The organism is Granulicella sibirica (assembly GCF_004115155.1).
Classification (GTDB): domain Bacteria; phylum Acidobacteriota; class Terriglobia; order Terriglobales; family Acidobacteriaceae; genus Edaphobacter; species Edaphobacter sibiricus.
Map to the genome: position 1 here is coordinate 1,900,340 of NZ_RDSM01000001.1, position 115,343 is coordinate 2,015,682.

A 115,343-nucleotide genomic window follows, 5' to 3' on the forward strand; every position below is an offset into this window, starting at 1 on the left:
CCGAGCAGTTGGGGGTGGCAAGGTCCTGGTTGGCGCGACCGGTGTCGACGCTCCAGCGGACGCCGGCGTTGAGGGTAAAATTCGACGTGAGCTTGATGGTGTCACTGATGTAAGCGCCTTCACGCCAGTCGCCCACTCCACCACCGATGAGCCCGAAGCCCGAGTGCTCGGTGAAGAATCCCAAGCCGTTTCCAAGTACGATCGAGCTGGCATGGTAGCCGTTGATGGCATCGGTCGGATCGCCAATGGCGGTTCCGGAGGTCTCGCGGATGCGCGGCGCGAGTCCGAAGAAGGCCGCGAAGCCGCCACCCTGGATACGGTTGAGGCTGTAGCCATACTTGAAGCTTTGACGGCCCTTAGTCCAGCTTCCGTCATAACGGAACTGCTTGTCGGACTGGAAGGTGCCTTGTGGGGCGAGGTCGTTCGGCCCGGTGTAAAGGTTCTGAACGACGTTCTCGAACGTGATTCCAGGCAGAAGGTTGAAGATACCACCGCTCGCGTCGGAGATCAGGTTGTGGAACTTCTCATAGGAGCCGCGGAAGGAGTGGGTAAAGCGACCGGTCTGGAAGTCGGCACCACCGGCGATGCCCGGGGTATTGTCACGATTCGCATAGCGCTGGAAGCCGTCGCCGAAGGCGCTGGCGACCGAGTTTACGTTGTAGTTGCCACGTACGAAGTAGTGACCGCCGAGGGGACCGTTATAGTCCAAGCGGACAACCGAATAGGTTTCCTTGTAGGGAGTGGTAAGGGATAGGCCCTGATACTGCGGAAACTGGGATCCGATCGAGATCGGCGTGGCGCTGTCCTGCTTGATGCGTTCGATGTTGCCGAAGAAGAAGAGCTTGTCCTTGAAGATGGGGCCGCCGGCACTTCCACCAAACTGGTTGCGCTGGAAGGGGGCCTTCTGGCCCTGAACATCCGCGAACACGGCGCGGTAATCCTGGAAGTTGTAGAAGGCCTGGCCGTGGATGCGGTTGGTTCCGCTCTGGCTGGCGACGAGAACCTGCCCGGTCGAAGTGATATCGCCCGAGACGTCCTGCGTCGAGCGGTTGAGCTGGAACTCGGAGATGGAACCCTGCGAGACGTTGAAGATGGTCGTGCCGACGGTTTCGTCCGTGATGTCCTGACCATCGAGGAGGATACGGGTGGTACGTCCAGAGACGCCGCCGACCGAGATAGCGGAATAGCCGGCCTTGGTGGGATCGAAGCTCTCACCCGACTGGAGGATGACGCCCGGCTCGATTTGCGCGATGTCGAGGAAGTTGCGTCCATTGATCGGCAGGTGCTGAATCTGCTCGTTGGTGAGGACGTCGGAGACTCCTGCCTGCTCGGTGTTCACCTGAAGCTCGCCGGCGGTGACCTCGATGGTCTCGCTCGACTGTCCGACGGACAGCTTGAAGTTACCGCTGGTCGCCGTACCGGTACGAACCACGGTGGTGACGACGAGCTTCTGGAAGCCAGGCGTGCTGACGGAGACTTCATAGGTGCCAGGGTTCAGCGGTCCGATGCTGTAAAAGCCCGCCGAGTCGGTGGTGATAGACCGGGTGAACCCGGTATCGATACCGCGAATATCGATGGACGCTTTGCTAAGAACCGCATTGCTGGGGTCGGTGATCGTACCCTGGATCGATCCGCCGTTCGTCGATACCGCCTGGGCGAAGCTTATCGGCGCTGCTGGCCCGAAGCTGACGCCAAAACTCATTGCTGCCGCTAAGGCCAGAGGAAAGAACTTCTTCATCCTATGTTTCTCCGTGTGAGCACCGGCGCTCGTGATGCGGTGCTTCGGTTATGTTTCCGGTAGGCCCGCGTATGGTAACCCCGAAAAGTTTGTGGATTGTCTGTAGTTGGACTTGCAACTTTCGTGCCATTCTCCAAACTGTCACAAACGGCTTGTTTTCAGGTTTATTGCAGCCACGCGATGCGTCGGATATGAATTTCTGTAGAAAAACGGGAAAAGTGACTTTAGTGCTACGTTTGTATGGATTTTGGCGGAGACGGAGATGATGGAGATCGTTCAGAGCTGGATTGCGCCACGCACCACGGAACGGGCGGCGGCGGGGGGCGATCTGATCGCGGATTATCACCAGCGGAGCGCGCGCTATTGCCCGTGCGAGCGGGAGTCGTTTTTGGATGAGGGGGCGTTCTGGGGCTGGGTGGAGAAGCAGGGCGGCCGGGGAAGGACGTTTATCGTGCTGCTGGATTCGCGGGGGAAACAGATGTCGTCGGAGGCCTTTGCCGAGAGGCTTGGGCGGCTTCGGGATGACGGGGTGAGGCGGCTGGTGCTGGCGATCGGGCCGGCGGACGGGTGGACAGCGGCTTCGCGGGAGAGGGCGGATCTACTGCTGTCGTTTGGGCTGATGACGCTTCCGCATCAATTAGCGCGGGTGGTTCTGGCGGAACAGGTGTACCGGGCGCTCACGATCCTGGCGGGGCATCCCTATCATTGTGGGCATTAGGCGAATCAGTCTGCCGCCGGTTTGCGGCCCTTGTTGTGGCGGACGGTGTGCTCTTCCACACATTTGTCGGAGACGAAGACAGGGTTTGGGCACTTTCCGGCGGCGGCGCGGGTGAAGGACCGATAGAGCTTGGAGACGTCGACGCGGCCGTTGTGCAGTTCGCGGTCCATGGCCGCGTGCATGGCGGAGATGAGTTCCTCGCGGAGTTCGTTGAAGACTTTGTCTATATAGATGTAGGGCACGAGTTCTCCGCGTCCTCAAGGAAGGAACGCTCTGCCTAAGCCTACCAGTGAGGTGATCGGGCGCGGGAGGCGGCGCGCCGGTACAATGGTTGGAGCTTTGCGGAAGGCAATGAAGCAATGACCTGGTTCAAACGAGAAGATCACGAGATCATCAACGACTCCGAGAAGACGGTACGGACGGAGGGTCTCTGGATCAAGTGCGACAACTGCCGGAAGATCCTGTGGAAGGCCGATTTAGAAGCGAACCTTCAGGTCTGCATGTACTGTGGGAAGCACTTCCGGATCGACGCGCGGAGCCGGATCGAGATCCTGATGGAACCGGGTTTTGAACTGGTTGACCTGGAGCTGAAGTCGACGGACCCCCTGAACTTCTGCGATCTGAAGCCTTACAAGAGAAGGCTGGCGGAGGCGCAGGAGAAAACCGGGTTAAATGATGCGATCGTGAATGCAATCGGGCAGATTGGCTCCCACGACGTTGTGATGAGCGTGATGGAGTATGGGTTCATCGGCGGAAGCATGGGAGCGGTCGTTGGGGAGACGATTGCCCGGGCTATCGATCGGTCGCTGGCGACGTCGAATCCGCTGATCATCGTTGCAGCCTCAGGCGGAGCGAGGATGATGGAGGGGATCGCGTCGCTGATGCAGTTGGCGAAGATCTCGAGCGGGCTTGCCCGGCTGGATGACGCGAAGATTCCCTATATCTCGGTGATGACGGATCCGACTACCGGTGGCGTTACAGCGAGTTTTGCGATGCTTGGGGATTTGAATATCGCGGAACCGGGTGCGCTGATTGGGTTTGCGGGGCCGCGGGTGATCGAGCAGACGATCCGGCAGAAGCTCCCGGAGGGGTTCCAGCGGTCGGAGTTTCTGCTGCAGCATGGGTTTCTGGATGCAATCGTGCCGCGCAAAGAGATGAAGGGGTACCTCGCGCAGGCGCTGGACTGGATGGCTCCGAAGGCTTAGGCATGATTTAGGGCGCAAAAGGAGGCGAGAGCTTATGCTCCCGCCTCCTTTTGTTTGTAACGGATTGCTAGTGGGTGGTATCCGCAGGGCCGGTGGCGTTTGGGTAGATCCCTTCGATGGGCGCGGAGAGCTGCTTCTCGTTTTCGGGATGCGGAAAGGGCTTGCGGGGCATCATGGCTTCGCGTTCGGAGGTGTTGTAGAGGAAGATGGCTTCGACGACGGCTGCCTCCTCAAGATCGGTGGCGTGGAGACGGTCGACGGTATCCATGTTGGAGTGGTGGGTGCGGGTAGCGTAGTCCATCGGATCCTGGATGAACTGGAAGCCGGGGAGGCCGACGGCGTCGAAGGCGAGGTGATCGGTGCCGCCGGTGTCGCGCGTGGTGATCGTGGAGACCCCGAGGTCGGCGAGCGGGGCGATCCACTGCTTGAAGATGGGCGCGATGGCGAAGTTGCCCTGGGTGTAGACGCCGCGGACCATGCCTGTGCCGTTATCGAGATTGTAGTAGGCATCGAGAGTCTCCCACTCTTTTGTCGTCTTGAGCGGGCCGTGGTTGCGGCTCATGAAAGAGGGTGTTCCTGCCGGATCGGGGGTCCTGGAGGGCTCGAAGTCACCGAAGTGAGTCTTCACATAGCCCAGGGAGCCGTAGAGGCCCTGCTCTTCACCGGACCAGAGAGCGATGCGGATGGTCCGGCGGGGCTTGATGCCGAGCGTCTTGAGGATGCGGACGGCCTCCATCGCTACGACGGAGCCGGCTCCATTATCAGTAGCGCCGGTGCCGGAGATCCAGCTATCGAGATGGCCGCCGACCATGACGACCTCATCCTTCAGCTTGGGATCGGTACCGGGGATCTCGGCCACGGTATTGAAGCCGTGCTCGTGGTCACCGGTGGTCTTGGTCTCGATGTTGAGCTCGAGGGTGACTGGAACCTTGTTCTGGAGGAGACGGCCGAGGCGGTTGTACTGCTCGACGACCATGACGGCGTTGGGGATGGTGACGGCGTTCTCGCGGGTCTGGGCCCCACGGATGAGGTTGGCGCCGTTGTCGTCGAAGATGATGCCGGTTCCGCCGCCGCTTGAACCATCGCGGGAGGGAGTGATGATGGCCACGACACCTTCATCGACCATGAGCTTGAGGGCCTTTGTGCGTAGGGCGGCGAGGCGGAGACGTTCTGCGATGGGATAGGCTCCGGCACGCGAAGCCTGGGGGCCCTCCATCTCCTTGAGCTGCTCGGGGGTATAGCGGGTGAAGAGCGGATCGGTAATGTCGGGCGTGGCGCGCATGGCGCCGAGAAGAACGATTTTGCCGGAGAGCTTGCCCTTGAACTTGTCGAGCGAGGCTTCGTCCTGAAGCTCGACGTAGACGGCGTCGGCGGTGATTGGACCCTTGGTGGGCGGCGACCATGGGGCGGCCTGGGCCCAGAGCGGTTCGGGATCGGGCGAGACCATACGGACCCAGGTGTTGATCTGCTGCCAGCCCATGCCGAACTCGCCCCAGTCTTCAAGGTGCGCGTTTTCGAGGCCGATCTTAGTCAAGGTGTCGCGGGTCCAGGCGTTGGCCTTGGCCATATTCGGCGAGCCGGTGAGGCGCGGACCGATGCCGTCATTAAGAGCTCCGGCGAATTCCATTACGTGCGAGTGGCGGAGGCCTTCTTCGCGTATGCGCTGGTACATGGTGAGGTCGAGGCTTTCCTGCGCGGGCTGCGGGCCGTAGGCGCTTTCAGCCTTCTTTTCGGCCTTGGCGTCGAGCGACTTTTTCTGGGCGGGGAGAAGCGTGGGGAGGGTGAGGCAGGCGAGCGTGGCGAAGCAGATGCTCCGATGCACGGCGGAGCGGGCGATGGACATTTCGGGTCGAGCCTCCAGGCAGATGTCGTGGAGGCTTGAGGATAACAAAAGAACGTGGGGTGAATATCCGGTTTGAATCAGGCGCGTCGAAGCTGGCGGCGTGCCCAGAGGGTTCCCAGGTAAGCGTAGGCGATGAAGAGAACGACGACGCCGATGGGGAGGCCGAAGCGCTTGTAGGCGAAGGAGTAGTCGATCGCGTGGCTGCCTGCGGTGTTGTACACAAGAAGCGAGATGATGCCGACGAAGGTCGCGGCGAAGAAGGCGGCGAAGCCTGTTGCGGTTGCCATGAGGAGGCTGGTGAACCAGCCGAGATCGCCGACGGGAACACCGAAGAAGTATCCCTGGCCGGAGAGACGGGGTGTGGGAGAAGCGGGTCGGGTTTGCTTGCTCGTCTGAGTCGGGGTCATAGGGCTACCTTCTTCTACAGATAGAATACCGCTCATGGCAGAGGGTTTGGACAACGGGTTGGTGCGCGCGATCGACGTGGCGCGGGATGTGATTTTGCGGCACGCGCCGAATGGCGTGGCTTTTGGTGTGTACGGCGATTCGGGGCTCTCCGACCAGGAGCTCGAGAGGCTTGTTCAGGCAGTGCCGCTTGAAGTCGCCGGGAAGCTGGGGTTGAAACAATACTTTTTCGTGCCGCTTGCGATGAATGCCGGGCGGAGGGGTGGGGATGCCGAGACGATGATCGCGCCCACCTATACGACTGAGCTTGCGGATGATGCGATCTGCCATCGGAATGTGAAGCTTGGGCCTTCGGTGGATGGGGTTTTTCTCTCGACACGGCTGCTTGGGGACAAGTTTGCCATTGCTTTCGAGCTTTTTATCAACGTGGGACATGGGTTTGTTGAGGTTGCGGGGGTTCCGGCGGCGTTTGCGGAGCTTTGCTGGTCTCAGGCATTGGCGGATGTAAGGGGCGAGACTAGCCAGGATTCGTGGGAGAGCCGGGGGCTTGCGCTCGCCGAAAAAGGCAAGGTGGACGAGAAGGCCAAGGGCGAGTACATCGAGGCGGCGTTCTCGGATGGGCTCGCGATTTACCTGCTTTCGCTTTCTGTCGACTTCGACTATTCGGAACTGCGGGAGAGAGAGTACCCGCTGCTTGCGCCGCAGGCTCTGGCGGAGCGGCTGCGGCTTGTGGCGAAGCTGTTTCCTCCGAATCCTGGGTATGAGTTCGCGATCAAATATCGGCGGCGGGCGTAAGCCTCAGCGAATGCTGGACATGGCTGCGCGGAAGAGAGACTCGAAGTCGGCGGCGGATTCGGGGTGGCGGGCGATGGCACCTTCGATGGCCTTCTGGGCGGCGGGGCGCGGGTAGCCTAGGTTGACCAATGCCGAGAGGGCGTCTTCGGCGGCGGGGCCGTAGTGGGTCGTGGTGGTGGTTTGTGGAGTGGCGGAGGGGTAGGCAAGGTCGTCCAGTTTATCTTTCAGCTCCAGGACGACTCTTTCGGCAGTTTTCTTGCCGATTCCGGGGATTTTTGTAAGGGTTGCGTGATCGGAGCCTCGGATGGCGTTGACGAGGCGTTCGGGGGCTATGCCGCTCAGGACCGTAATTGCCAGCTTCGGGCCTATGCCTGTGATCGTCAAGAGCTTCTCGAAGAGGCGTTTTTCGTGCAGTTCGGCGAAGCCGAAGAGGGCTAGCTGATCCTCGGCCACCCTGGTGTAGATGTGGAGAGCTATCTCGCTCCCCTCGTTGGGGATTGAGGTAAAAGTCGTGACGGAGATGGCCACTTCGTAACCTACGCCGGCGCATTCGACGATTGCCTGGTTGGGGGATTTGGTGAGAAGGCGGCCGCGCAGGTGGGCAATCATGCGTCTTAGTGTACGTTTTGGTTCGGCAGGATGTGGGCCATTGTGCGGTAAACGTGGTTAGCCGTTGCGACGAATGGCTTCGAGGACGTGCTCGACGGCCTGGTCCTTGAAGTGGGTCAGGTTGTGGACCTCGGCCGCGTGCTTCTCGATGACGGGGAGCATCTCGTCTTCGGAGTTTCCTTCGAGCTGCCAATTGCAGTCGTAGCCTACGTCCTTGCAGTGGAAGTGCTTCTTCGCGGCCATGGATCACCTCTTTGCGGGTGAGATGCCGGGTGGGGCGAACGTCTCCGCGATGATGTTGATGGGCCGGTAATGTGGGCTGGCGCTATTGGAGTAGGCGGTTCTGGTTTCGGTTTTTCAGGTCCTGGAGGAGGGCTTCGACCTTGTCTTCGCGCTCCATGTTCTGGAACTGGTCTTCGAGGGTGGGCTCGGTGAGGAGGGCGTTGTGGGCGGCGTTGGTGGATTCGGTCTGGGTGATGGTGGTGCGGAGGCGGTTGAGGGTGGTGGTGGGGTCTTGAGCGCCTGACGGGGTAGCCTTCTGGATGGCGCGGGCGCGGCGGGCGCGGGCGATCAGGAGGTCGGTCTCGGTGCGGGTCTCGGCTAGTTTTTGCTGGAGGCGGTTGTAGGCGGCGCGGAGGTTTTCGGTCTCGGTGGTTTGATCCTCCAACTGCTGGGTGAAGCCCTCGGCTAGCTGCTGGCTGGCGAGGGAACGCTCGAGGGCGGCACGGGCGAGGTCGTCCTGCTGGCGGGTGACGGCAAGCTCGGCCTTGTGATGCCACTCCTGGGCAGAGGCTTCGTGGTCTTTGCGCTTCTTCTGGAGGAGGTGCTGGTCGGCGATGGCGATGGCTACCTGGGTCTTCACCTGAAGGAGCTGGTTTTCCATGTCCAGGACTAACTGGCGGGCCAGTTTTTCGGGGTCCTCGGCGCGCTCAATGAGGTCGTTGATGTTGGCGCGGAGGAGGGTGGCTACGCGTTCGAGGAGGGCCATGATGGTTCCTTTCGGGGCTTCCGGGGCTGACGCCCTTTGGCTTGGCTGATGGTGATGGCACGGATGAGGCCGTGCCAATAAGCAGGACAGTTGGACGGTGGTGCATTACTGCAACGACAACAGAAGACGCAGATTCTCTTCGGGAATGACAACCAGAAAGGCAACGGCAACGGCTTTAGAAGCGGCGGTCGAATAGGCGCTCTAGGGCTACGAGGGCGAGGATGGTCATGAGGCCTCCGCCGAAGCGGGGGCGGCCGTAGCCTCCGCAGTTGTTGTAGCCGTAGCCGTTTCCATAGCCCCAGTGGCGGCGGTGGTGATGGTGGTGTCCGAAGACGATGCGGCGGACGACGTGGACGATGAAGAAGATTATGAGGGCGGGGGCGATGAGCAGGAGGGTGATCATGGGTCGTTTCCTTTGGAACGATCGGATGAAGGTGGTGGGTTTGCCTTGGACGTTGTTGCCGGTTCTCCCACCTTCGGCACGATGGAACCGTGCCTAAGGTGGGGCACCCCGGTGTAGATGGGCGAGGGGCCCGGGTTAGTTGGGCTTGATTTCGCTGCTGGTTTCGGAGCGGGGCTCCATGGGTTTGATCTGGCCCATGAGGTCGGACATCTTCATGCCGGTGAGGGACTCGAGAAGGGCTGGGACCTGTGCGGCGATCTTGGTGACCTCGCCGGTGACGCGGCTAGCTCCCATGCCTCCACCGCTCTCTTCGCCGGTTGAGATGATGGTGATCTTGTCGACCTTCGAGAGAGGCTCGGCCATGGCGCGGACGACTTCGGCCATGTTGGTGATGAGCTTGTCGACGATGGCGGCCTGTGTCCACTCCTGGTAGGCTTCGGCCTTGACGTTCATGGCCTTGGCTTCGGCTTCGCCCTTCTGGAAGATGACGTCGGCTTCGGCCTGACCCTGGAGGCGTGTGATCGCGGCCTGCGCCTCACCCTGAACGCGGGCGGCGGCGGCGAGACCTTCGGCCTGGATGGTGGCGCGGGATTTCTCGGCCGTGGCGATATTGGTGATGCGGCGGGCTTCGATCTCAGAGGCCTTGAGGACGGTGGAGATGAGCTCGTTCTCGTGGCGTGCGATTTCAGCTTCCTGGACCTTGATCTGGGCTTCCTTCTCGACCTGGAGGATCTTTTGCTGCTCGGCGACGACCTGCTGCTGCATGACGTTCGTCTGGAGTTCGTAGGCCTTGTCGGCCTGGGCTTCTTGACGACGCGACTGCTCGGTGAACTGGGCCTTCTGGATGTCGAGGTCGCGCTGGGCCTGGGCCTGCTTGGCTAACGACGCGGTCTCGGCGATGACGCGATCCTGATCGGACGCGGCCTTGGCGATGGCAGCTTCGCGAAGAGCGTTGGCGCGACGGATAGCGGTGTCGCGTTCGGCTTCGGCGGCGGCGATTTCGGCGTCGCGCTTGATGCGGGCTACGTCGGGGCGGCCCATGTTGGTGATGTACTCGTTCTTGTCGCGGACCTCGCGGATGGTGAACGACACGACTTCGAGGCCCATCTTCGAGAGGTCATCGAGACACGTGGCGCGCATGCGCTCGGCGACCATCTCGGGCTCCTTCACGATCTGCTCGACGGTCAACTGGCCGATGATGCCGCGGAGATGGCCTTCCATGACGAGGCGGATGAGGGCCTCCTTCTGGTCGGGGGTCTTCGAGAGGAACTGCTCGGCGGCGGTGAGGATGGACTCGTGGTCCGAGCGGACCTTGATCTGGGCGACGGCTTCGACGGTGACGGCGACGCCCTGCTTGGTGTAGAGGTCCTGCTGGGGCGCGACGTCGAAGCTCATGAGCTCGAGGGTGAGGGCGCGGTAGGTTTCGACGACCGGGAAGATGACGGCGCCGCCCTTGGTGATGACGCGCGCGGCACGGTAGCCGTAGACGATGATGGCTTCGTTGGGGCCGGCCTTGCGGTAGAGGCGGCCTATGGACGAGAAGAGGATGAGCGTGGCGAGAATGACGAGGCCGACGACGACGATGACGGAGGTGGACATGACTTCCTGGCTCCTTTGGAGCTGAAGCGGTTATAGGTTCGGATGGAGCAAGAGCGAGATACAGGGGTCCTTCGCTTTGCTCAGGATGACGGCGTAAAACTTGCAGCGGCGAAGATAAACGCAGATTCCCTTCGGGAATGACAACCAGAAAGGCAACTGCCCGCTCAATCGCTGAGGGCGGCTTGCACGGGCCGGTCCGTAGGGAGGGATTCTTCCCAGAGGCGGACGTAGGCAATGCCACGTTCGTACCGCAGGACGACGACCTCGGTGTCGCGTGCGATGGGCAGGCCATCCTCCGAGCGGGCGGCGGCGGCGCGGCGGGTTCCGAGCTGGGTGAAGAGGATCTCGCCGGTTTCGCCGGAGCGGATCTGGCTGGAGACGCGGGCGATGACGCCGTACATGTCCGTGTCTCCGGGGGCAAGGACGCGCTCGCGGGGCATGAGGACCTTGAAGAGGAGAGCGTAGATCAGCGACGAACCGGCGATGCCACTGAGGGACGCGAGCAGGAGGACGATGGCCGCTGGCAGGATGTGAGCGCGGGCCATCAGGTAGCCGGCTCCGCCGAACCAGCAGAGGAACGCAGGGATGGTGAAGCCGTTGAGGGCGTGGAGGAAGCCGTGGGTGTGGGGCGTGATGGTTTTGCCGGTGTGGATGTGGCCGATGTGCAGATGGCCGATGTGCAGGTGGCCGGAGCCGGTGAGGACGGCGAGGAGGGTGAAGGTGAGTCCGACGCCGAAGCAGATGAGGAAGATGGATTCCATGGCGGTTAGGCCTTACGGGGTTTGCGTGGTTTAGGGGTGAGGGTGGACTCGGCAGTGAGGGCGGGTAGATCAGCCGAGAGTGGTGGGCAGGGTGGTTCGGCACTGGCGTTGGTCTCGAGGGCTTCCGGACGGAGAACGTTTAGGAGGCGGTCGAGAAGGTTGGGAGTGTCGAGGATGGACTCGAGGAGGAGGAGGCAGCGGCGCGAGTCGTCGTGCCGGGCGAGGGTCAGGAGGGCCTGTCCGAGGCATGGATCGCGACGGAAACGCTCGGCTCCGCTGACGAGCCAGAGGTCGAGCTTGTCTTCGACGGACGAGAGGTCGCTCATAAGCTGCGCGTTGTAGCCTTCCGGGTCGTCGACGAGGTAGCCGGGGTGGACCTTGAAGAAGCGGGCGAGGAGAAGCCGGGTGGTGTTGGTGAGGTGAGGGCGGGCGCCGGACTCGATCTGCGAGAGGTATGACTGGCTGATCGTGCGGCCGCCGGGTTCCGACGTGTGGATGGCCTGCACGACTTCCTGCTGAGTCATCGCGCGGTCGAGCCCGCGGATGCTTCCTTCGACTTCGCGGAGGTAACGGATCTTGTCGGAGAGCTTCATGCTGGATCGCCTCTTATTGCGATCTGTAATAATTGTATTGCTGATTGCAATATTACGCACAGAAATATTTTGGGTTGGATTTCAGCAGGTTCCGGGTAGGTTTGGATACATCGAGGTGCGGGAATGCGCGTTGTGCGTTGGCTGGTGGGGTTCGTGGTCGCGGTGGTGGTTTTGCTTGGGGTGGCGGTTTATCTGCTGGGGCTCTATCCGCTGCGGGAGTTGCACCCGTCTCCAATGCAGGCCCGTGGGGTGCTGGCGATAACGGGGGCGAATGTGTACGTGTCGCCCGACGCTCCGGTGATGGCGCGGGCGACTGTGGTGGTGCGGGATGGGAAGATCGCGGCGGTTGGGGAGGGTGTAGAGGTTCCGGCGGGGGCGGAGGTGATTGCGTGCGATGGGTGCGTGGTGACGGCGGGGTTCTGGAATGCGCACGTTCACTTCACCGAGGCCAAGTGGATAGGAGCCGAGTGGAAGCCAAAGGGCGTGCTTGAGGCACAGGTGGAGGACATGCTGACGAGCCGGGGGTTTACGACCGTCGTCGATACGGGGTCGAACCTGCGGGATACGGTGCCGCTGCGGCGGCGGATTGAGCATGGAGAGATCCTTGGGCCGAAGATCTATACGGCTGGCGGGGCGCTGTATCCGCCGAAGGGGATTCCGTATTATCTGCGGGGGAGCTTGCCGGGATGGATGCTGCGCCTGATGGCGCAGCCTGCGACTCCGGCGGCGGCGGTGAAAGATGTCGACCGGAATATCGCGGATGGGGCGGATATTTTGAAGCTGTTTACGGGGTCGTATGTCGAACGGGGGACGGTGCTGCCGATGCCGGTCGAGATTGCGACGGCTGCTGTCGAGGCGGCCAGGGCGCATGGGCAGATTGCGTTCGCGCATGAGTCCGACCTGGCGGGCGTGAAGGTTGCGATGGCGAGCGGGGTGAGTGTGCTGGCGCATGCGGTGGATACGACGGAGGGTGTCGATGATGCGGTCCTCAGGGACATCATTGCGAGGAAGATGGCGATGGTGCCTACGTTGAAGATGTTTCGGACGACGGTGACGACAAAGGCTTCGTACCTGGATCCGATCTATGCGCAGGTGAGGCGGTTTCATGAGCTTGGCGGGGATCTGATCTTTGGGACCGACGTCGGGTATATGACGGACTACGACACGGCGGATGAGTTTCAGGCGCTGGCGAAGTCGGGACTGAATGGGCGGGATATGCTGCGGATGTTGACGGTGACTCCGGCGACGCGGTTTGGAGTGTCCGCCGAGAAGGGGACGTTGGAGGTGGGGAAGGATGGGGATCTGGTGGTGATGAATGGGGATCCGATGACGGATGTGGGAGCGTTTGCGAGGCCGAAGATGACAGTGCGGGGTGGGCGGGTGATCTGGCGGCGTTAGGATGTTGGCTATGAGTTTGTGCGATGGTTTGAAGGTTGCGATGGTTATGGTCGCGCTTGCCGGTGCGGCGTGGGGGCAGGTGCAGAATAATCCGGATGGGGCGGATCCGAAGGCGTTTATGGGGCTGGCGCATATGGCGATCCGGGTGAAGGACCTGGCGGCGTCGGAGGCGTTCTACGAGAAGCTGGGGTTTCAGAAGGCGTTCTCAGCAGAGAAGAACGGGGTGGTGACGCAGGCGTTTTACAAGATCAACGACCGCGAGTTTCTGGAGATCTATCCGCAATTGCCGGGGGCTACGGGGTTGAATGGGGAGCATGAGCCGGTGGGGTTTCTGCACCTTTGCTTCGATGGGAAGGATCTTGAGGCGCTGCATACGCACTATCTGAACGAGGGGCTACGGCCGAATGAGCTGCGCAAGGCGGGGATGGGGAATTTGCTGTTCACGATGCGTGGGCCAGAGGGGCAGAACATCGAGTACACGCAGTACATGCCGGAGTCGAAACATACGCTCGATAAGGGGCAGCACCTGGGGGCTTCGCGGATTTCGACGGAGATGTTCGGGGTGGCGCTGCCGATGCGGGATCTTCCGGCGGCGATGAAGTTCTATGAGCAGGAGCTTGGGTTTCCGACGCTCGTGGGGCGCGCGGATATTCTTGTGATTCCCGGGAGTACGCAGGAGATTTATCTGTTCTCGTCTGAGAACGGGGATCCTCGGGCACGAACCTACTTTTCCGTGGCGGATGTGGGGAAAACGGCTTCGGAGTTGAAGCGGCGTGGGGTTGCGGCGAAGAAGACTAAGGGTGGGGTGACGGCTACCGATCCGGATGGGAATTTGTTGATTTTCCGGGCAGATCGGGTGGCGGATTAGCCAGCGGCAGGCGCAGGTTCCCTTGGGGAATGACAACCAAGGAGGCAACGGCAAGAGCACTATTGAGCGGTTTACGTTCCTATCCTAACCGGCGATGAAACCGCCGGTTAGGATAGGGCACCCGAGCGCGGGGCGGATCAGGCGGGCCAGAGCCAGGCGGCTCCGCGGACTCCGCTGGCGTCGCCGTACTTGGCGGGGACTAGGGGGGTGGTGAACTCTCCGCCGAAGATGTAGGGGGCAATGCGGGCGGGGAGATGCTCGTAGAGGTTGTCGATGCGGGAGAGGCCTCCCCCGAAGACGATGACGTCGGGGTCGAGGACGTGGATGACGGAGGCGAGTCCGCGGGCAAGGCGGTCTTCGAAGCGCTCGAGGGTGGCTACGGCTTCGGGGTCTCCGGCCTGGGCGGCGGCTACGATCTCGCGCGTGGTGATCGGCTTGCCATCGGGCGGAAAGTGGCCGGCGAGAGCCATCTTATCGTGGGCGACCTGGGCGTGATCGCGGGCGACGCCGGTTCCGGAGACCCAGGTCTCCATGCATCCGTGCTTACCGCAATAGCAGGCGGGGCCGGGGGTTTCAGACTGCGTGGCCCAAGGGAGGGGATTGTGGCCCCACTCGCCGGCGATGCCGTTGGGGCCGCCGTGGACGTGGCCGGTGAAGGCGACGCCACCACCGCAGCCGGTGCCGAGGATGACGCCGAAGACTACTGGGGCTCCAGCGGCGGCACCGTCGGTGGCTTCGGAGACGGCGAGGCAGTTGGCGTCGTTGGCGATGCGGGCTTCGCGGCCGAGGGCGGCGCTGAAATCGCGCTGGAGCGGTTGGCCGTTGAGCCAGGTGGAGTTGGCGTTCTTGACGAGGCCGGTGCGGGCGGAGACGGTTCCGGGGATGCCGGCGCCGACGGTGGCCTTCTGGCCGACCTTGCCTTCGAGGAGGTGGACGAGATCGACCATGGCTTGCACGGTGGCGCGATAATCGTCGCGCGGAGTGTCGACGCGGTGCTTGGCGAGCTCTTTGCCTTCGTGGTCGAGAAGGACCGCCTCAATTTTGGTTCCACCCAGATCGATGCCGATGCGCATTGCGTGCTGCTCCCTGCGAAGTATGGTCCTGAAACGTTGAAACGTCCACCGTGATGGTACAGCAGCCGTGTGGTGGACGCTTGCGCGCTATGGCGCATCCCACCGAGTGAGGTGAGCGATGAAGGTTCTGGTGATTGGAGCGGCGGGAAAGACGGGCAGGCTGGTAGCGGAACGGGCGCTGGCGGCAGGACACCAGGTAACGGGACTCGTCCACAGCGACGATCCGAAGGAGGAAGAGAAGCATCCTTATCCGGCGGGGATGGAGGTCGTGCATGGGGATGTCAGGAACCCGTCGCGGCTTGAGACGGCGATGGAAGGTCACAATGCAGTGATTGACACGCTGGGTGGGAAGACGCCGTTCAAGGAGACGGACCTAGAGTCGAGTGCAGCCAGGGTGGTGATCGAGGTGATGGGCAAGGTAGGAGCGAAGCGGCTGATCGTGATCTCAGTGCTTGGGGTTGGTGACAGCAAGGAGCAGGCGGGATTCTTCTACGAGCACCTGATGATGCCGACGTTCCTGCGTGGGGCTCTGAAAGACAAGGAAGCGATGGAAGAAGAGGTCAAAAGGAGCGGGCTGGAGTGGGTGCTGGTGCGACCGCCGGTGTTGAGCGACTCGGACGCGACCGGGTCGGTGAAGGTCGTTCCGGCGGGAGAGATGGCCCATAAGATCACGCGTGGGGATCTGGCGCAGTTTCTCGTGGAACAACTGACGAGTGATGTGTATCTGGAACAGGCCGTCACGGTTGCAAACAGCTAGCGGGCGGCCGTCTTCCCTGGCTGTGCGAGTTGGTGGGGTTTCTCTTTGAGGTGAGTGATGAGGGGTCCCAGGGTGAGGCCCTGCACCAAGATTGAGAAGACCACGACGACGAAGGTGGCGACCAGGAGGAGATTGCGGCTTCCGTGGGTATCTGTCGGAAGAGCCAGCGCAAGAGCGACGGCCAGGGCTCCGCGGAGGCCGCCCCAGGTGAGGACTACGATACCGTGGGGCACCTTGCGGCGAACGCGTGCGATGAGACGGACTACGATTCCGACGCTGGCGAAGCGTGCGACGAGGACTACGGGAATGGCTATGAGGCCAGCGATGAAGTAGAGGCGGGCAAAGGGCAGCACGAGAAGCTGCAGGCCGAGCAGAAGGAAGAGGACGATGTTCATGAACTCGTCGATGAGCTCCCAGAAGCGTTCGAGGTGCTCACGGGTCTCGCGTGACATCACGGTACCTCGGGTGTGGCCGCCGATGAGCAAACCGGCGGTGACGACCTCAAGCGGTGCGGAGAGGTGCAGCGCGTCAGCGAGGGCGTAGCCACCCATGCAGAGGGCAAGCGATAGCAGGACCTCGACACGGTAGCTGTTGACAAGGGAGATGATGCGGTAGGTGAGGTAGCCGAGCACCATGCCGAGGAGGATCCCTCCGCCGGCTTCGAGCGCGAGAAGCGTCCCGAAGACCTGCGGCGAGGGGAGTTTCCCGGTTCCGGAGGCTCCGAGCAGTGCGAGAAAGACAACTGCTCCGAAACCGTCGTTGAAGAGGGATTCGCCGGCGAGTTGGACTTCAAGCTGCGGGGTCGCACCGGCGCGATGGAGGACGTCGAGCACGGCGATGGGGTCAGTGGGGGAGATGAGGGCGCCGAAGAGGAGGCAGCTTATGGCGCTGAGGTGAATGCCAATGAGGGCCAGGGCGTAGTGGAGGAGAGCCGCGACGAGAATGGTGGAGATTGCCGTGGCTCCGACGGCGAGTGCCGTGACGGGGAGCCTTTCCTGCGAGAGGCGAGTGAGATCGAGTTGCAGGGCTCCGGCGAAGAGCAGGAAGGCGAGCATGCCGTGGAGGACGACTCCGTTGAAGTCGATGCCGGCTACGAGGTGCTCGGCCGAGGCGTGCAGCGAGGGCGCGGCGTGGCCTGCGAAGATAAGGGCCGCGGCTGCGGCGAGGGAGAGCATCATGGTTCCGATGGTGGTCGGCAGGCGCAGGAAGCGGTAGCTCACGAAGCTGAAGAGAGCGCCGACCGTAACGATGATGCTCAGGAGCGCGAAGGTAGACATTCCTCTTAGTGTGAAGGCTGGACTCGGCTATTGGACACAGATCGTAGCGGGAATCGGATTTTGCATTTGGAGATCGACCGCAGATTGCAGTGCGGGGTGATATATCTGGCGAGACGCTTTGCAGTTTTTAGCGAGTGCACGAACCTCTGGAGGACGGCAGGATGAGTGGTTGGACGAAAGGGATGCAGCTTCTTCTTTTGACGGTTCTGACGGCTTCGGCACAGGAGACGGCGGGTCCTACTCCGAAGACGTACGAGTGCCTCAAGGCGACGAAGCCGATTGCGATTGACGGAAAGCTGGATGATCCGGCGTGGGCGAAGGCGGCGTGGACTACGGATTTCGTCGATATCGAGGGGTCGGCTAAGCCTTTGCCGCGGTTCAAGACGCGAGCGAAGATCACGTGGGATGACAACTATCTGTACGTCGGAGCCGAGTTGGAAGAGCCGGATGTGAAGGCGAAGCTGACGGAGCATGACTCGGTGATCTTCCATGACAACGACTTCGAAGTCTTTCTGAAGCCGCCGGGAGGTAATCCGGGATACTACGAGTTTGAGATCAATGCGCTGAATACGTCGTGGGACCTGTTTCTTAACAAGCCTTATCGCGAAGGCGGGAAAGCGGACAATTCGTGGGATATCCCGGGGCTGAAGACGGCGGTCGCGGTGCGTGGGACGCTGAATGCTTCGGAGGATAAGGACCAGGGATGGACGGTAGAGATGGCGTTTCCGTGGAGCGCCTTCGGGTCGCGGCTCCCAGTGACGAAGCCGGAGGTGGGTAGCGAGTGGCGCATCAACTTCAGCCGGGTGGAATGGAAGGCCGGGCAACCGCATGAAGACAACTGGGTGTGGTCGCCGCAAGGGGTGATCAACATGCACGTGCCGGACCAGTGGGGTTACCTGACGTTTCGTGGGCCGAAGTAGGGCGGCCGGGAAACGTTTGCATGTTCGCCGGGGCTGGGTCATGCTGGATGGGGCATAAGGAGCTCATCGATCATGGCCGTGGACACGTTGGGATTGGCTGGCTTGTCGCTGGTGGGGGACGGGGTCGCCGCAGGAGGCGCGAAGGCGTTTCGGGCGGTTAGCCCGGCTACGGGCGCGGAGCTGGAGACGGAGTTCTTTTCTTCCTCGGCTGACCAGATCGAGCTTGCCGCAACGCTTGCCGAGGCTGCTTTTCCTGCGTATGCGGCGATCAGCGGGAAGGAACGCGCCGCGTTTCTGCGGCGGATCGCGGATGAGTTGAATAGCGTTGGGCCCGCACTCGTGGATCGGGCTCACCTTGAGACGGGACTGCCTCTGGCGCGGCTGAATGGTGAGCTTGGACGGACGATGGGGCAGCTCAAGCTGTTTGCCGATGTGCTGGACGAGGGGTCGTGGGCGAACCTGCGGATCGATGAGGCGATGCCGGAGCGGAAGCCTTTGCCGCGGGCGGATCTGCGGTCGATGTTGCGGCCGATCGGGCCTGTTGCGGTGTTTGGGGCGAGCAACTTTCCGCTGGCGTTCTCGGTTGCGGGTGGAGATACGGCTTCGGCGCTGGCGGCGGGGAATCCGGTGATTGTAAAGGCACACCCGGCGCATCCGGGGACGAGCGAGATAGCGGGACGGGCGATTCGCAAGGCTGTGCTCGAGAGCGGCCTGCCGGTTGGGGTGTTCTCGCTGCTGTTCGACTCTGGGATCGAGGTTGGGGTCGCGCTGGTGAAGCATCCGGTGGTGAAGGCCGTTGCCTTTACCGGGTCGGCGGCTGGAGGGCAGGCGCTGATGAAGCTTGCGGCGGATCGGCCTGAGCCGATTCCATGCTACGCCGAGATGGGCAGTACGAACCCGCTCTTCATCCTGGCGGGCGCGATGCGAGAACGTGGGATCGCCCTTGCGCAGGGATTGCAAGGGTCCTTCACGCTTGGGTCGGGGCAGTTCTGTACCAAGCCCGGGATCGTGTTTGTACCTGAGGCCGAGAGCGGTGAGTTCCTGCAAACTCTGAAGACGGGTGTGGGTGCGCTTGGGAGTGCCGGCATGCTGACGCATGGGATTGCGGCGAAGTACGGGAAGGCAATCCGGGAGAGAGTGGCGAAGGGGAAGGCGGAGTTGATCGCTGGGAATCCGGGTGCGGCGGAGACCGAGACAGCGGCGGGTGCTCCGGCTGTGTTTGGGATCGGATTAGGGGAGTTTCTGGAGCACCCGGAGCTTGGCGAAGAGGTGTTCGGACCCACTACGCTTCTGGTTCATTACGGGGCCGAGGGGAGCCTGGTAGAGGCTGCCAAGGGGATGCATGGGCATCTGACGGCTACGATCCATGGGACTGACGATGACCTTATGAAGGCTGGAGCACTGATTCGGGTGCTCGAGACGAAGGTCGGCAGGATCCTGTTTAACGGCTTTCCGACTGGTGTCGAGGTAAGCCATGCGATGGTGCATGGCGGCCCGTACCCGGCGACGTCGGATGGGCGATCGACTTCGGTGGGTACCCAGGCAATCTTCCGGTTTGTGCGGCCAATCTGCTATCAGGACTTCGTGGATGCGGCGCTGCCGGATGAGTTGAAGCGGGGAAATCCGCTTGGAGTGATGCGGCTGGTGAATGGGAGTTTGACGCGCGAAGCACAAGGCTAGTGGGTGGAGTCCTCCATTCTGGAGAAACTGCTTGCCGGAGTCTCGTTTTGCAAATGGACGCGTGTGGTTCCCGCTACTGATGAGCGGCGACCCAGGACGTCTCTCGTCGCGAGAACTGGAGAGATTCTCCAGGGCAGAAACCTGCCTTGTATAATGGACTGATACGCCAGCATTTCGCCTATAGAACAAGTTGTTGAGTTCTTCTCTGAACAGGAGGCACCTCAAACCGTGCATGGAACCCTACCAGTGCGCACAGCGTCTACTCCCCCTGAGATGCCTGGCTTGTCGTCCTCTTCGGCTGACTCTGCTGGAAGCGATCGATTGTCGAAGCCTTCGATTCCGCGGTTCTACAGGCCAGAACTCGATGCCCTCCGTGCCTTCGCCTTCATCCTCGTTTTCAATCACCACATTCTCGGCGCCCCGATAGACAGCACCTTCAGAATCAGTTCCGTGATTCAAGAATCGGGAGCAGCAGGAGTGTGTATCTTCTTCATGCTTAGCTCCTTCCTCATCACGGAGTTACTGCTGCGGGAAAAGGAACGAACCGGAACTATCCACATCAAGAACTTTTATATAAGAAGAGTTCTCCGGATTCAGCCTCTCTATCTGCTAGCGGTGGGCATCGCCTTCTTCTTGCCTCACGTCTTGCACACCGGGACCTTCATCGGAAATCAGCTAGCACCCTATCTGCTCTTGTGCGGAAACTGGGCTACCGCAGCCCATGGATGGGCTCGTAATCCGGGCCTGGAGCCGCTTTGGAGCATATCCGTTGAGGAGCAGTTTTACCTGATCTGGCCAGCCCTAGCTTTGTACCGAGGGAAGAAGGGCATGATTTACGCATCCCTCTTCGTGCTCCCTGTGGCCTGGGCTGTCGATTACCTTCTGCCCATGTCTGGTGTAGCCAAGTCGCCGGCTCTTTGGGTAAACAGCGTAAGCCAATTTCAATTCTTTGTTATCGGTGCTCTCCTTGCGATTTACCTCCATCATCGTTCCTATCGGCTTGCGACCGGATTGCGAATCGTGGCCTTTATTTCGGGAATGATGCTCCTTGCATTTGCGGCCTTCCCACTCAATTTCATCGATGTGAAGATTCCTAGCACCCCAATGCAAGTTCTCCTCGGATACCTTTGTCTCGATGCGGGCTGCCTGCTGATCTTCTTTTCCGTCCTGGGCGCGGAGGTTCCGCTGATCGCGCGGCCCCTGATTTATCTCGGCAAGATCTCTTATGGCCTCTACATCTTTCATATGCTGGTGCGGTCAGTTGTGGGTGAGGCGATCGGCAGAGTCACCCATTCTGTCGGTCACCATCAACTTCTACCCTTCTATCTGCTGACTGCCGCCGGTTCGATCGTGATCGCCGCTGCATCCTATCGCTTCTACGAAAAACCTTTTCTACGGCTCAAGGACCGGTTCACCTTCGTTCCATCCCGGGCCGCGTGAAGTGGGCCTTTCCCAACCTCCGCCGCCCGGTTTAGAGACTCGCGTAGGTACGTTTTCGGAATAAGTCCGGAGGGAGTCCTAGCCAAGTTAGCGGCAGTTTCGACTCAGGCCCCCTCCGTAACGAATTTTGCCGCGTGGAGGCGGGTGGGCCATCCATAGAACAGATGTCAAAGCTAGATAGGCGCATAAGCCTTTTGCAATCTCTTGTTAGTACTAGTTGCCTGGGTCGTGAAGAACTTGAGCATCAGACTTGCTGGCACCCAGAAGAAAACTCCCAAAGCAGTGTTGAGGGGATTTGTATTTGCAAATAAAAAGATGATGTAGAGCATGCCTAAGGCCAACATCAGAATCTCCCCATTCGAGCGAATCCCCTTCCATAGCGGACCGAAAAGAAGCATTGCGATCGCAATGCCGTAGAGAGTCACTCCAAGGTACCCAAGCTCCATTGGCATTGTCACGACACCTTGATCGGTGATGGCGAAACTAGCCGTCTTCTCAAACGACGTCACATACCCAATTCCCAGGCCAAACGGCTCGTTCCCAATGACCTTTGCGATAGCTTTCCGACCGATCTCTCGTTCGCGGTAAGAGGTGTCATTCTTGACGGAGCCAAATGATGTAAGCCGGTCGGCGATCGTGCTTCCAGCGGGTGTACTCGCCGCCGCGACCCCCAACACAAGTAGAATCCCTAGAACAAAAACTGTCTGGATCTTTGCTTTCGTGCCGGCGCGAATAAACAGCACCACGCCTGCACATGCACACGCTACCCAGGCAGAACGCACAGAGGTTAGCGCCAAGGCCAGTATTGGCGACACGATAGCAACCAGCTTCCAACGAAATCGAAGGACACATGTAACCAAGATGTCGTAACCCAAAAGCGACCCGGCAGCTTGAGAGTTATTGCATGTTGAGAAAACTCGGATATGGAGCGCCTCTGGAGTTCCCATTGAAATAGCCTGGCCTTGCGCTTGCAGCTGAGCCAACCAGTAGGTGTCCCAGGCGAAGGGAGCAAAGAACTGCAAGACGCCATAGACCGCGACGATTCCGCCGACCACCATGACCGCCCTATTGAACATCCTCGCCAGACTTTGCTGCGAATCCTCCTGAAGATAGCAAAACATGCCGATCATGAGAGGACATAACCAGCCAAGCAAAGGAACGGCCGCCGCAGCGACTCCGTTTCTCAAGAAGCCGACAAACGCCCCGTAGAGAACTCCTAACAGGGCTAGAACATACACCAGATTCTGGGGATCCAGTAGTCGAAACTTACCGATTCGCAATACGCTCAGGAAGGTCACCAAGATGGGTGCAGCGAGCATCGGACTGTGTTCTACGATCGTCCCGCCATTGTCTGCGACCCGATGAACAAAGGGGGTGCAGCAAAGCAAGATCACAGTATGAACCAGATAGATCCTCTCGTAGCGAAAGAGAAGATACACTCCGACGACGATAGCCAGCGGCGTGAATGCGACTTCTACCACGCGGCCCCTTATAGCGATCAATAGGAGAGCCGTGATCCCCAAAAATGCCGCAAGAGCAAGCCACCCATTTTTCTCGGAGGGGCGTTCGCTAAGGCTTGAATCCTTCCTGCCTATAGTCTTCGTTGGCAGTACGACAGCTGTTTCTCTCATCGAAACCTCTTATTGGCGGGCGGTAAAACGATGCAGGTATAACGTGGCAATAACCAGAGGTGCCCAGGCTTGGTTGGATAGCAGAGATGAAAAATACGAGGCTCCCCAGCCTTGAGTCGATGCGCTAGTGAAGACCCGAGAGGCACCGAGCGAAGTTGGCGACACTGCAACCACACCAAGGTGACGGGCATCTTCACGGCGGAAAGACTTTTTCACTCATCCCCCTGGAGTACGCCAGAATTCAAAATATACTTCTATACTAGTGCAGGAAACACAATTCGAGTGAGACCTCCGGTTGCGACCGGAGGGTTTTGGGCCCGCACTCGAACCAACGCCTTGGTCCCATGGTGGTACGAAGAGGTGGGACACGGCGACGACGAACATTGGTCCGGACGACGACTCACCTGGTGAGCAGCTGGGCTCTAAAAGATCAGGTTCCCTCCAGATCTACCGACTCATGGTCGCCTGTGACTTCTATCCTCGATTTTGCTCCTTATCGCAAAAGGGTCAATTTATCAGCAGGACAGTATATTCTTGGACAGAATCTGTTCTCAAGGCGGTCATGTGATCTCAAGTCTGAACGCTCGTCGTACGGATCGGTATGCCTCTCTTATAATCGCGTTTCTGATCTTTTGCTCTGCTGCGATTTCCGTTGGCATGGTCTGGGCTCCCACACACCAGGAAAGACTCCAATCGATTTTTGATCTGGGTTATTTTGTTGGCCCGACTACGCAAAGCCTTCTGCAGGATCATGGCCTGCTCGTGTGCTTTGATCAACTACGTGGACCCACGGACGCACTGTGTTTTCATAGCGCCCGCATGCCGGTTGCTTCGATTGTTCTGGCCACAGGGGTAAAGCTTTTTGGAGATGATCCCAAGAGGATCGACGTCGCGAAGACGCTCGTATTCCTGATCCCCCTCTGGATCTCTTTCTTCTTCATTTTGAGGTTCGTTTCAAAGGATCGGAAAGCCGCGACTTTATGTGGCCTTATCTTGTTCCTGCCTCTGCTCGCGAGCAGTCTGCTCGTCGTGATCACGAGTATGGAGGTCGAAGAGGGATATCTTTACGGTCTACTTACGTTGGCTCTCGTTCTGATCGTTTTTCCCTTTAGACGCTCTACCATGTGGGCGGTCTGCTCCGCGGTGATCCTTGAGCTCATCTTTCTATCGAAGAGTTCCATGCTTCCTGCTGTTGCAGTTTTGCTCCTTGCCACGCTCTTTCATCTGCGGTCCTGGAGACTTCGGATGGTCATTACTCTGCTGGTGGCGCTTGCTCCGCTTTCATGGGCCGCCTATCAACACCACGTCAGCGGAAGATACTCCGTCGGCACGAGCCTCGATGGGTTCAATTTCCATAAAGGAAATAACCCTGACTTCCTGGATAGATACCCAACAACGAATGCTCGCTTCGATTCATTCGATCCAGCACTAAACGGGAACCGATATTTTCCGAATGAATGGGCGTTTAATGATTACCATTTATCCGCAGGCCGTGCTTTTGCGCTCTCACGTCCGACTTACACGCTTATCGGTCTTTGGCGAAAATTTTCCTATCTGTTCTTTTCGCTGAATTCATTTACCGCGACGAGAATGAGCAGAATTCCAGCTCTTTTGACTTTAGCCGGCGTATTGACCTTCAGGCTCATCCTGTGGAGCGCAGTTGCTCTTTCCCTGTTCGCACTCGTTACGAAGGCAGGCCAGCTTCGCTCCGCTGCATTGACTTACCTTCTACTTCTTTCCGCATATTCGCTTCCGTACCTGGTCGGCTTCGGCTTCATGCGGCACGCGGTCGTCCTCGCGTACCCATCGGCAGTCTTCTGTACTTTCTATGTGTACGTCGTACGAGCCGGGGCAAACGGGTACCGGCTTAGCTCACTCGCGAGCTAAGCCGCCGGTCCTCTTACCATTTTGTGACGCGATAGAGTGTCTGGCACTGGGTCGCATGAATGGTATAGCGGAACCCTAGAAGCCAATCACCAGGATCACTGCAGTATTCGGCTACTTTCTCTCCGCCTAGTGTCGACGGGTTGATGGTGAGGTCGTCGCTTCCTGTACTAGGAAGAAGCACGTACTGAACCTGCTTGAGCTTCAGGTACTCAATGACGCGTCCGGTCTGGAGGTAGTCGACGTAGGTGGGATCGACGAGCCCCCCGAGGTCAATGACATCTCCTCCCCAGTCATAGCTGACTCGTCCGATATCGAATGCCGCGAACCGGTCGGTCGTCGGAACGTTCGCCCGCATCCACGTTGCGATTTTCCCGTGAGTATTGTTAATGTGCGCAATGCCGGCGAACGTGACTCGACGCCAGGTCCCTAGTGAGGCTAAGCTCGCGAAGCACATGAAGACTACAACAGCAACTTTCACCCAAGGCCGGTCTCCACGGGCGAGTAGGCTAAGCAACTGGTAGACACCTAACACCAGAAGTGGAAAGAAGAGCATCAGGGTAAGAGGTTGATAACGCCCACCATGGCCACCGGTAGGAAAGGTAAACAAATAGATGGAGAAGTGTATACCCGACCACAATACGAGGGCGCCTATGCGCAGGGGTTTGCGCTGGAGCAAGAACAGAACACCTACTATTGTGAGGACGAGCAATATAATTCCCAAGAATGCGTAGAAGGTGGCCGCTTCCCGGAGTGAGTTGAGCTGGTGAGTGTAGCTGGTACTGAACTGACGAGGAAGACGTTGGACCCAAGCTCCACAAAAGCGCGCCATGGATCGAATAGAATGCGGGCCGCCGGTGTTATGGAAGTATAGCCATGACCTGCCCTTGAGGGTTGCGGGCATAAGGGTCTTCGACGTGTAGAGGTTCGCTCCAAATTGTATGCACGTGCAGACGATCCAGAATGCGAGGACGACGAGATACTCTCGCAGCCGACGGCGCTGGTGGGCAACAGCCCATCCGAAGAGGAATAAGAGCGGAGCAAAGGGAATCGATTCGGGACGTGTGAGCACCAGAAGACCGGCGCAGCATCCGGTGAAGACGGCACTGCGGAGCGAGTTGTCGGGCGGAAGCAGCCAAAAGTAGATGGCGCTCAGCGAGAACACAGCGAAGAGCAGGTGCTCCATCCCGATCATGCCGAGCCAGACAAAGTTTCCAAGGAGCGCTGGCGAGATCGCGACGACCCACGATACAAAGGGCGGCAGGCGGTCACGGGATGCCATGACAAACAGCAGCGGTCCTATAAGAGCGAGGAGTACGTAGCTGATTCCCAGGTTGTACCAGACTGGGTCTATGCGGAAAAGGAGGTAATTGGTCGCCTGGATGAGTGTCCACAGAAGGCTGGTAGCTCCCGAGGAACGGTGGAGTTGACTGAAGCCAAGGATTCCGCGGTCGGCGAGATTTCGAGCTACCGTCTGATGGATATACGAGTCGTCGAGAGGGAGTCCATGCTGCGCATATTCGACGGTTGTCAGGACGGTGAACGTCAACACGTACATTAATGCGATCAGGCCCAGAGCCGACCACGGTATTTCAAAGACATCTTGCTTCAGAGTGCTCGATCGAGGGGCACGCGTGTTAGCTAAAATAGGCACTAGCTCTCCGAACGGATGGCGCAGATTTTGGTTGGTGCTCTGAACTTCAGACCTAAGGTCCTCATTCTTAATGTTTTACTATGGTTTCTTAATCTGGAGCTGAGGACCTGGCGTCGATTCCTGCCAGCCAATCCCACGAGGTGAGGCAGCGATTCGGGCGTCCAAGTAAGCTCCTCTAGAATACTCTCAAAATTAGAGGACTTCCGCGCCGGAGTCCAAAACGCGCAGTCCCTTCCCGATTGAGGAGCACGTCTTGTACCAAACCATGTCCCGCTTCCTATTGCTCTTCTCTGGTTCATAGAAGAGACCCTCCTTGCGGAGGCGTGACAGGCTTCTTGCTCACCGAGTCAGAATCGGAACTGTCCGCCTAAAGGGCTCAAGAGTCCGGAATGCGATTTGCAGGAGATTTAGGGGCCGGGCTCGCCCGGGGGTTTTAGAGGCCCATCTAGCTTCGGGAGATGGACAAGATCCCTGAGACAGGAGAGATAGTCGAACGGAAGGCGTTCTTGCCCTGAAGCGGGCTAACTGAGGAAGGCAAGCTCTTGCCCACTACTTTATCGGCCCTACGATCAAATTCTTGTCCAGCGGAAGCTCAGGACTCTGGTACGGAATAGCGCCGATGTCTCGCGGATTCCTCTGGTTGGACCGCAGGGGTGATTTGGTCTGAATCCTGAAATCATTGGCCGCAGGATTGAGGAACATCGGATCCGTACCATCGCAGGTAGAATTTCTGTCGGGCCCGTTGGTGATCCAGTCTTCACAATTGAAGCTCCCGGCACTGGCTCGAGTGATCACCTTTTGAGTAGGAGCGCCTCGGTAGAAATTGTCGTGGAAGTCATAACCGGCATGGTTCCCGCTGACAATATAGAGAAGATTTCCGCCATTCAACGACCGCATACTCGGATTCCAGTTCGGAAGCGCGGCTTGGTTGCCGAAGGCAGGGTAGTTTTGATCGATGACATTTCGCCAGAAGTGGGGTGCTGTGCAACCGTTCCTTCCGTTTCCCTCGAAGGTGGCGCCTGCGCCCCAGGTGTTAACGATGGTGTTATGCATCTCATAGAAGCCGGAGAACAGCGTTGAGTTGGTATTGCAATCGATTCCGTTGTAGAGGCTCCTCGATGCACTTCGTCCAAGATTGACTATCAGATTATTTGAGATGACCTGAGACCCGGGTACTGGCCCTCCTGGGCCTCCATCCGTGCTTGAGGAATAGCCTCCGATCTGAATGCCCTCGCCATAGCTGTCGTGGATGTAGTTATGGTCGAGTAGTCCTCCAGAGATCGCAGTGAAGCCGATACCGAGTTGATTGTTTGTTAGCTCATTGTTTGCGATTCGACCGCCCACATTTTGCGGGAGACTGCCCGCATTGAAATTGAGGCTGGTGTTGTACACGATGCCCGGAGCAGTTGAAGTATTCACAAAGTTTCCGCACGCCAGGCAGCTGTTCTCCTTCCCGCCGTCAATCCCGTTGAGATTGATCCCCGCGAGATAGGTGTTATCTGATGCAAAGTAGCTATCAAGAGTTCCCACGAAGCTACTGAGCACGGCAGGAGACTTGAGATTTGGCGGGTTTTTCGCACCACTAGCATGCACGGAAATTCCACCTCGGGTGTGTGCCAGACCGAGATTGGTATTTTGCTGGGTCAGGTAGTCATTTCCGAGGCTCGTGCAGTTGAAGACTCGGAGACGCTGGAACGTGATGTAGCTACCGACAGGATCGGTGTCAGAGTAGGGAATGTCTTGCGCACAGCTTTCGAAGCTGTGAGCAACGGTTAGATCTTGTACTGTGACGTAGTTAGTGCCCTCAATGAAAACACCATAAATCCTGTGGGTTGCTTCGATAACATGACTATTTGGATTAGACCCGTCGGCGAGGTTGAGATAGACCGTGTAGCCAGCCGTAGGTGAGCCAGAGACGTACCAGACACCTGGGTACGTAGGATAGCCAAATCCCCGCGTGCCAGGAATGAACGCGGAGGCCCCTTCCTCCACATTCTGAAGACCTGTGTTCCCTGGAGCGAAGGACTGTCGTGCTTCGCCGTTCTTGGCTGGGGTGATCTTTCTGTAGGCAGGATCGGAGCAACCCCTAACCGGCGCAGGGCCGGCTAAGAGGGAGAGGTCGGCGTTGCTGGATGGCGCTTCCCACATGTCCAGAAAGTTGTATGTCGTGCCAGGTGAACACACTCCGACGTAATTCGGAACAGGAAGAAGTTGCTGTTGAAGCCCGTTCGCGGGGTTTGGGTCCACGTAAAGCTTCAACGGAAATTGTTGTCCTGCGAGTAGCCGCAATTGGTAGGTCGTCCCCGCTACAGGTGTCCACTTTCCCACCAGGACGTCTGCGGAATCAATCACGGGATTTGGACCATCTCCATAGGCTCCGATGACAATCGGCCGACCGGACGCGCCGGAGCAGACTGGAGGATTGGTAGCAACGGATTGATTGCCTTTGTTCTGGTACTGCGATCCGCAAAAGATGTATGCATCCCGGAAGACATCTCCTCGCTTGAGGAGGAAAGAATCGCCGGGCGTGGCGTGCGCCAGAGACTCATTCAGCTTGGTGATCGTCTGCCAAGGGGCTGCGGGACTCAAACCACTGTTGCTGTCCCTTCCCGAATTCGCGATGTAGTGCGTTGCGGCTAATGAGAGCGTGGCAATAGGGCAGAGGAGTACGGTAACGACAAGTCTAAGCATTATCTTCCTTGATGGAATGATGATCGTTCCTCAGCACTTTGGCTCACGGAGGGACTCTAAGCAGGCATACTCGCCGCTCTTCTATCACCACCAGCGGAACTACATCGCTCCAGACCCCTTCACAACAGCAGGTATGGTCTGAGCAAGAATTTGTAGATCGAGCCAGAACGACCAGCGATCAATATAGTCCATGTCGAGCTGCATCCATTCTTCAAACCCGATGGAACTGCGGCCACTGACCTGCCAGAGACATGTTATGCCGGGTTTGACGCTGAAGCGCCTGCGATGCCAGTCTTCGGAAAATCCCCGGTAATCCCTGAGAGGGAGAGGCCTGGGACCAACAAGACTCATATCTCCGAGCCATACATTGAAGAGCTGGGGCAGCTCATCAAGACTAGTCTTCCTGAGGAAGGAGCCAACCGGGGTGATGCGTGGATCGTGCTTAAGCTTGAAGGTGGGTCCAGCGGACTGATTGAGATGTTCGACCTTCTTCATCTGCGCTTCAGCATCGGCGACCATCGTTCTGAACTTGTAGATTTTGAAACGCCGTTTGCCCATCCCGAGCCGCTCTTGCGCGAAGATGATCGGCCCTGGCGAAGTAAAGCGTACCGCGAGAGCAATCACAGCGATCACCGGGGAAAGGCCGAGAAGAATAATCGTCGAGAGGACGAAGTCAAAGGTGCGCTTCGCGACAACGAGTACACCGTTGCGTTCCGTATTGTGCAATGTGATCAGCCTCTGCGAAATCCCAATGCTCTGTACGCCATCCGACGTGTAGTCAAAGAGACTTGCATCGCATCGCACTAGAATTCCCTGCTGACGGCACCAGTTCATAATTTGTTGCGTAAACCGGTAGCTCGATGCGATGGGAAGAGCGATGATGACCTCATCCAGCGCCATGTTTCGGAGGAGCTCGAGAATGTCCTCCGAGTTCCCTATGAGCATTTGCTTGTAGTGCTCGGGAGCCCCATCAAAGTGCCAGATGTCGTCTACAAAGCCAAGCAGCTTGTATCCTGAGTCGCCATCTCCGATCAAACCGTCGGCAAGGGCGACCGCTCTACGATTCGAGCCAACGAGAATCACGTTGCGCACGTTGCGCCCACTGCGGTGGAAGACCCTCATGCAGACTCGCGCGACGATCCTTGTGAACAGCAATGCCGAGAACGATATGAGCCAGAAGAGGAAGAAAGCGGTGACCACCGATCCCGACGGAATCAGTCCGCTCAACTGACACGTCCAGAGCCAAACTCCGGCCCAGAATGCTGCAACTCCCGTGCCTACCGCAAGAGCGAGGGCCTGTTCTACCCAACTGGCCAGCCGATAAGACTGGTAGGCTCCCGTTGCCACCATGGACAACTGCCAGCATAGGCTGAGAAGTATGACGCTCAAGAGTTGCCAGAAAGGACTCTTGATGACGAGCGCGCCGGCATCAAGTGGGAGCTGGTGGAGCACAGAAGCCGTAACAAGCAAACTGACCGCGCAGACCGCCAGATCACCGCACATTCCAAATAGAACAATCTTACGACTGGCTTGTCTCATGGGAACCTCGCATGTACTTCCTTGGTTAGGTATCCTCTGCGATCGAAGTCTCTAAAACAATGCTCGCATAAGAACGTTGCACCTGAACAGAACGAAACTAACGGGTGCGACGTCAAGGCAGAAAAACATTCTGCTAATCTTTCCAGGATATTCGTCGGGTCGGAACGGACGAAGCTTCGAAGAAATGTCGATCGAATCACTTGCGAACTTTCGCGCAAGCGTAAATACGGTAACCAGGCTCGGAGGATCATGTCCATAGAACACGCGCATTCATTCTTATCGCAACCGCTATAAGAATGAATGCCGCAGGCAGCTCCAGCAAAGGTTCAAACGTGTACACGTTGATTGTAGCAACTGCAGCGTGATTGATCAATCACTCCCGGTACGCTGCTCGGTGTTGACGCCGAGCCTTCGTTATACTGGGGCTGAAAGCCATATTCTAGGTTGAATTCGAGTTCTTGAATCCGTTGGTGGAACGAGGAGAGAGGCTAGAAAACGAGTGAAATTAAAAGCACCGCAGCCTACAAAAACCATGACAGAGTCGAAGAATATCGAAGCTTCCGGAAATTCAGATTCCTTGCCGGTGTTGGGCGACCTGTCTATCGCTGTTTTTCATGACAATTTTGCACAGATGGGTGGAGCAGAAAGGGTAGCAGAAGCTATCTATGAAGCCCTACCCGGTGCAGATCTCCTCTCCACGTTATCGGCACCCGAGATTCTCAGCAAAGGGCTTCAGTCCGCCAGAATTACCAACACGTGGATGAATCGGCTGCCAAACAAAGCCCGGCTGTTCCGGGCCTACTTTCTTCTCTACCCCTTCGCCGTGGATCATGTCGACCTTAGCGCTTACGATCTGATCATCTCGAGCTGTTTTGGGTATGCGAAGGGGGTTCGCCGGCGAGCCGGTGCAGTCCACGTGTGTTACTGCCATACTCCGATGCGCTGGGTCTGGCGAACCGAAGACTATCTTTCCCGAGAGAAGAACGGCTATCTGAAAAGCCTCTTGCTGTCTCTCCCACTAAAGTGGCTCAAGAGGTGGGAGATCGGAGCGGCGACCCGACCGGATTTCTACATAGCCAACTCGCGGGTTGTCGCAGCGAGATTGAAGAGCAGTTTCGGGGTGGAAGCAGAGGTTATCCCGCCGCCGATTGACACAGCGCGTTTTTCACCGACCAAAAAGACGCCTGAGCCAGAACGGGAGGAGTATTACCTCATCCTTTCCAGGCTCGTTCCTTACAAACGTTTCGATCTTGCAATTCAGGCTTGCTCTCAGACAAATCGCCGACTCGTCGTCATCGGCGGAGGTCCGGATCGCAAGCGTCTTGAAGAAATGGCCGGTCCCTCAGTGAAGTTTTTGGGCAGGGCGCCGGACGAAGTAGTCACGCAATATGTTCAGCATTGCGAAGCCCTCCTTTTTCCTGGCGAAGAGGATTTTGGCATGACCCCTCTGGAAGTAAATTCCGCGGGGCGCCCTGTCATCGCCTTCGCGGCCGGTGGCGCGACTGAGACTATTGTTGACGGCCTTAACGGGGTGTTTTTCGACGAAGCTTCTGTGAGCTCTCTCATTGATGCTATGGACCGATTTGAAAAGATGGCCTGGGATGAGGCTGCGATCCAACGCCATGCGGCCACGTACGACATCAAGGTCTTTCAGGAGCGCATTACAGAGTTCGCCAGGAATGCTTTGTCCAAGCGTTCCTTTCACCCCTGAACCGGGGCATCCCGAGCGCGATCTACAGGGCAGCATCTTCGAATGGCATACTTCGCTCATTCAACAGATAGGTGTCAATCAACCGCTACGCCATCAGTCCACTCCCCGAAGACTGCATCTTTTGTTGAGGACTTGTTCTGTCAACGCTGGGGCGACTTGTCCTGCAATGCTATTAAGCGTCGGCACAAGAAGAAGCTGCTTCAGGCCCGGTTTTTCTCGTGCAACTGAGTCATCCCTAAGCTTCGTCCAGCTCCAGGCAGAGTACTTCGCCTTCCACGGATAGAAGGTCGGAGCGGATCAATCACCTGCATCCCGCAACCCCGCCCCGCGCGAAAGGCTCGGACGCGTTATGCCGATGGCAGCCAGCTTGAGATCGGGATTGATGCCGCTGAACGGCTGTTGCGAGCCGCCTCTCTTGGGCGTGAGAGCTGTTATTTGGCGGATCAAATGATGGACGAGAGGTAGCGGCCGCTTTAATCTCCTTCTGCTCGGTTCAGCCAAATTTACTTGGCTCGACCCTGAGCTGTATCTGCTAGAGATCCCGTATACATCGCATATCTGTCCACCTGGAAAAGTTTCAACTCCGTGCTGAAGCATGACTCTTGCCGAAGCTATAGGCACGTTACAAAAGTCGTCGAGCGGGTTGGATGGAAAGCTATTTGAGTGGATATGTCTGCAAATGCCAAGATAACGCAGGTAATCATCACTCTTAGTTTCCTTTGTCAAGTTTGCAGCTTTCGAGTGATAGGGATACCCCCAAGGGGCAATTCCCGTATGCGCTCGCTCCTGCAATCCTCGTCCTATGAAAAACTTATACCGTAATAACCCTGTTGTACTTGGCTTCTCATTGAATAAATCAGGCAACTCTGCAAATACGGATAAAGTTCAGGCAATATCGAGAACTTCCGGGAACTTGCAAAGGATGGCCCTAACCTCTAGAGCGGAATCCATCCTTAGGAACATCTTCGGCAGCCTGCCTACCTTCGAAGCTTCTCGGAGTGCGGTTTTCAATTCTCTTCTTCCCGTCATGTTCCTCTTGGGCCTTTGCTCGAACGTGGCCCACGCTGCAACGACCTATTATGTCGATAGCAGGAATGGGTCAGACGAATGGGCCGGCACGACCCCAGCGAGGGCTTTCAAAACCATCGCTAAGATCAACACCCTCACACCTCTTCTCAAGCCTGGGGACCAGGTTCTGCTCCACGCTGGATATAGGTATACGGATGATTACATCCGCTGCGAAAGCCTCGTGAGCGCGTCCGCGACCACTACCCTCACGAATACTCCGCCAACCTGCTCGGGAAATGCGAGTGCTCCTGTTACCTTTGGGCGTTTCGCCGGTGGACCTGACCCCATCATCGATGCCGCCGATCCACTGACAGACCTTGTCTGGAGATCGCTTGGCAACGGCGTGTATTCGACGCAACTCACTACTGCTCCACAGAAGCTTTATATCGACAAATTGAGCCAGACCCCACAACTCATGCCCGTCCCGAACTATGTCGGCACTTATAACTCGCGAGGGACGACGACCTATCAGCCTTGGGATTCAGTCCTCGATTCTTCTACCGGTCTTTATCAGATGAATGGCGGCAATACACCGCAGGCGGCGACACTCAATGTGCTGGGTCTCGGCGGAGTGTGGGTTAGCCCGTACGCAGGCGCGTCGGCACCTGGCGGCGTGATGTCACAGGTGTTTGCTCCGACCAATACCGGGATACAGAACGTGGAGGCAATCGGCGGTGGATCTGTTTACTTTTCACTGTACGGCGGGGTGGGCTACCCAGCGAGCTTCAGCTTTACTTCTTCCGGCGGCGGTTCAGTTGGCGGGGTCGCTTGCTCGGTGAAGGGAACGGTCAACTCCGTCAGCGGAGTTCCGGTGAACCAGATCACCTATACCGTCAATCACGGATGCAGCACAATTCCTAAGATTTCTGTAACGGGAGCAACCGGGAGCGGACTGAAATTCTATGGCCGGCTCGACGGTGGAAGCTTCTACTATGCGACGACGTCACAGAATGGCGCTTTGGCTAATGAACTCTACGTCCATCTAGCTGATGGCAGCAACCCGGCTAACCACACTTTTTACGCGACACACCGGTCCTATGGCGTGCTGCTGCGCGGCGTAAATTACGTCAACGTGACGCATATCCAGTTTGCTCACCAACTCAAGAGCGGCATCCTTTCTTTCCCTTACGCTAGTTCCAACCTGGCGGGCAAGTACTGGACGAACGAGTACATTACCATCTCTTATCCTACCTGCTGGAACACTGGCGACACCGTCAGCGACACACTGGGCTGGGCCGGCGGCACAAGCAGAACGGCTAACCTGGAGGCTTGCGTCGTACTTCGGGCATCTGGCGACACGAACCCCCATCTTGTCCGCGGAGATTCCATTTCAGATGGCTGGTCTGGGCTGATTGATACGTACTATGGCCGCAACGACGCTAACCACGCAAACTTCGAGCTCGCCGGACTTGATGGGACAAAGACGGTGGGTGGAGTAACCACCAATTATCCTGTTATCCAGTACAGCTATGGAAGCAGCCACAACACAGCTTGCATTCGCTTCGGTGGTGTTGGCCTCTCGAGGGATGTGTCTTATCTAGGCAAGGGTGGCATCGTCAGCAACAACGAGTGCACAGACAACGCAAGCGGAAACATATTCTTCGGAGCGACGGCCGGAGGACGGGTCTCCCATAACTTTGTCCACGATAGTTTGGGCGAAGGAATTCAGGCGGGAGGCTTTTCAACAAGTGTTGCTGACGCAACCTCTTACGAGGCTCAAGTCTTTGACCACAACATCATCACCAACCTGGGATACAGCGCGACGTTGACTTTGTACAACGGAATCGATATCAACAACGGCTACGAGGGCGCTGCATATCCTTACGCGAAGGACATGCACGTCATCAACAACACGATCGTGAACACATCAGCATCCTGCATGACGATGGAGATGAATGTCGTCTCGACTCACGTGCATGATAATGCCTGTGTTCAGGCGGCGAGCTACTTCCCTACAGGATGGGTTTGCCCAAACTGCATCACGACAACTAACAACGCTGCTGGAATCTTTGCTCGGTTGGCCTCGCTGCAGTATTCCGCGCCGATGGACTGGCATAACAATGCCTGGCAGAATCAAGGTGGTTCTGTAGCTTCGTGGGTGATCTATAACGTGCAGAATGTCGGTTCCAATCGAGGTACCTGTGGGGCGATCAATGGGTTCCTCCGGAAGGTCGACACTGCCGCTCCGGGTGACCCCAACTCCTTCTGCACTGCGACGCCGGGCTTCAGCAATGTTACCGCTGAGGACTTCAGGCTGACCGCATCGTCCCCGCTGAGGGCTGCAGGTTCAGGCGGGAGTGACATCGGCGCTCTGTCCTATGCGTCGCCCATGTTCACGGTCGGTCCCAGAATCTAGGGCTGCTCGTCAAGGTGGTCGGCTACAATCAAATAGCAATGTTCGCGAAGAACCGGCCAAACTCAACCAAGTTTGGCCGGTTCGCACGTAGAACGAGTGGCAGGACATCCATAAGCGGGATTGTGCCACGGGACATCGGATGCCGGTCGATGCGCCCGGTCGGAATAGATAAGCAAAGCAGACAGTTGGGATGCTGGTAGCGTTTTAGGATAGGAAGATGCCAACTCTACTGCAGATCGTGATACTCGCCCTGGTGCAAGGGCTCACGGAACTATTGCCGGTTTCAAGCTCGGCACATGTCATCTTGCTCGAGAGTTTGATGGGGCTCGACCCGGGATCCCCCAGCATGTCACTGTTACTTGTGATGCTGCATACGGGAACCATGTTTTCGGTAATCGTGTACTTCTGGAAGCGTTGGAAGCAGACATACTTTCGAAGCTCAGAGGAGTTTGGACAAATCTTCTTGAGGGTCTTCATCGCAACCTTGCTTACGGGCGCCGTGGGCTATCCCCTGAAGCACTACATCGAGACCGAATTTGTCTTTGGTCGAGGCAAGCAGACCGTCGAACAGCTTTTCGGGCGTCTCGACCTGATTGCTCCCGCTCTTTTTTGCGGAGGGTTGCTGAGTTGTATCGCGGGGCTATTTGAGCCAATCTATCGCCGTCAGCAAAAGACGTTCGAATACGTTCAAGTATCGAAGGAGTTGTCCGCGTGGCAGGCAGCGGTGATTGGTGCGGTGCAGGGGTTGTCGCTCCCATTTCGAGGCTTTTCCCGATCCGGCTCCACCATTTCGACGGGAATGCTCATTGGTGTCAAACGAAAGCAGGCGGAGAGCTTCAGTTTTGCCCTTGCGGTCGTGTTGACTCCTCCGGTAGTTGTCTATGAGATTCTACGGTTGGTCAAAACAACCCAGAAAGCTGCACTTTCGGGAACGCCTGTTTCGTTATCCGGACCTCTCGTTTTGGGCGTTCTTGGAATGAGCCTGTCGTTTTTGTCAGGCCTGGGGGCGCTGAGGTGGCTTGAGAAGTGGCTTGAGGGAGGCATGTGGCTTTTGTTCGGCACCTACTGCCTTTTTATGTCGGGAGCAATTTATTTCATTAAGACAAACTACCTTTACTGATACCCGTGGCAGCCAGCGTTGCCGAGCTTCCCTTTAAATAGCTGAATGCTCACCTTCCAAGGGAAGCTACGCAACTGAGGTGGTCTCCACCCCCGATACATTTGAGTGTGATGTTTCCGGGTCCTCGCACGCCAGCGGTTTGCCCCGGTTTCAAGGTGAGTGCTCCCCCTGGAATAATGAAGAGGCAGCCGGGTGGATCAGACGTATTGTTCGCATCCGAAGTTGCGGAAACGCACTTTATAGCCTCGGCTCCGATAATGGCAGTAGTGTCGTTTTGTATGCCAGGTTTGGGAGGGCGGCTTGCCGACAGCCCGTCGGCAGCGAGCAGGGGATGGCACGTTAGCATCGCTAGAACGGCCGCAATGAAGATCGAAGGGGCCAAACTGCAAAGCTCTTTCATGAGAGACCGAGCCTTTAGCCGTCGGCCGAAAGCAGCCCTCTCGAAAGGATATTGCCTATCGATGCTGTTGCTGGTTTTGGTCATAACTGACAGATCTCCATTTATGAGAGGAGTACTTGCAGATGATCGCAGAGCTTCATCGTGGTCGCGAGTAAGGTTAGGGTGCTGTTAGCATGCCCCCCCGTCGAAAATACAGAGCTTCCCGCGACGTAGAGGTCATCTACTCCGTGTATCTTTGCATTTCGGTCGACGACCCCCTGCATAGGATCGTCGGACATTCGAGTTGTACACATGTGGTGTGGCCCGCCTGCAAGTGAATCCGGCCAGCCCCCATCACGCAGCCATTCGGCCTCGTGAACGTCCCCGAGTCCTAAGCGTGAAAACTCCGACTTGGTCGTCTCAATGAGAAGGCGGAAGGAGCGGTGATCAATTTCACTCGTGTGCCAATCCAGAACCGATTTCCGCATTCCTAGCTGATCGAGGTCGTTGCCAATTCGAATTCGACTCTCCGGGATAGGCGCCTGCTCTGCGCGGGCATATAGGACAAAGGATTTCGGCTTGCCAATCGGCCGCGTTCCATATCTCATCCTGCGGTATGTGTCTGGAAGTGCCACATGCGGTTGACTCAGCATGCTAACGGCGCTCTTGACGGATTTCGCGCCAACCTTCCGATTGACGATATCGCTCCACAGATCTTTGGCCGCCTTCCAGACATAGTTTGCGTCGTACACGGCGTCAATGGAGATACTCGCATTAAGGGTTTTATGCTTCTCTTGAGCGACAGGGGAAAGCGTCATTCCCGGGCGGGCGTGGGATCTCCCAAGATTCCACCAATGCGCATAGTCTGTCAGCTTGCTGCCCGACTCCGGAATCGTCACCGTGGCGCATTCCGCCTGTAGATGCTCATTAAAAAATCGCCCTACCAGGTCGTGCTGGTTGCCGACGCCTGCCGGCATTTTATCGTTGGAGACGAGCAGCATCCGGACGTTCTCGATGCCACCGCATGCCAGCACAAAGCATTTAGCCTGCACTCTACCTGTACGCCCATCAAGAGTTTTCGTTTGCACCCAACTCATTCGATTTGCGTTTTCGTCCAACTTCAAACCAACAACATTGGCGTGCAGGTAGACAGTAATGTTCGTTGCCTGCTCCAGGTCTGTATGGAATTTCTTCGCGAATCGGATGTGTTTGTTCCCATACCGATTATTCATCTGCCAAAAGTGCGACCAAAGAAGATCTCCGTTCAGCGGAAGAGCCTTTTTTCCTATGGTGTCCCACATTTTGGCATCGTAGCCGTATGGCCCAATGCCGCACAGATCATGTGCTCTGCGGAAATACGGATCCATCTCTGCCTCAGGGAAGGGCCAGCCGCTGTACGGCACCCAGCTTCGCTCACGAAAATCGATCTCAGTCATTGGTGTGCACATGCCACCCCAGCAGTTCGTGCTCCCACCAAAGAAACGTGACCGGCAATGGTCCAGCGTCTCGTAATACGGCTCGCCGACGCTATCGCCCTCGTAGAGGGCTTGAAGCTGTGGATCAAGCTTATAGCCGCCGCTCTCGAGAAGGGCTACGGTCGTCTTTGATCCCGCAAAATGGCGAGCGATGGCAATGCCTGCCGCGCCAGCTCCGATGACACACAGATCGACCTCGATGGGCTGGGAGACGTCCCGGGTCCGATAGTCAACAATCATGCAACCTCTCTATCCATCCTGGATATGGTGATTCATCCTGTTGCTGTCGAGTGCCTTGTGGAGGGTCGCCGAAGATGACAGAAGCATGTCATTCTCCTGCTCGCCGGCGTTCCTAGCCGCGCCATTCTTTATCGATTGATGTCTGACCGCACAACTTCCCGGTAGACATCCATCACTTCTTCAGTCATACGAGCGACGGTGAATCGTTCAAGACCTATCCCGGCTCTTCGTCGCCATTCCTGGCGAAGATTATCATCTTGAAGGAGACTGAGGATTGCCTCTGCCAGGTCCTTCGGTGACTGGGCGGGTACGAGAATGCCAGCTTCTCCGCCGTCGAGAGCTTCCGGGATTCCATCCACATCGGAGGCTACGATGGCGCACCCCGCCTCACGCGCCTCGGCAAGGACCAGCCCGAATGAGTCCCTTCGCGAGGCGAGCACAAAAACGTCACTGCTTATCATGAGTCTCTGAGGGTTTGGAGTAAAACCGAGAAAATGGATGCGGTCGCGCATGGGGGAGTCTGCGGCTTGCTGCTCGAACAGGGGCTTCTCTGGTCCTATACCTGCGAGGTATAGATGTGCCTCGCTCAACTGCGCTCCCACGATTTCAAACGCTTGGATGAGTTCTGAGATCCCCTTGCGGTGACTCATTCCCGCCACTGTAAGAATGGCTGGCCGAAGAAGTGGTTCTGGCACCTGATCGGAAATCTTTGGGACGCGAGGACTTCGGACTGTTCCATTCAGTACTGTCCGCAGTTTCGTTGCCGGCACACCCAGGTCAAGCATGCTTTGCTGGACCGATGCGCTCACGGTAATCAATCGGTCTGCCCAGCTCATGCGGTGCGCTGACCTATCGTGCACATTGTGCAGGTGACCGATCATGGGAATACCATAAAGCTTCGTCCACGGAATCACAAGAAGCAGGGCCGTCTGCATGTGAGCATGGACGACATCCGGCTTGAACTCCCGCAGGACTTGTCGCGACTTGAAGCTTGCCGGCAAGAGATTTGCGAGGGTCTGCTCTTGCATATTCTTAAAAACCTCCACTCCAAAGGAGCGGAGCATCGTCTCATATCCGCCGTCAGGACCAGTGAGAAAGGCCACGGTATGTCCGGCCTTCTTCTGCTCGATCGCGACGTCGACCGCGAGGTTGACGATGCCATTTCCAAAACTAGAGAGCCTGTTCAAGATGTGAAGAATACGCATACAGAGCCTCGCACTCGTTACCAACCGAAGCGGTATTTAGGGTTTCTGGGTCGATCGCTTGAGGCTACGAACGAGTGAGGTGTAGTCATCCATTCTGGGTCGAAGGTCAGGGACCCGGATTTTAAGATATATGGGAAAACCTGCACAAATAAAGCAGAGACGTGCGGTTGTTGAGATGAGCAAAGCATAAGCGGCTCCGGTAATGCCGAAGCGTGGAATCAGCAAGAGCATGAGAGGTACGCTGAATCCAAGGCCGATGCCCTGAAGAATGGAGACGGTGCCCGGGCGGTCGAGCGCCATAAACGCCTGTGCCAGGATGAAGACAAGACCCGACATGGTGACTTCAAGGAGAAGGATTCGGAGGCATCCTGCCGCACTGGTGTAATCCTTTCCGTAGAAGATCCTTAGCAGACCAGGACCGATTACTCCGATAGAAAATGTCGCACATGCCGTGATCGTAAGACTGACGCGTGCCGCTCTGCCCGTGAGTTCCCGGATACGCTCCGTACTTTGGCCGGTCGCCTTTGGGAACAACACGGCGGTGACAGCATTCTGAAAGACATTTGCCATCCGCGACAGGCTCAGCATAACGACATATAGTCCCATGTCAGCCGCCGTGAGGAGGCTAACGACAAGAACCTGATCGACCTGCAAGGAAAGGGTACCGAGAAGGTCTATCCAATAAGAACGGACGCCATAGCTGAGAAGGAGTTTACAGCCTGACTTTGATATTCGAGCCGCTGGGTCAAAGTAGGGAAACACGCGCACGGCCAGCAATGCTGCGACGGGGAAGATCGCGATGATGTAGCACAGGCCGGCACCGAGTACCGTAACGCGGTGAAGAGCCACCAGAAACAAGAGTGCGATCAAGGTGGTCAGCGGGCTCAAACTTTGAGCCAGATTGGACGCGCCAAACTCACCGTGAGATTCCAGAATTGCGCGACCGACGAAGGTCAAGGAGCAAATGGGCGTAATGACCAGTAGCCACTGCGCATCCCGAATCACCCAATGCGGGTACTTGCTGATGAACTCGGGCATCAGCACCGCACCAATGATGGCGGTGACGACGCCCAGCACACCTGCCATCACAAGACCGCTTGTGATGAGGTCGCCTCTCCGGTCCGGCCTTGACCGGAGGAAATATACAAGCGAACTTGGGATGCCGAAGGTCGTGAGTTGGGCGAGGAACAAAGACCAGAGGATCATGGCCGCAAGCTCTCCGCGTCCCGCAGGTTGCAAGAGCCTTGCCGTCAAGATGCCCGTTGCGGCATTGATAACTTGAATGAGGAGGCGTGCTCCGACGGTCTGTACGACAGCCCTGGTTCCTCCGCCCTTTGCCTGCGTGGAAATCCGCTCGGGAGACAAGGGGGTAGGTATGGGCGGATTCGACGAAACCTCTGGGGTAGTCATGTTCGCTCTGCGCCTTAGCACGATCAGTTGTCTATATGCTTCTATTGTCAGCATCGCCCCTTGGCCAAAAAGCTCTCAAGAGAGGATTTGACTTCGGAGGGAGATCAGCCGAAGCGCAGAGGGTCGGGAGCGATGCCTTCGTCTACGAAAAGATCCACGTGCCTCATGGATGGCGAGTATTGAACTCTGGAGAGACTTCCTCGCCGCAGGGAGCTGGACGTTATAACGGGTACCTTCCTAGTCTGAGGGTTTCGAAGTTCGTCGTCAAGGACACAGGGCTAAGCGAAGACACTTTAGCCGGTGCTAAAGGACTATTGCCGGATCAGGGAGCGGAGAGTCTTCACCCTGCGAGCAGCTCTTTATAGAGCTCTTCTACCTTCCGTGTCGTTATCTCGGAACCGTACCTTTGGAGTGCCTCCTTTTGTCCGCGTTCAGCCACGATTTGTGCAGCTTTGGGGTTGTTCAAAATATGCATGATGGCACCTGCTAATGCCGTTGCGTTGTTTCGCGGGACGAGGAAGCCTGTTACCCCATCCTCGACAATTTCAGATGGGCCTCCGCCTTCCGTCGCAATGACGGGCTTTCCTGCGGCCATCCCTTGCACAATCACCTGGCCGAAGGGCTCCGGGATGGTTGAAGCGTGAACAACTATATCCAGACCGGAGACATAGTCTGGGATATCGCGTCTGAACCCGGCGAAGGTCACTTGGCGGCTCAAACCGAGCGTCGCCGCCATGTCGTGGAGTTGTTTTTCGAACTCAAGCTCTTCAAATAACGGGCCGCCGACGATATGGTAATGAGCGTTCGGAAAGAACTCATGGACTATACCGGCACTGCGTAGGAATACATCTTGCCCCTTCCATGCGCATATGCGTCCGATGATTCCGATTTGGATTGGGTTTGCAGCTGAGGACTGTTCAAGTGTGAAATGCTCCCTTTTCTTCGAATCCACGAAGGGCTTTAGATCGATGCCAGAACTGATCACCACGCCTACGGTCTCGCTGCCCAGGTGAAGGCTTTCAAGCGTCGAACGGGAATTCGCGATCAGGGCATTTGGGAGCAGTTGGCAGGCTATCCGGAACAGAGCGACGACTGAGGATGGTAGGTAGTCTTCACTTATCCGGTCGCGAATGTGCCAGATCTGAGGAATCCGGCTGTATGCCGCAACGATGCCCGTAAGTACGTCGGCCTTTAGGGAATTGGAGTGGATGAGCCGAGGGCGCAGTTTCCGAACGAGCCTAGAGAAGGAATGGAGATAGCGAAGAGCTATCACAAGCTTCGTCCATAGAAATCCAGGACTCGACAGATCATCTCTACGAGCTTTCAGAATCTCATCCGGAAGAGCGAGCACGTGTGTCTCTGCCAGACCCTCTAACTCCTGAATCAGCGGGCCATCCGAGAGCAGAAGTACAACGGGGTCGAAGAGCGATCGGTCCAACTCGCGCAGAAGCGCTAGTAAAGCGAGTTCACCACCGCCTAAGACTGCAGTGTGGTCTACAAAAAGAACACGCCGACGCTGATCAGGCAAGGGCTGGGACCTTAGTCAAAGAGAAAGCGAATCTATGAGAACCTAACAAGGGAATGATTGAAAGGCGAGGCACTAGCGAAACCCAGCGTATACAGCCGTATTGAGGGGTCCGTTAATAAGGGAAAACACCTGAATCGTCTTGGTGAGCTTACTCTTCGGTATGTAAATAATATCCCCGTTGCTTAGCGCCATGTCCTTTTCAAATATCTTCTGAGAGCCAACATCCTTGAGGTTTAGTACATGAACTTCGGGAGTGGGAGTATTTGCTCCATGGATCAGGACAACCTGAGATTCCTTACCCGTAATCCTGCTTCCGCCTCCAATCATCAGGCCCTGCAGCACGGTTAGATTGTCGCGAAGCTCATACTTTGAGGGAGCGTACGCTTCGCCCGCCACAACGAAATATGGATGCTGAAAATCTAACAGAGTCAGGACTACGGCAGAATTCTTCAAGCGATCAGACGCGCTTTGCTCGATAAGGGTCTTTGCCTGCACGAGTGTCTTACCCGCAAGGAGTACGTCTCCGCCCACCCTGAGGTTAACGAAACCATCAGGCTGGATGGTGGTCGTTGTGTTCAGTTCCGGAGTATAGGTGTATTCAATGCTGAGTTGGTCACCTGAATGCAGCTGATAACGCTCCCTTGGCTGCAGCTGCTGAGAGACGGCCTGCAAAGTGCAGGCGGCTAGGATTACCATGATGATGGATGGGCGTCCGATTAGTCGTGACATAGCTAACTCCGAAACCAGCGGTAGATTAGATCAGGGATGGGGTATGTTCGCCGATTCAAGACACAGCCTTTAAGTTCACCGCCAGCGAGAGATAGAACTTGCAGTGCCCGCTCTATCTGAGCTTTCGTGCTGCGGTCAGCCTGCACGACGAGAACGACTCCATCGATTAGATGCCCAAGGCGAGCAATGTCGTGGGAGCTAAGGAGATCCCCTGCGTCTACGAGCACCGCATCAAAATGCTGGCGCAGAAGCTGAATCAAAGCGCGGGCAAACCGAGGGTCAGAGTCCCACGCAGAGCCGACCAACGGCTTTCTCTCTGAAGCAATTACCCTAAAAAAACTGCTCTGCTCTCTACCCCAGCATAGATCTGGCTGCGCAAGATCTTCCGGCACCAATTGGCGGAAGTCGTCTGTGCTGGCCAGCAGTATCTTTCTACCAGGCTGGCGAGCAAACTCGCGCGCAACGAGCAATGAAATTGTCGACGCCCCTTCTCCATGCTGCACTGAGGTTACAGCGTAGACGCTTGAGACTTCCACTTCATTTGACGCTTCACGAAACAGTGAGCCGACGAGCTTGGGTATCTGAGATTCATGGTACGAGTGCAAGGACTGCCGATTATGTGTCTTTCGTTTTTTCATGACCTATCCTTGGCACGATCGGAATCCATCAAATTGGTACATTGCCTGTCTGAGCCGGCGCCAAACCCGTTCGCGATTCGGGACCCCACGCTGACAACAACCCATCCAAGCCCGCAGCATCAGGCACAGTAGCTAAGACTGGTACCCCCGAGAGCGACTCAAGCTCTTTCGGGGTCAAAATTGTGGACCGAGTTGTCTCGAGTAGGAGCAGAGCGGAAGCACACAGGAAGATTCCGGTAACGCCACCTAGAGCCATATTGATGATCATTCGCGGCTTGACATGCTGTCGCGAGAAGGTAGGTTGCTGGGCCACCGCGATATTTCCGAATTGTCCGGCGTCAAGCAGGTCTTCGAGGCGCGCGGCATCACGCTTCGTGGAAATGCTTTGATTCATATCGCGAAGCTCTGATACCTCGCGTTCCAATTGATTGTTTTCCGGAGTGATCTGTTGGAGCTGCGTAAGGCGCTTTCGGTAGTCGTCTTCCTGGGCGTGATACGCACGTAGACTCTCAACCAGGCCCGCGCGCTGCACCAGAAGTGTCTCCAACTGCTGCCTAAGGGATAGAACCGCAGGGTTGTTATCGGTTGTTTGAGTGGCGTCGTTCTCGCGCATCTCTTTGAGGGCATCTTCCGAGGTCTTGATTTGCGCATCGAGCTCCACGATAAGACGGTCATCCGCCTTGAAGTTTTCGGCAAGGTGGACGCGGCGGGTTTTGAGATCGGTAATGCTTGCAATGAGGTTTTGAATACCTTGCGGATTTGGGGTCGTGACGATTGCCGTCGTGATTCTGCCCTCGATGCTCCGTAGGCGGCTGGTCACACTCGTTATCTGACCTGTCACAGATTGAAGCTGAGCCTGCTCTGCAAGGGCGGTCACGTCTAGAGCATGCAGACCTTCATCCAGCTCCGTCTTCTCTTTGTCAAGGTCGACGTACTTGTTCGTGCTTTGAAAGTCCGCAAGTTGCTGCTCAGCAGCTTTCATCCGCTGGACATAGGAGTTGGACTCTTCTTTGAAGAAGCTGAAAGTTCCGGCGGGCCTGCTCAACTGGACATGCTTATCCAGGTAGGTTCGCTCTAGCTCACGCAGCACCTGCTGCGCAGCCTCGGGAGTCACATCTGTATAGGTAATCGTAAAGACGGCCGACTTCTTTACTGGCTCGAAGTCGAGACGGTTAACCATGCGTCCGACAGCTCTAGCCATTTCCTTACTTCCGGGGGCCGGTGCCGGCGCCTCGTCTGGAAGCAGCTTGCTGCGAAAGAGGACTAAATTTTCCATCAGGTCCGTGTCTGACAGAAGCTCGATCTCTGAATTAACCCTTGTATCCGTATCGGAACTTGCGCTGCTTTGTGGCTGAGTAGTATTTTCTTTCGCGGAGCTGACCGCCTCAATGTCGCGCGTGTTCTGCGCTACGACCTTCATCTCCGATGCGTACTGTTTCTTCATGATGAGGGTAATGGCCAGCGTCAAAAGAAGCGTGCCAAAAAAGAGCCAGAGCAACAGAGTTCGATGCCTAAACAGCCCACCGATCAGATTCAAGACTCCTTGCTGATTGTTGTTCATGGTCTCCTCATTCTGGACTACTCAACTCAACCGATCTCAGTGCTCTGCCCGAGTCTTCACGCTTTACGACTTATGACGGCTCTCTCTGCATGAGTCCAGATTCGGAGCCCGCCTGTAGATCGACCGTTCAAGGTCCTACCAAACCCCTATCAACATAAAGAAGCTTAGGACATTACATCGAATCCTCAAGGTCTGGCTTTGAGGTAGCCTACCATAATCACAGTACGATCGCGACAAAAGAACTTGGCGGGATGTTCTTCCCGGCGAACAGTAGTTTGTCTCTGGAGCTTGGCGGTTTTGCGCATGTTCGAGTCACTCAACTGAATTCTTCTCGTGAGAACTCATACTCAGAATCAATTCTGCGTAAAGGTAAAGGGCTGAAGGTCACCGTTGCTGCACGATCCGGAGGAGCCTGAGATTGCTCCTGAGGTTACGGAGATTGTTTTTGCAGCCAAGTCTGACGTCCCGGTTAGAGTCACAATCTGGTTATCGTCGGTCAGTATCGAGATCTGTACCTGACTTCCGATGACTGTGCTCCCGTCACCTTGCAAGACACCTTTGGAGAAACAAGAGAAGCCCGAAAAAGTCGCCGTCCCGCTTACGGGCGAGAAGCCTTTGCCGTTACCGGAGGTCGATTGGGTCACGGCCATCGAGATGCTTTGCGGGGTCACAGCGGAAGGAAATGCGCCCGTATACGAGCCACTGAGAGGCGAGTACTTGCTTCCAGTGATTGCTCCGGTTGCTCCGCTGGAGCATCCCCCGTTTACGACGTACGTTCCAGTAAATTGATCGGCCGTCGTGTTTTCCGTACCGGTGATCGTGACAAATTGACCGCTGTCGGAAAATGACCGAAGGGAGACTGCCGATGTGTTTACAGTGCCGGACAAGGGTAGCGTTTCTTCCCCGATAAAACAGCTTCCTGGGACAAGCTGGAAGACAGCTGTCGTGGCGTGGCTTGTTCCTGCAGCACCAGCGCTTTCATTGATGAAGCCAGCGAGGCTTGAGAACGTTGTCTGTGCCGTGCTCGTTGCTGTCATCTGCCAGTTGCCTGTCATGTAGGCATAGGCGGGATCGGGCGTTCCAGGGCCTGTCGTTACTTCGCTGCCAACTGTACCGCCGCAACCTAGGACGCACTCGAAAACTAAGACTGCCAGTAAGGGCAGGAAGGGTTTATAGGGCAAATGCATCGGACCAGCTCTCTCGGTTAGCGATTCTGAGTATCTTGGGGAGGACGATAGAATTAAGGCAATCTTGTCATTTTGTTACCAATGCTGCAGGACCGTAGCTTCCTGCACAAGCACCGCCTGTGACTTGGATCGAGGATAACGAAAGCGTGTCGGCCGACTTGTCAATGGTGCCGATCAGCGTTACTTGTGAACTCTTGCCTTCGTTCGTATTTAGGACCAACGTAGTCGATGAACCCGAGATATAGCTGACGCCCCCAGCGACAAGTGAACCCTTGGTAAAACACGAAAAACCAGAGAAGGTGGCTGATCCGGTCATGAGGAAGATGCCGCTGCCCGTGCCTCCGGCCTGGGTAACGGAAAGGCCTATGCCCTTGGTCGCATCGTTCTGAGTGTCTCCCGCATAGGTACCGGTCAGGTTGTTATAGCGAGTACCGGTAAGAGTGCCCGTGTCACCATCAGCGCAGCCACCCTTTACCGAATACGTCCCTGACAGGGTGTCCCCGGCTTCATCCTTTTGCGCGGTGACTGTAAGGACTTGGTTGTTGACCTCAAAGGAGGTCAAGCTCACTAGCGGTTGCTCAACATTTCCGAGCAACTGAACGGCACCGGCGCCTGAAAAACAGCCGGTCGAGGCGACGAGAAAGGAAGCGGTTGTCTGGTGAGCTGCCGCGGCAACGTTAATTTCGAACACATAACCCGAAAGCGAACTAAAGGGAGAGATCCCCATGGTGGGTGTCGCGTTGAGCTGCCAGTTGCCCGACATGTTCACATACGGATCCGTCGCAGGAGCGGTGGGGGTGGTCGTGGTGCCCCCGGAGCTTCCGGATGTGTTGGACACTGCGCAACCGGCAACACCAACTACAATGATCGACAGAAGTAACGGGAAGGAGTACCCCTTAACGATGTTACCTAAGCCCTGGCCCTTATTTCGGTTGAATTTCATATGACAAAGTGGTACTGGGTCCTCAAGTAGAAGAGATATGCCTTCATAAGAGGAATGTAAACGTCACTAAAGTTGTATCTAAGGTGCTCTTTTGAGCAGGTAAAAAAGTCGTTCTGAAGAAGCCCTCAAATTTGCTTCAGCCAGTACGGTAAACGTTTCCGGGAAGGACGCCGTAGATCAAACGGCGTGGAACTCTAGGTGAACTGCTTTAGGAGACGGGTCGTCGCCGGATCCTGCTCGGAAGACAGAACGTGGCGCCAAGCGATGACGTCAAAAAAAACCTGAGGAGCGGCTGCTGGCTGGATCGAGGACCTGAAGCAACAAAGCTGTTTCGATACCGACACCATCTCAGCGTTCAAAGCGACGGAGGTAAACGCTTTGTGACCTCTCCGAGCACTTCATCCACGGTGATTGAGAGAACGCAGCGCTTTTTTTCGACGGTGCACGTCTGCAGCCGGCAACCCGAGCAGGATACGCGGTGATAGAACACCTTGTGCTGGTCTCCATATGGGAACCAGATGCCCGGCAAATTGCGCCCGCCGTAGATTGCAACGCAGGTAGTCTGAACTGCTGCTGCAAGATGGGTCGGGCCGGAGTCGTGACCAAGGTAAAGAACTGAACGGCCCATGACCGCTGCGCTTTCACGAGGGGATAACTGACCACACAGGTTGAGGACCGGATTTACAGAGCGTGCTCGCCAGCCGGAGGCCGCGAACTCGCTCATTTCGGCCTCGACAGCTGCTCCGCAAATGACCAATGCCAAGTTTGGATAGAGGTCGGCGAGCCTCTCGAGCAATGCTTTCCAGTTGTGCTGCTCCCAATCATTTGATTGATTCTTTGTCCCGAAACTTACGGACAGGAATCCCCGGCGGCCGAGGGGTTCGAGCACCTGTGACGCCCGCTTCTGTTCTTTCTCGGTCAGATGCAGATCCCAACTTGCTGGGTCTGCTAAGCGCGCATCGCCGATCTCAGAGAGATTGCGGGCGAGCCTAGAGCTTTCGTGTTCGAACATTTCTCCGGCATCTGGTTCCGCCGGGGAGGCTCCCAGCGAGCGAGTACAGACCATGTCTTCCGTGATCGGGACGCCTACCAAATTACGAACTCCACACAGACGAAAGAATCTTTCATCGCGCTTTGCTAAGGCCACAGCCCTCGAGCCGTTCATATAGACCAAGAGTCCAGGTCGCCAGCGCAACAGGTTCCACCAGAGACGTAGCAACAGGAACGGGTTACGGGTCGCGTATGGATATTGGAGATAACCATGAATCAGACCTGTGCCATCGAGAATCGCCGATGCTGCCGGAGCCTTTGCGTTTGGAGGAATGCTGGTAAGCATGCGCCTTTCGGCATCCGGAAACGCGCGAGCAACCAGGTGCAACGCAGGCAGTGCGACGAGCGTGTCTCCCAAGCTGCCCAGACGGTAAATCAGAACTCTTTCAGGCTTTTGCTTCGCGTTAGTGGCCATGGCTGATTGCTCTTTTGTTCATTTGAATAATGAAGGATGCATGATGTTTTCGCGGGCGTCCGCGATTTGCGGTTGATTCATGAGGGGCATCGTCGACACAAAGCGACGTGGCTGTATGCGCTATGGTTACGACGGCGAAGATGCCAGCAAAGCTGATAAACTTTAGCACGATTGCCCCGAAAGAGGGGTAAGGTTGCGTGGCAGTTGGAGCTCCTTGTCTTTGTGGTGATTGGCCGTCACCCGGGTGCATTCCAGCTGATCACCATCGAGGTAGGACGCGTAGGACTCTAGGCGGCGCACAAGGCCGTCACCCTAGCCGACTCGTGGAACTACAGGGGTGATCGCTTGATGGGGACGCTACAGCTTTACCTAAGGCACCGGGCAGTAACCGAACTCCTGCACTGCAGTCGACCTGACCTTTTAACTATTCTAATCAACGACGTTGACAACGCCCGCATCTCATCCCCGGGTAGGTAGAGTCGTTGATTGCATGAGACTTCTGCTTCGGCTAGAATCCGTTTGTCTCGTAGACGGACAAAAAAAGAGGCTCATGAAGGAGTTGCTGCTTCTGGTTGGAACAGTGATGCGGCAAACTTTGGATGATACAACTATAGACGTCTTCTTGACGGCGAGAGCCGTGCGTTAGATTTCCCATGGGTGTTTGCATGCTGATCACAGTACTATATTGCATTGACGCAAGATACTGGCAGCATGTTGGGGTGTCGATAGCCTCAGTGTTAGCTAACAATACTAGAAATAAACTACGCATATATATAGCTTCCACCGAGACGAACGAAGAACAACTGAGAGTTATACAGTCACTTGTGTCGCCCGACGCCGGCAGCGTAGAGGCGATCGTCTATAAGGATCCATCAAGCTATCAGAACCTACCGACGCATGGGCACCTTACTGCGGCAGTGTACTTGCGCCTTTTTGCCACCGAGTACCTCGATCCAAGCGTTGAAAAGGTTCTGTATTTAGATAGCGATACGATCGTGCTGGCTGACCTTGGGGAGCTCTGGCAGTTCGATCTCGGCGACGCATTTCTTGGGGCTGTCCCCGAGCCTTATGATTACTCGCAGCGCCACCCACTTGGATTCGGTCCCGATGATCTCTATATCAACGCGGGGGTTATGTTACTCAACCTTGCGAAATGGCGCGCAGAGCGAATAGTCCCAAAGTTTCTGGATTTCGCATACGAGAATAAGAGTCTATTGTTTAGCCTCGAACAAGATGTCATCAATTCAGTACTGCGTGGGAGTATCCGAGACATCGGATATGAGTGGAATTGGCAGGCAGTCTTTCCGCGTTTTTCGCATAAAGATCTCGGATTGTCGGCTGAGCGGTACGCAGAGCTTCGCCGTCATCCAAAGATTGTTCACTTCTTGTCACGGTACAAACCGTGGTATTTTCGCTGGCAGCCGCATTACAAAAAGGTCTATTACTCCGCTCTCGCGCAGACGCCATGGCGCGGCTATATCCCGCCTGACAAAAAACTACGAAATGTTCCGGTTATGATCTCAAAAGTCTTACAACAGAAGCTCGAATGGTATCTTCCTTCGGTTGCAAAAAAGCTGAGAGGGTCGCGATCTCTGATCGATCGTTAGGCGTAAAACCGGTCTTATCGTGACACGACGATAGGGTGTGTTTGCCATGACCATCGGGCTGGTGACTCAGAAGCTGACCGTCGTTCCTGCCTAGCCTTTGAACTTCGCTTTTTTGTTTCCTGCATTTCCGAGATGAAGAGTAAGCGTGACGCTCTGGCCGTCTTGACTATTTGTTGAAGACAGGTTGTGTCCACAACCGCGTAGTGGACACAACCTGTGTGAGGTTGGATCTGCTATTTGCCTTTGGGACGCTGGTTGACTTCGTCGGTGAAGATGTCTTCGGTGAGGGCAAGTCCGATGGCAGAGTCAAGGCGGGTCAGCAGCTCCGTGAGGGTCTCGTTCTTGCGACCGACGAGCATCGCGATGGAAGCATGCTGGTCTGCGGCGGTGGCTACGCAGCCGACGGGGTTAACGATGCCGATGGTCACTTCGCCATCCTCGATGAAGCTGGCAAGGTTAGGCAGGAGGTCCGCGACCGGATCGCTGGCACTGGCTGGCTCAGGACTCTGCTTCAAGCTGCGGGATGATTTACGAGTTCGAGACTTCGGGCGAAGTTCCAAGGCAAGAGCTCCTCGATGCGACGGATGGGATGTTCGGCGATGTGTGTCAGCAGATGGCGCAGATAAGCTTCGGGATCGAGCCCATTGAGCTTGGCTGATTCAATGAGGGTATAGAAGACGGCGGCGCGTTCGCCTCCGCGGTCGGAGCCGGCGAAGAGATAGTTGCGGCGCCCAACGGCGACGCCGCGCAGCGATCGCTCGGCGGCCGAGTTATCGATCTCGATGCGGCCATCGTCCACATAGCGCACCATTGCAGGCCAGAGCGTGAGGGCGTAGTGGATCGCGGCCGCCGTCTCGGACTTGCGCGAGAGCAGGGCGAGCGATGTGCGGAGCCAGAGGTGCATAGAGTCGAGCAGCGGCCGGGCTCGCGCCTGGCGTACGGTTCGGCGTTGGTCTGGAGATCGACCGCGGATCTCCTTCTCGATCGCGTAGAGCCGTCCGACCCGCTCGATGGCTTCGGTGGCGATGGGCGACTGGTGCGCTTCCATCAGGTCATAGAACTTGCGCCGGATGTGGGCCATGCAGGGTGCCTGCTGGATCGATCCGTCTTCGTAGAGCTTGTTGAAACCGGCGTAGGCATCGGCCTGGAGAACTCCACGGAAGCCTGCGAGATGACGCTGCGGATGCTCTCCCTTACGATCCGGCGAGTAGGTAAACCAGACTGCAGGAGGTTCGAGCGAACCGGAGGGACGGTCGTCGCGAACATAGGTCCACAACCGTCCCGTCCTGGTCTTGCCAGTGCCTGGCGCAAGTACGGGAACCGGTGTGCCATCCCCGTGAAGCTTGCTGGCCGACATCACATGGCGACGCAGGACTTCGACCAGTGGAGTGAGCAACGAGCTGCTCTCTCCGACCCATCTGGCCAGTGTGGAACGATCCAGCTCGACGCCTTCCCGTGCATAGATCGCCGATTGGCGATAGAGCGGCAAGTGATCCCCGAACTTGGCCGTAAGAACATGAGCGAGAAGGCCGGGTCCGGCCATGCCTCGATCGATGGGTCGCGAAGGTGCCGGTGCCTGCACGATACGATCGCATCCTGTGCAACACATCCGAGGACGGACATGGCGAACGACCTTGAAGCTGGCGGGCAGGTACTCCAGCATCTCGGAGACATCTTCTCCAAACTTCTTCAGCTTGCCCTTGCAGACCGAACAGCTCTCTTCTTCAGGAAGGTGCTCATGCACTTCGCGCGGCAGTTGTTCGGGTAGAACACGTCTCTTCCTTGGCTTCGACTTACGATCCGCGGTGGAAGTCTGTGGCGTCGGTTCCGGTGCCAGTGCGGCCTGGTTGGCTTCGAGTTCTTCCAGCTTCAACTCAAGCTGTTCGATCTGCCGTTCAACCTTCTCCGAGCTCCGCCCGAACTGCATACGTCTCAGCTTGGCGATCAGCAATTCCAGCCGTTCGATCTGGCTCCTGTGCGAGAGCAGCTCGGCATGCTGCAAACAAATCATCGCCTTCAGCGCTGTGGGCTCGAGAGTCTCCAGATCCGGCAGCAGAAAAGGCATCTCTCGCATGCCCGTAGTATGCCATGTTCCGAAGGCCAGAGAATACACAAAAGGTGCGTAAACAGTGGAGAATCGCACGCATAAACTTAGACAGTCATAGCCGGTTGCCAGGTCCGATCCGGTCGTCGCCAATCGATGCCTTCGAGCAGCATCGAGAGCTGCGCACGGGTCAGAGACACTTTACCGCTGTCGGCCTGTGGCCATACAAATCGTCCTCGCTCGAGCCTCTTCGAAAACAGACAAAGACCATCCCCGTCGAACCAAAGCAGCTTGATCAGATCGCCGCGCCGGCCACGAAACGCAAACACGTGACCGGAGAGCGGAGCCTGTTCCAGAGCCGTCTGCACCAAGGCGCTGAGTCCGGTGAAGCCGCGCCGCATGTCGGTCACGCCCGCTGCAATCCAGATCTGTGTGTTGGCAGGAGGAGAGATCATGCCAGCAGACATCCCAAAACGTTCTGCAATGTTCCGGCGTCCACCGCACCCACAACGCGCACCTTGCCCCGCGTCAACGTCAACTCGATCGAAGCTTCAGAAGAACAGCTGCATGTACGCCGGTCTGCCTCGCCCTCCCCAACGAGTCCATGCTGCTCCTCGACATCAAGGGTGACCGGCAGCAAGCACGCGCGAGGTACCTCAAGGTTCGGCGGAAGCGAAGGCTTGCACTCAAGCTGCCCTGCGTCGTACAGCTTGCGCCAGTAGAACACCTGGTTGGCGTTCACTCCATGAGCCTGAGCCACGGCCGCAACCGATACGCCGGCTCTGCGGGTCGCATCTACAATCAGCCGCTTCTCCTCAGTCGACCTGAACTGACGTTCCCTTCGTCTTCGCACGACCGGTTCAGCGGCTTCCATCCGTCCCCCCTCAAAGGAACGGCTTACGCCACTCCTTCAAAGAGAATGCCTAAGCGGAAAGGCGCCGTCCAGACGGTACTCCCATGACGCTTACGATGAAGACGGGAAAGATGCACACAGTTGTCTTCTGCAAGTGATCCAATAGCCGCTCTCATCTTGTTGAGAGCTCACGTTGATGCTGAAATGAAGGGGCCGGGTCAGTGTGAATCTGACCCGGCCCTTGTTAAGTACTTCTGGATCCAATAGGCAGCGCTACCTTGGCCCAACATGAAACATTGCTTGGCCGTATGGAATGGCCCCGATATCGCCACCCGACGTGCCTGTCGCACGTAGGGGCGAAGAAGCGCTGAGGGTGAAGTCGCTGGTGGCGGGATTCGAGAAGCCAGGAGAGCTTGTACAGAAAGAGTTGAGGTCCGTGGAGGCCAGCGGATTCTGAGTTGGTGGCCACAGAGTTAAGGCCTTGCAGCTGCCCCGAGTAGATGCCTGAGCGTTGTAGATAACCCAGTTTGGCTCGGAGGCGTACTGGTTTTCCCAAGCATTATTATGCCAATCCATTGGTTCCGCGTAGTGAGTGGATGCCTTCCTAACGTAGATCCCCGCCGCGTAGTTCATTGTGGTAGCACAGACAGGGCAGATCCAGCCGGCCGGATAAAAATTTGAGGCTTGAACACAGACATTATCATGTAAATGCGTTGTCACAATGTTCATTTCCATGGTCATGCAAGCGTCTGCCGTATTGAAGATCGTGTTATTGAAAACGTGCATGTCGGAGCTAAACGGCCACGCAGATCCTTCATACCCGTTATTAAGATCTATCCCGTCATAGTATGCAAAAGTCGCACTAACACCAAGATTTGAAATGACATTATGATCAAACGTCTGAGCCTGAACGGATGTTGGGTCAGGAACACTCGTGGAGAATCCTCCACCCTGAATTCCCTGTCCCAAGCTATCGTGAATGAAGTTATGAGAGACACCTCCGCCTGCGGTGCCCCCGAAGAAGATGTTGCCAGCCGAGTTATCTGTACACTCGTTATTACTGATCAGACCACCCTTATTCAAATAGTAGCCGGTTCTGTTTATTCCCGCATAGCCGTACTGGATGCATGCGGAATTATGGCTGCGCCCGTAGCTGTATTGGATCAAAGGGTAGCTAGACGTGACACCATTGACTGTTCTTGTACCGTCTAGACCTGAAAGCATGAAGTTTGCATGCGTTTGATCGATCCTGCCATAGTAGACGTCGATTAGACCCGACCAACTGTCTGAGATAGAATCGCCTCGTACGAGGTGAGGATTGGTCTCCCCAGCCGCTCGAAGGACGACGCAGCCCTCCAAACTTGCGACTCTACTCGTCCCACCTGCCCAACCAAGAATGTCTTGAACTGTATCTCCCGTATTCCAGCATGTTGCATGGGAAACGGAGATTCCCTCGTTGGTCCAGTACTGACCCGCTAATGAGGTATCCGCGTATGGATAGGACAAAACTCCACTCTTGAGCTGGTGAGCAAATTGAATATGCGTGACGCTCACATTATTCACTCCACGCAGTAGAATCCCATATGGCCTGTGCGTTGCGTAGAAGACGTGCCGACTAGGGTCCGATCCGTCCTGGAGATGGACGTAAAGTGTCTTCGCCAAGGCGCCGTTCTGAGAAGTGGACGCATAGTAGAAGGTTCCGCTATCTACTCGGCCATAGAACTTTAGCCCCGTGCCCGTGGACGACGAAACATTGATAACAGGCACCGAACTGCATCCCTGATTGACGGTGTAGCTTATCGAATTTACGGGTACACCTGAGACTGATGTAACCGTTCCCGCCACCTGACAGCTGACTCCGTTCTGGGACCCACCGCCCGTCGAAGAGAATGTGAAAGAGGCTGGATATCCCGTCCCACCATTGATGGAAAGGTACACCGATCCGCCTCCTATGGCCTGCACGTTTTGCAGACCCGTATTCTGAACAATGAACTCCTGATGCGTTGTACCACCCGGGGTGTTAGCTACAGCATAGGGGCTAACCCAGGCGCCGCCCAATCCCAATACACCGATCGTCGCCTTCTGCGGCATGTTAATGCCGTTCATGAAGGTGATCCCCGCTGCATTCGTTACAGCGTCCCAGGGCTGATAGACTGTCTGTCCGGTCGTGTCGTATTCACCTACGTAGTTTGGAACCGGAATCAGCTGGGGGGTCTCTGAGGTTTTGTCTATAAAGAGCTTTTGAGGCGCAATCGCCAATGGTGTCGAGTAGACGCCGTTTCCGAGGGATTGCCAGGTCAGACCTGTAAGCTGATCCGCGGCATCGATGATCGGATCAGACCCCGCCCCGAACTTCCCGAAGACGATTGGGGCATCCGCTGTACCAGAGCAGGTAGGAGGATTTGTGGTCAGAGTCGTCAAGGCTGCGGCCTTGACGAGGTTTTGACAACGGATATAGTCGTCGGTATAGCGCAGTCCGGCGCGAAGAAGTACCTGATCACCCGGTTGGAGAGTCGACGCAATCGAGTTGATCTTTGCCAACGTCTTGAAGGCCATGGACGGAGTAGTTCCGGTGTATGAGTCTGACCCATATTTACTGTTGACATAGTACGTGGTTGCGAGAGCCACGTTGGTTCCTATCAGTAGGAGCACCGTGAAGGACAGGGCCGGCCAAAGCCTTCGAAAGACATTCAAGCTTGAGTGCCCTGGGGAGTCTCTTTTAGAGACTAGGTCGCCAAGGAAGCACTCCACCGAGTGTAGCGTTAGGACACGTTCAGAAAGCACTCCAGCCCAGGAGCGAAGAGCAGCGAAAGCCCTTCCTTTGCTGGTAATTTTCGTCGGATAAACATCACAGGCATAGATCAAGCGAGACCTCCTCGTTGAGGCATTTGTAAGTTCGGATAGTATTTTGGGCTTCAAGGAATTATGGACCAAATTCGATTGCCAAACATGCTAATTCTCTTTAACTTCACAATGTTTCTACGGCTAGATTCTCCAGAGAACCTGCTGACAGTCATGATTTACGGCGTTATTTACTTATAATCACTGCACGAATCCATTGGGAGAAGGAGTTACATCAACTTGTGGCTGAAATGGCCGGAGCGTTTCAACACAAGCTAGAAATTTTGGAGCAGTCCGCAATCCTAAGAGGGCTGCGCAGGGTTTTGTGATCGAATCGCCAACATTGCGCGTAGCCGTAACGATGCTGGATTCCTATCCTGCGCGAGAACATAACAGAGCGAAGAGTTGGGGCCGAATTGAATAGCTGATTCTGTACGAGATGGCCCGATATGGGCCCAAACACCGCCCGTGTTTTCTCAAGAAGGCCCGAGGTGCGATCAGCTTGGCGTCGAGGGGATCATGCTGACGTCGTTGAAGACGACCTAACACGGATAAGTCCCATGTTTAGAGATTTCTTGAGCATAAAGCGGCATAGGGCAGGGCAAGCGTACGTTCCTCGCTGTGTCCGTGGTTCCGGAGTTATTTTGGGATTCTGTGGCCGATTATCTCCTAGATGAGGCAAAGCTGCAAATTTAATCTCACTTTTAATCTCGATGAGAACTAGGAAACTTCTACTGCAATCGATTGACCATTGAGCGTGCAGCTGCCGGAACACTCGAAGAGTCTTGGTTAGGAAGCTTTCAGATCCTCTTCGGTCGAGTAACTAGGCGCGACGAGATGCTACTTGGAGTTGAATACGCGGCTGAGTGCCGAGATGCGAATTCGGGAGAAATGTTCTGTGCTCGCCCAGATCACGTCCCCTGGCTCGGCACGAACACGTACTAATCTTGGGCGGTTTTATCCATATTTCTGCTGAAGGTCCAGGCAGCGAAACGGTCTAGCGAGTTGTTCCAACGACCGCCGCCTGGAGCGTACCGAATCATTGATTGCAATATTGTGCCCAAAAGGCATACGCGCTACCAAGGAACGCGCAAAGGACATCCGACCGCGCTGGGTTGGCCAAGAACAACTTCCATGAGCCGATGTTCCTACAGAGAGAGCAGGCCCCCGCCAGGTACCTCGCATGTCGACCTGCCGGGCATGCCGTGCGACTGTCGGCCGCAGCTATTCAGGACACACGGTTTTCCAGCATGCCGATGAACTCGATGGTGATGCGGATAATGTCTCCTGTGGCGAGCGTGAAGTCGTCTCCTGGGACGATGCCGGTGCCGGTCATGAGGAAGACGCCTTGGGGGAAGGTGTTATCCCGGAAGAGGTAGCTGATGAGCTCGAGGGGGTCGCGCTTGAGCTCGGCTAACGTGGTCTGGCCGGTGAAGGCGGTGGCGCCGGCGCGGAGGATTTCGATTTCGATGACGGTGGTTTTTGAGATGGGTTCTTCGGCGAGCAGGATGCAGGGGCCGATGGCGCAGCTTCCTTCGTAGACCTTGGCCTGCGGGAGGTAGAGGGGGTTTTCGCCCTCGATGTCGCGACTGCTCATGTCGTTGCCGATGGTGTAGCCGATGAGCTTGCCGGTCGGGTTGATGACGAGGGTGAGTTCGGGTTCGGGGACAGACCAGGAGGCGTCGGAGCGGATGCGGACGGCGCCGCCGGGGCCGACGGCGCGCCAGCCTGCTCCCTTGAAGAAGAGCTCGGGGCGCGGGGCGTCGTAGACGCGGTCGTAGAAGGTGCCGCCGCCCGCGTCCTTGCTCTCTTCCATGCGGGCGTTGCGGCTGCGGAAGTAGGTAACACCAGCGGCCCAGACCTCCTGGGCGGCGATGGGAGCGAGAGCGGTGGCGGGGTCGAAGGCTACCGGGGGCTCGACGGTGGCTTTGCGGACGGCTTCGAAGATGTCGGGGGAGCAGAGAAGGTCGTCCCAGCTCTCCGCGGCTACGGTGTAGAAGGTGTTGTCGTCTTCGACGAGGATGCCTGTTGCGGTGCGGTACAGTTTCACGCGTTTGGCCTTTCCTGAGCTACGGGTTATGAGTTCTGAGCGCCGCGGGTGAGCTGGGCGAGGATGGCGTCGGCGTCGTAGACGCATCCTCCCCAGACGCCGCCGCTGGCGTGGGTGAGAGCAGCCCAGAGGCGAGAGTCGTCGGGCATGGAGGGGTGCGGGGCGAGGTCGGGGCGTGGCAGCCGGGTGGCGAGGCGGCGTGTGCCTTCTTCGGGGGTGAAGGACTCGTTGGCTTCGCCTACGAGGTCGATGGTGCCCTTGAGGGCGGCGCGGTCGACGACGATCTGGATGGTGTCGCCTTCGAGGATGCGGCCGATAGGACCTCCGGCGAGGGCTTCGGGCGAGATGTGGCCGACGCAGGCTCCGGTGGACACTCCGCTGAAGCGAGCGTCGGTGAGGACGGCGACGTGCTTGCAGAAGGGAAGGTTCTTGAGCGCGGAGGTGACCTGGTAGATCTCCTGCATGCCGGCTCCGGCGGGACCGCCGCAGATGAGGACGATGACGTCGCCGTGGCCGACGCGGCCGTGCTTGATGGCGTCGATGGCGGCGGTCTCAGTGATGAAGACGCGGGCGGGGCCGGTGTGGCGGTAGAGGTTTTCGGCGTCGATGAGGGTGGGGTCAATCGAAGTACTCTTGATGACCGAGCCCTCGGGGGCGAGGTTGCCGTGGGGGAAGCAAACAGTGGCGGTGAGGCCACGCGAGCGGGCACAGTCGGGCGAGAGGATGACGTCATCGGGGTCGATGTTGTCGAGAGTGCGGAGGCGGGCTCGGACTTCGCGGCGGCGGGCGCTTTGTTCCCACCAGTCGAGATTGTGGTCGAGGGTCTCGCCGGTGACGGTGAGGGCGGAGGTGTCGAGAAGGCCGGCGCGACGGAGGTGGAGCATGACCTCGGGGACGGCTCCGGCGAGGAAGACCTGGACTGTGGCGAAGCCGTTGGGACCGTTGGGGAGGGCGTCGACGAGGCGGGGAACCTGGCGGTTGATGGCGGCCCAGTCCTCCGCGGTGGGGCGCTTGAGGCCCGCGGCGTGGGCGGTGGCGGGGACGTGGAGGAGAAGATTGGTCGAGCCGCCGAAGGCTGCGTGGACGACCATGGCGTTGCGGATGGCGGCGTCTGTGAGGATGTCGCGCGTGCCGATGCCTTGCTGGTACAGGCGGAGGAGAGCGCGGGCGGAGCGGGTGGCGGCGTCGAGCCAGATGGGTTGTCCGGATGGGGCAAGGGCCGCATGGGGCAAGGACAGGCCCATGGATTCGGCGACGACTTGGGCGGTGGCGGCGGTTCCGAGGAACTGGCATCCTCCGCCGGGGGAGGCGCAGGCCTTGCAGCCCATCTCGGCGGCGTACTCGAGGGTGATCTGGGCCTGGGAGAAGCGGGCTCCGATGGTCTGGACCTTGCCTGCGTCTTCGCCGCTCTCCGGCAGGAGGGTGACTCCGCCCGGGACGAGGATGCTTGGGTATTTGCCTGAGGAGGCGAGGGCCATCATCATGGCGGGCAGGCCCTTGTCGCAGGTGGCTATGCCGAGGACGCCTTTGCGGGTGGGGAGCGAGCGCATGAGGCGGCGGAGGACGACGGCGGCGTCGTTGCGGTAGGCAAGCGAATCGAGCATGCCGTCGGTGCCCTGGGTGCGGCCGTCGCATGGGTCGGTGACGGCTCCGGCGAAGGGGATGGCGCGACGGTTGCGAAGCTCGCGAGCGGCTTCGGCGACGAGCAGGCCGACCTCCCAGTGGCCGGTGTGGAAGCCGAGCGCAATGGGGGTTCCGTCGGCGGCACGCATGCCACCGTGGGTGGAGAGGATGAGGAACTCGGGGTCGAGAAGGCGGGCGGGGTCCCAGCCCATGCCTGCGTCCTGGGAGAGGCCGAAGAGGTTGCCGGAAGGCTCGTTGAGGAGCATCTCGGGGGTGATGGGCAGCGCACCGGACGGCCCCGGGGCGTGGGTCTTCAGATCAACGAAGAGCTTCGGATCGGAATCAAGGACCTGGGCGGCTGTGACGGTCCCTTTGGGTGCGTCGGTCATGATGCATTCTCTCGCGTTGTGAGGGTTGCGGCGGGAGGTTTGAGCAGGAGCATGAGGCCTGCGGACGCGACCAGCGACAACGCCATGAGAAGGAAGCCCGCTCGGGAGTCTCCGGTGACCGAGCGGAGCCAGCCTACGAGGTAGCTGCCAAAGAAGGCCCCAAGGGCTCCGCAACTGTTGATGAGCGCAATGACCTCGGCGGTCACGTTGCGGGGAACCCGCTCTGGAATCAGCGCGAAGAAGGGTCCGTAGGGCGCATACATACAGGCTCCCGCGACGACGAGGCCGGCGAAGGCTATGGGGAAATTGGTCGAGAACGTAAAGGAGACAAGCATCGCGAGGCCGGAGGCAAAGAGAAACGGCGTAACGAGCGCGGCGCGGCGAAGCGTCTTGTCGGAGCGCCAGGAGGCGAAGAGCATCGCGAAGATCGCGGCGAGATAGGGCACAGCCGAGAGCAGTCCCGTGCGGCCCATCGAGAGCGCGGAGCCCTGTTGGACGATGGCCGGGAGCCAGATGACGAAGCCGTAGACGCCCACGCTCCACAGGAAGTAGATGATGGAGAGGAGGATGACGTCGCCACGCAGGAGAGCTGCACGGACGTTCTTAATGGGGGAGACGGAGAGCTGTTCCTGAGTGATGCGGGATTCGAGCGCGGCGGTGGCCTCGGGGGTCATCCAGGACGATTGGGCGGGGGTGTCTTTGACGAGAAATAGCCAGACTATGGCCCAGATGACGGATGGGATGCCTTCGTAGATGAAGGTACGCTGCCAACCGACGGCCTGAATGAGGTAGCCGGTGATGGCCGACATCCACAGGACGGTGATGGGGTTACCGAGGATGAGGATGGTGTTGGCGCGGGAGCGCTCGGAGCGGGTGAACCATCGGGTGAGGAGGAGAAGCATCGCGGGGAATATGAAGCTTTCGGCGATGCCGAGGAGGAAGCGGTCTAGGGCGAGAACCCAGAACTGGCGGACGACTCCGGTGAGTGCGGCGAGGATTCCCCACACGATGAGCGAGGCGAAGACGAGCCGAGTCGCACTACGCCTGCGGGCGAGGATCGCTCCGGGAACCTGGAAGCAGAAGTAGCCGAAGAAGAAGATGGCTCCGAGAAGGGAGCTCTGGGAGCCGGTAATATGGAGGGTCGCGGCGAGACCGGCGGCCGCTCCAAAGCCGTAGTTGGCGCGGTCGAGATAGGCCAGACTGTACGTGACGAAGACAGCGGGAAGCAGGTACAGCCAGCGGCGCTTGAGGCTCGCCTGGCCGGGAGCGTTAAGTCCGTGCGACAAGTCCTGGGATAGATCGTGGGAGGCGGTTTGGCTTTGATTCATTCGGGCGCTTAGCGCGGCTTCCTTGGCTGGCTTCTCTTTTCGAGGATCGCATCGAACCGGGCACGTGTCATCTTGAGCTTGTCGGGGTGGGCGTCGATCCAGGCGGAGAGGGCGGCATACTTCTTCGCGTCCCACCCACCTTCGAACTCGGCGCCGTTCTTGCCTTCTTTATTAAGCTCGAAGTTGAAAGCGTCTTCGAGGCCGGTGAACTCGGCGTTCGAGATGGCGGCTTCGGCGAGGATGGCCGGGATGAACAGAACGCCATCAGTCTTCGCGAGGACAAGATCGCCAGGAAGAACCGTCGCCCGTCCGATGCGGATCGGCGCGTTGATGGCCGTAAGCGTCATGTCGGCCCACGCGGAGGGATCGTACGAGCGGTAGAAGCCATTGAAGTTCGGAATCTCGCGATTCTCTTCCTGATCCCGAATGGCCGCGTCGAAGACGAAGCCAGTGTGCGTATGAGCGGCGATGCCGTTGCCAAGGTTCGAGCCGATGAGCGTGCCTTCAACACCCTTGCCGAAGCCGTCCGCCACGTAGACATCGCCGATCTGAAGCTCATTGATAGGCCAGCTATTGTTCCCGCTGACGCGCCCCTCGGCCTTACCCTCGACCGCAATGGCGCGACCCATATCCGGCCGCAGGGGCATGTACTGCGCCGTCAGGGCGCGTCCGGCAAAGGGCTTCTCGATGTGCAGCGCCTGCCATCCGCCTTCGAACTGGCACTTGTAGCCAAAGCCCTGGAGATAGTCCCAAAGGTCTTCGATGGAGATGTCGACGACGCGCTTGATGAGGTCGTCGGGAACCCTGGGGCGGCCATCGGGGAAGCGCTCCCCCTTCCACTCCGAGGTGTAGAACATCATCTGCTCTTTGGTCATCTTGACCTGCGCGTGAGCAGAGGGGAAGGCACATACGAGAAGCGCGGAAGCTATGAACTTTTTCATGTTTCGTCGTCTCTCTTTAGCTGAACAACTGGTCGTCAAAGGATTGCTTGTCATCCCACATGGGAGTCGGTTCGAAGTAGCCGACGCCGGGCGCGAGGTGCTGGCGCATGATGTCGTCGTTGAGCGTGACGCCGAGGCCAGGAGTGTCCGGGACTGCGATGTAGCCCTTATTGATGATGGGCTTGTCGACCTCGTTGACGAGATCGTTCCACCACGGCACATCGAGCGAGTGGTTCTCGAGGGCAAGAAAGTTCCTCGTAGCCGCCGCGCAGTGGACATTGGCCATGCACGCGACGGGCGTCCCGGCGAAGTGCATCGCCATGGGCACGCCGTACTTGTAGGCCATATCGCCAATCTTGTGCGTGCGCAGGATGCCGCCCGAGGTGGAAAGGTCCGGATGGATCTTGTCCACGGCGTGCGTGCTGCAGAGCTTCTCGAAGTCCGCCAATTCATAAATATCCTCACCGGTAATGGTCGGCGTGGTAGTCGCGTCAGTGATCTCCTTGAGCTGTTCGGTGTACCACCACGGGATCACATCTTCCATCCACTCGAGGTTGTACTTCTCGTACGCACGTCCAAGGCGGATGATCGAGTTCACGCCGAGATGGCCCAAGTGATCAGTCGAGAGCGGAATCTCGTAGCCGATCGCGTCGCGGATGGTCGAGATGTACTCGCAGTAGACCGCAATGCCCTTGTCGGTCAGCTCATTGCCCGTGAACTGGTGCGGCAGCCGCTTGTCATACTCGACCGAGCCCTGGTCCGCAGCCTCCATGATCGTTCCAGGCTTACCTTTCAGCAAAACCGTGCCGACATCGACCTTGATCCAGGTAAGGCCGCGGTCCTTGCGCTCCTTGGCGATAGCGGCGAACTCCTGCGGCGTATCGGCCTCGGGCGTGTCGGCATAGATGCGGATCTTGTCGCGCCACTTGCCGCCGAGCATCTGGTAAATCGGAATGTTGTAGACCTTGCCAACGATGTCCCACAGCGCCATCTCGATCGCAACCACCCCACCTGCCTGCCGCGAGACGCCACCGAACTGCGCGATCTTCTCGAAGAGGAAGTCGACATTGAGCGGATTCTCGCCCAGGATGCGGCTCTTCAGCACCATGGCGTACTGGTAGTTCGCTACATCCCGCACTTCACCCAAGCCGTACACGCCCTGGTTGGTGTCGATCCGAATGATCGGGCACGGACTTGGGCCAGGCTTCTTGACTACCGTGTAGCGTAGGTCGGTGATCTTGAGGGCTGAGGGGCTGGAGTTGCGGTTCGCGTTCCTGATTGCCGGCTGGGCTTCAACCTTCTCCGCGAGCGGCCCGATGAGGCCACCGGCAAGGAGGCCTAGAGTGGACTTGAGGACGCCGCGGCGATCATACCTGGAGTTCTTGCTGCCAAACATTCAGTTCTCCCGTGGGTTGCGTCTGGTATCCGGAATTGTATGGGTTTGCGCCAACGTCCGGGAACCGACTTGCCAGAGTCTGGACGGCAGTGTGTGATGGACTCGCGCCGGATGGGGCGTCTGGGGTGGAGCGCTGACGACGAACGTGGTCGAAGATCGGGCGGTCGAGGTGCCGCGACGGCGATGGCGTATCGCCTGGCTGCTTGCGCTTGGCGTGCTGGTGAACTATCTCGACCGAGTCAACCTGTCGGTGTCGCACGCGGCGCTGGTGACGACCTTCGGGATCTCGACGGTCACGTTCGGGTATCTTTCGGCGGCTTACAACTGGACCTATGCGCTTTGTCAGTTGCCTGTCGGCATACTGCTGGACAAGTTCGGCGTGCGAAAGGTCGGCCGGATCAGCACATTCATCTGGGGCATGGCTTCGTTCGCCGCTGCGATCACTCCGAACATTCCCGGTTTCTTTGGAGCTCGGCTGCTGCTTGGCGTCGGCGAAGCGCCGATCTTTCCTTCAAATGCCAAGGCAGTCGGGCTGTGGTTTCCGAAGAAGGAAAGAAGCTTCTCGACCTCGCTCTTCGACTCCTCGGCAAAGCTGGCTTCCGCATTGGGCGTGCCGTTGGTTGGCATGCTTCTCATCCGGGTGGGCTGGCGATGGAGCTTCGCCGCCACCGGACTCATCAGCCTCGGATACTTCGTGCTCTTCTCCCGCGTCTACCGCGACCCGAAAGAGGATCCGAAGCTAACTGAAGTAGAGCGGAACTACATCGAGCGCGATGATGGCGTGTCCCTGCAGCCGGAGCCGCCGCCGGCCTCCATCGGCTACCTGATGCGCCAAAAAAAGATGATTGGACTCGCACTTGGCTTCGGCGCGTACAACTACGTCTTCTACCTTCTGCTGACGTTCCTTCCGACCTATCTTTCGTCGGCCCTCGGAGTCGATCTTCTCCACTCGTTCCTCTACACCGGCGTGCCATGGCTCTTCGCCACATGTACGGAATTGATCACCGGCTATATCGCGGACAGGCTGATTCAGCGCGGATGGGACGCGAACCCGGTGCGGAAGACAGTGCTTGTCTGCGGGACAGCGTTCGGCCTTGGGATCTTCGGCGCGGCGCATGCGACGACGCCAACCGAGGCGCTCCTGTGGATCAGCATGTCGATCAGCGGCCTCTCCGCCGCATCCTCGATCGGCTGGTGTATCCCAGCGCTCATCGCGCCGCGGGGCAGCGTGGGGTCGGTGGGCGCGATCACGAATCTCTCAGGCCAGATCTCGGGAATTGTCGCGCCGATCCTCACCGGATACGTCGTGTCGGTGACGCACTCATACGTTTGGGTATTCGCAATCCCGGCGATCTATCTACTCATCGGCATCAGCGGGTACGTCTTCCTTCTGGGACGGCTGACGCAAATCCCACCGCAGCCTGTCCCGTCGGCATAGTGCAAGTTCCCTCCTGTAGCTTCTGCAACTTGGCGATCCTTGATGTTAAATGACCGCGCCTGGTCATAAAGAGCTTGACTCTTCTCCCAGGGATAAGTCACATTCTCTCCGTCCCACATGGGCTACGTCTGTCGCACGCAATGACCGCTACCTCCCGGAGCGGACGCGTTAATGGAGAAGTGATGACTAAGCGTTTCCTCGTCCTCGTATGTGCATCTCTCTTGTCTGTCGATTCTTCCACCGCGAGAGCTGTAGATCGTTCTCCCGCCGCGCCGTCCGTATCTGCCGTAAAAGGCTTTGGGGACATCCCTCTTAGCTTTGCCGCCAACCAGGGCCAGGCCGACCCGGACGTCAGCTTCCTCACTTCGGGAAGTGGCTACTCCGTCCTACTCACCGGAGACGGAGCGCTGATGAAGCTCGGGCATCCCGCAAATCCGAAATCTTCTTCGTCTCCCCGCACGCAGAAGCCAGAGGAGGAGACCACGATCCGTATGCAGTTGCTTGGATCCAGGCCAGCGGAGAAGGTGTCCGGATTGGATGAACTCCCCGGCAAGGTCAACTACCTTATGGGAAACGATCGAGCTAACTGGCACACCGGTATTCCGACCTTTGCCAGGGTAAAATACGCCGGCGTCTACCCCGGCGTTGACATGGTGTATTACGGCAACCAGAAGCAGTTGGAGTTTGACTTCGTGCTCCAACCCGGGTCGGACCCAGGCAAGCTTGGGTTGAGGTTTAGCGGAGATGCTCTTGGCAAGGGCAAGCGGCTGAACATCAATGCTAAGGGCGACCTCGTCATCTCGGGTAGCGATGAACACGTGATCCTGAAGAAACCCTTGCTCTATCAAACCGGTCGCGAGAAAGACCTGGCCCTTCGCCATCCCGTGGAGGGAGGCTTCGTCCTCTCCGGAGACGGCGACATCCGATTCCAAATCGGAGACTACGACCGGAGCAAGCCACTCATCATCGATCCGACTCTCACCTACTCGACTCTTATAGGAAGTTACGCGGAGGGGATGTTGTTCGCAGTCGACCCCGCAGGAAACTCTTATATTGCTGGTGGAACCTATGGACCCGGTCTTCCAATAACGCCCGGCGTGGTTAAGCCAACGTGTAACTACGCCTGTCCCTTCGTTGCAAAGCTCAATGCGTCCGGAACGGCAGTGGTGTACGTCACTTACTTTGGGTCGCCTACCGCTTTCGGCAGTGATTACTTTGAAGGAGTCGCGGGGGATGCGTCCGGAAATGTATACCTAAGTGGATTCACGCAGTCAGCGGACTTTCCGACGACCCCAGGCGCCTATCAGACGACCTTCAGCGCTCCTGGAGTGGTCTTTCTCTCCAAGCTCAACGCCACCGGATCTGCGCTTATCTTCTCGACTCTTTTCGGACATGGAGGAAACGCCTCTCCAGGTCCGATAGCCCTGGATAGCACGGGCGACATTTATCTCGCAGGCGGAACAACGACTTCGTCCGACTTTCCCGCGACACCCGGCGTATTTCAGCCAGGACCCATCAAGGCACCATACGACGAGGGTCTCGGCATCGGATACGTAGCAAAATTTAACCCAAGCGCTTCGGCCCTCATCTATGCGTCAGAGTACGGCGCAGGGACAACCGTCATCCAGGCGGTGGCCTTGGACTCGGTTGGTGACCTCTATTTGACCGGCACTACGGACGAGTATGAGGGAGTCTTTCCGATAACCCCGGGGGCCTATTCGGATCAGGGGACCACCTTTGTAGCGAAAGTGAATCCTACAGCGACCAGGCTGGTGTACTCGACTCGGATACCTGGAACTGAACAGGCTTACGCGATGGCGATCGATCCAGCCGGTAATGCTTACATCACTGGAGTCGCCCCATATTCCGATCTTCCTGCAACCCCAGGGGCCTATCAAACCAATTGCGGATACATAGGCTATTGCGACGACGCTTTCGTGATCAAGCTGAATGCCTCGGGTACCGGTCTCGTCTATGCCACATATCTTGGCGGAACAGGTCCGCAAGATCCATATTCGGGAGAACCTGTCTTCGGGACGGGAGGAAACGGGATTGCTGCGGATGCACAGGGAAATGCCTATGTCGCAGGATCAACATCCTACTCAGGGTTCAAGACAACGCCGGTGTCCTTTCAGCGAGTATTCGGCGGAGCTTATGATGGTTTTCTAGTGGAACTGAACCCTGCGGGATCAGGGCTCCTCTACTCGACGTTTCTAGGCGGGTCATCATTTGACTATGCTGACGGAATCACACTGGATCCATCGGGGAACGCTTACGTCTGGGGCCAGACAGAGTCTTCAGCTGATTTCCCCACTACGCCAGGCGCCTATCTCCGCACGCCAACCAAGCCGAAGGATTTCATCGGCTTTGTAAGCAAGTTCAACTTCTCCGTGCCATTCTGTAGCCTCGCCGCCTCCGCCCTGATCATCGCTCCGGCGAATGCCTTCGAGGATGGATATACCCTGGAAGCCAAATTTTCCCTGGGCGGAGCTGACAAGATCGATCTCCTCACGGAGCAGGTGAAGATAGGAGTGGGACCGTACTCCGTCACCATCCCGCCGGGCTCGTTCAAACTCACGCCGCAGGGTTACACCTACCAGGGATCGATCAATGGTGTCACGACAACCTTCGTGCTTCGCCCGGCTGGCCCGGGCGATGCTCCGGCCTTGGCGGCTCCGCCAAGTCGATGCACATCGCCTGTTTACTTCCTGGCTGCCGGTGGGATTGGGACCCAACCCGGTTCGGTCACCAATCCGGTTCCGATCAGCATCAGCATCGGCAGCGATTCCGGCAACGTCAAACTGACGGCCACCATCGAACGCTGATCCCGTTGGAGCCAATGCTCACGCATCTCGCGAGCGCTGGCTCCGCGGAAACCGGCCAATTCGCAAGTCAAGCCAAGATGCTCCGTAACTCTAACATTCTAAAGAGAAAATGGCCTTTCTTGTAGTTATGGCCGATTTCGTAGAATGATAAGAAGAGAAGAAATCTTGCTGGATTGGCGGGCTATACCCGATTCAACATCCTGATATCAAGACGTAACTCCTTTTTTTGCAGTAATTTGGCTGCAACCCGTTTGATATGAGGATTTTGCGGGACATGTTTTCCGCATCTTGATCAAATAAAACGAGTTAGATAAATTTGCTACATAAGGGGGGGGCGATCAGCGATCAGATCCTCTCAGTGGGTTTTTTGAGTGTTGCGCGCATCGCTCCGGTGGAGATGCCTCCATCAACAAGCAGCGTCTGGCCGGTGACGTAACGGCTGGACTCCGAAGCAAGAAAGACGACAGCTCCATCCAGGTCGTTGGGCGAACCTGGACGCTTGAGGGGGATGCGCTCTTTAAGGTACTCAACCCACTCCTTATCCTGGTACATGACGCGATTTTGGGCGGTCTCGAACCAGCCCGGAGCGAGGCAGTTGACGGTGACGCCGTGCTTGCCCCAGTCGTCGGCAAGGCTCATGGTGAGCTGACGGATTCCGCCGCGACTCGCCCCATACGGACCAAGACCGGCATACCCGGCGACGCTGGTCACCGAACCGATATTAATAATGCGGCCGTAGCCAGCCGGCACCATGTATTTCGCAATCTGCTGCGCAACAAAAAACGCGCCGCGCAGGTTGGTGTCGAGGATGAGGTTCCAGTCATCCCAGGTGACTTCAAGCGCTGGTTTGCGGACGTTGCATCCGGCATTGTTGACGAGGATGTCGATCCGGCCAGCGGAGGCGTAGGCTTCGGCGGCCATGGCCTCGATGCTCTGCAGGTCGCGGACATCGAGGGCAAAGGGAATGGCGCGGCGGCCAAGGGCTTCGATCTCGGCTACGAAGGGTTGGAGGTCGTCCTTGCGGCGGCTGGTGACAATCAGGTCGGCACCCGCGTTGGCAAGGGCGCGTCCGAGGTACTGGCCGAGGCCGCGGCTAGCGCCGGTGATGAGGGCAAACTGGCCGGTCAAATCGAAGAGGGAAGAACTCATCAGGCAGACACCACACTTTCCATGGTTTTCATCGAGGGTCGAGAACGATCTTCATAAGATTTGGTTCGCGCGAATGCAGGCGTTCGAACCACGATGGGCCATCGGCAAGGGGTGCGACGGCGGTGATGAGCGGAGCGACCTTGATCTTGCCCTCGGCGATGAGCTGCATCGCCTCCGGATACTCCCCGGCGGAGGCGCAGGAACCCTGCAGGCGGATCTGGCGGGAGACGACCTTCTGAAGCGGAAGGTTGACCTGAGGCGAGATGTTGCCGACGAGGGTGACCGTGCCGCCCTTGCGAGTGCAGTCGATTCCAGCGGCGATGGTCTCGTCGCGGCCCACAGCTTCGAGGACGACGTCGACGCCCTGGCCGTTGGTGAGCGTCTTGATCACGTCGAGGAGAGCGGCTCCCGAGGCGAGGATGGTCTCATCGGCTCCTAGGTCGGAGGCGAGTTTGAGGCGAGTCTCGTCGACGTCGGAGATGAAGACGCGAGAGGCCCCGTGGGCGCGCGCAGACTGCAGGAGCAGGAGGCCGATCATTCCAGCGCCGATGACGAGGACGGTTTCGCCGCCCTTCATCTCGGTGACAGCCACGCCATGCAGGGCGACGGAGACGGCTTCGAGCATGGCGGCTTCGGCGAAGGAGAGATTGCCGGGCAGGTGGTAGGCGATGCGAGCGGGAATGGTGAGTTCTTCGGCGAAGGCTCCGGCGCGGCGGAACTCCGCGCAGGAGACCCCGATCACCTGCCGGTCGTTGCAGAGGTTGACCTCGCCCTTGAGGCAGAACTCGCAGGCCCCGCAGTAGACGGTTGAGTCGAAGGTAACACGGTCGCCGGGGGCGAACTCCGTCACCCCGGAGCCGACCTCTGCTACCGTTCCGGCGGCTTCGTGCCCCATGACAATGGGTGGGATGCGGCGACCGGTTGAGCCGTCGTAGCCATGGACGTCGCTGCCGCAGATGCCGCAGGCGGCGACGCGGACGAGCAGTTCGCCGGGGCCTGGGGTTGGATTGGGTAGGTCGGCGATTTCCAGGTGCGAGTATTCGGAGAGAAGCAGGGCTTTCATGGGAGGCGTCCTTCGGGCCAGCTCGGGCGGGCTAATCTGCTTTTAGTATCGCCGACCATCGGACTTGAGGCGACTTGCTCCGACGAACTCCACGCCAAGCCTGAACGGTTCAAAAGGCACTAGGTTATTTGGCATCGGTTGCCGACCGAGTCTCTTGGGCGGAAGGGGGACGCGAGTGAGTCTCCAACGTACCGTTCTTTCCCGACCAAAACACGCTCCATCAGGACGATGGACCGGAGGATACTTGGGGCGCAGATCCCCATCTTCGGGGAAACGTAACAAAAGAAACCATTGCAGACAAGTGAAAACATCCACATACTTACAATGAACTCAACGATTGGAGAGAGCGCTTGGAGAACCCGTTAGAGAAGAGTCGTTCCATACCCTCGCTCGACGGGCTGCGCGCGCTTTCCGTCCTGGCGGTCATCCTGGGACACTCGCGAGCCGCATTGCTCGATAGAATCCCCTTCAATGCCGCCTTTCGTGACGGAAGTAAGGGAGTCGCCGTCTTCTTCGTTATCAGCGGCTTCCTCATCACCCATCTACTCCTGAAAGAACTCCGCCGCGATGAAACGATCAACCTAAAGCGTTTCTACCTGCGACGCACCTTTCGCATCTTTCCGCCTTTCTACGTATTCCTGATCATTGTGGCTGTCCTGGGGCTTCTGCATGAGATACAGGTCACCCGGACCATGTTGCTGATCGCGGCCACGTATACCTGGAATTATGCTCGTATTCCGGAGACCTGGACTCTCGGTCATTGCTGGTCGCTGACGTTGGAGGAGCAGTTTTATCTTCTCTGGCCGCTTTGCATGGCGAAGTTCAAACTTCGCACGAACCTGGGAATTGCCGCCGCAGTGATTCTTCTCTCGCCTCTGAGCAGACTTATCACCTACTATGCCTGGCCCTCGATGCGAGAGCGCATCGATATGATGCTTCACACCCACCTGGACACGATTATGACTGGGTGCCTTCTGGCGCTGATGCTGGAATTGAAGATCTGGCAACGGGTCACGAAGCTGGCGCTTTCCCCGATCGCGCCAACCGTCGCCATCGCTTTTCTCTTCACGGTGGACATCTGGGCAAAACAACGCCTTCGCGGTATGTATTTGCTTTCGGTCGGCATTAGTCTCGAAAACCTGGCGATCGCAACGATTCTGCTCTACGTTGTCTTTCGTCACGAGTCTCCGCTCGGCAAGTTTCTTAACCTCAAGCCGATCAAGCACTTCGGCATGATCTCTTATAGTATCTACCTCTACCAGCAGCTCTTCACCGGCCCGTACACGAGGCAGTTTCCTCTGAATATGTTGTTTATCGTGGCTGCCGCGGAGCTTTCCTACCTGCTTGTCGAGAAGCCAAGCTTCCGCATCCGCGATCTTGTGCAGAATCGTATCTTCTCCATCGGCAAGTCCAAGCCGCTGCAACAGGTTTAGGTCTCAGAGATCGATTGCTGCCTCCGATTCCCTGACGTGATGAAAGGTGCGGGTTTGCCACTTACTTCAGAGGGATACCGCAGATGCCGAGGGGCGGCGCATGATGGGGGCGGGCTCGAGGAGAAGAGGACACGTTGTCCGCACGGCCTGGCTGTGCGGCTCTATCACGTTTTGCCTTCTGGTGAACGGATCCGTGCCGATGAGAGTAAATGCCGGCGAGAGGGATCGGACCGCGCAACGGGCGGACCTCGCGCGATATCTGCTTCCGTTTGGCAGCAGCCCATTTCTACCGAGCGAGGCGCGGGCTTCGTTCTCGGGATTTCTCAAGCCGGAAGAGGTGCCTGCAGCCGCTTGGTGCGGGCAGTGTCATCAGGGGATCTACAAGCAGTGGCGCGAGTCGGCGCATGCGAACTCTTTTCGGACGCCGTGGTATACGAAGAACGTCAACCTGCTGATCGAGCAAAAGGGGATAGCGTTCTCGCGACACTGCGAGGGGTGTCATAACCCGGTGGCGCTGTTTAGCGGGGTGCTAACTCCGGACAGTACGGCGAAAAGACCTTTCGACGAAGATGGCGTAACGTGCATGACATGTCATGCCATCGAGCGGGTGACGGCGACGCGCGGGCTTGGAAGCTATGTGCTTGGACGACCGGCGGTTATGGTCGATGAGGCGGGGAAGCCGATGGAGGGGCTGCCTCCGACAGCGCTCATCCTGGCGCATCCAGAGAGGCATAAGGCAGCATTGATGCGGGGCGTGATGCAGACTCCAGAGTTCTGTGGGAGCTGCCACAAGGCGAACCTGCCGCAGACGCTGAATGGGTACAAGTGGCTGCGTGCGTTTACGACGTATGACGAGTGGCAGCAGTCGGGTTGGTCACGGGAGAGTCCGATGGCGTTCTTTCCCAAGAGCGCGACGAGCACGTGCCAGAGCTGCCATATGCCTAAGATCGATGCGGTCGATGTGGCGGCGACGAATGGGCAAGTCGCTTCGCATCGGTGGCTCGGGGCGAATACGGCGATTCCGACGAAGTATGACTATCCGGATCAGCTTGCGGGAGTGACGAAGTTCCTGCGGAACAAAGCGCTTCGGGTGGATATCTTTGCGCTTTCGGCGGACAAGCCGGCGACAAAGGGGCAACATTCGTCGATCGGGGAGATTACCGCACCGGTGGATCAGAGTTCGTTTACGCTGCGCGGCGGACAGGCTGTGACGGTTTCGGTGGTGGTTCAGAATACCGGGATCGGACATAGCCTTGTGCCGGAGCAGAGGGACTTCTACGAGAGCTGGATTCACTTCGAGGCGCGGGATGAGAAGGGTGGATTGATCTACGAGAGTGGAGCTGTTCTGCCGGATCAGACGCTCGCGCCGGATACGCATCGGTATACGAATCAGATTATTTCGGCGGGTGGAGAGCGGCTAAATCATCACGAAGTGTGGAAGGTGGAGGCGAGGGCTTACGACAGTACCGTCAACGCGGGACGAGCAGATCTGGAGCGATATCGGTTCGTGGTTCCTGCCGGCGTGCAGCGCGTGACGGTGCATGCGGCGGTGCTTTACCGGCGGTTTCGGCCGGAGTTTCTGCGTTGGGTGTTTGAGGATGGTTCGGACCGGGTTGAGCGGTATCCGACGGTAACGATGGCGGAAGATACGGTCAGCCTTGCGATTGGGGAGAATTCACCGGCCGCGAGTGCTGGGAAGCCGGATACCTTCGTTCGCTGGACTGCGTATGGGATTGCGCTACTGGATCGGTCGGAGTTCGCGGCGGCGGAGGCGGCGTTCCGGAGGACGATCGTCGAGTATCCGAAGCGGGCGGATGGGCTGATCAACGCTGGAATCGTGCTGTATTCGCAGGGCAGATACGTTGAGGCGCTGAAGGCGCTTGGTGAGGCAGATCGGATCGATCCGGAGAACCTACGGACTCGGTATTACGAGGGTCTTTGCTATCGCTGGCAGTACAGATACCAGGAGGCGATCAGGGCGCTTCTGCCGGTGGCGAAGGCTTATCCGCGCTTTCGGCAGGTTCATGACGATCTTGGGTGGATTTATCTGATCGATCGGCGGTATGTCGATGCGGAGGGTGAGTTCGAGGCGGCGCTTGCGGTCGATCCGGATGATGTGGTCGCACACAAGTGGCTTGCGGGCGTTTATACCGCTTTGGGCGAGAAGCAGAAGGCTGCCGATGAGGCGGCGCAGACGGCGCAGATGAAGGATGATCCTGCGGCACTTTGGCGTGTGCTCGGGTATTGGCGCGGGAACCTTGATGTGGCGTGGGAGGTGACTCCTGGGCATGTTCACGGAGTAGATGGGCTGGAGGATGAGGAGACGAAGAGGATCCTGAATACGCAGAATCCACCAAGTATGGTTTGGATTCAACATTGAGGGTTACCCCCCCTCCCTATAGCCTGGGTGTAACCTTTTTCTTTTGAATGAGTTACGCTGGTGATAACTTCTCTGACTAACCCAACGGGCGACTCCAGAATAGCTGAGTCGCCCGTATGTCATTAAAAGCAATTAAGTTACCCTCATCCCATCCCTTAGAAGACGTGATATACATGAGGGGTGAACCCAGTGATTCCCAACCCGACCGTCGAACTTGCCAAGAGCGAGATCGAACGACTTGCCTCAGAAATTGAGGGGGAAGTCGCTCGGCTTAAGACAATTGTCCAAATGGCGGAATCACACAAACGGCGCATCAGTCGGATGACAGAAGAGATGAAGGCGTGGGGCGTCATCATTGAAAACAATAAACCGGATGGTCAGATCCCTCCGGAATCTGCTTTTTCTCCGACCTTCGTACAAATCTCCAAAGCGGAAGAATCTGAAGCTGATAATTATGGATCTAAGATTGCCGCCGTCCGTATGTTGCTAAAAACTTATGGACCAAAGGGCGTTACGCCGCGAGAAGTCACAGAATACCTTCGTTTTCTCAATATGCAAGTCAGCAGCTCCTTTGCCAGCAACGCGCTGTTCACCATGAGACAGCGAAAGGAAGTCGTGCGGGTGGGGAACAAGTATGTGCTTGCGCATCTTACTGACCCATTTGTCGTGGCAGAACCTTTGGATTCCCATGTAAAAGGGGAACCCGAAGGCTCCCCTTAGACATTGATCGTGGCCTACATCCCCAACACTTTGACGGGCGAACGGGATGGGCAACGGGAAAGGAGGCGATAGATCATGCCCCTTTTTCTCTGCGGTAAGCAGATCGTGGTGCCGAAAGGCACCCGTTCTGTTTAATGACTACTTTAAACCCATTAACTTGGGTTTGCAATGATTCACCCGTAAGCGTAGCCTTTTGGGTTATGGCGAACGAAGAGAACTCCTCCAATCCTTCCGACAAGCTTACTGCTGCTTTGAGGCAGATTTTATCCGCCACCCCTGCGGACGTCCGCGCCGCAATTGCGGCGGCGAAAGAAGAGAAATTTTCGTACCATACGAAATACTCCCCAGACCCCGAAGATTCCCACGCCTAAGCGGAGGCCGCCTCCTTCCCAGTAAGCTCGTTCCATGTAAGGCGCTTGCCGCCAACTTCTGCAAGCGCCTTTGTGAAGCGGTCACCGTCGTTCATCTTGATACGGTTGTTGAACCGAAAGCACTGCTCGGCAAGGTATGAGTTCATGTGGACGGCTTCCACTGCTACGTAGGTGCCGTTCAGTGTCCTCTTGAGGCAGCTCCAGAAGTTCTCAATGGCCTGAGTCGAAACCTTCCCACGCACAAACTCTTCCATGTGGTTTACGGTCTCATGGACATATCGTGTGCGGTCGATGCCGTCATACGAAGCGGCTGAATCGGTGTAGATCGTAGCGCCGAAGCCGACCCTTTCCAAGATCTCCTTTTGAAGTGTGGCCCGCTTGATGTTGGGGACGATCTGGGCGCGTACTTGGCGAGTTTTACGCTCCATCATTCCCATGACGATCGTCTTATGGTCGGTTTGTCCGATCTCGCGGCGACGGCTGACGTGCATGTTCTTGGGGCGACCACCGATCCATGTTTCGTCGATCTCTACGGGGTTGTCGCGGTATCCACCAAGAGTCTTGGGAGCGGTCTCTTTCAGGATGTGACGCAGGCGCTGTAGGACGAACCATGCGGCCTTTTGACCCATACCCGTAGCGCGGGCGATCTCATAGCTCGACACGCCATTCTTGCAATTCACGAGAAGCCAAAGGGAAACAAGCCACTTGTCGAGCGTGAGAGGAGAATCCTCAAATATGCTGCCTACCTTGACGCTGAATTGCTTGCGGCATGAATAGCACTTCCAGCGCTTCTGGACTGCCAGCCAGTAATGCTTGCGCTCTCCCTCAGCCGTGTTGCACTTGGGGCAAACGGGCTTACCATCGGCCCAGCGAATAGCCGCGATGGCATCAATGCAGGTCTGCTCGTCTGAGTAATAGCGAATCGCTTCGGTGAGTGTTTTTGGGTGGGTCATGTACGTTTCCTTCACTAACCCAAACCTTACTATCGTGTGATGGGTTAGTCAAGGAAATTATGACCGTTACGCTATGGCTGTAGCTGCAAATCCCTCATTCGAAGGGACTTGCGGCTAAAAATTAGTAAACAAAGGAGTTAGCTCCGGCCACTGAGGCCGCGAGTAACTTTACTTCCGCTTTAATTGTATGGGACTCACCGTAACTCATAGGACACGGCTAATCCCTTTGCTTTGATATTCTTAGGCGCTCTCGGGGCTTGACATGCGATTTTGCTGAGGTTTTTGAGGGCTTTTGTTGAAGTTTTTTTTGGGGGTTGGCGGGCGGGAGGGGATTGGACTCCCTTCGTTCGGGGTGACGGCAAAAAACGGGCCACCGCAACAGAAGACGCAGATTCCCTTCGGGAATGACAACCAGAAAGGCAACGGCGAAGGGCAGCCCTGACGACAGCGAAGGGCTCGACAGGCGACTGCAATGCTAGCGACGGCAATACTGGCGACGGCAAGGGACAACGTCATTTAGTTGGCTGGGATGGCGGCCTGGTCGGTGTGGAGGTAGTCCTCGTAAAGGGCGAGAGGCTGGATGCCGTCTACGCGTTTGCCGTTGAGGATCAGGACGGGGACGCCGCGGACGCCACGGCTGGTGGCTTCGAGGTGGTCGGCTTCGATCTGATGGTCGAATTCGGGGCTGTCGAGGACTTTGATGAAGGTGGTCGTGTCCAGGCCTGCTTCTTTGGCAGCGGCCAGGATTCGAGTGCGCGCGGCGTTGGGGGATGAGGGGAGGGTCTGGCCGGCAAGGAGGTAGTAGAAGGGCCAGAAGCGGTTCTGGTTTGAGGCCGCGAGGAGTGCGCGGTGCGTCAGGGCGGCGTTTGCGTGGCCGGGGAGGGCGTAGCTCTTGAGGATGACGCGGAGTTGAGGGCCCTGCTGTTCAAGGAGGTTCTGGACGACATGGCCGATAGCGGGTGCGGCTGAGGCTTCGACGTCGGAGAACCAGAGGATGGAATTGGAGGACTGTGGCGTGCCGGCGATCAGGTGTTCCTGAGCGTCAGAAGGAACTCTCGTGGCTAGCTGAACGGGTGCGAGCATGCCAGGTTCGCTCGCGGCGAGAGCGACTGCCTGCTGGAGTTCGGGGAGGCTGCGTGCGCCGGTGAGGGCGTGGCCGTTGATGAAGAAGGATGGAGTTCCGTCGACACCTGCCTGGTTGCCGAGGACGCGGTCGGAGGCGATGGCGGCGCGATAGTTTCCGGAGGCGAGATCGGCCTGAAAGCGGGCCATGTCGAGGCCGATCTGGCGGGCGAAGGTGTCGATGTGGGCGCGGTCGATGACGTCCTGCTGGGCAAAGAGGAGATCATGCATGGGCCAGAACTTGCCCTGGGCCCCGGCGGCGAGGGCGGCTTCGGCGGCGATTTCGGAGTTCTCGTGGATGTCGAGGGGGAAGCTGCGATAGACCCAGCGGACCTTTCCACCGCTGGCTGCGATGAGCTGATGGAGGGGGTCGATGGAGCGGCGGCAGAAGGGGCACTGGAAGTCGGTGAACTCGACGATGGTGACGGGTGCGTCGGTAGGACCCAGCGCGGTCGGGTTGCCGGAGAGCATCTGCTGCCAGAGGTCTTTTGCGATGACGGGTGAAGGTTCAGGCGTGGCGGCTAGTCTCGGCACTTCGGACGGCGACGGGGTGGGTATCGCGGCTTTGACGAGCGAGGCGAGGGTGGGTGCGTCCACGGAGCCGGTGGAGAGCTTGCCGTTGATGAAGAGGGAAGGTGTCTGGTTGACGCCGATGGCGTTTCCTTCCGCGACCTCGTTGCGCACCTGCGGAAGGAAGCGGTGGGAGTCGAGGTCGCGCTTGAAGCGAGGCAGGTCGAGGTGGAGGGAGGCGGCGTAGAGGAGGTACTGCTCGCGCGTCATCTGGCGCTGATTGGCCTGGATGAGATCGACCATGTCGAAGTAGCGGCCCTGGGCTCCGGCGGCGAGGGCAGCTTCGTGGGCGAGTTGAGACTCGGTGTGCTGGTCGAGGGGGAACTGGCGAATCTGGAGATGGATCTGGTCGGGATGCGCCTTGGCCATGGCCTCGATGAGTGGGACAGTTGCAGCGGAGAAGGGGCACTCGAGATCAATGAAGGCGACGATGGAGACCGGGGCGGTGATGGAGCCGAGGGTGGTGATGGGTTCGGCTGACTGGTAGTTGTCGGGGATGCTTTTGTACTGGGCCAGAGCGTGGGATGCGGTCGCCGTGAGGGCGAAGGCGAGGACGGAGTTTCTGAACTGGGGGAATTTGATCACTGGTTGGCTCCATGGCGGGCGGAGGCTCCGGCAAGTGCGGCTGCCTGTGCGGCGGCAGCGGTCGTGGGTGGAGGCGGAGCGAGCTTGACCTTGTGGAGGACGAGCTTGTTTTGCGGGAGATCGTTGTTCTTGACCCAGTAGGTGATGGCGGTTCTGGCTGCCGGTGATTCGAGGGATCCGGCGAGCTGCCAGCGGAGGGCGCTCTCGTGCATGCCGATGAGGTGTGGCGAGCCGTGGAGACCGAGGGCCTGGGCGGCGGTCTCTTTCTCGTCGCGGAGCCAGGTGGCTTTTGCGAGAAGCGGGTGGTTGAGCTGGAGCTGGCTAACCTGGGCTCCCGTGGCGTGGGTGAGGACCACGACGAGACGGGCGGGATCGAGGGGGACGGCGGGCTTTGTGGTGTCCGTGGCGGTGGGCGGCGTTGTGAGGGACTCGAGGAGGGTGAGGGCTTCGTCACCTCGCGCGGAGTTGAGGTCGCGATAGAGGAGGAGCCAGAAGCCGCCGGGATTCAGGTGGGTGTTGTCGATGGTGACGCCGTCGGCAGTCCAGAGGGTGTAGGGCGGGGGCTGGATTTCCTGCGTGAGGACGGTGTTAGTTGGCGCGGATTGCGCTCCACTCGCGGGCGAGAGCGCGGCAAGGGCGAGGAAGGCGATTGCGAGGCGGGTCGGGGTCATGGGAGGGGGTTTCCGAATGCTGTCGTTGAGGGCCTTGTCGCTGAGGACCTTGTCGCTGGGGGACTTAGGGAGGAGAACAAAGGCGGATATGGGGGGCCTTCGCTTCGCTCCGGATGACTGCGCAGGATAGGCAACGGCTCGGAACAGGCAACGGCAGAGGAAAACGCAGATTCCCTTCGGGAATGACAACCAAGGGTTGGCTGGCCAGCGGGCGGTGTGCCGGCGGGGCGCGTATCAGCGGGGCGCGTATCAGCGAAGAAGGTGACGGCGGGTACGGAGGGGGACGGGGGGCGAAGCTGGGAGCTTGGTCCGGTGTTGCAGTTCGCCGTATTGATGACGGGGTTGATGGTTGCGGTATCGCCCTGGTTGGCGAGGGTACCGGTGACGGTGGCGGCGCAGCCCTGGTAGTACGTGGCGACAACGGTGAGGGTGCCGGTGGCGACGCCGGACAGGGTGTAGTTGCCGGAGGCGTCGGTCTGGGCGAAGAGGGTGTACGTGGACCCCGAGGAGGTGACGCTGACCTGGACGTTGAAGAGTGGATTCTGGCCGTCGGTGACGGTGCCGGTGACAGTGCCGGAGGGAACGAGGATGACGTCCTGGTGGTCGATGGTGTCGCCGGTCTGGATGTAGTACTGGGCCTGGGTGGTGAGTCCGTTGGCGTTGGCGATGATGCTTGCCTGGTCGTGCGCGGGGACGGCGGCGGTGTAGACACCTTGGGCGTTGGATACGCCGAAGAAGGTCACGGGCGTGCCCTCGTTGGGGACGGTGACCTGGACGTTGGGGTTGGTGGCGGGGGTGGATCCATCGCTCTGGTAGATGGTTCCGGTGAGGACGGGAATGGGCAGGGTGACGTTGGCGGTGAGGTTCTGGCCCTGGGCGGTGAAGTTGCCGGTGGTGTTGACGGGCGACGGTTGGCCGTAGGTGTAGGTGGGGCTCTGGGTCATCTGGGACTGGATGGTGAAGCCATCGTGTCCGACGGTGATGTTCGGGAAGCTGAAGGTTCCGTCGGTCGAGGTGACCTGGGCGATGTAGTCCTGCGTGTCGGCATCGAGGAGGAGGACGTTGTAGGTTGCGGGCGGGGCGGGCGTGGCTCCGTCGGAGGCGAGGAGGGTTCCGGAGATGGTGCCGGTATAGCCGTTCTGGACGGTGATGGGGAGGGTCTTGCCGTCGTCGGTGGTGTGGACGACGATGATTCCGGAACCGGTGAAGCTCCCATTGGAATTCGAGACCTGGATGGAGTAGCTGGCGTCGGGGACATTGGTGAAGGTGACGGTGCCGTCGTTGCCGGTGGTGAGGCTTGAGTAGTAGGAGTAAAGGGCGGTGGTGGGCTGGGTGCCGTCGAGGGTGACGTAGGCCTGGGGGACGGGGTTGTTATTCGTGTCGGTGACGGTGACGACGACGGTGGTGTTGACAGGCAGCTTGATGTTCTGGGTGAGGGTCTGGCCGGAGGCTGCGGTGGTGATGGTGGACTGGGACTGGTAGTAGGTGCCGCTGTTGAGCTGGCCGCCGAGCTGGACGGAGGTGGACGCGAGGACGACGGGGAAGGTGTAGGTTCCGGAAGAGGTGGCGGTTGTCGTGGAGTGGGTGGGGACCTGAGCGCTGCCGTTGCCCGGGTAGTCAAGGATGGCGACCGCGCTAGGTGCCGCGGTTCCGCTGTAGGTGGTGATGGTTCCGGTAAGGGTGCTGACGGCGGGAAGGGCGATGGTCATCGGGATGACCTCGCCGTTGGTGGCGACGGTTCCGCTGGATGTGGCGCTGACGGCACCGCCCTGGTACTGGGTCTCGCCGGGATAGTAGACGACGAGCTGGTAGGCGCCGATTGGGACCGCGGTGACGGGGAGGGTTCCGTCGGCCGCGGTGACGCCGATGGCCTGGTAGACATTGCCGGCGTCCATGCTGCGGTGGATGGTGACGAGGGTGTTCGGCGCGGGCTGGCCGTTGGCGTAGTTGACGGTTAGGTTGATAGTGGCGCCGGTGGCGAGCTGGAGGTTCTGAGTGGTGGTGGATCCGGCAGTGACGGTGACCGTCGCGGTGGCGGTGAGGCCACTTGTGCCGTCGGTGCCGGTGAGGGTGTAGGTGCCGGCTGGGAGCTGCGGGAGGCTGAAGGCGCCACTGGAGTCGGTCGTGGCCAGGCGGGAGAAGGTGTTGGCGGTGTCGGTGAGCTGAACGATGTCGTGGGTTTCGGGATTGCCCCTGGCGTCGGTAAAGGTTCCGGAGACGGTTCCGACGGCGGGCAGGGTGACGGTGACCGGGGTGGCCTGTCCGGCGGTGATGGTGACGGTCTGCTGGACGAAGAAGTAGCTTCCGCTGGAGTTGCCGTATTGCGGTACGGCGATCAGTTGGAGGGTGTAGGTGCCGGGAAGGAGGCCGGTGAAGGTGAAGGTGTTGGCGGAGGTGAGATTGATGGTGCCGACGGTCTGGTTTGTGGAGTTGAGCGAGATGCTCGCCTGACTATAGGCGGTTCCGGTGGGGACGTTGAGGGTGCCAGTGATGAGGCCGGTATTCGAGAAGACGATGTCGTTGCTTGAGTTCGAAACGCCTTGGGCGAAGGTGCCGTTGACGATGGGCGAGCGGACGGAGGTGTTGGGGTCGGTGCCCTGGAGGGTGTAGCTGGCGACAGGGACGGAGGTGAGATCGAAGACGCCGTTCCTGTCGGCGAGCTGGAAGGCGGTGGCGCCGAGGTAGAGGTCGGTTCCGGTAAAGACGGCGAGGGCTCCGGGGACGAGGGTCTGGTTGTCGCCGGCGTAGACGTGGCCGGTGACGCTGCCGGAGCTGGGCACGGTGATGGCGGGCAGGGTGCTTGTACCACCCTGGGGGATGACGAAGTTCTGGATGGCGGCCAGCTCGTCGGACTGGAGGCCGGTGAGGCCCTCGGGTGGGAGCTGGTAGAGACGCGCTACCGATGCGGCGGCCTGGCCCTGGTTGGTCTGCTGGGTGGCGAAGTGGAGGAAGGCGACCTCGCCGCCGGCGGGGATGGTGATGGAGTTCCAGCGGTAGGTAAGGACGGCATAGCTCAGGCCGCTCGGGAGCTGATAGGACGGGGTGACGGCGACGGGAGCTCCGGGGCCTTCGAAAGCCTCGCCGAGGGCGGGCTCCGAGTAGGGATAGGGGCTCGAGCCGGTGTCGTCGTTGGTGACGAGCGTGGTGTCGGCCGAGGAGAGAGACGCATCTCCGCTTGAGGTGGTAACGGAGATAGCGTTCAATCCGTTGGACGACTGCACCTGGCCGCTTACCTGAACGTCGACCGTGACGGGGGTGGTGCCGGGATTGGAGAGGATCTCGAGATAGCGTGCGAAGTACCCCGTGGAGGGCACGTAGATCTTACGGGTGACGTTGAGCGAGTCGAGGTTCGACTGCGTGATGGCGAGCTGGCGTCCACCAATCGAGGTGACGGCGGTCGATGCGCCGATAAAGTCCGTGGCGGCGCCGTTCTGGAAGAGCGAGAGGTGGAAGGCGTTCTGGTAGGTCGGGTTGAAGAAGTTGTTGCTGACGAGATTGGGGTAGGTGGCACCATTGCCGATGGAGCCGTCGTGCTGCACGTCGTATGGGAAGCCGTTGAAGTCGGTGAGGGTCTGGCCGAGGGAGACGACGTTCGAGGTGAGCTGGATGTTGACGGTGACGATGTCGCCATCCTTGGTCACCGAACCCAGGGAAGTGCCACCGAGGCCGTGGCTGAGGTCCTGCGCCGTGACCTGGAAGGCTCCGGCGGGGACGCCGGTGATGGAGTAGTTGCCGCTTGCGTCGGTGCTTCCAGCGAGGGTGCTGGTGAGTCGTCCCTGGCTGACGAGGGTGACGCCGAGGTTGGCGGCGGCGGTGCCGTCGGGATTGGAGACGGTGCCTTTGACGGTGGCGATCGCGAGATAGGAGATGTCCTGGGTGATGACCTGGCCGGAGGTTGCGAGGATGAGGGCTGCGGCGTAGTTGCGGAGGACCTGGTTGGGGTCGTAGACGTTGATGACGTACTCCCCGAGCGGGAGATTGAGGAACTGGTAGGAGCCGTCGGCGAGGGTGGTGAAGCGGGCGGCAGGCTGGCTGGTGCCGTAGAGGTAGATCTGCAGACCAGCCCCGGCGGCGGGGGTAGTGCCATCAGCCTGATAGATATGGCCTGCGATCTTGCCGGAGGGCTGGAGAGTGATGTTGACGTTCTGAGTTCCGTTGGGCGCGAGGGTGACGGTGCTCTGACCGGTGAGCTGGGTGGTGGGATCAGTTGCGTTGACGGTGACCTGGCCGGCGAGGACGTTGCTGAGCGTTACAGTGCCCTGCGCGCTGGTGGTGCCCTTATAGCCAACGTTGGTGTTGAAGCTGCTGGTCGCGGTGACGTTGACGGCGGCGTCGGGGTTGCCGTTGGCCGTGACCACCGTGACGTTAATCGTGCCGACTCCGTCGAGGGTGACGTTGACGGTAAGTTGCTGGTTCGTGGTGGCGATGGTCCCGTTGATATAGCCCTGGTCGCCCGTTGGCGTGTTCTGGGCGGCGACGGTGAAGGCACCTACGGGGACGGAGCGGAAGATATAGTGTCCCGTGGCGTCGGTCTGGGTAGTGGCGACGAGGCTTTCGAGCTGATTGGGAAGTGTGCCGTAGAGCTGGACGGGAGCGTTGGGTACCGGGGTCTTGCCGTCGGAGGCGAGGATAGTTCCGCTTATGGTTCCGCTCTGGACGAGCGTGACGTTGAGGGTGACCGTCTGGCCGGAGAGGCCGAGGGTTCCGGTGGTGGTTCCGCTGTACCCGTTGGCTGCATCGACCTCGGCGCTGAGCTGGCCGACGGGAATGTTGTTGAAGGTGGCAGCTCCGGTGGAGCTTGTCGTGGCGGTGAAGGTCTGGACACCGCTCGACGTTGTGACGTGCAGCGTAGTGGTGAGGCCGCTGAGGACGACACCCGAGGGCGCGGTGGCCTGGACGGTGACGGAACCTCCTGAAGAGAGGACGATGTCCTGCGTCGTGGTGGCGGAGCCGGAGACGGTTACGCTGACGGTCGCCGCGGTGTTCGAGGCGGGATCGTAGGCCTGGAGGGTGTAGGCGCCGCCGGGGACGTCGGTGAACGAGTAAGCACCACTGCTGTTGCTAAGCGTCGAGACGGTCTGCGCGCCCATGTGCAGGTAGACAGTTATTCCGGGCAAGGGCGTGTGGTTGGTGTCAGAGCCGCGGACGGTGCCCTGGATGGCGCCAGAGGTGCCGATCATGATGTCCTGCGTGGTGGTCGTGCCGACGCTGACGAGAGGTGTGGCGAGGCCGGTGAGCAGGGTTCCGGTGATGCTGGCAACCTCGGCGTAGGTTCCGGCAGGGAGGCCGTTGATGGCGTAAGTGCCGTCGGCCTGGATGGGAATGGCGACGGTTCCGGTGAGCGATGGACTGGTGAAGGTGATGGTGCCGTTGGTGACGACCGTGGTTGCGTTGAGGCGAACGGTGCCCTGAACCTGACCGGTGTTGGAGAAGTTGACCGGCTGGAGGACGCCGGGGACAGCGGTCGTGAGCGAACCGTTGAAGGTGGGTGAGGCGACTTTCGTGATGGGGTGTATGGCGGAGAGGTTGAAGTTCTCGAGCGGGATCGCGATGGCGTCGCCGGCCCCGTCGAGATTGGTGTTGAATTGGAAGTTGCCGCTGCCATCCGATTTGTACTGATAGGTGCGGGCGAAGATCGGGTCGGCGCTCTGGAGGCTGACGAGGGCCGCGGGGATGGGAGTGGTGGTGTCACCGGCGTAGACGGTCCCACCTACCTGGCCGGTGAGGGCTGGAAGAGCAGCTACGGTGCTCGTGAGGTTCTGGGGGACGGCGAAGTTCTGGATGGCAGAAGCGTCAGCCGCGCTGAGACCAAGCAGGGCTTCCGGGGGAAGCTGGACCAGACGCTGTGCGCTTGCCGTGGCTGCGGTGCGCAGAACTTCCTGGGAGACGAAGTGCATGAGCTCGACCGTTTGCCCGGCGGGGATGCGGACCTTCTGCCACGTGGCGCTGAGCTTGCCGTAGCTGCTTGTGGTGACGAAGGATCCTGCGCCGAGCGAGACGGGGCCTTTGCCGTCGTCGAAGACGTAGGCCACGGAGGGAACGTTGTCCGAGTTGATGAAGGGATCCGTGTCTTCGTCGGTGCCTTCGATGATCCAGTGATCGGTCGTGGTGGGGTCGGTGGTGACGGAGAAGGTGCTGTCGCCGCTGGAGCTGCCGTTGACCTCGGGGGTTCCGTTGTAGGTGTAGCCATCACGATTTTCGTGGGTGTACCGGTAGCCGGAGGTGAGGTTGACGTCCACGGTAATGTCGGCGGCGGTTGGGTTGGCGAGGACCTCTAGGTAGCGGGCCATGTAGCCGGCTTTGGGCACGAAGATCCGGCGGGTGACGTTGAGTCCGGCGACGCCATCCTGCTCGACGGCGAGTTCCTGGCCGTTTTGGAGCGAGGTGGCGAAGACGTTGCCGCTGAAGCCGTGGGTGCTTCCGTCACTATCGAGGTAGAGGGTGAGGGTCTCGTCGTGCTGGTTATAGCCGGCGATACCGAACCCGGCGAAGACGGAGTTGAGGCCGCTCGAGATCTCGCCGGTCTGGTCAAGGTCGTAGGGCATGGCGTTGGCGTCGAAGAGGGTCTGGGTGGTGCGGACCTGATTCTGCGCAAGCATGAGGTTGACGGTGACGGTTGGGGTGGCGGCGGGAAGGGTGGCGTTGACCTGGGCAGATGCGGTTGGGGTATAGGCGAGAACGGAGATGGGTCCAGTGGGGACGCCGGTGATGGTGTAGTTTCCGGAGACGTCGGTCTGGGTGGAGACGGTGCGGACGAAACCGGCGGTGAGGCTTTGGGCCGATACGGCCACGCCGACCGCTACCGTTCCGTCGATGTTGGTGACGGTTCCGTTGACCGTGCCGCGAGAGATGAGGATGAGATTCGCCGTGACGGTCTGGCCCTGGGTGGTGATGGTCGCGGTGGCGGAGGGCGAGCTTGCGGTGCCGACACCGTCGAGGGCGACTATAGAGTGAGTCCCGGCGGGAACGGTGGCGAACTGGTAGGTTCCGTCGCTGGCGGAGACGGTGGTGAGGGACTGGTCAAGCTGAATCTCGACGCCAGGTGCTGGAGTCTTGCCGTCGGCGGCGAAGACGGTTCCGGAGATAACACCGGCGGGCTGCAAGTTCACCGTGACGGTGGCGTTGCCAGCTACGGTGAGGGTCCCCTGGGAGGTTCCGGCGAGTTCGTTTACCGGGTTGGTGGCCATGACGGTGAAGCCGCCGGCGAGGACGTTCTGGAAGGTGTAGGTTCCGGTGGCGCTCGATAGACCGGAGAGTTGCTGGGTGAAGGCGGTGTCGCTTGTGAGGGTGAGTTGCGCGTTCGGGACGGGTGTGCCGGTGGCGTCGAGGACGGTGACGCTGACGTTTCCGAGGCCGTTGAGGACGAGGTTCGGGGCGGTCGTCGTGGTGGACGCGGTCGAGGTGGTGTTGACGGAGCCCTGGTTGCCGGTGGCGGGGTCGGTGGCGAGGAGTTGGACTTTGCCGGGGGGCACGAAGTTCAACGTGTAGTTGCCCTGGGCGTCGCTGGTGGCGGTGATGGCGTTCTGGCCAGCCTGGACCTTGACGGACGCTGCGGGGGTCTGGCCATCGGCCTGGAGGATCCTGCCGGTGATGGTGCCGGCGGCGGCGAGGGTGATGTTGAGGGTGACGGTCTGGCCCTGCTGGTTGATGATGCCGAGAGCGGTGCCCCCGAGGTTGCCGCTGGCAAGCGAGGCGGAGACGGCGAAGGAGCCAACGAAGACGTTCGAGAGGGTGTAGTGGCCGCTGGCGTCGCTCGTGGTGGTGAGCGACTGCTGGGTGGAGTTCTGGGCCATCAGGGTGATGGCGGCGTTCGGGGCGGGATTTCCGGAGGCGTCGGAGACGAGGCCGGTGACGGTTCCGTTGCCGAGGAACTGGATGTTGGCGGTGACGGTCTGGGAGGTAGTGGCGATGAAGCCACTGGCGCTGCCGCTGTTGCCCCGGGTGTCGGTGGCCTGGACGGTGAAAGAGCCGAGAGGGACGAATGGGAAGGCGTAGGCACCGAGGGCGGCGGTGGTGGTGCTGGCCGTGGTCGATCCGGAGAGGGAGACGGTGGTGCCGGTGGCGGCGGGGGAACCGTCGGCGTTGGCGACCGTGCCAGCGACGGTACCGAAGCCGCCTAATGTGACGTTGACCGTCAGGGGGGTGGTCGATTGCGGTGGGAGGGTTCCGGTGGACTGGCCACGGAGGCCGGTGGTGGGATCGAGCGCACCCACCATGATGGCTCCGCCGGGCAGGTTGGTGACGCGGTAGGTCCCGGTGGCGTCGGCGGTGGCGGTGAGGGTTACGCCGGTTCCGGAGATGGTGACGATGGCGCCGGGGACGGGCTTCAACTTGGGATTGACGATGGTGCCGGTGACTACTCCGGTGGAGACGCCTAGCTGGATAACGCCCAGGTCGGTGGTGCCTGACGGAACGGAGGTGGTGGCGTTGGATGAGCCGTTTTCGACGCTGCCTCCGCTGAGGGCGGCGATGACGGAGGCGGTGAGGGTGGTGCCTGCGCCGGGGACGTCGGTGGGTACGAATGGGATGGTGAAGAGACCGGTGAGGTCGGTGGTGCCGGTGAAGTAGAGGAGGACGGTAGCGGAGGCTCCGGGGACAGGCTTGCCATCGGGGCCGATGACGCGGCCGGTGACGGTCGTCGTTGGATCGGCGACGAGGGGGTTGGTGCCGAGTTTGACTTCGAGGCCGTCTGAAATGCCGTCGCCGTCGGTGTCTACGGATAGCGGGTTGGTGCCGAGGGTGACCTCCTGGCCGTCGGAGAGGCCGTCGCCATCGGTGTCGGCTACGAGAGGGTTGGTGCCGAGCTTGACCTCCTGGCCGTCGGAGAGGCCATCGCCGTCGGTGTCGGCTACGTGGGGGTCGGTGCCAAGTTGATACTCCTGGAGGTTGGTGAGGCCGTCGCCGTCGGGGTCCAGGGCTGCATCGGAGGGATCGAAGGGATTGAGGCCGTGGGCGATCTCCCACTCGTCGGGCATGCCGTCGCCATCGGAGTCGAGGTTGGCGCTGACGTTGAGGGAGGTGGATCCGACGAGGCCATCGTAGCGGACGGTGATGTTGACGACTCCGGCGCTGACGGCGGAGACGAGGCCGGTGGCGGAGACGGCGGCGATGGCGGGATTCGAGAGGGTGTAGGTGGTTCCGGGATCGGCGCTGACGTCGAGGTAGGTGCCGTCGGCGTAGAACGCGGAAACGAAGAGCTGGGAGGTCGCTCCCTTGGAGCCGAGGGTGGTGGTGGCGGGCGTGATGACGAGATTGGTTGCGGAGGGGGGAACAGCGGAGTCGAGGTCGACCCGGTCGAGGGAGAAGTCGCCGTTGGGGGTGATGCTGGCGAAGCCGGTATAGGCGCCACTGGTGGTTCCGTCAGAGTTGGTGCAGATGATCTTGGCGCGGTACTGGCCGGGGTTGTAGGGAATGTTGGGGATGGCGAAGGTGCCGTTGTCGTCGAGTTGTACGGAGTGGTTGAGGAGGGTGGCGGTGCAGTTGCTGCCGAGCAGGGGAGCGACTGTCTGTGCCAGCGCAGGCGGGGCGGACGCAAGGGCGAGCAGGGCCAGGACGAGGAGGCCGATGGTGTTGCGGATCGCGCGGATTGGCTTAAGGCTCGTCATCGCTTTGTCTACCAGACCAGCCGGGTGGCGCTCTGCGCTCCGTGCGGTTGATTTTTGAAGAAGAGCTGCTGGGGTTCGGTGAAGTTGGTGGTCTGGCCGGAAAAGGCTGGAACGGGCTCGAAGTCGATGAGTTGCGCCACGGGGTTTCCGCCTGCGTCGAAGGCGGCGAAAACGCCGGAGTCGTCTAGAGCGCGGGTCGAGACCCACCTCTCGCCTTCGAGCTTGAAGATGCCCGGGAGGAGCTGGTCGGGCTTGCCGGGGGCGGGCGGCGGACCGATGCGGTACTCGAGGATGACGTACTGGCCGGTTTCGAGGCGCTTGACGAGGGTGATCTCGCGGCCCTGATAGGCGCGCTGCCAGAGGCGCTTCCAGAAGGCGGGGTCGTGCTTGTAGGTGACGGCGTCGTCGTGAAAGAGCTGTTGGGATTTGGTGTCCCAGGTGGCGAGCCAGGTTTCGTAGTCCATTGCGGTGGCGGCGGAGATCTGGGCAACGAGGACGTGCTCGGGAGTGTCGGAGAGGGAGGCAGATTTGGGTTGAACGTGGATGGGGACGGCGGGGGAGTAGGCCTGCTCGAAGAAGCGATAGACGAACTCGACAGTGAACTGATTCTGCTTGCGCTCGGTGGTGGGGTAGCTGGGTTTGGTGAAGAGGCCCTTGTACGGTTGGGGGGTGAGCGCGGCGGGAGCCGGGTTAGTGGCCTGGGTGGAGGGTTTACCGGCTACCTGGGCGTGGGAGGCGTGGGGTATGACGGAAAGGATCGCGGCAAGGCAAACGACGTGGAGGCCCAGAGTCCGAAAGGGCGCTTGCGGGTGGCGAGACGTTGGGTGACCGGGAGATGGAATTTGCTTCCGCATGGTGTTCTTTCCTGTTCTCTGTTGTTGCTGAAGGCTGGTTTCGGTGCGCTTTGTGTCGCGAGCGTCTTGACGGTATGGCTATGGGCTGGGTGGAGGCGGATTTGGGACGGTGACGGAAATCGTCGGGCCGGGGGGGAGGAGTTGCAGCGAGCTTGTCGAGCTGTGTCCGCCGGGATAGCTGACAACAAAGTTCAGGGTGACTGGGTCGATGCCGAGCGAGATGGTGATGGATTCGCCGTCGCCCGAGATCGTTCCGGTGCTGCTGACCTGTATATTGCCGTTCGCGCCGATGGTCTCGAAGGGGTAGAAGGGATTGAAGACCTCGGCAGCGAGGCCGCCCATGACGCCGAGCTGGAGTGATCCTGAGCCGGTGACGCCTACTGTCTTCTTGGGCGCGGCGCAGCCGTCGTAGCTGACGGAAGCTTTAAGAGTTCCGGTTCCGAAGGCCGAGATGAACGGCCCGATATCTATCCCCAAAAGCGACTTAGTGACCGTAGCCTTGGGGCTTGTGAGAGTCACGGAGGCGGCGAGGGATCCGGAGACAAGCGCTTCGGTATCCTGCTTCTTTTCGCAGCAGCGGCCTTTGATGGAGAAGTTGGGCGTGAACTGGGCGGTGGCGGTTGCTCCGCCCGGGAGGCGGCTCGCGAGGCCGCCTTGCAAGAGGTTGGTGAGGCCGGTCCAACTGGCGGAGAAGGAGCTGCCAAGGGCTGCGGGATCGATTCCGGTATCGGGAACCTGATCACCCTTGCAGACGCCGTTGCTCTGGCACTTGGAGTTCTGCTCGCAGTAGAAGCCGGAATTGCATGGGCCGCTAACGCGCTTGGGGCCATCGCAGGAGCCCTGGTTGCACATGCCAGCGGTGAGGCAGCTTGTGCGTCCGCTGGGCTTGGTGCCGCATGCGCCGCTGACATTCTTGAAGACGCACTGGCAGGTTGACGGATCCTTGGTGCCCTGGCGGCAGGGATTGCCGGTGTCGCAGGTGTGAGCGCAGCCACTTGGCGGGGGGTTCGAGCCCGGTGAGGACCAGCCGGCCTTGGTGATGCCGAAGCCGGGGTCGCTGTTGAGGACGGAGCCGTCCGGGCTGACGCGCAGGGTGCCTACCGAGACGAATTGCTCGAGATCGTGGTCGTACTGGTAGAACTCCTCGACCATGCCTGGTGCCAGACCGGATGTGTTTGGAATGGTGATCGCAGCGGGGGTGGAGAATTTTGTGCCGGCAGGCTGGATTGTCCATGCGAAAGCTGGGGGGATGCCGTTCGGCGGAGGCATCGGGATGAGGTCACTCTTGACCTGAGATAGCGTCAACTGGCCGACATGGGACCCGTCCGGGAAGGTGACGGAGTTCGGGGCGATGGTGATCCCTGCGCCGGCCATGCCTTTGAGAGCGAGGGTGACGGCCTGGTTTCCGCCGGCGGTCTGGGCGCTCGAGGTGTCGACGATGGGCAGGTAGACCGGCATCTTGAGGGTGTTGTTCTGGCCGGGTAGATCCTGCAAAAGGAAGGAAAGGGATGGCAGAGTCTCGGGCAAGGTGGTCGTCGAGCCATCGACGAGAAGTGTGACAGTGCCAACGGGCGTGGCGCTGAGCGTGAAGTGGCCGTTCGCGTCGGTCGTGGTGCTGAGATTGGTGTTGAGGAGGCTGGCTGTCGCGTTAGGAACGGGAGCTCCCGCGTTATCGAGGACGACGCCGCTGACCGAAGTGCTGGACGCCGGGCCGGACGAGAAGCCGGAGGCGTAGAAGGTGACCGGAGAGTTCGGGTCGGCGGGGAAGTCGGCAGTGACGAGGTTGTTGTTGATGCCCTGCTGCTGGCCCAGGGTAAGAGTCGCGAGGGCGCGACCGTCGCTGTTGGTGTTGACGGTGTAGGTGGTCTGCGCGGTGGTGGTGGCGGCTCCGACGGATCCGTCGCCGCCGTTGATCGTGAAGGTGACGGGCACGTTCGCGATGGGGTTGCCGCCGGTATCCTGGACGATGGTCTGCAGGTTCTGGGCGAGCGGCTGGCCGAGGATCCCGCGCTGATTGTTGCCAAGGAACTCGTGAATATAGGCGGGAGCGCCGGGCGTCGTGGTCTCGGTGAAGACGGCGGAGCCAAGGAAGCCGGGTGAGGTGACCGAGACCTGATTGATGCCCAGTCCGGCGCGGGTGCCAAGCTGGAGGAGAACGCTTGCTTTGCCGGTGGCGTCGGTTTGGAGGCTGAGAGTCTGGGCCTGCTGCGGGAGGCTTTCCACCTGGCCGTCGCTCGCGGTGACGGTAAAGGTAACGGCGCGGCCTGGGATGGGGGTGCCGTTCGCGGTTTGGAGCTGAACCTGGAGCGCCTGTGACAGGACGGTGCCGATGGTACCGGTCTGGTTGTTTCCGCTGAGAATCGCAACGTGCTGCTGCGCGGTGGCAGGGGCGAGGTTGACGTGGGCAATGCTTTGGGAGGTGTTTCCCGCCTTATCGGTAGCGACGACGGTAAGGGTGTTCGCGCCGGGGACAAGAACGAGCCCGGAGAGCAGGAAGCTGCGGTTGGCGACGGCGGCAGCCTGCCCGTTGACCGTGACAGTGACGTCGTTGGCGTTGACGGTGCCGGTGACCTGGTCTGTGATCATGCCTGCGACGTTGACCTGCTGGGTGGTGACGGTAGACTGATCGGCTGGCTGGAAGATCGACAGGGCGGGAGGCGTGAGGTCGACCGTGATGCTGGTGGAGGCTGTGCCTACGTTTCCGGTCGCGGCGGTGCCGGTTGCGGTGAGGATGTTGACTCCTTCGCGGACGGGCACCGTAGCAGTGAAGGTTCCGGAGGTGAGGGTCGCGGTGACGCCGTTGACGACGACGGATTGGGCGGTCGTGTCGGCGGTGCCCGTCACGGAGACGCTAGTGGTCTTGAAGAGAGCGCCCTGGGTCGGGGTGAGAATGCTGAGGGCGACCGGCTGGGTGATGACGACGCCGCTAGTTGTGCTCGCCTGGTTGGCTCCGTCGGTTACGGTGAGCGAGACGGTGAAGGATCCCGGAGCGGTGTAGGTGTGGGTGACGGCGACGCCCGTGCCTGTGGTTCCATCGCCAAAGGCCCAGGCGTAGGTGAGGGTATCGGTTCCGGGGGCGGTCGAGGTAGAACCGTCGAAGGTGAGGACCTGGCTTACGTTGCCGGTGGATGGACTGGTGAAGATGGCGGCGAGAGTTCCTGGGGCGGTGATGGTTGCGCTTGTGGTCGCGCTGGCGGTTGCGCCGTCCTTGTTGGTGACGCTGAGGGTGACGGTGAAGGTGCCGACGGCCGAGTAGGTGTAGGTCGGGCTGACGCCGGTGGCCTTGCCGCCATCGCCAAAGCTCCAGGCGTAGGTGAGAACTTCACCCTTGGGATCAGAGGAGCCGGTGCCGTTGAAAGTGACGGGCTGGGCCGTTGTGCCGGTGTAGGGACCGCCGGCGTTCGCGGTGAGCGCGGTGGCGGCGGAGACGGTTGCGGTCGTGGCCGCAGTGCCTGAGAGGTTGGTCGAATCCGAGACGATCAGCTTGACGGTGTAGGTTCCGGCGGCCGCGTAGGTATGTTGTGGTTGGGCCGTGCTGCCTACCGTGCCGTCGCCGAAGTCCCAGGCGTAGACGAGGGAAAGGCTGTTTGGGCCGGTCGAGGCGGATCCGTTGAACTGAATTGGCGCTCCGGCGGTGCCGGTGTACGGGCCGCCGATGATCGCTACGGGATTCTGCGAAGCATTTGTTACCGTCACGGTCGCGTTCGAGGTCGCGGTGAGACCGTAGGTGTCGGCAACGGTGAGGACTGCTTGAAAAGTTCCGGCGGAGGCGTAGGCATGGGCCGGCTTAGCGACGGAAGCGGTTGCGCCGTCTCCAAAGGCCCAGCTATAGGTGAGCGCGCTCTGGTTCGGGTCGGTGGAGGCGGAGGCGTCGAAGCTGACGGGCTGGCCGGTAGTGCCGGTGTACGGGCCTCCGGCGACGGCGATGGGGTTCGTGAGGGCGGTGATCGAGGCGGTGCTGGTCGAGGACGCGGTCAGGCTGTTGGCGTCAGAGACGGTGAGGACGACGGTGTAGCTTCCGGCTTTTGTGTAAGTGTGGGTTGGTTTGACACCGGTGCCGGTCTGGCCGTCGCCGAAGGTCCAGGCATAGGTGAGGGCGAGGCCGTTGGGATCGCTCGAGGCGGAACCGTCGAATTGGATGGGCTGTTGGGTGAGTCCCTGGTATGGCCCGCCGGCGGACGCCTTGAGCGGCAGCAGGACGGGAAGAACGGTGAATCCGGCTTTGAGGGTCGCGGTCTGGTCGCCGGTCGAGACGGTGACGTCTCGGGTGCCGGTCGTGGCGGCTGGGTCAATGTCGAGGCTGGCGGTGGCGGTGCCGGCTCCGGTGACGGTGATGTTGCCGGGTAAAGACGATCCCGCACCGTTGACGCTGATTCCCGCGCCGAAGTTCGTCTGGGTCTGGCCTTGGAGGAAGTCGGTGTTGGAGGCGGCGATGGTGACGGAGACGGTCTGGCCGACGGGCGCGGAGGCAGGCGTGAGGGTAGATATCGATGCTGCCGGGTCGATCGTGACGGTCGTCGACTGGATGGAGCTGAAGTGCTGGTCACGCGTTGTCTCGCCGGAGATGGTGACCTGATACTGGGTCGGCGTGGTGATGGTGAGGGCGGGAATGGAGAAGGTGAGAACCACCTCGCCGCTTGTACCCGCCGCCTGCGCCGTGGGTGCCACGGTGACGGGGGAACCACTGGTGGGAGTGAAGGTAATCTGCGTCCGGGCGAGTTCGACCGAGCCGTACAGCAGGAGGGCCGTGGGATCGAAGGTGAGCTGCGCGGTGGTATTGGACTGAAGGCGATGCTGCGCGGTGACGCCCACGATGGTCACCTGGGTGGCGTTCGGCGCGGACCCGCACCCGGTCAGGAGGAGCAGCGTAAATGCGACAGCGATCGCGAGGGCTTTCGGGCCCTCTACCCTGAGGCGAAGTGCCGCATTCAATCTATGCGCCGAACAATCTACAGCGGCCCGCATTCCTGTCCTCGGCTAGCTGGCTCTTCCACTGGTGGCTGACGCTCCGCCTCTTCGCGGTGTCCCTGGAAAATTGCCTCTATGCCGGGGAGTGGCGAGGATGCAGAAAACATCTCGTATGCGTCTGGGGATCAGTTCGCAAGACGGGCCAGCGGAAGGACGGGAGACCCCCAGGTGGATCGAACCATCGTGATTAACGGGTCCGGTGGCGAGGCGGACGGGAAATGCTTGGAACGCGGCGCTCGCCTGGCAGCCGGCGTTGCCGTTTCACAAAGCAATTTATCGGCTGGGAAATTATGGAGGGGTCGCTGTAATCCCACTAAAAAGGATGTTGCTCTCTGGAACGACCAGCCGCTATCGTTATCCCATAAGCATCCGTCCAAGGAGCATTCCGAAGACAGCTCTGAGGAGGAGCCGCATCGGGAGGAGAGCGATGATCCTGTCACTGGAGGTAGGTCTTAGGTCGAACAAACGGCTATACTCAAGCGGTAAGGCGTTCGATGGACGCCCCCGAATTGGTAGCGCTGTGACGTCCTGTCACGAAGAGAAAGGTGGCAAATTCTCTGAGGCAAGGCTTCGGATCGCTTTTGATCGATGCCTTTGGATCGAACACTCTAGCTGAGTTATTAGGATGTGAATGCCGTTGCAGACCCAGTCCTCTGAACTTCGACCCACTTCTTCCTACGCTGATGTTGACCTTGGATACGTGGAGCCCTCGCGCGGCGGCGTCGACTACGATTTCAGCCCAAGTATCGAGTCCCCCGTCACAACCTTTGGTTTCCTCGCCTTCAAACGCGTCTTTGATCTGGTCGTCACGGTTCTGATCTCGCCGTTCGTTTTGTCCGTGGTAGCCCTGATCGCTGTCGCGGTGGCACTGGAATCGCCTGGGCCGATCTTCTTCTCGCATCGGCGCATCCATCGCGGAGGGGCATACTTTTCGATGTGGAAGTTTCGTACCATGTGTCTTAACTCGGCAGAAGTTTTGAGTAAGCATCTGGAGGAACACCCGGAAGATAGGGAAGAGTGGGCGTTGAACCACAAGCTCAAGAACGACCCGCGGGTGAGCCGCCTTGGGCTTTTTCTGCGCCGGACATCGCTCGACGAGCTTCCGCAGATATGGAATGTCTTCACCGGAACGATGAGCATCGTCGGTCCGCGGCCTATCGTCACCGCGGAAGTGGAGAAGTACGGTGCGGACTTCGCGTATTACACCATGGTGAAGCCAGGAATCACCGGGTTATGGCAGGCTTCCGGCCGATCGACGTTGACCTATCCACAACGGGTTGCCCTCGATCGGCGGTACGTGGAGCACTGGACGCCCTGGCTTGAGATCAAGATTCTCATCCGCACGGTTCGGGTCGTGTTCAATATGAATGGAGCCTACTGAGCTGGTTTTTCATGGAGCCTCAAGATCTCCCCTGGTTACTCTTCGCGTGCACTCATTGAAGGCTGGGTTCGGGGCAGAAGGGCTGGAGCGGTGGCTTTTTAGAATGCGCGTGCAGAAAAGACTGTCATCCCTTGGCGCGCTTCTCGCTTTCTCGTCTGTGGTATTTGCCGGGCAGGTGTTCCGAGGACAGACTCTAGATGAGGATCCATCCCGTCCGCCATCCGCTTTAGACCCTTCGATAGGGCTTAGCGGATTGGAACATTCCCCTACTGACGTGACCAAAGAAACTGGCGGGGCAAGAACCGCAGTGATCACACTTGGTTTGGGAGCCGATCCGGGTTACGAGTTCTTTCATCGTGTGGAAGCACATAACCAGTCTTCTGTTTTTGCTGGAACGCCATGGCTTGCATCGGCGTATCCTTCTGGTGCCTGGAAGGGAGCGGTACAGCCAGAAGCTTTTGTGTCAGTGCCCGACAGAAGCGCGACGGCTGGATCGGTGATGGAGCCCTACAACGATTCTCCGCAGGCTCTCCAGGCAGAGTTCGATCGAGCGGGATCGACCAATGTTCCGATGGACAGTTGGATCTATCCTGCTCTAGACCGGCTAGCGGCACTTGGGTTGATTCCCACACAGAGCATCTCCATTCGGCCTTGGACGAGGCGGGAGTGCCTCCGCCAGGTACGGGAGGCCTCCGACCACGCCACCCGCGAAGGTGCGCTCAACGCCTCTGGAGGAGCTGAGGCCGACAGGCTGATCGACGACCTGGACCGGGAGCTTTCGAGCGAAGAGAGCGCCAGCGGCACCGCGACGCTCGAATCCGCTTATGTTCGCTTTGGCACGATCGCCGGTCCGGCGCTCGCTGACAGCTATCATTTCGGTCAGACGTGGTGGAACGATTTCGGGCGCCCCTTAGGCCGTGGCAGCAGCTTCATCGTAGGTTTCTCGGCGCGTGCGAACTCTGGGCGCTTTTTCCTTTACGCAAGAGAGGAGGCGCAACACTCGCCTGGGAACCCGGTGCAGTCTCCGGCGGTGGTGCAACTGATCAATTCGATCGACACGCAGGGGGTTCCAAACGAGCCGGTCATTGCCGGAATTCCGGCGCGGAGCGCTTATCAACGATATCGCCCGATCGAGCTGTATGCCGGGGCGACCTTTTGGGGAAATGCTTTCTCGTTCGGCAAGCAGGAGCTGTATTGGGGGCCGACTGTCAGTGGACCGCTATCGTTTTCGAGCAACGCGGAACCCACATGGAACCTGCGGTTTGTATCAACACGCCCGCATTCATTTCCCGGATTTCTCGAGCCATTCGGAACGTTTCGGTTTGATGTCGTGGCGGGCAAACTCTCCGGCCATCACTACCCCGCTCGTCCGTTGTTCAACGGCGGAAAGCTTTCCCTTAATTTCGGCGAGAACGTGGAGATCAGCATTACCAGATGGTCGTTGTTATGTGGGGTGGGGCATCCGTGCAACCTCCACGCGTTTATAGAGAACCTGAGGAGCAGCCAGTCCACAGGTCTGAATGGAGGAGGAGGATCCGGAGGGTACGGAGACCCCACCGACCCAGGTGACCGGAAGAGTGGCTTTGACTTTCGATTCAAGCCGCCTGGGCTCCGGAAGATTGTGACGCTTTATTCCGACTCTTATGCCGATGATGAAGTGATGCCTCTGGAAACCCCCAATCGTTCCGCTTTCAGTCCGGGAATTTACTTTGCTCGGCTTCCCTTTCTGCCACAGGTGGATCTGCGCGTCGAGTCGAATTCAACCAATCGATACTCGGGTGACAAGTTTCTTGGCGGTTATCTTCTGTTCTGGAACAACCAGTACCTAGATGCCAACACCAACAAAGGCTTTCTCCTCGGAAATGCCGTCGGACGAGACGGGCGCGCGGTCGAAGGGCATCTGGGCTACTGGACCTCTGCCCGCTCAAGAGCTGAGATTATGTACCGGCAGAATAAGGGTGGTCCGCACTTTCTCCCAGGGGGCTCTACGATCACGGACGTGTCATATAAGGAGTCGTTTGCTCTAGGAAAAGACTGGACGGCCGAGGTCTTCGCTCAGTACGAGCGATTCTTCATCCCCCCTATCTCGCCTGGTCCGCAGCACAACAGCAGCGGCTGGTTTCAGATCATGTGGAATCCCCAATTACGTGTAAGCCGGAAGAAGTAACATCAGAGCCGATGGTATCTGGTGCGCGAGCGTGGAATAGCGAATTCTCCCGGAAGAAATCCGCTATTCTGGTCAGTGAGACCAGCGCATACGTCAGATTTGCCGGGCAAGATTAGCAATTGCCTGAATATTGAATGGAACACCGAGGGTAGGGATCACTTGCTGCGAAGAGAAGTTGCCTTTAGAAAGATCGTCCGTAGCACCATTCTCGGTGCGATCGGTTGCCTGCCGGTTTTTGGCCTATTAACAGGCACCGTTGCCCAATCGAACGATCAGACGCTGTCCGGTGGTGTGCTAACGCCGAATCAAAGTTCTCAGCAGCCGCAGAGTTTTCCTTCTGTCGAACCAGTGCAGACTTCGCCCAAGGTATTGACGCCCGACCCGTCGCAACGCAACGGGCAGCAGGATAGCAACGATTCGACCGATCGGAGCCAAGATTCCAGGTTCGGACGACAGATCAACCAGAGCTTCCCCGAGTCCCCCGTGCAGTTGACTTCTTTTCAAAGACTGGTCGCGGCGTCAATTGGAAGAGTTCTTCCGATCTATGGGGCGAGCCTGTTCACGAATGTTCCGTCGACCTTCGCGCCGGTCGATCGGATTCCAGTGACCACGGATTATGTGATCGGGCCCGGGGATGAATTGTTGATTCGGCTCTGGGGACAAGTCACTCTGGACGGCCACTTCACGGTAGACCGTTCAGGGAGTATCTACATTCCTCAGGTTGGATCGATCCGCGTTGCGGGTGTTCCTTTTGCCAATCTTACGGACTTCCTCCGCTCCCGGGTGGGCCGCACCTTCAAGAACTTTGATATCAATGTCAATATCGGGCAGCTTCGTTCGATCCAGATCTTCATGGTCGGTATGGCCAAGCGTCCGGGAAGTTATACTGTGAGTTCCTTGAGCACCCTGGTAAACGCTCTTTTTGCTTCTGGTGGTCCGGCCCCGAGCGGAAGCATGCGCAATATTCAGGTAAAGCGCGGTACGGAGATCGTCACAACGTTCGACATGTACGACCTGCTGCTGCGGGGGGACAAGTCGAAGGATGTTGCGCTGGTATCGGGCGATGTCATCTACATTCCGGCAGCGGGGCCAATGATGGCGCTCGCAGGCAGCATCGATAGGTCGGCGATCTACGAGCTGAAGGACACATCCACGATCAAAGACGCGATCTCTTTGGCCGGTGGGCTCGGAACGCTAGCGCAGGATAATCAGGTGCGTCTGGAACGGATTGCACATGGCGATTCTCGTACCACCCAGGACGTGCCGTTAAACGCGACGGGCATGGCGACCCTCGTGATGGATGGAGACATTCTGGAGGTGACACCGATCGTTGATCGTTTCAAGAACGCCGTGACGTTGCGGGGAAATGTCGCGGATCCGCGTCGTTTCGCCTGGTTTCCCGGCATGCGGTTGAGCGATTTGATTCCGGACAAAGATGCGTTGCTGACGAGAGACTTCTGGCAAAAGAGAAACCAACTTGGGCTTCCGTTGCTGGATTCGACACCTGATGTCCGCCGCTATGCTCCCGATGCCCCGGTTGCGCAAGTGAACGGGCGAGGGCTCGGCCCTACCAGATCGGCCTCGATGCTCAACCTGCCGAATGCACAGGATAGTGACACAAATGTATATGGGAAGAATGTTCCCTATACGGTGCGCGAGAATGGCGCTGAGCAAAGCCCGCCGCTGCAGGGGGCAGAGGATACCGAGAGCACCCTTCAGGATGGAGAGTCGGCAAACGGAAATACGCGCGCGCCGCGCAATGGCATTCTATCGGGCTCCAGTCCTACCAATAACCCGGCGAGCAATACGAGCAGTGCTGCCAGCGCGACGGTGAGTTCAGCCGTTACGGGCGCCGCTCAACGCTTTCCGGCAAAGAACGCAGTTGTTCTGAGCGCACCCGAGGTGGATTGGGCCTACGCGGCGATCGAGCGGCTCGATTCCAAGGATCTAACCACACACCTCATTTCCTTCAATCTGGGCCACCTGGTGCTGGACGGAGATGCGACGCAAAATCTGGAGCTGCAGCCAGGCGACGTAATCACGATTTTCTCGAAGGCCGATATTCGAGTTCCGCAGTCGCAACAAACGAAGTATGTGCGACTCGAGGGTGAGTTTCTCGCCTCGGGGATTTATAGCGTTACTCCGGGAGAGACGTTGCGGCAACTCGTGGCGCGTGCTGGAGGACTAACGAACAATGCCTATCTTTACGGTTCGCAGTTCAGCCGCGAATCGACGAAAGTCTTGCAGCAGCAACGGCTCAACGAGTACGCGGCGGATCTCGATCGCCGTATCCGGCTTGCGGAGGCGAATAGCGCGAATAATGTTATGAACCCGCAGGACCAGATCACGGACCTGGCGGCACTCCAGAACGCTCGCACTGTGGCGCTTCGGCTTAGGCAATTGACCGCATCGGGGAGGGTCGTCCTGAATGTGAAGCCGACCAGCAAGACGGTCGATGACGTTCCAGATCTGGCACTCGAGGACGGAGACACCTTCATCGTTCCCCAAGTGCCCGCGAGCGTTGACGTTTTCGGAGCAGTGTACACGCAGAATTCGTTCCTATACGACTCCCATCGGCGTGCAGGTGACTATATCCGGCAGGCAGGCGGCGGCACGCGTACGGCCGACCCGAAACGCAGCTATATTGTCCGAGCAGACGGATCGATCATCAGCCGCCAGTTCTCTTCGAATATATTCTCGGGAAACTTTGATTCAACACGCCTCTATCCGGGTGACGCTGTGATCGTTCCGGAGTCGGTCGACCGGCGCCCCCTGCTTCGCAACTTAGTGGATATCGCCACGATTGTAGGGCAGTTTGGCTTAGGCATTGCAGCCATCAATGTGCTGAAATAGCCTAGTTGGTTCCCGTAACTCGCTGAAATATTGAGATAAATAAATGTCTACAGCAATGAAGCACGCAGAAGTGACCGGGGAAGTGAAGAAGACGACGAGACCCAAGTTTACGGTCTGCATCCCGGCATACAACAGAGCTCGGTACATGGCTCGATTGCTAGATTCTATTTTCGCGCAAAATTTTGAGAGCTTTGATATCGCAATTTGCGAAGATTGTTCGTCTGAGCGGGCAGCCATTTCTGAGGTGGTTGACAGTTACTCGAGAACCTATCCCGGGGTCATCTCCTATTACGAAAATGAAACGAACCTTGGCTACGATGGAAACATCCGCAAGCTTGTCGACAAGGCGAGCGGTGAATTCTGTTTCTTCATGGGCAATGATGACGTTATGTGTCCGGGGGCACTCACCCACGTAGCAGATGTGCTCACCCGAAACCCAGATGTAGGTTTTGTTCTCAAGAGCTATCTTTTTTCGGATCAGTCCGCCGGCCACATTGCCCAGGAGGTTCGTTACTTCGAGGAGGAACGGCGCTTTTCCCGAGGTCAGGAAGCGATTCTGGTCTGCTATCGGCGATCAGGGGTCATTGCTGGATATATCATTCGCCGGGATGCGGCGCATGCAGCGGCTACGAACCGATTTGACGGAACGCTTTACTACCAAATGCACTTGACTGCACAAGTGCTTTCCTCATGGCCGGCAGTTTCGACACCGATGGTGTTGGTGCATTGCGGAGGCGACGAGCCGCCAGACTTCGGCAATAGTGGAAGCGAGAAAGGCAAGTACAAGCCGGGCGTCTATACCCCGCAGGCTCGGCTGAACATGGTGCAAGGCGCTTTGACTATAATTCGTGACCTTCGATTTGAAGGGAAGGATAGCCTTGCAGAAGCGGTACAGCGAGATTATGCGTACTATTTTTATCCCTTTATTAAAGATCAACTGAATCTCCCGATCGGGCAGTTTTTGTCACTATACCGTTCCTACGGTCGTATGGGCTTCGTGAAGTATCCGATCTTTCATGTATATTGCGCCGTCGCTTATCTTCTGGGAGAGAGGCGCTTTGACCTCTTAACTAAGGCGGTTCGAAAAAGATTGGGGCGCAGCCCGCACTTTGGATCAGTTGGGAAATGAAGTTGCGCTCAACAGCAAGATCGCAAACCACACGGACGCTTTGCATCGATCTGCGTTGGATTGACAAATCCGGAGTAGGCACTTACATCAAAGGTGTGATGCCAGGAATAGTGGAGCTTCTTCCAGACGTGTCCATCGTAGGGCTCGGAGACCGGAAGCGGCTCGAAGAGTTTTCGTGGAGCGGATCACCCCGTGTTCGGTTGCTTGACTGTCGCGCCGCAGTATATTCCATAGCCGAACAGGTACAGATCCTAAGGGCAATTCCGTCGGAAACAACCTTGTTTTTTTCTCCGTATTACACAATTCCTCTTCTCTACTCTGGAAAGATAGCGGTGACGGTACATGATTTGAGCCATCGGATCGTCGCCGAGATCATCGAGAATCCGAGGAAGCGTCTTTACGCCCAAGCCATGTATAAGGGTCTGAGAAAGAAGTCTTCCCTCATCTTCACAGTCTCCGATTTTAGTAAGTCTGAACTACTGCGCCTAACACATGGTCCGCGTGAAGATAACATTATCCCCGTGCATCTCGGCATCTCGCCAGAATGGTATGAAGCGTCCTTGGCTCCGAAGATCCGCACCCGTCCCTATTATGTTCACGTTGGAAATATAAAACCCTATAAGAACTTAGGTCGGCTCGTCGACGCTTTTCTCGCGATTCGAGATCGAGTTCCGCACGATCTTGTGATCGTCGGCCAAGGAGAAGGATTGATTACGGGTGAGTCGCGTGAGTTTTTCGAGCGTGTACAGGCGGCTTCTGATCGGATCCATCTGACCGGGTTCGTTTCACACAAAGAATTACTTTCTCTCGTGGGCCACGCAGAAGCTCTTCTGATGCCTTCTCTTTACGAAGGCTTTGGTCTTCCGCCACTTGAAGCCATGGCCGCTGGAGTTCCAGTGGCGGTCGCAAATGCTGGGTCTCTTCCAGAAGTATGTGGCGATGCTGCTCTTTATTTCGATCCTCTGCTGATAAAGGACATTGGAGAAAAGCTCGTCTTGATAGCCACCGATTCCGCTTTACGCCGCCAATTAATTGACCGCGGTTTGGAACGGAGTCGTCTTTTTACCTGGGACCTCTGCGCCCGGCGAACCGCCGAGGGGCTGCGTTCGATGCTAGGGTCAGATAGGAAGTAGATTGGCGTTAAATGTTCTTACGGATTCTTGGTTTTCGACGAATGTCTGGTGATTCTATTCACCACCCTCGGGCAGGAATGACCTAATCACCTCAATCCTCGTTTGGTTGGGATTGGAAAGCCGAGGAAAAATGGAAGTCAGATGGAGGCTCGCAAAAAACGCGACCGCAAATCTTGTCCGCGGTGGTACGGCAGGCGTGGTTGCCATCTTTTTGCCCGCAGTGCTGGTCCGACACATGGACAAGATGGAGTATGCCGTTTGGGTGCTCGTCCTACAAGTGGCAGCTTACAGTAGCTATCTCGATTTTGGCCTGCAGACCGCCGTAGGCCGCTACGTAGCGATTGCCAACGAGAGGCACGACACACATCAACGCGATTCCGTCTTCAGCACAGCTCTTGTCGGACTCTCCATCGCGTCACTCATCGCGGTTCTTTTATTGGTCGGTGTGGCCTGTGCGACAGGGATATTATTCCCGAAGGTTCCCGTCTCCCTGCTGCCCTCGATGCGAGGGGCGTTGCTCATTGTAGGGTCCTCGATCGCGCTGGGACTGCCTTCTTCGGCGTGGAGCGGGGTCTTCATCGGGATGCAGCGAAATGAGTTGATCGCGGCCGTGATGGGATCCTCAAAGCTCATCTCCGCGATCGCGCTCATTGTTGCCGCGCTCCACGGCGCTTCGATTGTGACGATGGCGGTCATTGTCGCTATGGTCAACCTCGCGTCCTATGGCTCTCTTTACCTTATGGTGAGATATTTTTCGGAGACGCGATTTCGACTTGAACTTGTCCAAAAGTCCATGGCTCGCGAGTTATTTAATTACTGCTTCAGCTTGATGATCTGGTCTTTTTCGACTCTTCTCATCACAGGCCTGGATTTGCTCTTTGTAGGCCACTTCGACTTAGAGGCCCTCGTACCTTATGCCTTGGCGACGTCGCTCGTGACCTTCATCGCAGGTGTTCAGACTGCGGTCTTCGGTGCCATGATGCCACACGCCGCAGTGCTTCACGCGCGCGGAGATGCGGTGGCACTTGGAAATATGGTGATCTCTACGACGCGCCTGGCCGTAACCTTGCTGAGCCTTACGGGACTTCCTTTGCTGATCTATAGCAGTTCCGTGTTTCGAATATGGGTAGGACATCAGTATGTAAGCCAAGGACATATGTTGTTGGTTGTTCTGATGGCCGCCAACATCATCCGCCTAACCGGTACACCCTATTCCATTGTATTGGTCGCTTCTGGTCAGCAAAAACTCGTAACCCTTAGCCCATTACTGGAAGGTCTTACGAATTTGCTTGCAAGTATCGTCCTCGGAGTACGATATGGTGCGGGAGGCGTGGCGGCAGGCACACTCATCGGTGGAGTCGTCGGCATGCTTGGCCACGTCATCTACAACATGCCTCGCACACACAAGGAGGTGACATTTGGGATAGGCACTTTCTTGATCTCAGGATTCTGTATTCCTGCGCTCACCGGAATTCCGTTGATCGCGCTCCTCATTTACCCTTTCAAGGGGACGTCTCCCCCGCCGCAGGCTTTTGCGCTCGCTTGCGGATTAACACTTGTACTAGTTGCCGGGAATCTTTCACGTTCCGAGATCCGCAAACACACAAGCACTTGACCCCTCTCCCTCTCGGGAGTCGACGCCGATACGGGCATCTCTTTTCTATGGATAGAATGGCACAACTCGTCTCAACATTTCCTGCTCGCGCCAGGCGGAAGCTACGTCTTCTGCTTCAAGGGCGGGTGCAATGCTTCGAACAAGCACTATCGCTTGTGGAAGACAAGCGCGGCATCGAGATCGGCGGTCCTACTGATCTCTTTAGAGGCTGGCGCACACCATCGCGATGTCACTGGGCGTTCGCTCCGTTGCCAATCTACGATCGCGTAGGATCCCTTGATAATTGCAATTTCTCTGACAGGACGGCTTGGGGCGAGCATCAACAAAGCTATAGGTTCAGCTCATCGCGAGCACCGGGGAAAGTCATCATTGCCGAAGGCTCCAATCTCGCCTCGGTCTCGGCGGGTACTTATGACTTCGTCCTGTCGTCGCACAACCTCGAGCACTTTGCCAATCCCATCAAAGCGCTGCTCGAGTGGAAGAGGATTACACGCTCTCAAGGCGCGCTTATCCTCGTGCTTCCTCACTACAAAAGCACCTTCGATCACCTGAGGAAGACCACCTCGGTCGAGCACATGTTCGATGACTTCAGGAACGATGTGGCGGAAGATGACACAACCCATCTTGAAGAGGTTGTGCGTCTCCACGACATTACCATGGACGGGTTTCTTAAGAGTGGAAGCCGAGAAGAGTTCAGAATCCGCTGCGAGAACAACTTTTCGAACCGGATGATGCATCATCATGTGTTCGATGAACGGAATAGCACGGAACTTCTCACACGGGTGGGACTGGAAGTGATTGCCGTTGAGCTTTCGCTCCCCTATCACATGATCATCCTTGCCCGTTGGAGAGAGTAGATCGATCTTCGAGTGTTCTCTGTGAAGGGGTTAAGAGTCACTTCGACCTTGCCGGTTAGCGATCATCGGAGATATTTTCAGCGTCGCAAAGAAATAATCGAGCCAGGAGACGAACAGGGGAACACCGATACCAACCACAAACCAAATGATGAAGGTTCCCTGCTCGAAGAGATCAAGACGCCAGAGTTCGCTTGACGCATACAGAATCGCCCCGCAGGGTAAAAGAAAGTATGTCTTGCCCAGCGCGATCAGGGTACGAAACACGATTCCCATGAAGAGACAAAGTCCGGTAACGTAAGGCCAACACCAGTAACCCATTTTCTGATGCAAGGCAACGAAGGCCGAGTTTGTGTTGTAGTTGATTCCAATGTCCACATAATAGCGGTAAGGTTCGGTCCCATGAATTGGGTCTCCGGGCCCCTGTGCCGCCAGCTGGTCGGTGACACTAGTCGCTCCAATTGCAACCTGAAATGGGGTTCCAAGGTAGGCGACAATCTCGTTGAGTCCAGCAAGCCCGAACGATAGCTTGTTTCGCTCATAGAAATCCGCGTTGCGTGAGAGATTCAAAACGGACAAAATCAAAAACAGACTCGTCGCGATAACAAGCAGTTTCCCGACGCTCACCTTGATGACCTTTTGACTGAAACTCAACAGGAACGAGGTGACCATCAAGGCTGCAATCAGGATCAAGCGATAGGATAGAAAGGCACTGAGGGCAAGCATCAAGACATTGAAGATATTGAGAAGTGAGTATCTTTTGAATCCGACTATCCGGTAGAGAGCGATGGATGCCGAGTAGAGCACAACATAGCGGAGCGAAACGAGTCCGACGTGATAGTCCTCATACAGCGATTCTTTTAAAGCATTTGTCTGTCCGAGAGAGATAAATAACACTGCCTGCCGAAAGGACATGTTCTGGAAGATAACCGAGAGCATCGACCCTAAACCGAGGGCCGCAAGGAATGTGAAGCACAAATAGACGGCGTTCGACTCCAGGCCGAGCGTTCGGCTTTCGGACCTGTACCCCTCGACTGGTACCGATAACCCAGCGAGCTTCTGGCCGAAGAAAAAACTCGCAAAGATGAGGAGATACCAGCAAGCAAGAATGATCACAGAGTTAGCGTCGAGACGTGACGGATGATCAAACCCCTTCCTTAATATGCCAAAGGTCGGGAAGAGCCACGCAGACACGCTCGCAGATACCGCAACCATCGATATACAGGAGGGCTTGAAGAAGCTCCGGACTGGAAAACTGATCTGCATGCGTTATGAGAATTCTCGAACTGGCTCGGGCTCAACTACCTACGGGTTAGGCCTTTCCCACCGGCTTGCTTGCTGGTCGAAACGGCGGATCGTTCTTGCCGGGATGCCACCGACCATCGTGAATGCTGGAATGTCAGTGCGAACGACCGAATTTGCTGCCACGATAGAACCCTGTCCGATGGTGACTGGGCCGACAATTACGACGTTATCGCCAATCCACACGTCGTCGCCAATCATGACCGCACCACCGCCTCCTAAAGCACGGAGCGATGGCTGCTCACTCGGGTGACTCTGTATCTCGCCCTTATAGGACCCATGGTTGTGATCCGATACGTAGACTCTGCTGCCGAATAAAGCTCCGTTACCGATTGAAATGCTGTCTATACAAGTGATATGCACCCCTTCGGAGAACGAGACGTTATTACCGATTCGAATGCTCGGACAAAACCGCTGTTGTTGGTATGCGGTAATGGCCTCCATCCACAGGTGACCGTGAACATAGAAATTCCTGCCTATTTTCGTGAATTTTGATCCGCGCAGTACGCAGCCTGGCCCGAGATACAATCCGGGTGCCTGGAGTACCGCGCTCATCAGGCTACTTTTAGCCTTCAGTACGGTGCTGCGAAGCACATTCCATATAGCCAGAAAAGGCACTTCAGAGGCAAAAATCCTACCGAGAGCGTTAGGAGGGCCGGGTTTGGCTGTCACGGCGCGGTTCATTTCTCCCGGGCCGCTTGCCACGGCATAATACGAAGCGAATTTCGCAGATGAATTAATTGAGAAGCATGCTTCGGGACTTGCCGGATTTTGCAAAAAAAATGAGCCAAAAGAGACGCGACGCAACCAATGAAGAAGCCTAAAGCACAGGATCCAAGAATCAGGACCGCCTTCGACGGGCTCGACTTCTGATCGGGGGGAATCGCACGATCCACGACCTGAAGCAATGGAGCAGCCTTCGCTTCATCGATTCGCGCAGCTTCGTACTGCTTGGAGAGCAGTTCAAAGAGCGTCTCATGATATTTCAACTCCCGATATTTTCGAGTGTATTCGAGGCTTACCGCCGGAAGTTGACCCGCCACGACTTCAGGGTTCCCCGATCCGGTATTTTGTGGATCGTTTTCCAGCTTTGCAAGCTGGCTTCGAAGTGCGGCAGCCTCTTGCTCAGCTTGGATCGCCTCTGGATTCTGGTCCGTCGCGAATGTCCTCAGCGATTGAATGCGCACCTCTTGTGCCGCGATTTGTGCTCGGATTTGTGCAATACTCCGGATAATCGACTCCGCCTGGCCGTTTAACTGGATCACACCGGTCTTCTCGGCAGTCTGCTTCAGGTCGTCCTCGGCTTCCGTAAGAGATTTGCGCTCGTTTGTAAGTTCCTGGTCGAAAAACACTCGCCGTTGCGCTGCCTCGGTGATAGCGAGGTGGGAGTTCATGGCATACAACTCATCAACGTAGGCATTGGCCATTGCACTCGCCCGCTGCGGGGTATGATCGTCGACAAGAATATGAATCATCCCGTCGTTCGTTGCAAGGAAACGGCTGTTGCTTTTCAGAGCCTTGCGCGTGTCTTCGAGAGTTTTCTTCCGGTAAACCTCACTGAGGCCGTACTTCCCGATGATTGCGTCCGCAATCGTTCTGCTATTTAGAATACCCACGTAGACATCTGCTGGATTCTTTAGTGGGCTGCCAGAGGCGAGAGACGCCAGGGAGCCAAGCTGACCGAGCATGGAAGAAGCTGAAGGGCCTTGTTGTGGGGGAAGAACCAGAGCGGTCGCTGTAAAAGTGGGTCTCAGGACGAGTGCCAGGATCGTTCCGAGGATCGTGGCTATCAGAGTAAACGCCGCAATTTTTCGTTTGGCGGCGGAAAGAACAAGTAAAATATCGAGCAGATCGAGTCCATCCGTTAGCTGGGGGGCGGTTAGCTCGGGGTCAGTCGACTCTAAATTTGGATCGTCGGAGTCAAGTGCTTCTTTTTTCCTCGGCATCACCAATATCGTATCTCACCTCTTGAGGATCCGGCACTCACCGTTCAGATAGTTATCCAGGATCTCCCTACTGGTGTCTCTCTCTGCATAAGAGACCGGACCCGCTTCGAGCGGCGACAAACCCTTAGACCGAAACCAATACGAGAAACTTGTGTTCTACAATCAGGTAGGACTCGGAGGCTTATTCCAAAATGCGTGTGCTCTTTCTGAACCCCCCGTTTCATCCGCGCTTCTCGCGTGAGCAGCGTAGCCCAGCCGTTACCAAGAGCGGAACCCTCTACTATCCCAAGTGGCTGGCTACTGCGGCTGGTGTGGCCATCAAGAACGGTCACGACGTGGATCTGGTGGATGCTCCGGCTGGCGGTTTCTCCGTGAAGGCCGTGATAGACCGGATCGAAGCGAAACACATCGACGCGGTCGTATGCGACACCTCGACTCCGAGCATCATCAATGACATCGCGGTCATCGATGCGCTGGTTGCCGCGAAGCCTTCGCTGCACACCCTGATGGTTGGTCGGCATGTTTCTTCGCTTCCACGGGAAACGCTTGCGATGTCAACTTCGCTCCAGGCTGTCGCAATTCGGGAATATGAATACACCGTGCGTGATTGGCTCGAAGCGAAGGCCTGCGGAGCCGATCTTTCTGACGTGGACGGCCTCGTCTGGCGGCGCGCATCCGACGGAGAGATTGTCAGCAACAAGCAGCGTGATGCGATCAAGAACCTCGACGAGCTTCCGTTCGTCTCCGAGGTGTACAAGCGCTTCCTGCATACACCCGACTATTTCTATGGTCACTCCCTCTGGCCTCTCGTGGTTTTCGACACGAGCCGCGGCTGCCCGTATCACTGCTCGTTCTGCGTCTATCCGCAGACTTTCAGCGGTCACACCATGCGGTATCGCTCCGTTGGCAATGTGGCGGACGAGTTTGAGTATGTTGCCAAGGAGATGCCCGAGATCAAGACGGTCATGCTCGAGGACGATACGTTCATCGTGAGCCGACCGCGCACGCTCGAATTGGCGAATGAGTTGATCAAGCGTGGCAACAAGCTTCCCTTCGACGCGAACTGCCGCGCCGATATTGGAGCCGAAGACGAGCTCCTAAAAACCCTGCATAAGGCGGGAGCGCGTCTTTTCTGCGTCGGCTTCGAGAGCGGCGACGTGGAAGTCATCAACGGCATGAAGAAGAACAACGATGACCGCCGCGATGCCAAATATCACGAAGAAGCCCATAAGTTCGTGCGGCGTTGCCAAGGTGCCGGCATCATGGTGCATGGCTGCTTCATGGTCGGCAATCTGAACGAAACGCCCGCCAGCATGGAGAAGACGCTCGACTTCGCTAAGGCTCTTCGCCCGGATACGGCCCAGTTCTTTCCCATCATGGTCTATCCCGGAACAGTCGCATACCAGGAAGCGAAGAAGCGGGATTACATCCAGATCGAGGATTGGGGCGCGTGGTTGACCAAGGACGGTCTGCACAACAGCGTCGTGACCCTGCCGAATATTACCCATGAGCAGCTTGTCAGCTTCTGCGATAAGGCTCGGCGGAGCTTCTATCTTGCGCCGTCCTATCTCGCCTACAAGCTGAAGCAGTCCTTGACGGATCCGCGCGAGCTTCAGCGTAACGTCAAGGGGTTCCTGACCCTGTCGAAGTATCTGATCAAGGGAAGCGAGCACAGCAAGGCAGACGCGGCGACCCCCAGCAAGCCGCAGCAAGCGACCGCATAACCTCAATGGCTGATGTGATTCAGCGCAACTCTCCAGAAGCACATCCCGGAATGATGATGGAAGCGAAGTCAGCCTCCATCATCATTCCGACATTTAATGGCGCTTCCCGTATCGGGAACTGCCTGACGGCCCTGCTGGATCAGACCGCGGGCCGGGACATTGAGATCCTCGTAATCGACGATGGATCGAAGGATGAGACAGGGGACGTCGTTCGCCGATACCCTACTGTCCGTCTCATCTCCCGGGCGAATGCCGGACCTGCCGCAGCCCGGAACCTGGGCGCATTCGAGGCGCGGGGAGAGATTCTTCTCTTTACCGACGACGACTGTATTCCCATGACAGGCTGGCTCGATGCGATGCTTACGCCCTTCGAGAGCCGCGAGGTTGTTGGTGTCAAAGGAACATACTGTACGCGGCAACGGGAGCTCGCAGCACGCTTTGTCCAGGTCGAATACGAAGATAAGTACCGCCTTATGGCCGACCTGCCAAGCATCGATTTTGTCGATACCTACTCGGCTGGCTTTCGACGCGAGAACTTCCTGGAGATGAACGGGTACGACACCTCGTTCCCTGTCGCATGCGCGGAGGACGTCGAATTGTCCTACCGGATGTCCGCGCGTGGCTGGAAGATGGTCTTCGCGCCGAAGGCCGTTGTCTGCCACACCCATCCCGACTCGTTCTCGCGCTACCTAAAGAAGAAGTACAAGTTCGCCTTCTGGCGGGTCTTGGCCGTGCGCAAGAACCCAAGCAAGGGTGTCAAAGACAGCCACACGCCTCAAGTGATGAAGCTTCAGCTTCTTTTTGCGCCTGCACTTGTGACTGCTGCTGTGTTTGACCTCATCGTACGGCCCGCTGTCCCCGCCACCGCAATTGTTCTAGGAGCCTTCGTACTCAGCACCTTGCCCTTCGCTGCTCGAGCCTTTGCCAAGGACCCGCTGATCGGGATGCTCTCGCCCGCAATCCTTGCAGCGAGGGCCTGCGCACAGTTATTTGGTGTTGTCGCTGGCGTCATGTTCGCTGGGAGAAGGCAAGCCGAAGTCGCCACGAATCCACGGTAGTGACCTACTCACTTCCCAATGCAGAAGGTAGAGAAGACCAGGTTCAACACGTCGTCTGGTGTTGTCGTCCCCGTTAGCTCATCGAGAGGCTGCAGCGCTGCGTAAAGGTTTAACATAACCATCTCATGAGGGATCCGCGCGGCGACCGCCCTCCGCGCCTCGCTGAGAGCCGCCAAGGATCGGCTCACAGCATCATGCTGACGAACGTTCGTCAGCAACCCTGATTCGAGCGTGGCTGTGCCGTGGATCCGCGACGTGATCGCCTCCCTGAGAATATCGATACCCACTCCGGTGAGCGCGGAGACGTGAACTCCTTCGTCGAGGCCAGGGACTGACGCCCCGGCGGTATCCGGAAGCAGATCGGTCTTGTTTCGGACAAGGATGTATGGGCGATTCTCTAATTCTTTGCGCAGAAGACGCTCTTGGCTGCTGATCACCTTGGACGCGTCCGTCACCACAAGAATGAGGTCGGCCGCAGCGAGCGCTTCATGGCTCTTGGCAATACCAAGCATCTCCGCTTCGTCGGTCGTGGTCCGTAAGCCGGCTGTGTCGATCAACTCGACCGGAATCCCTTCGATCGCGACTCGCTCGGAGATGAGGTCGCGTGTCGTCCCGGGCGTTGCGGTCACGATTGCCCGATCGCGGTCGAGCAGACGATTGAACAGGGAAGACTTTCCCGCGTTCGGCTCTCCGACAATTGCCAGCTTCAGGCCCGCGTGGAGAATGCGGCCATATTGGAACGAGTCAGCCAGAGATCGGAGAGGCGCTTCGACCGCATCAAGCGACGCGACGATCTTCTCATCGGGCAGCACGTCGATGTCATCCTCGGCGAAGTCAATTCCGGCTTCGAGGGATGCGATCAGGTAGAGCAGTGCTCGTTTGGTCGGTGAGAGTCGTCTTGAAAGTGCTCCCCCCAATTGTTCCGCCGCGAGCCGCGCCTGGTGATGGGTGGTTGCGTCGATCAGGTCGCGAACGGCCTCCGCTTGCGTGAGGTCCATTCGTCCGTTGAGAAACGCGCGCTGCGTGAACTCTCCCGCCCGGGCAAGCCGTGCTCCGCCTGCTAGCGCTTGCTCGATGAGGAACCCGAGAACGACCGGCGATCCGTGCGATGCGATCTCAAGCACATCTTCTGCCGTGTAGGAGTTCGGTGCCGCAAAGTAAGTGATCACCGCCTCGTCGATCAGGTGTCCGCTCGCGGGATCGAGGATGCGCACAAACGTTGCACGCCGCGGTTCAGCAGACACCTCAAGTTTGAGAAGAGGCATGAGAGTCTGCAAAGCGGCTGGCCCCGACAAGCGCACGATCCCGATGCCACCGCGGCCGGGTGGCGTCGCGACGGCGACGATCGTGTCCTGTTCCAACGTGAGATCGGGGTCCATAGGGAGGTTTGTCCGTTCCTCTTAGGATGCCACGCCAAACCGGACCGCGAGTTTGCGATAGGCTCGCGCTCGTGCGAATCAACAGGCCTCGGGCGCTTACCATAGCGCTATGCCAGTGCACTTTTCCGAGAACGCGCTGAAGTTCCTGCGCGGCCTCACTCGACACAATGATCGCGAATGGTTCGGAGCGCGGAAGACCATCTATGAAACCGAGCTCAAGGCTCCTATGCTCGAGCTCATCGGCGAGATCAACGACGCATTCCTCGACTTCGCGCCGGAGCATGTCCGTCCCCCGCAAAAGGCGATGATGCGCATCTATCGCGACATCCGCTTCTCGGCCAACAAGGCTCCCTACAAGACGCGGCTTGCAGCGTGGTGGTCACGCGATGGTATGGAGAAGACCTCGGGCGCCGGCTTCTACACGAGCTTCGGTCCCACGGGCTTGACCGTTGCGGCGGGCGTCTATGCACCGGACAAGTTTCAGCTTCTTGCCATCCGCAGACACCTTGTGGAGCACCATGCCGAGTTCCTCAAGCTGCTCCAGTCGAAAAAGATGAAGGTAAGCCTGTCGGAATTCGAAGGCCAAAGCCTGACGCGGCCTCCCAAGGGCTTCGCTGACGCCACCATCTCTGCAGAGGCGATGCGGTTGATCATGTGCCGGCAATGGGGTGTCTCCGCGACGCTGCCGGTGGAGACGGCGCTTGGTCCTGGGCTCACGAAGGAGGTCGTCAGCCGCTTCAAGCTTGCGGCTCCGATGGTTGCTCTCCTGAATGAACCGTTGTTGAAACGACAGCCGAAACCAATGTTCTAGGTAAGCGTCCGCTGCTGTTGCAGCACCTCGGGCGGAGCCACTAGAACCCGCAAAAGGCTATATTTGGCTGATATTTTGGGAAAATCTCTTGAAAAGCCCAGAAAACCCGCAAAAACTTGTGGAAAGTCGGCAAAAACGGTTGACAAAGGTTTGCGAAAAGCCGAAGGTGAATGGCGGTACGGTACTCCGCACCCGCATAAACACTGGCGATTTCTCATCGCGGCCAAGTGCGGTGCGAGCCGTGAGCCGCCGCGAAAGCGGCATCACAACTTGGTACGAAGGAGTAAGACAACATGGCAAAGGGAATGACCAAAACTGCGCTGGTGCGCGCACTGGCAGAGAAGATGGAACTCACCAACAAGCAGACATCCGGCTTTCTCGAACTGCTGGCGGAAACCGCTGTCAAAGAGACGAAGAAGAACGGGGAGTTCACCATTCCCGGAATCGGCAAGCTCGTGAAGGCTGAGCGCAAGGCACGCCTGGGCCGTAACCCGCAGACGGGTGAGACGATCAAGATCAAGGCGAAGACCGTGGTCAAGTTCCGCGTCGCAAAGGTCGCGAAGGACACGATCGCTCCGCCAAAGAAGTAGGTAAGGTCTGAGCAAGATGTAAGGATGAGCCTGCCGTGACCCGGTGTCAGCTACCGGGGTTCGCGGCAGGCTCGCGCATTTGCTGCATGGCTGGTGACGCTGGAAGGAAGGCACGCGCCACGAGCGACGCGCCGAGCG

Annotated in this window: 80 protein-coding genes (2 of these 80 running past the window's edge); 31 read left to right on the plus strand and 49 right to left on the minus strand. The window is 58.3% G+C overall.

The genetic code is table 11. The annotated features are described in order from the left end of the window. Positions 1–1,738, minus strand: partial view of a TonB-dependent receptor gene (locus tag GRAN_RS07930; protein ID WP_128912376.1) — the start only. It extends 1,877 nt beyond the left edge of the window; only the first 1,738 of its 3,615 coding nucleotides appear in the window; its start codon is at positions 1,736–1,738; its stop codon lies beyond the left edge, outside the window. Positions 1,739–2,000: 262 nt separating this feature from the next. On the opposite strand from GRAN_RS07930, the gene GRAN_RS07935 reads away from it, so the two are divergent. Beyond that, a complete protein-coding gene (locus GRAN_RS07935) occupies positions 2,001–2,456 on the plus strand; it encodes a 23S rRNA (pseudouridine(1915)-N(3))-methyltransferase RlmH (protein ID WP_241654402.1) in 456 nt (151 codons plus the stop codon). Positions 2,457–2,461: 5 nt separating this feature from the next. On the opposite strand, the gene GRAN_RS07940 is transcribed toward GRAN_RS07935, so the two are convergent. Further along, the gene (locus GRAN_RS07940; protein WP_128912377.1) at positions 2,462–2,698 is read right to left on the minus strand and encodes a hypothetical protein; all 237 of its coding nucleotides are present in this window, start codon (positions 2,696–2,698) and stop codon (positions 2,462–2,464) included. 117 nt (positions 2,699–2,815) lie between these two features. Here GRAN_RS07940 and accD point away from each other — a divergent pair, with 117 nt between their 5' ends. After that, positions 2,816–3,661 carry an acetyl-CoA carboxylase, carboxyltransferase subunit beta gene (accD, locus tag GRAN_RS07945; protein ID WP_128912378.1) on the plus strand — a complete coding sequence of 282 codons (846 nt, stop codon included), beginning with the start codon at positions 2,816–2,818 and terminating at the stop codon, positions 3,659–3,661. Positions 3,662–3,728: 67 nt separating this feature from the next. On the opposite strand, the gene GRAN_RS07950 is transcribed toward accD, so the two are convergent. Both GRAN_RS07950 and GRAN_RS07955 read right to left on the minus strand, forming a co-directional pair. Continuing rightward, the gene (locus GRAN_RS07950; protein WP_128912379.1) at positions 3,729–5,504 is read right to left on the minus strand and encodes a M20/M25/M40 family metallo-hydrolase; all 1,776 of its coding nucleotides are present in this window, start codon (positions 5,502–5,504) and stop codon (positions 3,729–3,731) included. A 77-nt stretch (positions 5,505–5,581) separates the two neighbouring features. Next, complete coding sequence (locus tag GRAN_RS07955) at positions 5,582–5,911, minus strand: hypothetical protein (protein WP_128912380.1); 330 nt, start codon at positions 5,909–5,911, stop codon at positions 5,582–5,584. 34 nt (positions 5,912–5,945) lie between these two features. Here GRAN_RS07955 and GRAN_RS07960 point away from each other — a divergent pair, with 34 nt between their 5' ends. Next, positions 5,946–6,704 (plus strand): hypothetical protein, encoded by a 759-nt coding sequence (locus GRAN_RS07960; protein ID WP_128912381.1) that lies wholly within the window; start codon positions 5,946–5,948, stop codon positions 6,702–6,704. Positions 6,705–6,707: 3 nt separating this feature from the next. On the opposite strand, the gene ruvA is transcribed toward GRAN_RS07960, so the two are convergent. The 7 genes from ruvA to GRAN_RS07995 all read right to left on the minus strand — a co-directional run bounded on the left by ruvA (position 6,708) and on the right by GRAN_RS07995 (position 11,657). Then, a complete protein-coding gene (ruvA, locus tag GRAN_RS07965; protein ID WP_128912382.1) occupies positions 6,708–7,313 on the minus strand; it encodes a Holliday junction branch migration protein RuvA in 606 nt (201 codons plus the stop codon). A 57-nt stretch (positions 7,314–7,370) separates the two neighbouring features. After that, entirely contained in the window at positions 7,371–7,556 is a 186-nt protein-coding gene (locus GRAN_RS07970; RefSeq protein ID WP_128912383.1) for a DUF1059 domain-containing protein, read from the minus strand. An 82-nt stretch (positions 7,557–7,638) separates the two neighbouring features. After that, positions 7,639–8,301 carry a PspA/IM30 family protein gene (locus tag GRAN_RS07975; protein ID WP_128912384.1) on the minus strand — a complete coding sequence of 221 codons (663 nt, stop codon included), beginning with the start codon at positions 8,299–8,301 and terminating at the stop codon, positions 7,639–7,641. A 175-nt stretch (positions 8,302–8,476) separates the two neighbouring features. After that, complete coding sequence (locus GRAN_RS07980; RefSeq protein WP_128912385.1) at positions 8,477–8,704, minus strand: hypothetical protein; 228 nt, start codon at positions 8,702–8,704, stop codon at positions 8,477–8,479. Between the two features lie 135 nt (positions 8,705–8,839). Next, entirely contained in the window at positions 8,840–10,303 is a 1,464-nt protein-coding gene (locus GRAN_RS07985) for a flotillin family protein (RefSeq protein ID WP_128912386.1), read from the minus strand. A gap of 164 nt (positions 10,304–10,467) precedes the next feature. Next, complete coding sequence (locus GRAN_RS07990) at positions 10,468–11,064, minus strand: NfeD family membrane protein (RefSeq protein WP_128912387.1); 597 nt, start codon at positions 11,062–11,064, stop codon at positions 10,468–10,470. Positions 11,065–11,069: 5 nt separating this feature from the next. Then, positions 11,070–11,657 (minus strand): helix-turn-helix domain-containing protein, encoded by a 588-nt coding sequence (locus GRAN_RS07995; protein ID WP_241654403.1) that lies wholly within the window; start codon positions 11,655–11,657, stop codon positions 11,070–11,072. Between the two features lie 123 nt (positions 11,658–11,780). Between GRAN_RS07995 and GRAN_RS08000 the strand changes: the two genes are divergently transcribed. Both GRAN_RS08000 and GRAN_RS08005 read left to right on the plus strand, forming a co-directional pair. Then, entirely contained in the window at positions 11,781–13,055 is a 1,275-nt protein-coding gene (locus tag GRAN_RS08000; protein WP_128912388.1) for an amidohydrolase family protein, read from the plus strand. Between the two features lie 10 nt (positions 13,056–13,065). Further along, positions 13,066–13,923 (plus strand): VOC family protein, encoded by an 858-nt coding sequence (locus GRAN_RS08005; RefSeq protein WP_161570892.1) that lies wholly within the window; start codon positions 13,066–13,068, stop codon positions 13,921–13,923. Between the two features lie 137 nt (positions 13,924–14,060). Here the strand turns inward: GRAN_RS08005 and GRAN_RS08010 are convergent, their stop codons facing one another. Next, positions 14,061–14,996, minus strand: a complete 936-nt coding sequence (locus GRAN_RS08010) for an ROK family protein (RefSeq protein WP_128912390.1) — start codon at positions 14,994–14,996, stop codon at positions 14,061–14,063. 118 nt (positions 14,997–15,114) lie between these two features. On the opposite strand from GRAN_RS08010, the gene GRAN_RS08015 reads away from it, so the two are divergent. Continuing rightward, positions 15,115–15,753 (plus strand): NAD(P)-dependent oxidoreductase, encoded by a 639-nt coding sequence (locus GRAN_RS08015; protein WP_128912391.1) that lies wholly within the window; start codon positions 15,115–15,117, stop codon positions 15,751–15,753. Here the strand turns inward: GRAN_RS08015 and GRAN_RS08020 are convergent. Beyond that, positions 15,750–17,030 (minus strand): cation:proton antiporter, encoded by a 1,281-nt coding sequence (locus GRAN_RS08020; protein ID WP_128912392.1) that lies wholly within the window; start codon positions 17,028–17,030, stop codon positions 15,750–15,752. The genes GRAN_RS08015 and GRAN_RS08020 overlap by 4 nt on opposite strands. A 161-nt stretch (positions 17,031–17,191) precedes the next feature. Between GRAN_RS08020 and GRAN_RS08025 the strand changes: the two genes are divergently transcribed. From GRAN_RS08025 to GRAN_RS08035, 3 genes are all read left to right on the plus strand, one after another. Then, a complete protein-coding gene (locus tag GRAN_RS08025) occupies positions 17,192–17,950 on the plus strand; it encodes a carbohydrate-binding family 9-like protein (protein WP_241654404.1) in 759 nt (252 codons plus the stop codon). A gap of 72 nt (positions 17,951–18,022) precedes the next feature. Then, on the plus strand, positions 18,023–19,630 hold the full coding sequence (locus GRAN_RS08030; protein WP_192897979.1) for an aldehyde dehydrogenase (NADP(+)): 1,608 nt from the start codon (positions 18,023–18,025) through the stop codon (positions 19,628–19,630). Between the two features lie 273 nt (positions 19,631–19,903). After that, positions 19,904–21,070, plus strand: coding sequence for an acyltransferase family protein (locus GRAN_RS08035; protein ID WP_241654487.1), 1,167 nt, complete (start codon positions 19,904–19,906; stop codon positions 21,068–21,070). 173 nt (positions 21,071–21,243) lie between these two features. Here the strand turns inward: GRAN_RS08035 and GRAN_RS08040 are convergent, their stop codons facing one another. Further along, positions 21,244–22,701 carry an O-antigen ligase family protein gene (locus GRAN_RS08040; protein WP_128912394.1) on the minus strand — a complete coding sequence of 486 codons (1,458 nt, stop codon included), beginning with the start codon at positions 22,699–22,701 and terminating at the stop codon, positions 21,244–21,246. A 564-nt stretch (positions 22,702–23,265) separates the two neighbouring features. Here GRAN_RS08040 and GRAN_RS26110 point away from each other — a divergent pair. Further along, positions 23,266–24,588, plus strand: coding sequence for a hypothetical protein (locus GRAN_RS26110; RefSeq protein WP_241654405.1), 1,323 nt, complete (start codon positions 23,266–23,268; stop codon positions 24,586–24,588). Positions 24,589–24,601: 13 nt separating this feature from the next. Here GRAN_RS26110 and GRAN_RS08050 read toward each other — a convergent pair whose 3' ends face one another. The 3 genes from GRAN_RS08050 to GRAN_RS08060 all read right to left on the minus strand — a co-directional run bounded on the left by GRAN_RS08050 (position 24,602) and on the right by GRAN_RS08060 (position 30,469). Further along, on the minus strand, positions 24,602–26,143 hold the full coding sequence (locus GRAN_RS08050) for a glycosyltransferase family protein (RefSeq protein WP_241654406.1): 1,542 nt from the start codon (positions 26,141–26,143) through the stop codon (positions 24,602–24,604). A gap of 645 nt (positions 26,144–26,788) precedes the next feature. After that, on the minus strand, positions 26,789–28,591 hold the full coding sequence (locus GRAN_RS08055; protein ID WP_128912395.1) for a right-handed parallel beta-helix repeat-containing protein: 1,803 nt from the start codon (positions 28,589–28,591) through the stop codon (positions 26,789–26,791). Between the two features lie 438 nt (positions 28,592–29,029). After that, on the minus strand, positions 29,030–30,469 hold the full coding sequence (locus GRAN_RS08060; RefSeq protein WP_128912396.1) for a sugar transferase: 1,440 nt from the start codon (positions 30,467–30,469) through the stop codon (positions 29,030–29,032). 499 nt (positions 30,470–30,968) lie between these two features. Between GRAN_RS08060 and GRAN_RS08065 the strand changes: the two genes are divergently transcribed. From GRAN_RS08065 to GRAN_RS08075, 3 genes are all read left to right on the plus strand, one after another. Further along, positions 30,969–32,180 (plus strand): glycosyltransferase, encoded by a 1,212-nt coding sequence (locus tag GRAN_RS08065; protein WP_241654407.1) that lies wholly within the window; start codon positions 30,969–30,971, stop codon positions 32,178–32,180. Between the two features lie 1,054 nt (positions 32,181–33,234). Then, a complete protein-coding gene (locus tag GRAN_RS08070; protein WP_128912397.1) occupies positions 33,235–35,604 on the plus strand; it encodes a hypothetical protein in 2,370 nt (789 codons plus the stop codon). Positions 35,605–35,821: 217 nt separating this feature from the next. Further along, positions 35,822–36,724 (plus strand): undecaprenyl-diphosphate phosphatase, encoded by a 903-nt coding sequence (locus GRAN_RS08075; RefSeq protein ID WP_128912398.1) that lies wholly within the window; start codon positions 35,822–35,824, stop codon positions 36,722–36,724. 501 nt (positions 36,725–37,225) lie between these two features. On the opposite strand, the gene GRAN_RS08080 is transcribed toward GRAN_RS08075, so the two are convergent. From GRAN_RS08080 to GRAN_RS08120, 9 genes are all read right to left on the minus strand, one after another. After that, positions 37,226–38,818 carry an FAD-dependent oxidoreductase gene (locus GRAN_RS08080; protein WP_128912399.1) on the minus strand — a complete coding sequence of 531 codons (1,593 nt, stop codon included), beginning with the start codon at positions 38,816–38,818 and terminating at the stop codon, positions 37,226–37,228. Positions 38,819–38,946: 128 nt separating this feature from the next. Further along, positions 38,947–40,023 (minus strand): glycosyltransferase family 4 protein, encoded by a 1,077-nt coding sequence (locus GRAN_RS08085; protein WP_128912400.1) that lies wholly within the window; start codon positions 40,021–40,023, stop codon positions 38,947–38,949. A gap of 36 nt (positions 40,024–40,059) precedes the next feature. Beyond that, positions 40,060–41,388 (minus strand): oligosaccharide flippase family protein, encoded by a 1,329-nt coding sequence (locus GRAN_RS08090; protein ID WP_241654488.1) that lies wholly within the window; start codon positions 41,386–41,388, stop codon positions 40,060–40,062. A gap of 385 nt (positions 41,389–41,773) precedes the next feature. Next, positions 41,774–42,961, minus strand: coding sequence for a glycosyltransferase family 4 protein (locus tag GRAN_RS08095; protein WP_128912402.1), 1,188 nt, complete (start codon positions 42,959–42,961; stop codon positions 41,774–41,776). 72 nt (positions 42,962–43,033) lie between these two features. Next, entirely contained in the window at positions 43,034–43,690 is a 657-nt protein-coding gene (locus GRAN_RS08100; protein ID WP_128912403.1) for a polysaccharide biosynthesis/export family protein, read from the minus strand. A 2-nt stretch (positions 43,691–43,692) separates the two neighbouring features. Further along, positions 43,693–44,328, minus strand: coding sequence for a P-loop NTPase family protein (locus tag GRAN_RS08105; protein WP_128912404.1), 636 nt, complete (start codon positions 44,326–44,328; stop codon positions 43,693–43,695). 28 nt (positions 44,329–44,356) lie between these two features. Further along, complete coding sequence (locus GRAN_RS08110; protein ID WP_128912405.1) at positions 44,357–45,889, minus strand: GumC family protein; 1,533 nt, start codon at positions 45,887–45,889, stop codon at positions 44,357–44,359. 1,254 nt (positions 45,890–47,143) lie between these two features. Then, positions 47,144–47,845, minus strand: coding sequence for a hypothetical protein (locus tag GRAN_RS08115; protein ID WP_150133257.1), 702 nt, complete (start codon positions 47,843–47,845; stop codon positions 47,144–47,146). Between the two features lie 529 nt (positions 47,846–48,374). Next, the gene (locus GRAN_RS08120; protein ID WP_128912407.1) at positions 48,375–49,484 is read right to left on the minus strand and encodes a glycosyltransferase family 9 protein; all 1,110 of its coding nucleotides are present in this window, start codon (positions 49,482–49,484) and stop codon (positions 48,375–48,377) included. A 665-nt stretch (positions 49,485–50,149) separates the two neighbouring features. On the opposite strand from GRAN_RS08120, the gene GRAN_RS08125 reads away from it, so the two are divergent. Next, entirely contained in the window at positions 50,150–51,091 is a 942-nt protein-coding gene (locus tag GRAN_RS08125) for a glycosyltransferase family 8 protein (RefSeq protein ID WP_161570894.1), read from the plus strand. A gap of 233 nt (positions 51,092–51,324) precedes the next feature. Here the strand turns inward: GRAN_RS08125 and GRAN_RS08130 are convergent, their stop codons facing one another. The 10 genes from GRAN_RS08130 to GRAN_RS08175 all read right to left on the minus strand — a co-directional run bounded on the left by GRAN_RS08130 (position 51,325) and on the right by GRAN_RS08175 (position 64,556). After that, entirely contained in the window at positions 51,325–51,606 is a 282-nt protein-coding gene (locus tag GRAN_RS08130; RefSeq protein ID WP_128912409.1) for a hypothetical protein, read from the minus strand. After that, positions 51,603–53,156 (minus strand): IS66 family transposase, encoded by a 1,554-nt coding sequence (tnpC, locus tag GRAN_RS08135; protein WP_128912410.1) that lies wholly within the window; start codon positions 53,154–53,156, stop codon positions 51,603–51,605. The genes GRAN_RS08130 and tnpC overlap by 4 nt, the downstream gene beginning before the upstream one ends. Positions 53,157–53,242: 86 nt before the next feature. Continuing rightward, the gene (gene tnpB, locus GRAN_RS08140) at positions 53,243–53,590 is read right to left on the minus strand and encodes an IS66 family insertion sequence element accessory protein TnpB (RefSeq protein WP_128912411.1); all 348 of its coding nucleotides are present in this window, start codon (positions 53,588–53,590) and stop codon (positions 53,243–53,245) included. Beyond that, complete coding sequence (tnpA, locus tag GRAN_RS08145; RefSeq protein ID WP_128912412.1) at positions 53,587–54,009, minus strand: IS66-like element accessory protein TnpA; 423 nt, start codon at positions 54,007–54,009, stop codon at positions 53,587–53,589. The genes tnpB and tnpA overlap by 4 nt, the downstream gene beginning before the upstream one ends. A 252-nt stretch (positions 54,010–54,261) precedes the next feature. After that, entirely contained in the window at positions 54,262–56,544 is a 2,283-nt protein-coding gene (locus GRAN_RS08150) for a right-handed parallel beta-helix repeat-containing protein (RefSeq protein ID WP_128912413.1), read from the minus strand. Between the two features lie 1,513 nt (positions 56,545–58,057). Next, a complete protein-coding gene (locus GRAN_RS08155; protein ID WP_128912414.1) occupies positions 58,058–58,879 on the minus strand; it encodes a fumarylacetoacetate hydrolase family protein in 822 nt (273 codons plus the stop codon). A gap of 26 nt (positions 58,880–58,905) precedes the next feature. Then, positions 58,906–60,891, minus strand: a complete 1,986-nt coding sequence (locus GRAN_RS08160) for a YjhG/YagF family D-xylonate dehydratase (protein WP_128912415.1) — start codon at positions 60,889–60,891, stop codon at positions 58,906–58,908. Then, positions 60,888–62,219, minus strand: coding sequence for an MFS transporter (locus tag GRAN_RS08165; RefSeq protein WP_128912416.1), 1,332 nt, complete (start codon positions 62,217–62,219; stop codon positions 60,888–60,890). Before GRAN_RS08165 ends, GRAN_RS08160 begins: the two co-directional genes overlap by 4 nt. An 8-nt stretch (positions 62,220–62,227) precedes the next feature. Further along, the gene (locus GRAN_RS08170; protein ID WP_128912417.1) at positions 62,228–63,160 is read right to left on the minus strand and encodes an RraA family protein; all 933 of its coding nucleotides are present in this window, start codon (positions 63,158–63,160) and stop codon (positions 62,228–62,230) included. 16 nt (positions 63,161–63,176) lie between these two features. Continuing rightward, positions 63,177–64,556, minus strand: a complete 1,380-nt coding sequence (locus tag GRAN_RS08175) for a mandelate racemase/muconate lactonizing enzyme family protein (protein WP_128912418.1) — start codon at positions 64,554–64,556, stop codon at positions 63,177–63,179. Between the two features lie 145 nt (positions 64,557–64,701). Here GRAN_RS08175 and GRAN_RS08180 point away from each other — a divergent pair, with 145 nt between their 5' ends. After that, positions 64,702–65,994, plus strand: a complete 1,293-nt coding sequence (locus GRAN_RS08180) for an MFS transporter (protein ID WP_241654408.1) — start codon at positions 64,702–64,704, stop codon at positions 65,992–65,994. A 182-nt stretch (positions 65,995–66,176) separates the two neighbouring features. After that, positions 66,177–68,819, plus strand: a complete 2,643-nt coding sequence (locus tag GRAN_RS08185) for a DUF7948 domain-containing protein (RefSeq protein WP_128912419.1) — start codon at positions 66,177–66,179, stop codon at positions 68,817–68,819. A gap of 345 nt (positions 68,820–69,164) precedes the next feature. Here the strand turns inward: GRAN_RS08185 and GRAN_RS08190 are convergent, their stop codons facing one another. Both GRAN_RS08190 and GRAN_RS08195 read right to left on the minus strand, forming a co-directional pair. Further along, positions 69,165–69,968, minus strand: coding sequence for an SDR family NAD(P)-dependent oxidoreductase (locus GRAN_RS08190; protein ID WP_128912420.1), 804 nt, complete (start codon positions 69,966–69,968; stop codon positions 69,165–69,167). A gap of 28 nt (positions 69,969–69,996) precedes the next feature. After that, entirely contained in the window at positions 69,997–71,031 is a 1,035-nt protein-coding gene (locus tag GRAN_RS08195) for a galactitol-1-phosphate 5-dehydrogenase (RefSeq protein ID WP_128912421.1), read from the minus strand. Positions 71,032–71,381: 350 nt separating this feature from the next. On the opposite strand from GRAN_RS08195, the gene GRAN_RS08200 reads away from it, so the two are divergent. From GRAN_RS08200 to GRAN_RS08210, 3 genes are all read left to right on the plus strand, one after another. Then, positions 71,382–72,464 carry an acyltransferase family protein gene (locus GRAN_RS08200; protein WP_128912422.1) on the plus strand — a complete coding sequence of 361 codons (1,083 nt, stop codon included), beginning with the start codon at positions 71,382–71,384 and terminating at the stop codon, positions 72,462–72,464. Positions 72,465–72,663: 199 nt separating this feature from the next. Further along, complete coding sequence (locus GRAN_RS08205) at positions 72,664–74,844, plus strand: tetratricopeptide repeat protein (protein ID WP_161570895.1); 2,181 nt, start codon at positions 72,664–72,666, stop codon at positions 74,842–74,844. A 180-nt stretch (positions 74,845–75,024) separates the two neighbouring features. Continuing rightward, entirely contained in the window at positions 75,025–75,564 is a 540-nt protein-coding gene (locus tag GRAN_RS08210) for a hypothetical protein (RefSeq protein ID WP_128912424.1), read from the plus strand. 367 nt (positions 75,565–75,931) lie between these two features. On the opposite strand, the gene GRAN_RS08215 is transcribed toward GRAN_RS08210, so the two are convergent. Next, positions 75,932–76,888 (minus strand): IS1595 family transposase, encoded by a 957-nt coding sequence (locus GRAN_RS08215; RefSeq protein WP_128912425.1) that lies wholly within the window; start codon positions 76,886–76,888, stop codon positions 75,932–75,934. A 295-nt stretch (positions 76,889–77,183) separates the two neighbouring features. Between GRAN_RS08215 and GRAN_RS25445 the strand changes: the two genes are divergently transcribed. Then, positions 77,184–77,330 (plus strand): hypothetical protein, encoded by a 147-nt coding sequence (locus tag GRAN_RS25445; RefSeq protein ID WP_161570896.1) that lies wholly within the window; start codon positions 77,184–77,186, stop codon positions 77,328–77,330. 74 nt (positions 77,331–77,404) lie between these two features. Here the strand turns inward: GRAN_RS25445 and GRAN_RS08220 are convergent, their stop codons facing one another. From GRAN_RS08220 to GRAN_RS08240, 5 genes are all read right to left on the minus strand, one after another. After that, positions 77,405–79,165 carry a DsbA family protein gene (locus GRAN_RS08220; protein WP_128912426.1) on the minus strand — a complete coding sequence of 587 codons (1,761 nt, stop codon included), beginning with the start codon at positions 79,163–79,165 and terminating at the stop codon, positions 77,405–77,407. Next, the gene (locus GRAN_RS08225; protein ID WP_128912427.1) at positions 79,162–79,836 is read right to left on the minus strand and encodes a hypothetical protein; all 675 of its coding nucleotides are present in this window, start codon (positions 79,834–79,836) and stop codon (positions 79,162–79,164) included. Before GRAN_RS08225 ends, GRAN_RS08220 begins: the two co-directional genes overlap by 4 nt. Continuing rightward, the gene (locus tag GRAN_RS08230) at positions 79,833–89,441 is read right to left on the minus strand and encodes a carboxypeptidase regulatory-like domain-containing protein (RefSeq protein WP_128912428.1); all 9,609 of its coding nucleotides are present in this window, start codon (positions 89,439–89,441) and stop codon (positions 79,833–79,835) included. The genes GRAN_RS08225 and GRAN_RS08230 overlap by 4 nt, the downstream gene beginning before the upstream one ends. A gap of 8 nt (positions 89,442–89,449) precedes the next feature. Further along, positions 89,450–90,295 carry a hypothetical protein gene (locus GRAN_RS08235; RefSeq protein WP_128912429.1) on the minus strand — a complete coding sequence of 282 codons (846 nt, stop codon included), beginning with the start codon at positions 90,293–90,295 and terminating at the stop codon, positions 89,450–89,452. A 78-nt stretch (positions 90,296–90,373) separates the two neighbouring features. Next, positions 90,374–95,260 (minus strand): PKD domain-containing protein, encoded by a 4,887-nt coding sequence (locus GRAN_RS08240; protein WP_128912430.1) that lies wholly within the window; start codon positions 95,258–95,260, stop codon positions 90,374–90,376. Between the two features lie 634 nt (positions 95,261–95,894). Here GRAN_RS08240 and GRAN_RS08245 point away from each other — a divergent pair. The 7 genes from GRAN_RS08245 (at position 95,895) to GRAN_RS08275 (ending at position 106,398) form a co-directional block, all read left to right on the plus strand. Beyond that, positions 95,895–96,644: a sugar transferase gene (locus GRAN_RS08245; RefSeq protein ID WP_128912431.1), complete on the plus strand. Its 750-nt coding sequence runs from the start codon at positions 95,895–95,897 to the stop codon at positions 96,642–96,644. A gap of 466 nt (positions 96,645–97,110) precedes the next feature. Next, positions 97,111–98,811: a capsule assembly Wzi family protein gene (locus GRAN_RS08250; RefSeq protein ID WP_161570897.1), complete on the plus strand. Its 1,701-nt coding sequence runs from the start codon at positions 97,111–97,113 to the stop codon at positions 98,809–98,811. 483 nt (positions 98,812–99,294) lie between these two features. After that, complete coding sequence (locus GRAN_RS08255) at positions 99,295–101,664, plus strand: polysaccharide biosynthesis/export family protein (protein WP_128912433.1); 2,370 nt, start codon at positions 99,295–99,297, stop codon at positions 101,662–101,664. Between the two features lie 43 nt (positions 101,665–101,707). Then, entirely contained in the window at positions 101,708–102,793 is a 1,086-nt protein-coding gene (locus GRAN_RS08260; RefSeq protein ID WP_128912434.1) for a glycosyltransferase family 2 protein, read from the plus strand. Further along, positions 102,790–103,926 carry a glycosyltransferase family 4 protein gene (locus tag GRAN_RS08265; RefSeq protein WP_128912435.1) on the plus strand — a complete coding sequence of 379 codons (1,137 nt, stop codon included), beginning with the start codon at positions 102,790–102,792 and terminating at the stop codon, positions 103,924–103,926. The genes GRAN_RS08260 and GRAN_RS08265 overlap by 4 nt, the downstream gene beginning before the upstream one ends. 130 nt (positions 103,927–104,056) lie before the next feature. Beyond that, complete coding sequence (locus GRAN_RS08270) at positions 104,057–105,541, plus strand: MATE family efflux transporter (RefSeq protein ID WP_128912436.1); 1,485 nt, start codon at positions 104,057–104,059, stop codon at positions 105,539–105,541. A 155-nt stretch (positions 105,542–105,696) separates the two neighbouring features. Next, on the plus strand, positions 105,697–106,398 hold the full coding sequence (locus GRAN_RS08275) for a methyltransferase domain-containing protein (protein ID WP_241654409.1): 702 nt from the start codon (positions 105,697–105,699) through the stop codon (positions 106,396–106,398). Between the two features lie 30 nt (positions 106,399–106,428). Here the strand turns inward: GRAN_RS08275 and GRAN_RS08280 are convergent, their stop codons facing one another. The 3 genes from GRAN_RS08280 to GRAN_RS08290 are packed head-to-tail and all read right to left on the minus strand — an operon-like array spanning position 106,429 to position 109,643. Further along, positions 106,429–107,661 (minus strand): hypothetical protein, encoded by a 1,233-nt coding sequence (locus GRAN_RS08280; protein ID WP_128912438.1) that lies wholly within the window; start codon positions 107,659–107,661, stop codon positions 106,429–106,431. 39 nt (positions 107,662–107,700) lie between these two features. After that, positions 107,701–108,381, minus strand: coding sequence for an acyltransferase (locus tag GRAN_RS08285; RefSeq protein WP_128912439.1), 681 nt, complete (start codon positions 108,379–108,381; stop codon positions 107,701–107,703). Then, on the minus strand, positions 108,378–109,643 hold the full coding sequence (locus GRAN_RS08290; RefSeq protein WP_128912440.1) for a GumC family protein: 1,266 nt from the start codon (positions 109,641–109,643) through the stop codon (positions 108,378–108,380). Before GRAN_RS08290 ends, GRAN_RS08285 begins: the two co-directional genes overlap by 4 nt. Before the next feature lie 191 nt (positions 109,644–109,834). Here GRAN_RS08290 and GRAN_RS08295 point away from each other — a divergent pair, with 191 nt between their 5' ends. Continuing rightward, entirely contained in the window at positions 109,835–111,367 is a 1,533-nt protein-coding gene (locus GRAN_RS08295; RefSeq protein WP_128912441.1) for a B12-binding domain-containing radical SAM protein, read from the plus strand. Between the two features lie 5 nt (positions 111,368–111,372). Continuing rightward, on the plus strand, positions 111,373–112,425 hold the full coding sequence (locus tag GRAN_RS08300; protein ID WP_128912442.1) for a glycosyltransferase family 2 protein: 1,053 nt from the start codon (positions 111,373–111,375) through the stop codon (positions 112,423–112,425). Between the two features lie 8 nt (positions 112,426–112,433). On the opposite strand, the gene mnmE is transcribed toward GRAN_RS08300, so the two are convergent. Next, entirely contained in the window at positions 112,434–113,804 is a 1,371-nt protein-coding gene (mnmE, locus tag GRAN_RS08305; protein WP_128912443.1) for a tRNA uridine-5-carboxymethylaminomethyl(34) synthesis GTPase MnmE, read from the minus strand. A 109-nt stretch (positions 113,805–113,913) separates the two neighbouring features. Between mnmE and GRAN_RS08310 the strand changes: the two genes are divergently transcribed. Together GRAN_RS08310 and GRAN_RS08315 are read left to right on the plus strand one after the other, a co-directional pair. Further along, positions 113,914–114,615 (plus strand): DUF2461 domain-containing protein, encoded by a 702-nt coding sequence (locus GRAN_RS08310; RefSeq protein ID WP_128912444.1) that lies wholly within the window; start codon positions 113,914–113,916, stop codon positions 114,613–114,615. A gap of 293 nt (positions 114,616–114,908) precedes the next feature. After that, the gene (locus GRAN_RS08315; RefSeq protein WP_089836598.1) at positions 114,909–115,205 is read left to right on the plus strand and encodes an HU family DNA-binding protein; all 297 of its coding nucleotides are present in this window, start codon (positions 114,909–114,911) and stop codon (positions 115,203–115,205) included. 46 nt (positions 115,206–115,251) lie between these two features. Here GRAN_RS08315 and GRAN_RS08320 read toward each other — a convergent pair whose 3' ends face one another. Next, positions 115,252–115,343, minus strand: partial view of a methyltransferase family protein gene (locus GRAN_RS08320; RefSeq protein ID WP_128912445.1) — the end only. Its footprint extends 685 nt past the window's final position; 92 of the gene's 777 nt are visible here — the last part of the coding sequence; its start codon lies beyond the right edge, outside the window; the stop codon is at positions 115,252–115,254.

Excerpts from the sequence above, each read along its gene's own strand:
- GRAN_RS08310 (WP_128912444.1), top strand. The coding sequence starts at position 113,914 with ATGCCAGTGCACTTTTCCGAGAACGCGCTGAAGTTCCTGCGCGGCCTC.
- GRAN_RS08010 (WP_128912390.1), bottom strand. The coding sequence starts at position 14,996 with ATGCGCATCGGCATCGATCTGGGTGGAACCAAAATTGAGGCGGTCCTT.
- GRAN_RS07955 (WP_128912380.1), bottom strand. The coding sequence starts at position 5,911 with ATGACCCCGACTCAGACGAGCAAGCAAACCCGACCCGCTTCTCCCACA.
- tnpB (WP_128912411.1), bottom strand. The coding sequence starts at position 53,590 with ATGATCTCTCCTCCTGCCAACACACAGATCTGGATTGCAGCGGGCGTG.
- GRAN_RS07935 (WP_241654402.1), top strand. The coding sequence starts at position 2,001 with ATGATGGAGATCGTTCAGAGCTGGATTGCGCCACGCACCACGGAACGG.
- GRAN_RS08195 (WP_128912421.1), bottom strand. The coding sequence starts at position 71,031 with ATGAAAGCCCTGCTTCTCTCCGAATACTCGCACCTGGAAATCGCCGAC.
- GRAN_RS08290 (WP_128912440.1), bottom strand. The coding sequence starts at position 109,643 with ATGCCGAGGAAAAAAGAAGCACTTGACTCCGACGATCCAAATTTAGAG.
- GRAN_RS08230 (WP_128912428.1), bottom strand. The coding sequence starts at position 89,441 with ATGACGAGCCTTAAGCCAATCCGCGCGATCCGCAACACCATCGGCCTC.
- GRAN_RS08185 (WP_128912419.1), top strand. The coding sequence starts at position 66,177 with ATGACTAAGCGTTTCCTCGTCCTCGTATGTGCATCTCTCTTGTCTGTC.
- GRAN_RS07960 (WP_128912381.1), top strand. The coding sequence starts at position 5,946 with ATGGCAGAGGGTTTGGACAACGGGTTGGTGCGCGCGATCGACGTGGCG.
- GRAN_RS08035 (WP_241654487.1), top strand. The coding sequence starts at position 19,904 with ATGCCTGGCTTGTCGTCCTCTTCGGCTGACTCTGCTGGAAGCGATCGA.
- GRAN_RS08080 (WP_128912399.1), bottom strand. The coding sequence starts at position 38,818 with ATGATTGTTGACTATCGGACCCGGGACGTCTCCCAGCCCATCGAGGTC.
- ruvA (WP_128912382.1), bottom strand. The coding sequence starts at position 7,313 with ATGATTGCCCACCTGCGCGGCCGCCTTCTCACCAAATCCCCCAACCAG.
- GRAN_RS08165 (WP_128912416.1), bottom strand. The coding sequence starts at position 62,219 with ATGAATCAAAGCCAAACCGCCTCCCACGATCTATCCCAGGACTTGTCG.
- GRAN_RS08100 (WP_128912403.1), bottom strand. The coding sequence starts at position 43,690 with ATGTCACGACTAATCGGACGCCCATCCATCATCATGGTAATCCTAGCC.
- GRAN_RS08150 (WP_128912413.1), bottom strand. The coding sequence starts at position 56,544 with ATGGCCTTCAAGACGTTGGCAAAGATCAACTCGATTGCGTCGACTCTC.
- GRAN_RS07990 (WP_128912387.1), bottom strand. The coding sequence starts at position 11,064 with ATGGAATCCATCTTCCTCATCTGCTTCGGCGTCGGACTCACCTTCACC.
- GRAN_RS08040 (WP_128912394.1), bottom strand. The coding sequence starts at position 22,701 with ATGAGAGAAACAGCTGTCGTACTGCCAACGAAGACTATAGGCAGGAAG.
- GRAN_RS08235 (WP_128912429.1), bottom strand. The coding sequence starts at position 90,295 with ATGCGGAAGCAAATTCCATCTCCCGGTCACCCAACGTCTCGCCACCCG.
- GRAN_RS08020 (WP_128912392.1), bottom strand. The coding sequence starts at position 17,030 with ATGTCTACCTTCGCGCTCCTGAGCATCATCGTTACGGTCGGCGCTCTC.
- GRAN_RS08120 (WP_128912407.1), bottom strand. The coding sequence starts at position 49,484 with ATGGCCACTAACGCGAAGCAAAAGCCTGAAAGAGTTCTGATTTACCGT.
- GRAN_RS08025 (WP_241654404.1), top strand. The coding sequence starts at position 17,192 with ATGAGTGGTTGGACGAAAGGGATGCAGCTTCTTCTTTTGACGGTTCTG.
- GRAN_RS08085 (WP_128912400.1), bottom strand. The coding sequence starts at position 40,023 with ATGCGTATTCTTCACATCTTGAACAGGCTCTCTAGTTTTGGAAATGGC.
- GRAN_RS08030 (WP_192897979.1), top strand. The coding sequence starts at position 18,023 with ATGGCCGTGGACACGTTGGGATTGGCTGGCTTGTCGCTGGTGGGGGAC.
- GRAN_RS08075 (WP_128912398.1), top strand. The coding sequence starts at position 35,822 with ATGCCAACTCTACTGCAGATCGTGATACTCGCCCTGGTGCAAGGGCTC.
- GRAN_RS08215 (WP_128912425.1), bottom strand. The coding sequence starts at position 76,888 with ATGACCCACCCAAAAACACTCACCGAAGCGATTCGCTATTACTCAGAC.
- GRAN_RS08190 (WP_128912420.1), bottom strand. The coding sequence starts at position 69,968 with ATGAGTTCTTCCCTCTTCGATTTGACCGGCCAGTTTGCCCTCATCACC.
- GRAN_RS07970 (WP_128912383.1), bottom strand. The coding sequence starts at position 7,556 with ATGGCCGCGAAGAAGCACTTCCACTGCAAGGACGTAGGCTACGACTGC.
- GRAN_RS08160 (WP_128912415.1), bottom strand. The coding sequence starts at position 60,891 with ATGACCGACGCACCCAAAGGGACCGTCACAGCCGCCCAGGTCCTTGAT.
- GRAN_RS08240 (WP_128912430.1), bottom strand. The coding sequence starts at position 95,260 with ATGCGGGCCGCTGTAGATTGTTCGGCGCATAGATTGAATGCGGCACTT.
- GRAN_RS08295 (WP_128912441.1), top strand. The coding sequence starts at position 109,835 with ATGCGTGTGCTCTTTCTGAACCCCCCGTTTCATCCGCGCTTCTCGCGT.
- GRAN_RS08285 (WP_128912439.1), bottom strand. The coding sequence starts at position 108,381 with ATGAACCGCGCCGTGACAGCCAAACCCGGCCCTCCTAACGCTCTCGGT.
- GRAN_RS07980 (WP_128912385.1), bottom strand. The coding sequence starts at position 8,704 with ATGATCACCCTCCTGCTCATCGCCCCCGCCCTCATAATCTTCTTCATC.
- GRAN_RS08260 (WP_128912434.1), top strand. The coding sequence starts at position 101,708 with ATGTCTACAGCAATGAAGCACGCAGAAGTGACCGGGGAAGTGAAGAAG.
- GRAN_RS08015 (WP_128912391.1), top strand. The coding sequence starts at position 15,115 with ATGAAGGTTCTGGTGATTGGAGCGGCGGGAAAGACGGGCAGGCTGGTA.
- GRAN_RS07975 (WP_128912384.1), bottom strand. The coding sequence starts at position 8,301 with ATGGCCCTCCTCGAACGCGTAGCCACCCTCCTCCGCGCCAACATCAAC.
- mnmE (WP_128912443.1), bottom strand. The coding sequence starts at position 113,804 with ATGGACCCCGATCTCACGTTGGAACAGGACACGATCGTCGCCGTCGCG.
- GRAN_RS08050 (WP_241654406.1), bottom strand. The coding sequence starts at position 26,143 with ATGTACGTGTTGACGTTCACCGTCCTGACAACCGTCGAATATGCGCAG.
- GRAN_RS08060 (WP_128912396.1), bottom strand. The coding sequence starts at position 30,469 with ATGAGACAAGCCAGTCGTAAGATTGTTCTATTTGGAATGTGCGGTGAT.
- GRAN_RS08005 (WP_161570892.1), top strand. The coding sequence starts at position 13,066 with ATGAGTTTGTGCGATGGTTTGAAGGTTGCGATGGTTATGGTCGCGCTT.
- GRAN_RS08000 (WP_128912388.1), top strand. The coding sequence starts at position 11,781 with ATGCGCGTTGTGCGTTGGCTGGTGGGGTTCGTGGTCGCGGTGGTGGTT.
- tnpA (WP_128912412.1), bottom strand. The coding sequence starts at position 54,009 with ATGGAAGCCGCTGAACCGGTCGTGCGAAGACGAAGGGAACGTCAGTTC.
- GRAN_RS07950 (WP_128912379.1), bottom strand. The coding sequence starts at position 5,504 with ATGTCCATCGCCCGCTCCGCCGTGCATCGGAGCATCTGCTTCGCCACG.
- GRAN_RS08175 (WP_128912418.1), bottom strand. The coding sequence starts at position 64,556 with ATGTTTGGCAGCAAGAACTCCAGGTATGATCGCCGCGGCGTCCTCAAG.
- GRAN_RS08315 (WP_089836598.1), top strand. The coding sequence starts at position 114,909 with ATGGCAAAGGGAATGACCAAAACTGCGCTGGTGCGCGCACTGGCAGAG.
- GRAN_RS08110 (WP_128912405.1), bottom strand. The coding sequence starts at position 45,889 with ATGAACAACAATCAGCAAGGAGTCTTGAATCTGATCGGTGGGCTGTTT.
- GRAN_RS07985 (WP_128912386.1), bottom strand. The coding sequence starts at position 10,303 with ATGTCCACCTCCGTCATCGTCGTCGTCGGCCTCGTCATTCTCGCCACG.
- accD (WP_128912378.1), top strand. The coding sequence starts at position 2,816 with ATGACCTGGTTCAAACGAGAAGATCACGAGATCATCAACGACTCCGAG.
- GRAN_RS08105 (WP_128912404.1), bottom strand. The coding sequence starts at position 44,328 with ATGAAAAAACGAAAGACACATAATCGGCAGTCCTTGCACTCGTACCAT.
- GRAN_RS08170 (WP_128912417.1), bottom strand. The coding sequence starts at position 63,160 with ATGAAAAAGTTCATAGCTTCCGCGCTTCTCGTATGTGCCTTCCCCTCT.
- GRAN_RS08270 (WP_128912436.1), top strand. The coding sequence starts at position 104,057 with ATGGAAGTCAGATGGAGGCTCGCAAAAAACGCGACCGCAAATCTTGTC.
- GRAN_RS08300 (WP_128912442.1), top strand. The coding sequence starts at position 111,373 with ATGGCTGATGTGATTCAGCGCAACTCTCCAGAAGCACATCCCGGAATG.
- GRAN_RS08205 (WP_161570895.1), top strand. The coding sequence starts at position 72,664 with ATGAGAGTAAATGCCGGCGAGAGGGATCGGACCGCGCAACGGGCGGAC.
- GRAN_RS08280 (WP_128912438.1), bottom strand. The coding sequence starts at position 107,661 with ATGCAGATCAGTTTTCCAGTCCGGAGCTTCTTCAAGCCCTCCTGTATA.
- GRAN_RS08125 (WP_161570894.1), top strand. The coding sequence starts at position 50,150 with ATGCTGATCACAGTACTATATTGCATTGACGCAAGATACTGGCAGCAT.
- GRAN_RS07995 (WP_241654403.1), bottom strand. The coding sequence starts at position 11,657 with ATGAAGCTCTCCGACAAGATCCGTTACCTCCGCGAAGTCGAAGGAAGC.
- GRAN_RS08225 (WP_128912427.1), bottom strand. The coding sequence starts at position 79,836 with ATGACCCCGACCCGCCTCGCAATCGCCTTCCTCGCCCTTGCCGCGCTC.
- tnpC (WP_128912410.1), bottom strand. The coding sequence starts at position 53,156 with ATGCCTTTTCTGCTGCCGGATCTGGAGACTCTCGAGCCCACAGCGCTG.
- GRAN_RS08265 (WP_128912435.1), top strand. The coding sequence starts at position 102,790 with ATGAAGTTGCGCTCAACAGCAAGATCGCAAACCACACGGACGCTTTGC.
- GRAN_RS08245 (WP_128912431.1), top strand. The coding sequence starts at position 95,895 with ATGCCGTTGCAGACCCAGTCCTCTGAACTTCGACCCACTTCTTCCTAC.